The sequence below is a fragment of the Vibrio sp. HDW18 genome, from assembly GCF_011306175.1.
GTDB lineage: Bacteria > Pseudomonadota > Gammaproteobacteria > Enterobacterales > Vibrionaceae > Vibrio > Vibrio chanodichtyis.
The window spans coordinates 979,444-1,094,786 of record NZ_CP049913.1 but is presented as its reverse complement, the minus strand read 5'-3'; the positions used below and the strand labels follow the sequence as shown (position 1 = coordinate 1,094,786).

General features: G+C 48.0%; 104 protein-coding genes, 17 tRNA genes, 3 rRNA genes and 4 pseudogenes (1 of these 128 running past the window's edge). 92 read left to right on the top strand and 36 right to left on the bottom strand.

Features of this window, described 5'->3' with window-relative positions; genetic code table 11:
* The 7 genes from G7083_RS05270 to G7083_RS05240 all read left to right on the top strand — a co-directional run.
* Positions 1-102, top strand: partial view of a secretion protein gene (locus tag G7083_RS05270; protein WP_166013871.1) — the final stretch only. It extends 810 nt beyond the left edge of the window; the window shows 102 of its 912 coding nt (coding positions 811-912); the start codon falls outside the window, past its left edge; its stop codon occupies positions 100-102.
* Positions 83-580, top strand: coding sequence for a TadE family protein (locus tag G7083_RS05265; RefSeq protein WP_166013870.1), 498 nt, complete (start codon positions 83-85; stop codon positions 578-580). The genes G7083_RS05270 and G7083_RS05265 overlap by 20 nt, the downstream gene beginning before the upstream one ends.
* Positions 561-1,100, top strand: coding sequence for a tight adherence pilus pseudopilin TadF (gene tadF / locus G7083_RS05260; protein ID WP_166013869.1), 540 nt, complete (start codon positions 561-563; stop codon positions 1,098-1,100). Before G7083_RS05265 ends, tadF begins: the two co-directional genes overlap by 20 nt.
* 2 nt (positions 1,101-1,102) lie before the next feature.
* Entirely contained in the window at positions 1,103-2,389 is a 1,287-nt protein-coding gene (locus tag G7083_RS05255) for a TadE/TadG family type IV pilus assembly protein (RefSeq protein ID WP_166013868.1), read from the top strand.
* A gap of 198 nt (positions 2,390-2,587) precedes the next feature.
* A complete protein-coding gene (locus G7083_RS05250; protein WP_166013867.1) occupies positions 2,588-3,229 on the top strand; it encodes an OmpA family protein in 642 nt (213 codons plus the stop codon).
* A gap of 301 nt (positions 3,230-3,530) precedes the next feature.
* Positions 3,531-3,803: a nucleoid-associated protein HU-alpha gene (gene hupA / locus G7083_RS05245; RefSeq protein WP_166013866.1), complete on the top strand. Its 273-nt coding sequence runs from the start codon at positions 3,531-3,533 to the stop codon at positions 3,801-3,803.
* 48 nt (positions 3,804-3,851) lie between these two features.
* Positions 3,852-4,544 carry a DUF1481 domain-containing protein gene (locus G7083_RS05240; RefSeq protein ID WP_166013865.1) on the top strand — a complete coding sequence of 231 codons (693 nt, stop codon included), beginning with the start codon at positions 3,852-3,854 and terminating at the stop codon, positions 4,542-4,544.
* Between the two features lie 278 nt (positions 4,545-4,822).
* Here the strand turns inward: G7083_RS05240 and G7083_RS05235 are convergent, their stop codons facing one another.
* Positions 4,823-5,245: a type II toxin-antitoxin system VapC family toxin gene (locus G7083_RS05235; RefSeq protein WP_240911919.1), complete on the bottom strand. Its 423-nt coding sequence runs from the start codon at positions 5,243-5,245 to the stop codon at positions 4,823-4,825.
* Positions 5,238-5,471, bottom strand: coding sequence for a type II toxin-antitoxin system VapB family antitoxin (gene vapB / locus G7083_RS05230; RefSeq protein ID WP_166013864.1), 234 nt, complete (start codon positions 5,469-5,471; stop codon positions 5,238-5,240). The genes G7083_RS05235 and vapB overlap by 8 nt, the downstream gene beginning before the upstream one ends.
* A 195-nt stretch (positions 5,472-5,666) precedes the next feature.
* On the opposite strand from vapB, the gene G7083_RS05225 reads away from it, so the two are divergent.
* The 5 genes and pseudogenes from G7083_RS05225 to G7083_RS05200 form a co-directional block, all read left to right on the top strand.
* A complete protein-coding gene (locus tag G7083_RS05225) occupies positions 5,667-5,966 on the top strand; it encodes a tyrosine-type recombinase/integrase (RefSeq protein ID WP_166013863.1) in 300 nt (99 codons plus the stop codon).
* Positions 5,967-6,103: 137 nt separating this feature from the next.
* Entirely contained in the window at positions 6,104-6,358 is a 255-nt protein-coding gene (locus tag G7083_RS05220) for an AbrB/MazE/SpoVT family DNA-binding domain-containing protein (protein WP_166013862.1), read from the top strand.
* A complete protein-coding gene (locus tag G7083_RS15295) occupies positions 6,358-6,492 on the top strand; it encodes a type II toxin-antitoxin system PemK/MazF family toxin (RefSeq protein WP_277347121.1) in 135 nt (44 codons plus the stop codon). Before G7083_RS05220 ends, G7083_RS15295 begins: the two co-directional genes overlap by 1 nt.
* Positions 6,493-6,524: 32 nt before the next feature.
* Positions 6,525-7,560 (top strand): IS630 family transposase gene (locus G7083_RS15080; protein ID WP_240911888.1). Its coding sequence is split into 2 segments (ribosomal slippage): positions 6,525-6,983 and positions 6,985-7,560, totalling 1,035 coding nucleotides; the frame shifts between segments, so codons are not numbered across the junction.
* A 31-nt stretch (positions 7,561-7,591) separates the two neighbouring features.
* Positions 7,592-7,825 (top strand): annotated as a pseudogene (locus G7083_RS05200) (type II toxin-antitoxin system PemK/MazF family toxin); the annotation flags it as partial.
* A 199-nt stretch (positions 7,826-8,024) separates the two neighbouring features.
* On the opposite strand, the gene purD reads toward G7083_RS05200, so the two are convergent.
* From purD to G7083_RS05185, 3 genes and pseudogenes are all read right to left on the bottom strand, one after another.
* A complete protein-coding gene (gene purD / locus G7083_RS05195) occupies positions 8,025-9,314 on the bottom strand; it encodes a phosphoribosylamine--glycine ligase (protein ID WP_166013861.1) in 1,290 nt (429 codons plus the stop codon).
* A gap of 53 nt (positions 9,315-9,367) precedes the next feature.
* On the bottom strand, positions 9,368-10,960 hold the full coding sequence (gene purH / locus G7083_RS05190; protein ID WP_166013860.1) for a bifunctional phosphoribosylaminoimidazolecarboxamide formyltransferase/IMP cyclohydrolase: 1,593 nt from the start codon (positions 10,958-10,960) through the stop codon (positions 9,368-9,370).
* 92 nt (positions 10,961-11,052) lie between these two features.
* Positions 11,053-11,217 (bottom strand): annotated as a pseudogene (locus G7083_RS05185) (phosphoribosylamine--glycine ligase); the annotation flags it as partial.
* Between the two features lie 2 nt (positions 11,218-11,219).
* On the opposite strand from G7083_RS05185, the gene zntR reads away from it, so the two are divergent.
* The 3 genes from zntR (at position 11,220) to G7083_RS05170 (ending at position 13,631) form a co-directional block, all read left to right on the top strand.
* A complete protein-coding gene (gene zntR, locus G7083_RS05180; protein ID WP_166013859.1) occupies positions 11,220-11,618 on the top strand; it encodes a Zn(2+)-responsive transcriptional regulator in 399 nt (132 codons plus the stop codon).
* Between the two features lie 157 nt (positions 11,619-11,775).
* Positions 11,776-12,216, top strand: coding sequence for a PTS sugar transporter subunit IIA (locus G7083_RS05175; RefSeq protein ID WP_166013858.1), 441 nt, complete (start codon positions 11,776-11,778; stop codon positions 12,214-12,216).
* An 11-nt stretch (positions 12,217-12,227) separates the two neighbouring features.
* A complete protein-coding gene (locus G7083_RS05170) occupies positions 12,228-13,631 on the top strand; it encodes a fructose-specific PTS transporter subunit EIIC (protein WP_166013857.1) in 1,404 nt (467 codons plus the stop codon).
* A gap of 704 nt (positions 13,632-14,335) precedes the next feature.
* Here G7083_RS05170 and G7083_RS05165 read toward each other — a convergent pair.
* The gene (locus G7083_RS05165) at positions 14,336-16,237 is read right to left on the bottom strand and encodes a fructose-specific PTS transporter subunit EIIC (RefSeq protein ID WP_166013856.1); all 1,902 of its coding nucleotides are present in this window, start codon (positions 16,235-16,237) and stop codon (positions 14,336-14,338) included.
* 244 nt (positions 16,238-16,481) lie between these two features.
* Here G7083_RS05165 and G7083_RS05160 point away from each other — a divergent pair, with 244 nt between their 5' ends.
* Positions 16,482-16,781 carry a fructose PTS transporter subunit IIB gene (locus G7083_RS05160; protein ID WP_166013855.1) on the top strand — a complete coding sequence of 100 codons (300 nt, stop codon included), beginning with the start codon at positions 16,482-16,484 and terminating at the stop codon, positions 16,779-16,781.
* Between the two features lie 8 nt (positions 16,782-16,789).
* Positions 16,790-17,569: a PTS sugar transporter subunit IIA gene (locus tag G7083_RS05155; protein ID WP_166013854.1), complete on the top strand. Its 780-nt coding sequence runs from the start codon at positions 16,790-16,792 to the stop codon at positions 17,567-17,569.
* Here G7083_RS05155 and G7083_RS05150 read toward each other — a convergent pair.
* Entirely contained in the window at positions 17,561-18,400 is an 840-nt protein-coding gene (locus tag G7083_RS05150) for an AraC family transcriptional regulator (RefSeq protein WP_166013853.1), read from the bottom strand. The two genes, G7083_RS05155 and G7083_RS05150, sit on opposite strands and share 9 nt — an antisense overlap.
* A gap of 484 nt (positions 18,401-18,884) precedes the next feature.
* Here G7083_RS05150 and G7083_RS05145 point away from each other — a divergent pair, with 484 nt between their 5' ends.
* The 4 genes and pseudogenes from G7083_RS05145 (at position 18,885) to G7083_RS05130 (ending at position 22,750) form a co-directional block, all read left to right on the top strand.
* Entirely contained in the window at positions 18,885-20,786 is a 1,902-nt protein-coding gene (locus G7083_RS05145; protein ID WP_166013852.1) for a fructose-specific PTS transporter subunit EIIC, read from the top strand.
* A gap of 48 nt (positions 20,787-20,834) precedes the next feature.
* A complete protein-coding gene (manA, locus tag G7083_RS05140) occupies positions 20,835-22,064 on the top strand; it encodes a mannose-6-phosphate isomerase, class I (protein WP_346770520.1) in 1,230 nt (409 codons plus the stop codon).
* An 89-nt stretch (positions 22,065-22,153) separates the two neighbouring features.
* A pseudogene (locus G7083_RS05135) lies at positions 22,154-22,479 on the top strand (type II toxin-antitoxin system RelE/ParE family toxin).
* A complete protein-coding gene (locus G7083_RS05130) occupies positions 22,469-22,750 on the top strand; it encodes a helix-turn-helix transcriptional regulator (RefSeq protein WP_166013850.1) in 282 nt (93 codons plus the stop codon). The pseudogene G7083_RS05135 and the gene G7083_RS05130 overlap by 11 nt, the downstream one beginning before the upstream one ends.
* Before the next feature lie 107 nt (positions 22,751-22,857).
* Here G7083_RS05130 and G7083_RS05125 read toward each other — a convergent pair whose 3' ends face one another.
* Both G7083_RS05125 and G7083_RS05120 read right to left on the bottom strand, forming a co-directional pair.
* Positions 22,858-23,463: a bifunctional 4-hydroxy-2-oxoglutarate aldolase/2-dehydro-3-deoxy-phosphogluconate aldolase gene (locus tag G7083_RS05125; protein WP_166013849.1), complete on the bottom strand. Its 606-nt coding sequence runs from the start codon at positions 23,461-23,463 to the stop codon at positions 22,858-22,860.
* 12 nt (positions 23,464-23,475) lie between these two features.
* Positions 23,476-24,852 carry a GntP family permease gene (locus G7083_RS05120; RefSeq protein ID WP_166013848.1) on the bottom strand — a complete coding sequence of 459 codons (1,377 nt, stop codon included), beginning with the start codon at positions 24,850-24,852 and terminating at the stop codon, positions 23,476-23,478.
* 154 nt (positions 24,853-25,006) lie between these two features.
* On the opposite strand from G7083_RS05120, the gene G7083_RS05115 reads away from it, so the two are divergent.
* Together G7083_RS05115 and edd are read left to right on the top strand one after the other, a co-directional pair.
* The gene (locus G7083_RS05115) at positions 25,007-25,522 is read left to right on the top strand and encodes a gluconokinase (RefSeq protein ID WP_166013847.1); all 516 of its coding nucleotides are present in this window, start codon (positions 25,007-25,009) and stop codon (positions 25,520-25,522) included.
* Positions 25,519-27,315, top strand: a complete 1,797-nt coding sequence (gene edd, locus G7083_RS05110) for a phosphogluconate dehydratase (RefSeq protein WP_166013846.1) — start codon at positions 25,519-25,521, stop codon at positions 27,313-27,315. Before G7083_RS05115 ends, edd begins: the two co-directional genes overlap by 4 nt.
* Positions 27,316-27,439: 124 nt before the next feature.
* On the opposite strand, the gene G7083_RS05105 is transcribed toward edd, so the two are convergent.
* From G7083_RS05105 to G7083_RS05095, 3 genes are all read right to left on the bottom strand, one after another.
* Positions 27,440-28,438 carry a substrate-binding domain-containing protein gene (locus G7083_RS05105; protein WP_166013845.1) on the bottom strand — a complete coding sequence of 333 codons (999 nt, stop codon included), beginning with the start codon at positions 28,436-28,438 and terminating at the stop codon, positions 27,440-27,442.
* Between the two features lie 111 nt (positions 28,439-28,549).
* Entirely contained in the window at positions 28,550-29,788 is a 1,239-nt protein-coding gene (locus tag G7083_RS05100; RefSeq protein ID WP_166013844.1) for a mechanosensitive ion channel family protein, read from the bottom strand.
* 83 nt (positions 29,789-29,871) lie between these two features.
* A complete protein-coding gene (locus tag G7083_RS05095; protein WP_166013843.1) occupies positions 29,872-30,795 on the bottom strand; it encodes a D-2-hydroxyacid dehydrogenase in 924 nt (307 codons plus the stop codon).
* Positions 30,796-30,868: 73 nt separating this feature from the next.
* Here G7083_RS05095 and G7083_RS05090 point away from each other — a divergent pair, with 73 nt between their 5' ends.
* Positions 30,869-31,456, top strand: coding sequence for a YjaG family protein (locus G7083_RS05090; protein WP_166013842.1), 588 nt, complete (start codon positions 30,869-30,871; stop codon positions 31,454-31,456).
* A gap of 166 nt (positions 31,457-31,622) precedes the next feature.
* Positions 31,623-32,606, top strand: a pseudogene (locus G7083_RS05085) (Fic family protein).
* A 343-nt stretch (positions 32,607-32,949) separates the two neighbouring features.
* On the opposite strand, the gene fis reads toward G7083_RS05085, so the two are convergent.
* From fis to aroQ, 6 genes are all read right to left on the bottom strand, one after another.
* Entirely contained in the window at positions 32,950-33,246 is a 297-nt protein-coding gene (gene fis / locus G7083_RS05080) for a DNA-binding transcriptional regulator Fis (protein ID WP_000462885.1), read from the bottom strand.
* Between the two features lie 23 nt (positions 33,247-33,269).
* The gene (gene dusB, locus G7083_RS05075; protein WP_166013841.1) at positions 33,270-34,238 is read right to left on the bottom strand and encodes a tRNA dihydrouridine synthase DusB; all 969 of its coding nucleotides are present in this window, start codon (positions 34,236-34,238) and stop codon (positions 33,270-33,272) included.
* Positions 34,239-34,377: 139 nt separating this feature from the next.
* Positions 34,378-35,265 carry a 50S ribosomal protein L11 methyltransferase gene (gene prmA, locus G7083_RS05070; protein ID WP_166013840.1) on the bottom strand — a complete coding sequence of 296 codons (888 nt, stop codon included), beginning with the start codon at positions 35,263-35,265 and terminating at the stop codon, positions 34,378-34,380.
* 278 nt (positions 35,266-35,543) lie between these two features.
* A complete protein-coding gene (accC, locus tag G7083_RS05065) occupies positions 35,544-36,887 on the bottom strand; it encodes an acetyl-CoA carboxylase biotin carboxylase subunit (RefSeq protein WP_166013839.1) in 1,344 nt (447 codons plus the stop codon).
* Positions 36,888-36,901: 14 nt separating this feature from the next.
* Positions 36,902-37,360: an acetyl-CoA carboxylase biotin carboxyl carrier protein gene (gene accB, locus G7083_RS05060; protein WP_166013838.1), complete on the bottom strand. Its 459-nt coding sequence runs from the start codon at positions 37,358-37,360 to the stop codon at positions 36,902-36,904.
* A 60-nt stretch (positions 37,361-37,420) separates the two neighbouring features.
* Positions 37,421-37,870, bottom strand: coding sequence for a type II 3-dehydroquinate dehydratase (gene aroQ, locus G7083_RS05055; RefSeq protein WP_166013837.1), 450 nt, complete (start codon positions 37,868-37,870; stop codon positions 37,421-37,423).
* A 313-nt stretch (positions 37,871-38,183) separates the two neighbouring features.
* Here aroQ and G7083_RS05050 point away from each other — a divergent pair, with 313 nt between their 5' ends.
* Positions 38,184-39,374: a 3-phenylpropionate MFS transporter gene (locus G7083_RS05050; RefSeq protein ID WP_166013836.1), complete on the top strand. Its 1,191-nt coding sequence runs from the start codon at positions 38,184-38,186 to the stop codon at positions 39,372-39,374.
* A 16-nt stretch (positions 39,375-39,390) separates the two neighbouring features.
* Here G7083_RS05050 and gppA read toward each other — a convergent pair whose 3' ends face one another.
* Positions 39,391-40,884 carry a guanosine-5'-triphosphate,3'-diphosphate diphosphatase gene (gene gppA / locus G7083_RS05045; RefSeq protein ID WP_166013835.1) on the bottom strand — a complete coding sequence of 498 codons (1,494 nt, stop codon included), beginning with the start codon at positions 40,882-40,884 and terminating at the stop codon, positions 39,391-39,393.
* A gap of 7 nt (positions 40,885-40,891) precedes the next feature.
* Positions 40,892-42,202, bottom strand: a complete 1,311-nt coding sequence (gene rhlB, locus G7083_RS05040) for an ATP-dependent RNA helicase RhlB (protein ID WP_166013834.1) — start codon at positions 42,200-42,202, stop codon at positions 40,892-40,894.
* A gap of 111 nt (positions 42,203-42,313) precedes the next feature.
* Between rhlB and trxA the strand changes: the two genes are divergently transcribed.
* The 11 genes from trxA to G7083_RS04985 all read left to right on the top strand — a co-directional run bounded on the left by trxA (position 42,314) and on the right by G7083_RS04985 (position 52,966).
* A complete protein-coding gene (gene trxA / locus G7083_RS05035) occupies positions 42,314-42,640 on the top strand; it encodes a thioredoxin TrxA (protein ID WP_001280783.1) in 327 nt (108 codons plus the stop codon).
* Positions 42,641-42,837: 197 nt separating this feature from the next.
* Positions 42,838-44,097, top strand: coding sequence for a transcription termination factor Rho (gene rho / locus G7083_RS05030; RefSeq protein WP_166013833.1), 1,260 nt, complete (start codon positions 42,838-42,840; stop codon positions 44,095-44,097).
* Positions 44,098-44,247: 150 nt separating this feature from the next.
* Entirely contained in the window at positions 44,248-46,089 is a 1,842-nt protein-coding gene (gene ubiD / locus G7083_RS05025; protein WP_166013832.1) for a 4-hydroxy-3-polyprenylbenzoate decarboxylase, read from the top strand.
* Positions 46,086-46,355 (top strand): 2Fe-2S iron-sulfur cluster-binding protein, encoded by a 270-nt coding sequence (locus G7083_RS05020; RefSeq protein WP_166013831.1) that lies wholly within the window; start codon positions 46,086-46,088, stop codon positions 46,353-46,355. The genes ubiD and G7083_RS05020 overlap by 4 nt, the downstream gene beginning before the upstream one ends.
* Positions 46,356-46,370: 15 nt before the next feature.
* Positions 46,371-47,081 (top strand): NAD(P)H-flavin reductase, encoded by a 711-nt coding sequence (fre, locus tag G7083_RS05015; protein WP_166013830.1) that lies wholly within the window; start codon positions 46,371-46,373, stop codon positions 47,079-47,081.
* Between the two features lie 594 nt (positions 47,082-47,675).
* Positions 47,676-49,233 (top strand): 16S ribosomal RNA (locus G7083_RS05010).
* A gap of 62 nt (positions 49,234-49,295) precedes the next feature.
* A tRNA-Ile gene (locus G7083_RS05005) sits at positions 49,296-49,372 on the top strand.
* An 8-nt stretch (positions 49,373-49,380) separates the two neighbouring features.
* Positions 49,381-49,456 (top strand) — tRNA-Ala (locus G7083_RS05000).
* 286 nt (positions 49,457-49,742) lie between these two features.
* Positions 49,743-52,629 (top strand): 23S ribosomal RNA (locus tag G7083_RS04995).
* A gap of 111 nt (positions 52,630-52,740) precedes the next feature.
* Positions 52,741-52,856: ribosomal RNA gene (gene rrf / locus G7083_RS04990) — 5S ribosomal RNA — on the top strand.
* The 16S, 23S and 5S rRNA genes sit together here with 3 tRNA genes alongside, the layout of an rRNA operon.
* A gap of 33 nt (positions 52,857-52,889) precedes the next feature.
* Positions 52,890-52,966 (top strand) — tRNA-Asp (locus G7083_RS04985).
* A 229-nt stretch (positions 52,967-53,195) separates the two neighbouring features.
* Here the strand turns inward: G7083_RS04985 and pssA are convergent.
* Together pssA and G7083_RS04975 are read right to left on the bottom strand one after the other, a co-directional pair.
* A complete protein-coding gene (gene pssA / locus G7083_RS04980) occupies positions 53,196-54,536 on the bottom strand; it encodes a CDP-diacylglycerol--serine O-phosphatidyltransferase (RefSeq protein ID WP_166013829.1) in 1,341 nt (446 codons plus the stop codon).
* An 82-nt stretch (positions 54,537-54,618) separates the two neighbouring features.
* Positions 54,619-55,053, bottom strand: a complete 435-nt coding sequence (locus tag G7083_RS04975; RefSeq protein WP_166013828.1) for a GNAT family N-acetyltransferase — start codon at positions 55,051-55,053, stop codon at positions 54,619-54,621.
* Positions 55,054-55,119: 66 nt separating this feature from the next.
* Here G7083_RS04975 and murB point away from each other — a divergent pair, with 66 nt between their 5' ends.
* Both murB and birA read left to right on the top strand, forming a co-directional pair.
* Positions 55,120-56,160: a UDP-N-acetylmuramate dehydrogenase gene (gene murB / locus G7083_RS04970; RefSeq protein ID WP_166013827.1), complete on the top strand. Its 1,041-nt coding sequence runs from the start codon at positions 55,120-55,122 to the stop codon at positions 56,158-56,160.
* A complete protein-coding gene (birA, locus tag G7083_RS04965) occupies positions 56,160-57,122 on the top strand; it encodes a bifunctional biotin--[acetyl-CoA-carboxylase] ligase/biotin operon repressor BirA (protein WP_166013826.1) in 963 nt (320 codons plus the stop codon). The genes murB and birA overlap by 1 nt, the downstream gene beginning before the upstream one ends.
* Before the next feature lie 64 nt (positions 57,123-57,186).
* On the opposite strand, the gene coaA is transcribed toward birA, so the two are convergent.
* On the bottom strand, positions 57,187-58,110 hold the full coding sequence (gene coaA, locus G7083_RS04960; protein WP_166013825.1) for a type I pantothenate kinase: 924 nt from the start codon (positions 58,108-58,110) through the stop codon (positions 57,187-57,189).
* 205 nt (positions 58,111-58,315) lie between these two features.
* Here coaA and G7083_RS04955 point away from each other — a divergent pair.
* The 13 genes from G7083_RS04955 (at position 58,316) to rpoC (ending at position 72,193) form a co-directional block, all read left to right on the top strand.
* Positions 58,316-58,391 (top strand) — tRNA-Thr (locus G7083_RS04955).
* Between the two features lie 35 nt (positions 58,392-58,426).
* Positions 58,427-58,511: transfer RNA gene (locus G7083_RS04950), tRNA-Tyr, on the top strand.
* A gap of 34 nt (positions 58,512-58,545) precedes the next feature.
* Positions 58,546-58,620, top strand: a tRNA-Gly gene (locus G7083_RS04945).
* A 13-nt stretch (positions 58,621-58,633) separates the two neighbouring features.
* Positions 58,634-58,709: transfer RNA gene (locus G7083_RS04940), tRNA-Thr, on the top strand.
* 103 nt (positions 58,710-58,812) lie between these two features.
* Positions 58,813-59,997, top strand: coding sequence for an elongation factor Tu (gene tuf / locus G7083_RS04935; protein ID WP_166013786.1), 1,185 nt, complete (start codon positions 58,813-58,815; stop codon positions 59,995-59,997).
* 222 nt (positions 59,998-60,219) lie between these two features.
* On the top strand, positions 60,220-60,600 hold the full coding sequence (secE, locus tag G7083_RS04930) for a preprotein translocase subunit SecE (RefSeq protein WP_166013824.1): 381 nt from the start codon (positions 60,220-60,222) through the stop codon (positions 60,598-60,600).
* Between the two features lie 15 nt (positions 60,601-60,615).
* Complete coding sequence (gene nusG, locus G7083_RS04925) at positions 60,616-61,164, top strand: transcription termination/antitermination protein NusG (protein ID WP_166013823.1); 549 nt, start codon at positions 60,616-60,618, stop codon at positions 61,162-61,164.
* 130 nt (positions 61,165-61,294) lie between these two features.
* On the top strand, positions 61,295-61,723 hold the full coding sequence (gene rplK, locus G7083_RS04920) for a 50S ribosomal protein L11 (RefSeq protein ID WP_166013822.1): 429 nt from the start codon (positions 61,295-61,297) through the stop codon (positions 61,721-61,723).
* A gap of 4 nt (positions 61,724-61,727) precedes the next feature.
* Complete coding sequence (gene rplA / locus G7083_RS04915) at positions 61,728-62,429, top strand: 50S ribosomal protein L1 (RefSeq protein ID WP_166013821.1); 702 nt, start codon at positions 61,728-61,730, stop codon at positions 62,427-62,429.
* Positions 62,430-62,699: 270 nt separating this feature from the next.
* On the top strand, positions 62,700-63,188 hold the full coding sequence (rplJ, locus tag G7083_RS04910; protein ID WP_166013820.1) for a 50S ribosomal protein L10: 489 nt from the start codon (positions 62,700-62,702) through the stop codon (positions 63,186-63,188).
* Between the two features lie 66 nt (positions 63,189-63,254).
* The gene (gene rplL, locus G7083_RS04905) at positions 63,255-63,617 is read left to right on the top strand and encodes a 50S ribosomal protein L7/L12 (protein ID WP_166013819.1); all 363 of its coding nucleotides are present in this window, start codon (positions 63,255-63,257) and stop codon (positions 63,615-63,617) included.
* Between the two features lie 239 nt (positions 63,618-63,856).
* A complete protein-coding gene (gene rpoB / locus G7083_RS04900) occupies positions 63,857-67,882 on the top strand; it encodes a DNA-directed RNA polymerase subunit beta (protein WP_166013818.1) in 4,026 nt (1,341 codons plus the stop codon).
* 105 nt (positions 67,883-67,987) lie between these two features.
* Positions 67,988-72,193, top strand: coding sequence for a DNA-directed RNA polymerase subunit beta' (gene rpoC, locus G7083_RS04895; protein ID WP_166013817.1), 4,206 nt, complete (start codon positions 67,988-67,990; stop codon positions 72,191-72,193).
* 90 nt (positions 72,194-72,283) lie between these two features.
* Here rpoC and rsd read toward each other — a convergent pair whose 3' ends face one another.
* On the bottom strand, positions 72,284-72,772 hold the full coding sequence (gene rsd, locus G7083_RS04890) for a sigma D regulator (RefSeq protein WP_166013816.1): 489 nt from the start codon (positions 72,770-72,772) through the stop codon (positions 72,284-72,286).
* A 177-nt stretch (positions 72,773-72,949) separates the two neighbouring features.
* Between rsd and nudC the strand changes: the two genes are divergently transcribed.
* The 4 genes from nudC to G7083_RS04870 all read left to right on the top strand — a co-directional run bounded on the left by nudC (position 72,950) and on the right by G7083_RS04870 (position 76,828).
* Positions 72,950-73,786, top strand: coding sequence for an NAD(+) diphosphatase (gene nudC, locus G7083_RS04885; RefSeq protein WP_206212109.1), 837 nt, complete (start codon positions 72,950-72,952; stop codon positions 73,784-73,786).
* Between the two features lie 198 nt (positions 73,787-73,984).
* Complete coding sequence (gene hemE, locus G7083_RS04880) at positions 73,985-75,055, top strand: uroporphyrinogen decarboxylase (protein ID WP_166013814.1); 1,071 nt, start codon at positions 73,985-73,987, stop codon at positions 75,053-75,055.
* 95 nt (positions 75,056-75,150) lie between these two features.
* Positions 75,151-75,786, top strand: coding sequence for a TetR/AcrR family transcriptional regulator (locus G7083_RS04875; RefSeq protein WP_166014990.1), 636 nt, complete (start codon positions 75,151-75,153; stop codon positions 75,784-75,786).
* Between the two features lie 82 nt (positions 75,787-75,868).
* Complete coding sequence (locus G7083_RS04870; protein ID WP_166013813.1) at positions 75,869-76,828, top strand: DHH family phosphoesterase; 960 nt, start codon at positions 75,869-75,871, stop codon at positions 76,826-76,828.
* Here G7083_RS04870 and G7083_RS04865 read toward each other — a convergent pair.
* From G7083_RS04865 to rsgA, 6 genes are all read right to left on the bottom strand, one after another.
* On the bottom strand, positions 76,825-77,973 hold the full coding sequence (locus G7083_RS04865) for a murein hydrolase activator EnvC (protein WP_166013812.1): 1,149 nt from the start codon (positions 77,971-77,973) through the stop codon (positions 76,825-76,827). The genes G7083_RS04870 and G7083_RS04865 overlap by 4 nt on opposite strands.
* Positions 77,974-78,151: 178 nt before the next feature.
* Entirely contained in the window at positions 78,152-79,684 is a 1,533-nt protein-coding gene (gene gpmM / locus G7083_RS04860; protein WP_166013811.1) for a 2,3-bisphosphoglycerate-independent phosphoglycerate mutase, read from the bottom strand.
* Positions 79,685-79,839: 155 nt separating this feature from the next.
* Entirely contained in the window at positions 79,840-80,727 is an 888-nt protein-coding gene (locus G7083_RS04855) for a DMT family transporter (RefSeq protein WP_166013810.1), read from the bottom strand.
* Between the two features lie 144 nt (positions 80,728-80,871).
* Entirely contained in the window at positions 80,872-82,287 is a 1,416-nt protein-coding gene (locus G7083_RS04850) for an SLC13 family permease (RefSeq protein ID WP_166013809.1), read from the bottom strand.
* A gap of 172 nt (positions 82,288-82,459) precedes the next feature.
* On the bottom strand, positions 82,460-83,317 hold the full coding sequence (gene asd, locus G7083_RS04845) for an archaetidylserine decarboxylase (protein WP_166013808.1): 858 nt from the start codon (positions 83,315-83,317) through the stop codon (positions 82,460-82,462).
* A 95-nt stretch (positions 83,318-83,412) separates the two neighbouring features.
* Entirely contained in the window at positions 83,413-84,474 is a 1,062-nt protein-coding gene (gene rsgA / locus G7083_RS04840) for a small ribosomal subunit biogenesis GTPase RsgA (RefSeq protein ID WP_166013807.1), read from the bottom strand.
* 120 nt (positions 84,475-84,594) lie between these two features.
* Between rsgA and orn the strand changes: the two genes are divergently transcribed.
* From orn to G7083_RS04785, 11 genes are all read left to right on the top strand, one after another.
* A complete protein-coding gene (orn, locus tag G7083_RS04835; RefSeq protein WP_166013806.1) occupies positions 84,595-85,140 on the top strand; it encodes an oligoribonuclease in 546 nt (181 codons plus the stop codon).
* Positions 85,141-85,298: 158 nt separating this feature from the next.
* Positions 85,299-85,374 (top strand) — tRNA-Gly (locus tag G7083_RS04830).
* 165 nt (positions 85,375-85,539) lie between these two features.
* Positions 85,540-85,616: transfer RNA gene (locus G7083_RS04825), tRNA-Met, on the top strand.
* A gap of 36 nt (positions 85,617-85,652) precedes the next feature.
* Positions 85,653-85,728, top strand: a tRNA-Gly gene (locus G7083_RS04820).
* A 164-nt stretch (positions 85,729-85,892) separates the two neighbouring features.
* Positions 85,893-85,969 (top strand) — tRNA-Met (locus G7083_RS04815).
* A gap of 35 nt (positions 85,970-86,004) precedes the next feature.
* Positions 86,005-86,080 (top strand) — tRNA-Gly (locus G7083_RS04810).
* Between the two features lie 165 nt (positions 86,081-86,245).
* Positions 86,246-86,322 (top strand) — tRNA-Met (locus tag G7083_RS04805).
* A 36-nt stretch (positions 86,323-86,358) separates the two neighbouring features.
* Positions 86,359-86,434, top strand: a tRNA-Gly gene (locus G7083_RS04800).
* Positions 86,435-86,597: 163 nt separating this feature from the next.
* Positions 86,598-86,674, top strand: a tRNA-Met gene (locus tag G7083_RS04795).
* A 36-nt stretch (positions 86,675-86,710) separates the two neighbouring features.
* A tRNA-Gly gene (locus G7083_RS04790) sits at positions 86,711-86,801 on the top strand.
* A gap of 41 nt (positions 86,802-86,842) precedes the next feature.
* Positions 86,843-86,919, top strand: a tRNA-Met gene (locus tag G7083_RS04785).
* A 565-nt stretch (positions 86,920-87,484) separates the two neighbouring features.
* Here G7083_RS04785 and queG read toward each other — a convergent pair.
* A complete protein-coding gene (gene queG / locus G7083_RS04780; protein WP_166013805.1) occupies positions 87,485-88,594 on the bottom strand; it encodes a tRNA epoxyqueuosine(34) reductase QueG in 1,110 nt (369 codons plus the stop codon).
* A 197-nt stretch (positions 88,595-88,791) separates the two neighbouring features.
* Here queG and tsaE point away from each other — a divergent pair, with 197 nt between their 5' ends.
* The 9 genes from tsaE to G7083_RS04735 all read left to right on the top strand — a co-directional run bounded on the left by tsaE (position 88,792) and on the right by G7083_RS04735 (position 98,080).
* A complete protein-coding gene (tsaE, locus tag G7083_RS04775; protein WP_166013804.1) occupies positions 88,792-89,256 on the top strand; it encodes a tRNA (adenosine(37)-N6)-threonylcarbamoyltransferase complex ATPase subunit type 1 TsaE in 465 nt (154 codons plus the stop codon).
* Positions 89,250-90,971, top strand: coding sequence for an N-acetylmuramoyl-L-alanine amidase (locus G7083_RS04770; RefSeq protein WP_166013803.1), 1,722 nt, complete (start codon positions 89,250-89,252; stop codon positions 90,969-90,971). Before tsaE ends, G7083_RS04770 begins: the two co-directional genes overlap by 7 nt.
* A gap of 6 nt (positions 90,972-90,977) precedes the next feature.
* Positions 90,978-92,924, top strand: coding sequence for a DNA mismatch repair endonuclease MutL (gene mutL / locus G7083_RS04765; protein WP_166013802.1), 1,947 nt, complete (start codon positions 90,978-90,980; stop codon positions 92,922-92,924).
* Complete coding sequence (miaA, locus tag G7083_RS04760) at positions 92,921-93,868, top strand: tRNA (adenosine(37)-N6)-dimethylallyltransferase MiaA (RefSeq protein ID WP_166013801.1); 948 nt, start codon at positions 92,921-92,923, stop codon at positions 93,866-93,868. Before mutL ends, miaA begins: the two co-directional genes overlap by 4 nt.
* Positions 93,869-94,039: 171 nt before the next feature.
* A complete protein-coding gene (gene hfq / locus G7083_RS04755) occupies positions 94,040-94,303 on the top strand; it encodes an RNA chaperone Hfq (protein ID WP_166013800.1) in 264 nt (87 codons plus the stop codon).
* Positions 94,304-94,335: 32 nt separating this feature from the next.
* The gene (gene hflX / locus G7083_RS04750; protein ID WP_166013799.1) at positions 94,336-95,637 is read left to right on the top strand and encodes a ribosome rescue GTPase HflX; all 1,302 of its coding nucleotides are present in this window, start codon (positions 94,336-94,338) and stop codon (positions 95,635-95,637) included.
* Positions 95,638-95,664: 27 nt separating this feature from the next.
* Entirely contained in the window at positions 95,665-96,852 is a 1,188-nt protein-coding gene (gene hflK, locus G7083_RS04745) for an FtsH protease activity modulator HflK (protein WP_166013798.1), read from the top strand.
* A gap of 2 nt (positions 96,853-96,854) precedes the next feature.
* Positions 96,855-97,835 carry a protease modulator HflC gene (gene hflC / locus G7083_RS04740; RefSeq protein WP_166013797.1) on the top strand — a complete coding sequence of 327 codons (981 nt, stop codon included), beginning with the start codon at positions 96,855-96,857 and terminating at the stop codon, positions 97,833-97,835.
* Between the two features lie 56 nt (positions 97,836-97,891).
* Positions 97,892-98,080 carry a DUF2065 domain-containing protein gene (locus tag G7083_RS04735; protein ID WP_166013796.1) on the top strand — a complete coding sequence of 63 codons (189 nt, stop codon included), beginning with the start codon at positions 97,892-97,894 and terminating at the stop codon, positions 98,078-98,080.
* Between the two features lie 41 nt (positions 98,081-98,121).
* Here the strand turns inward: G7083_RS04735 and G7083_RS04730 are convergent, their stop codons facing one another.
* Together G7083_RS04730 and G7083_RS04725 are read right to left on the bottom strand one after the other, a co-directional pair.
* On the bottom strand, positions 98,122-98,349 hold the full coding sequence (locus G7083_RS04730; RefSeq protein ID WP_166013795.1) for a SlyX family protein: 228 nt from the start codon (positions 98,347-98,349) through the stop codon (positions 98,122-98,124).
* Positions 98,350-98,352: 3 nt separating this feature from the next.
* Positions 98,353-99,333: a hypothetical protein gene (locus tag G7083_RS04725; protein ID WP_166013794.1), complete on the bottom strand. Its 981-nt coding sequence runs from the start codon at positions 99,331-99,333 to the stop codon at positions 98,353-98,355.
* A gap of 140 nt (positions 99,334-99,473) precedes the next feature.
* On the opposite strand from G7083_RS04725, the gene fkpA reads away from it, so the two are divergent.
* The 13 genes from fkpA (at position 99,474) to rplI (ending at position 108,478) form a co-directional block, all read left to right on the top strand.
* A complete protein-coding gene (gene fkpA / locus G7083_RS04720; RefSeq protein ID WP_166013793.1) occupies positions 99,474-100,238 on the top strand; it encodes an FKBP-type peptidyl-prolyl cis-trans isomerase in 765 nt (254 codons plus the stop codon).
* 191 nt (positions 100,239-100,429) lie between these two features.
* Positions 100,430-101,146 (top strand): transcriptional regulator, encoded by a 717-nt coding sequence (locus G7083_RS04715; RefSeq protein WP_206212118.1) that lies wholly within the window; start codon positions 100,430-100,432, stop codon positions 101,144-101,146.
* On the top strand, positions 101,143-101,538 hold the full coding sequence (tusD, locus tag G7083_RS04710) for a sulfurtransferase complex subunit TusD (protein WP_166013791.1): 396 nt from the start codon (positions 101,143-101,145) through the stop codon (positions 101,536-101,538). Before G7083_RS04715 ends, tusD begins: the two co-directional genes overlap by 4 nt.
* Entirely contained in the window at positions 101,535-101,891 is a 357-nt protein-coding gene (gene tusC / locus G7083_RS04705; RefSeq protein ID WP_166013790.1) for a sulfurtransferase complex subunit TusC, read from the top strand. The genes tusD and tusC overlap by 4 nt, the downstream gene beginning before the upstream one ends.
* 9 nt (positions 101,892-101,900) lie before the next feature.
* Positions 101,901-102,176, top strand: a complete 276-nt coding sequence (gene tusB, locus G7083_RS04700; protein WP_166013789.1) for a sulfurtransferase complex subunit TusB — start codon at positions 101,901-101,903, stop codon at positions 102,174-102,176.
* Between the two features lie 184 nt (positions 102,177-102,360).
* Positions 102,361-102,735: a 30S ribosomal protein S12 gene (gene rpsL / locus G7083_RS04695; RefSeq protein WP_000201237.1), complete on the top strand. Its 375-nt coding sequence runs from the start codon at positions 102,361-102,363 to the stop codon at positions 102,733-102,735.
* A 118-nt stretch (positions 102,736-102,853) separates the two neighbouring features.
* Positions 102,854-103,324 (top strand): 30S ribosomal protein S7, encoded by a 471-nt coding sequence (rpsG, locus tag G7083_RS04690; protein ID WP_166013788.1) that lies wholly within the window; start codon positions 102,854-102,856, stop codon positions 103,322-103,324.
* Positions 103,325-103,399: 75 nt separating this feature from the next.
* The gene (gene fusA, locus G7083_RS04685; protein ID WP_166013787.1) at positions 103,400-105,496 is read left to right on the top strand and encodes an elongation factor G; all 2,097 of its coding nucleotides are present in this window, start codon (positions 103,400-103,402) and stop codon (positions 105,494-105,496) included.
* 121 nt (positions 105,497-105,617) lie between these two features.
* Entirely contained in the window at positions 105,618-106,802 is a 1,185-nt protein-coding gene (gene tuf / locus G7083_RS04680; RefSeq protein WP_166013786.1) for an elongation factor Tu, read from the top strand.
* 271 nt (positions 106,803-107,073) lie between these two features.
* Positions 107,074-107,442, top strand: a complete 369-nt coding sequence (gene rpsF / locus G7083_RS04675; protein ID WP_001216670.1) for a 30S ribosomal protein S6 — start codon at positions 107,074-107,076, stop codon at positions 107,440-107,442.
* 7 nt (positions 107,443-107,449) lie between these two features.
* Positions 107,450-107,752, top strand: coding sequence for a primosomal replication protein N (gene priB, locus G7083_RS04670; protein WP_166014989.1), 303 nt, complete (start codon positions 107,450-107,452; stop codon positions 107,750-107,752).
* A gap of 15 nt (positions 107,753-107,767) precedes the next feature.
* Positions 107,768-107,995 carry a 30S ribosomal protein S18 gene (gene rpsR / locus G7083_RS04665; RefSeq protein ID WP_000090472.1) on the top strand — a complete coding sequence of 76 codons (228 nt, stop codon included), beginning with the start codon at positions 107,768-107,770 and terminating at the stop codon, positions 107,993-107,995.
* A 33-nt stretch (positions 107,996-108,028) separates the two neighbouring features.
* Positions 108,029-108,478: a 50S ribosomal protein L9 gene (rplI, locus tag G7083_RS04660; protein WP_166013785.1), complete on the top strand. Its 450-nt coding sequence runs from the start codon at positions 108,029-108,031 to the stop codon at positions 108,476-108,478.
* A 54-nt stretch (positions 108,479-108,532) separates the two neighbouring features.
* On the opposite strand, the gene G7083_RS04655 is transcribed toward rplI, so the two are convergent.
* Positions 108,533-109,339 carry a DUF481 domain-containing protein gene (locus G7083_RS04655; RefSeq protein WP_166013784.1) on the bottom strand — a complete coding sequence of 269 codons (807 nt, stop codon included), beginning with the start codon at positions 109,337-109,339 and terminating at the stop codon, positions 108,533-108,535.
* A gap of 125 nt (positions 109,340-109,464) precedes the next feature.
* Here G7083_RS04655 and G7083_RS04650 point away from each other — a divergent pair, with 125 nt between their 5' ends.
* The 3 genes from G7083_RS04650 (at position 109,465) to pgi (ending at position 113,962) form a co-directional block, all read left to right on the top strand.
* Positions 109,465-110,871 (top strand): replicative DNA helicase, encoded by a 1,407-nt coding sequence (locus G7083_RS04650; protein ID WP_166013783.1) that lies wholly within the window; start codon positions 109,465-109,467, stop codon positions 110,869-110,871.
* Positions 110,872-110,884: 13 nt separating this feature from the next.
* A complete protein-coding gene (gene alr, locus G7083_RS04645) occupies positions 110,885-111,970 on the top strand; it encodes an alanine racemase (protein WP_166014988.1) in 1,086 nt (361 codons plus the stop codon).
* A 339-nt stretch (positions 111,971-112,309) separates the two neighbouring features.
* Positions 112,310-113,962 carry a glucose-6-phosphate isomerase gene (pgi, locus tag G7083_RS04640; protein ID WP_166013782.1) on the top strand — a complete coding sequence of 551 codons (1,653 nt, stop codon included), beginning with the start codon at positions 112,310-112,312 and terminating at the stop codon, positions 113,960-113,962.
* Positions 113,963-114,112: 150 nt separating this feature from the next.
* On the opposite strand, the gene G7083_RS04635 is transcribed toward pgi, so the two are convergent.
* On the bottom strand, positions 114,113-114,574 hold the full coding sequence (locus G7083_RS04635; protein WP_166013781.1) for a chemotaxis protein CheX: 462 nt from the start codon (positions 114,572-114,574) through the stop codon (positions 114,113-114,115).
* Between the two features lie 9 nt (positions 114,575-114,583).
* Positions 114,584-115,048 carry a zinc uptake transcriptional repressor Zur gene (gene zur, locus G7083_RS04630; RefSeq protein WP_166013780.1) on the bottom strand — a complete coding sequence of 155 codons (465 nt, stop codon included), beginning with the start codon at positions 115,046-115,048 and terminating at the stop codon, positions 114,584-114,586.
* Between the last annotated feature and the right edge of the window lie 295 nt (positions 115,049-115,343).

Genomic DNA, 115,343 nt, shown 5'->3' with positions numbered 1-115,343 from the left:
GAGGCGGCAATAAGCGAGCCGCTGAGTCGCGATGACTCGTCAAGCCATTCTTCGGCCAACTTGCAAACAGAGGAGCCAGTCGATGCGTCTTTGGTGTTCTAAAAAGCAATCCGGAGTGGCAACCATTGAGTTTGTGGGTGGTTTTTTTGCCTTTTGGTTGATGTGTATGGCTTGGGTGGAAATGAGCTTTCTCTCTTATGTCTCCAGTTTGGGGGACTTAGCGATTGCGAGCGCTGCCAGAGAAACCAAAAAAGTCGATGGTACTTATTATCAAGCCCAGTTTAAAACCATTTTAGAGCAGCAAGACAGTTTATGGTCTTATATTGTCAGTGCAGATAAATTTCAATACAGCATCCAGTATGTAAAAAAATTAGATGATTTACACAATTATGACCAAAAGTGCCTTGGCGAAGATGGTGATCAACTGAATTGTAATGATCCTAAAGATATGGCGATTGCGGTATATAGCATTACTTATGATTATCAGCCGATTTTTAATTTTTTCCTAAACGATAAAACGGTATTTGCACGGGAAGCGATTGTTATTCAGGAGTATCAGCGTGAAAAATTTACCCGTTAAATTACAACAAGGTAATTTTACCGTCGAGTTTGCTATCGTTGGCGTATTCTTTGCGATGCTGTTGGTGTTTAGCGCCGATATCGTGGTGAAACTGGCTTATAAAGGTAAACTAGAGCGGCTTTCGTATTCTGCGGTGACCATTATCAAAGAACGTACCGAAGTTTATGGAACAGATCATTTTGACTTTGACCCCAATCAACAAATTGGTTCAGAAGCCACGCAGTTATATGAGATTACCTTGTCATCATTAAAGCGCACCACCAGTAATTTTAATTCGGAAAAGTTTGGTTTTCAGATCCGCATGGTACGTGACAATAAAAATGTCCGAGCGCCTTTTAAGCAAGGTATCGATTGCAATAATACTCAATCATTGCAGGATCTCGATTTTATTACCACCTTTGGTCGCCATGCGACACTGTATGAAGTGACGCTCTGTTATGACACGCCAAGCTGGTATGGCCATTTAATTGGCCAACAATTTTCGCGCGTTAGTAGTCGCTCTGTCAGTATGGGGAGATAAATATGCACAGTTATTCTCGGTTACACCATCAATCCGGTCATGCAGCGATTCTATTTTCGCTCTTTATTCCGGTATTATTTGGTATTTTTACCCTAGGTACCGATGGCGCGCGGGCGATTCAAGATAAAGCGCGTTTATTGGAGGCGGTTGAGGTTGCCAGCCTTGCGGTGGCAGGCCAAGGTTCGGATAACGTGGATCTTGCCAAGCAATATCTTGAGTACTATTTTCCTGCGGCGACGATTCAAGATTCTGATATTCAAATTAAAAAAATCAACTGTGAAGATAATGATCGTTGTCAAGACAATGAGAGCCGATTTTTTGAATATCAAGTGACCGCCAAAATCAGTCAACCAACCTGGTTTCCGGGTAATGAAGCCATTATCGGTTTTGGTGATGCCTATGATGTTGCTAGTCGTTCAGTGACGAGAAAATATCACTCTGAAACGGTGGATGTCATTTTGGTGGCGGATTTTTCTGCCTCAATGTACAACAGGTGGAATGGTGGTTCGAAAAGGAAGTTTCTCGATCTTAAAGATATTATTGTTGTTATTGCCGATGAATTAGATAGCTTCAATGGTTATATGGCGGATAAAAGCTTAAAAAACAAGCTTGGCATTGTCGGATTTGATTATTATACCAGTAGATACAATAATAATACTCGTTATTTTTATTCACATCTGATTTGTGGAAGTAATGAAAAAGAATGTACAAAAACTAATCCTGGTGGAAGCACTAATTCTGTAAATTATTCTGCTACGGTTAGAGATATATTCAATCTAAATTCTATAGCACATACGCCTTGGCAAAAAAGAGAGGTGACCAATATTTCATCATTTGAGGATGTTCTCTTGACCGATGATATGGCCTCTTTGAAAACAAAAATAAACTCAAACTCGTTTAATATAACCAGTGGTTCTGGCAGTGGTACGGCATTTTATGCTGGGTTGATTCGAGGAGCTCAAATGATTTATCAGCAAGGCGAAAATCCAAGGCAGCTAATTATTGTTTTGTCTGATGGTGAGGAGTCAAATAAAAATACCACACAGAAACTGATTCAAGCTGGGTTGTGTAAAACCATTTTTGATAAACTCAACAGTCAACAGCAATCAAATGGTGATAATGTAAAGGCAAGAATATTTGCTGTAGGTTTTGATTATAACGTTAATAATAATCCGCAACTGGCTGATTGCGTTGGCGCGGAGAATGTTTTTCAAGCCCAGAATCGAGATGATATTAAAAACAAAATCCTTGAGTTGATCACGGAAGAAATTGGCCATCTAGCCCAATAAGAATTTACGCTTATGGTTATTAACCATTTTATTAATACGCTATACCCAAACAACTTGGAGTTGCAGGTAGGCGGCAAGTGAGTGAGTCCCCATGAGCATAGACAAACTATGTGATTGGGGTGAACGAACGTAGCTAACACCGCTGCAGCTTCAAGTATGAAGGGTATACATTTTCCCCTGTGCAAAGGAATACTAATAATGAAAACATTTCTCCGCCAACTCTCTATTGCTGTACTGCTTGTTGGCTTTAGCATGACTAATGCGTTGGCGGCTTCTAACGCGACTCAAAGCGCGTTTCATCACTACTGTAATAGCCCTGAGCTGGAGTTTGAACAGCAAGTTCAAGTCGCCTCTGGTCGTCGCGTATTGGTCAATCACGCCGCATTTCCCTACATTGAGCAAGTGGGGCCATTCCAAGCCAGTGCCGCCTTTATTGAGCAGCAAATGCTGACGGCCGGAGTGCAAGCCAATTGTGCCGAGTACTTGTTAAGTCATGCCAAATCTTGGCAAGCGGGATCGCAAGAGGTACTGGCGCGAGTCTATTTCTCGTTTGATAGCGCTGAGCTCACTTCGGCTTCGCGTTATCTGCTCGATCAACTCTTGGTAAGCTTAAAAAACAATCCGACCCTGATTGTCGAAGGGCATACTGATAATACAGGAAGTGATGCGTATAACTTTGCGCTAGGTTTGCGCCGTGCAGCCAGCGTGGAAGCTTATTTGCAGCAATCTTCGCCAACACCATTATCGTTGCAAAGCGTGTCTTACGGCGAAGCTCGCCCTATTGCGAGCAATGCGAGTGAGACTGACCGAGCACAAAACCGCCGCGTAGAAATTAAATAATTTAATCTATCACACGACCTAATTGAGTGAGGGTATTGGGGCGAAATAGTGTGCTGATCGCCTTTGCCTAATGGCTGGTAAGGGGAGTTCAACACGCGGATCACCCCTGATTCAGCAAGGTGTTTGCCCGCAGTGATGAAACTACGTTGAGCTGGAGAAGTAACAAATTGTGAGTTATTACTCATATTGCGGTTAAAAGTCCGTCATAAAAGCGAAAGTTGCGCGACAAACCTTTGCCAGAGCAGGTAGTTATGTTTTAGAGTGAGCTCGATTCGATAACCTATTGAGAAGGGAAACCTAAATGAACAAGACCCAATTGATCGACTTTATTGCAGAGAAAGCGGACCTGACCAAAGCACAAGCCAAATCAGCTCTCGAAGCGACTCTGGGTGCGGTTGAGGGTGCTCTGAAAGACGGCGACCAAGTACAACTGATTGGTTTTGGTACATTCAAAGTTAATCATCGTGCTGCGCGTACTGGCCGTAACCCAAAAACTGGTGAAGAGATCAATATTGCGGCAGCTAATGTCCCTGCATTTGTGGCAGGTAAAGCGTTGAAAGACGCGATCAAGTAATTGCTTTATACTACGCCGAGATTCACACTCTCGGCGTTTTTTTTATTTATGCAGCAGCGGTTATCTTTCCTTATTGTTCTTATTTCTGGCTTGTTGGCCGGATGTTCCTCGACCCCCAATCCTAACCTTGAGCAGATCAATCAATTTACCGGTGGTAAAGCGATGAGTGAAGCGACCAGTTTTTACTGGTATACCGAGCGTTTTCAAAAACCGAGTTCGGCGGCTGATTATGTGACTTCTGGCAATCATGGCCGTTATCAGTCCAGCTATCGCTGGGAAGAGGGGCGAGTGCGTGAAATTCGCCGTGAAGGTGAATACCTTGAAGGCAAAAAATTACAGCCATTTCGAGTACATATTCGCTTTAGCAACCAAGGTGAAGCGGTGTATCAACAATATCGGCTTGCGGGTAAGGTGCTGCCGATGAGTGATGAGCAACTGACGGACTATGTGCTGCAAGCCAAAGCGGTGGCTGAGGTGTCTAAACAGCAAGATAAGCAAGGCTTAGAGCTGCTGCAAGGCTACTGGAATGGCAAAGTGTTTGAAACCTGTAGTGGTGTTGAATACCAGCGGGTGGAGTTTAACCAGACTTTGCCTAGTTTTATGCTCAATCGTCTTGCTTCGATTGAGAGTTACGTGGCGTTCCTCGGTAAAATTCGTAACGGCACTGTGCATATTGATGAGTTGCTGCTGCTTGAGGCAGCAAGCTACGACTGTGTGAAACGTCCAGTGCTGCTCGACTAGTACACTTCTGGATAAATGTGCAGTAACACGTTAAACGCCTGTAAGAGACAATGTAAGCTGACTCGGTTTTAGTAACGGAGCGCAAATGTCGCCGATGACAGGAATCGACACTCCTTTAGGGGTGTGGTAGTTCAAGTTTCTGCTTTACTTTGGCCGCGATGTCATGAAGTGATAATGAGCATTGACCACTTCGCTCTCCTGCTTCAATTGCTAAACCCAACGCTTGTAACGTCAATCCGACCTTTGCTCTCACTGTCATGGTTTCATTTCCCCCTTTACTAGTGAACCCAATCTTCGAGTTTTAGCCCTTCTACGCGCTGAAACTCTCTCGTATTGTTAGTGACAAGCACACAACCCGCTGCAATGGCGTGACCTGCAATTGCAGTGTCGTTATCACCAATAGGGGTTCCTTTTGCCATCAAATCACGCTTTACCTTGGTTGTAGCGTCAACGGCCAACTTATCCCAAGGCATAATTTCATCTATCCGTTTAAGAAATTCAGCAACTAAAACTGCGTGTTTTTGGGATGCTTTCTTGCCAAGTAAACCGTATTGCATTTCTTGATACGTGATTGCAGAAATAACAATACGATGCTGTTTACTAACAACAGCTTGCAGTTTTTCCAATACCGTAATGGGATTCTCTCGCATGATAAAAGAACAGATACAGGTATCGAGCATATAGTTAATTTTCTTACTCAAAATTGAAACGTCCTTCATCTGGTACAACAGTTTGACGCTCAACCATAAAATCTGAATCAGCCTTTTCAAACTGTCCATATGATAACCAATCTGGACGTGCAGGACGCAATGTGATCACGTCTCCCTCTTTGTGAATTTCAAGCTCATTCACTCCGTCAAACTCAAAATCCTTTGGCAAGCGTACCGCTTGATTCTTGCCATTTTTAAAAATAGATACAGTTCTCATAACACCCTCTCGTTAGGCATATGTTTAACATATGAACAGCATAAAACATGAGGTACATATGTCAAGCATATGACAAGTTTTTACGGCGCAATTTCTGCTGCTTTTGATAACTGAGAGTGTAAAAAAAACCTGAACTCGGGATAAAAATAGGCGGGACTAAAGTGTTGTTAAATCAGTCTGGTCGTTCGTACTCTGATGAAGCAAAAAAACAGAGTCAATCAAGAGGGCGTAATGGTTACGTATATCGCCTGTGACTCTTTGGAATTGTTGATTCGCAACACGTTTGCTAGATGCGGCTTGAAAGGGGCTTCTTCGCATTCAGGTAGACGGAGCTACGGCACTAATATGAATACCTTGGGTATCGAATTGTCAGCTATACAATGCGCTCTAGGTCATTCAGAACCGTCAATGACTTTGGAGTATATCGACATTTCAGAGAACCAATTATCCCAAGCGGCTGAATTAGCATTATGGTTATATACCCTTCCTACTTGAAGCTGCAGCGGTGTTGGCGACGTTCGTTCACCCCAATCACATAGTTTGCCTATGCTCATGGGGACTCACTCACTTGCCGCCTACCTGCAACTCCAAGTTGTTTGGGTATAACAATGTACACACTGAGAGGTTAAGTTATGCGCACTCAAGTACGAAAAATTGGTAATAGTCTTGGCAATATAATTCCTGCTGCATTCATTAAGCAATTAGGGCTTGTTGAAGGTGCTGATATCGAAGTTAAGGCCGACGGTAAAAAGATCACAATCGAGCCAATTAAACGCCCAAAGAAACGCTTTCCGTTCAGCGAAAAAGAACTTCTGAACGGCTTAGATGCTCATACTGCACATGCTGATGAACTAGCGGTTGTCTTTGGTAAGGAGCTAGGCGAGTAGTGGCTCAGTACATCCCTAAACGTAATGACATTATCTGGTTAGATTTTGAACCCGTGAAAGGCAAAGAGATCGGTAAGTACCGTCCAGCTCTTGTCCTTTCAAGTAATACCAATCAAAGAAAAAATATGATCTAATTGAGGGCATTCAACGATAGAACTTATTCACTATGGACAGCCTCGATAATATCGACTTTAAAAAGCTCGCAAGCCAGCAGAAATCTATTCAGATGAAAATGAGACTGCTGGCCCTCGACCATTTCAAAGATGGGCACTCTCGCACCCAAATCGCCAAGTTTCTTAAGGTCAGCCGAACCAGTGTTAATCGGTGGGTTCACACTTTTCTTGAGGAAGGATTAGAAGGCCTCAAGGAAAAACCAAGAACGGGACGACCACCATTCTTAACATCCAAGCAAAGAGAGCAATTGAGCCAATACATCAAAGATAAAGCCAATGATACACTAGGCGGACGACTCACTGGGGCCGACATCCACGCTTATATCGTGAAAGAATTTGGCCAGCACTACCACCCTGATTCTATCTATTACCTGCTCGAGCACATGGGGTTCTCTTGGGTAACTTCTCGCTCCAAACATCCTCGTCAATCCCAGCAAATCCAAGACGATTTTAAAAAAATTTAAAATTGAAACGATCCTGAAGATCCCAGGACATATCGCTTTAGAACGGGTTGATGTCTGGTTTCAGGATGAAGCCAGATTTGGGCAACAAAACACCACCACACGGTTATGGGCAGAAAAAGGAACACGTCCCAGAGCCGTGAAGCAACAACAATTTGAATATGCGTATCTGTTTGGTTCTGTCTGTCCCGCTAGAGGCATTGGCGAGGCGATGGTCGTTCCTTGGGTTAACAAGGACCTTATGGTTGAGCATCTTAGGCAGATCTCCGCGGTGACCGAAAAAGGTCGTCACGCAGTGGTCATTATGGATGGTGCAAGCTGGCACACAGAAGATATTGCCAATGAATTTCAGAACCTCAGTGTCATCAAACTCCCGCCCTATTCCCCTGAGTTGAATCCAATAGAACAAGTATGGAGTTGGTTAAGACAACACTATCTAGCCAACCAGTCTTTTACGGATTACGAAGACATTGTCTCCAAAGTATGTCGGGCTTGGAATAGTTTTTTGGAATGCTCGGCCAGAGTCAGACAGATGTGTTCGAGAAGGTGGACAGAGCTGACCAGTTAATTTTCCAGATTGGTATAAAGAATACAATCAGCAAACGGGGCTACTTATCTGCTGCCCGATCAGTACCAGTATTCGAGGTCAAGCTACAGAGGTTCCAGTAAAGAATCTGGATAAGCCTAGTGCCGTGGCATCAAGTTTGATTCAAACACTATCTTGGAAAGACTGTAACGCGAAGAAGATAACCACCGCTGAAAACGGTGTGATGGAAGATGTTTTGCTGAGACTTATCCCGTTGATTGGGGCTGAGTCTCTATTTGAAGAATAAGCGAGGGAATTTGAGTGTAAATACCTGATTGGACACCGCCACTATGCCCGAAGTGCGGAGCGGACGAAATGTATCCTAAGTTGGTTAGCAAGCAAAACGGGTGGTATTTGTCATATATCAACAAGGTATACGCGATGATCACCGTTGAATTACCGCCCTACCTTCTGAGGGAGAGCGGTGGTTCAATCACTTGGTGAACTTATTTGGCCTGCTCGCGTGCAATTGCGCGATAGCCGATATCGCGGCGGCAGAACATGCCGGTGCAGCGAATTTGATCAGCCAGTTGATAAGCGCGTTGCTGCGCCTCTAGCACTGTGTGACCAAGTGCGGTAGCACACAGTACACGACCCCCATTAGTCACCACGTGGTCGCCTTGCATTTCAGTACCAGCGTGGAACACTTTTTGCCCCTCGCTCTCGGTTGTCGGCAGACCAGAAATTACGTCACCTTTTGCGTAATCCCCTGGGTAACCTCCCGCGGCGAGAACTACCCCAATTGCGGCGCGTGGATCCCACTTTGATTCCATTTGATCAAGTTGACCTGCAATCGCGGCCTGGCACAGTTCGACCAGATCCGATTGTAGACGCATCATGATGGGCTGAGTTTCGGGATCGCCAAAGCGGCAGTTGTACTCAATCACTTTTGGCGCGCCAGTGTGATCGATCATCAATCCTGCGTAGAGGAAGCCAGTATAAGTGTTGCCTTCCGCAGCCATGCCGCGCACGGTTGGGTAGATCACTTCTTGCATCACTCGATCGTGGATCGCTTGTGTTACGACTGGAGCCGGTGAGTAAGCGCCCATCCCGCCCGTGTTCGGGCCGCTATCGCCATCACCTACACGTTTATGATCTTGACTGGTGGCCATAGGGAGCACGTTTTCGCCATCCACCATCACGATAAAGCTGGCTTCTTCACCCTCGAGAAACTCTTCAATCACCACTCGGCTGCCGGCGGCGCCAAACGCATTACCCGCCAGCATATCGTGAATGGCGTCTTCGGCTTCTTGCAAAGTCATCGCCACGATCACGCCTTTGCCGGCGGCTAAGCCGTCAGCTTTGACCACAATCGGTGCGCCTTGTGCACGCACATAAGCCAATGCGGGTTCAATTTCAGTGAAGTTAGCGTAAGCGGCAGTTGGGATCTGGTGGCGAGCTAAGAAATCTTTGGTAAAGGCTTTTGAGCCTTCAAGCTGCGCGGCGCCCTGAGTTGGGCCAAAAATAGCCAGGCCTGCGGCACGAAATGCATCGACCACCCCAATTACCAGCGGCGCCTCTGGACCGACGATAGTGAGTTCAATCGCTTTATCTTGGGCAAAGGTAACCAGCGCTGGGATATCGGTCACTTCAATATTGACGTTGTGCACTTTGTGCTCAAGGGCGGTCCCTGCATTGCCGGGCGCGACATAAATGTTGGTCACTTGTGGGTTTTGTGCCACTTTCCACGCGAGGGCGTGTTCACGACCGCCAGAGCCGATGATGAGAACTTGCATGTTAACATCCTTACTAAATGAATTTGTGAGATCCTAGGTCCTAGAACCTATAATTAATGACGGAAATGACGCATACCGGTGAAAATCATCGCCATGCCGTGTTGGTTGGCAGCATCGATCACTTCTTGATCGCGCATTGAGCCCCCCGGTTGGATCACGCAGGTAATACCTGCCTCGGCCGCGGCATCAATCCCATCACGGAATGGGAAGAAGGCATCGGAAGCCATAACACTGCCGGCCACTTGTAACCCTTCATCGGCGGCTTTGATCCCCGCAATTTTCGCCGAGTAGACGCGGCTCATTTGACCTGCGCCGATGCCAATCGTCATATCGCCTTTAGCGTACACAATCGCGTTGGATTTAACGTATTTGGCCACTTTCCAGCAGAACAGTGCATCGCGCAGCTCCGCTTCGCTAGGTTGACGAGTGGACACCACTTGCAGATCCGCTTGGATCACCATGCCTTGGTCACGCTCTTGCACCAGCAAACCACCGTTGACGCGTTTCAAATCAAAACCCGTGGTTTGGCCTTGCCATTCACCACATTCGAGCAAGCGCACGTTTTGTTTCGCCGCCACCGCTTCGATCGCCGCTTGAGAAACTTTCGGCGCGATGATCACTTCGACAAATTGGCGCTCGATGATCGCTTGCGCCGTTGCACCATCTAATTCGTAGTTAAACGCGATAATACCGCCAAAGGCTGACGTTGGGTCGGTTTGGTAGGCGCGGTTGTAAGCTTGCAGTAGATTGTCGCCCAGAGCCACCCCACATGGGTTAGCGTGTTTAACGATGACACACGCTGGCTCGCTGAACTCTTTAACGCACTCAAGTGCCGCGTCAGTATCGGCAATGTTGTTGTAAGACAGAGCCTTGCCTTGGATTTGACGCGCGGTTGCAACCGAGGCTTGCTGTGGCTCTGCTTCCACATAAAATGCGGCCGCTTGATGACCGTTTTCGCCATAACGCATATCTTGCTTTTTGATGAACTGTGCGTTGAACGTGCGTGGAAAGTGAGATTCAGCATCACCATCTTGGTTGTCACCATACGATGGCACTAAGGTACCAAAGTAGTTGGCGATCATGCCATCGTAGGCGGCGGTGTGTTCAAACGCAGCAATTGCCAGATCAAAACGGGTAGCGTGGGTGAGTGAGTTTTGGTTGGCATCCATTTCACCAATGACGCGCTGATAGTCTTTAGCATTAACCACAATCGTTACATCTTTATGGTTTTTCGCCGCAGAACGCACCATAGTTGGTCCACCGATATCGATGTTTTCCACCGCATCTTCGAGCGTGCAATTTGGGTTAGCCACGGTTTGTGCGAAAGGATACAGGTTAACCACCACCATATCGATCGGTTGGATGCCGTGGCTGTTCATCACAGCGTCATCTTGGCCACGGCGGCCTAGAATGCCACCATGTACTTTAGGATGCAGCGTTTTTACCCGTCCATCCATCATTTCTGGGAAACCGGTGTAATCGGAAACTTCGGTGACAGCTAGGCCTTGTTCGGCCAGTAGGCGAGCAGTACCGCCGGTGGAGAGAAGTTCCACACCACGCTCTGCAAGCGCGGTTGCGAACTCAACAATGCCGGTTTTATCTGATACGCTGAGAAGCGCACGATGAATAGGACGAGCGTTGTTCATGCTTCCATTTTCCTTTAAAAGATATTTGCCGAAAGTGATCTGTCGCGTGGTGAGGGGAGTGAAGTGCACTTCAACACTGTGCTCAGCACAATCAACAGAGCCGTTTGGGAAAATACCTTAGCCGCAGCGATTTGGATGGCGCGTATTCTAACCAATCTATTACAAAAGATCTCGCGCAATCGTTTGGCATGGGAAAAATAATCGCTAAAAAACGCTTTTTCAAGCATAAATTTTAACGAAACGGTAAATAGGAGCAGTTATGTTTCAGATTGGAGAGTTAGCCAAACGCAGTGGGGTTTCCAGCGATACGCTGCGTTTCTATGAGAAAAATGCACTACTGGTGCCTGTCGCGCGCAGTGACGCGGGCTACCGAATGTATGATCAGTCGAGCTTGGTTCAGGTGAACTTTATCTTAAAGGCCAAACAATTAGGCTTAAGCTTGGAAGAGATCAAAGAGCTGCTGGACATTCGTCTGGAAGCCACCGCACATAGCTGCGCTGAAGTCAAAGCGATCACCAGCGCTAAGCTTGCACTCATTGATCATAAAATTGCCGAGTTAACCCGCATTCGCAGCGCACTCAAGCGCATCAATGATGCTTGCTGCGGACATCTTGAAGACAACGCCAGTCACTGCTCCATTTTAGCCGCGTTGGAATAACTGGTTTAGACTGCGATCGTTCGGCATATAATGCGCGCCGTCACACTTAATTAGGTGTGCTACAAAAGTATAGTGACGGCATTATTTTTGCTATTTCGATAATTATTGGTATGGATTAATTTTATGCTCATCAGATTAAAATCTTATGAGTAAATTTATGATCACCGAACTTACTAATCTCAGTTTAATTAACGCCAACTTGAAAGCCAATAATAAACAAGAACTGTTTAATGAATTGGCGGCAATGCTATTGCAAAATAATCGAATTAGCAATCAGCAAGATTTTTTAAACGATATTGCCGCGCGTGAAGCGCTCAGCGTCACTTCAATGGATGGCATTGCTTACCCGCACGCGAAAAGTAAAGCGGTGATCCAGCCTGCGATTGCCGTAGGGGTAAAGCGTGAAGGGATTGATTATGGCGATGAAGATGGGATTAAACCTAGCGTATTTTTTATGATTGCCTCACCAGATAATGGAGCAGACCATCATATTTATGTTCTACAAGAATTATTCGGTAAATTCAGTGATGAATTTATTGATGATATTCATAACGCAACAGACGCACAGCAAATACTTAATATTTTGATTAATTCATAAGGCGTGAAATTATGAGTACCCTAACCAATCAAGCTACTAATAATAGTAGCGATTTTAAACAACGGCTCAGTACCATGAAAGGGCATCTTTTATTTGGTACCTCGCATATGCTGCCATTTATCGTAGCCGGTGGTGTATTACTGGCATTGGCGGTAATGGCTTCTGGTAAAGGCGCAGTACCGGCTGATGGCTTGTTGGCGGATATTTCCAATATCGGTATTAAAGGCCTAGTGTTATTCCCGATCATTCTTGGTGGTTTCATCGGCTATTCGATTGCCGATAAACCTGCACTGGCTCCTGCGATGATTTCATCGGGGATCATGGCCGATATGGGTGGCGGTTTCTTAGGCTGTATCGTGGCGGGTTTTATCGCCGGTGGTGTGGTGCTGCAACTGAAGAAAATCCCGCTGTCCGCCAATATGACCGCATTGGGGGCTTATTTTATCTACCCTTTGATCGGCACTTTAATTTCTGCCGGCATTGTGCTGTGGGGGATTGGTGAGCCAATTAAGATCTTTATGGCCTCGATGAATGAGTTTCTCGCGTCCATGGCTGGTGCTTCAAAAGTGGTGCTCGGAACGATTCTTGGTGGTATGACTGCATTTGATATGGGTGGGCCGATCAATAAAGTGGCCACGCTGTTTGCACAAACTCAAGTGGACACTCAACCTTGGTTGATGGGCGGGGTGGGGATCGCGATCTGTACTCCACCGCTGGGTATGGCGCTCGCGACTTTCCTGTTTAAAAACAAATTTAGTAAGCAAGAGCAAGAAGCGGGTAAAGCCGCGGCAATTATGGGCTCGATTGGGATTTCAGAAGGGGCGATCCCGTTTGCAGCTAATGACCCAATGCGCGTACTGCCTTCGATTGTCGCTGGGGGTATTGTTGGTTGTGTGTTTGGTTTTTTAACCGATGTGCTACTGCACGCCCCCTGGGGTGGCCTTATCACGGCTCCGGTTTCAAGCAATATTCCGATGTACGTTGTGGGTATCGCCCTTGGCTCACTGACTACTGCGTTGATTGTTGGGGTGTGGAAGCCAGTTGCAGAGCAAGAAGCGGAAGAAACCTCGGCCAAAGCAGTCGCTCAGCAAGTATCCGCCGCTCCTATCGCCGGTGAAGGTGAGTATGACATCGTTGCGGTGACTTGCTGTCCATCAGGTGTTGCCCATACCTTTATGGCGGCCAAAGCGCTGGAAAAAGCCGGAGCCGCGGCTGGTCTCAAAATTAAAGTGGAAACCCAAGGCCAAAACGGGATCCAAAATCGCATCACCGAGCTTGATGTGGCCAACGCTAAGTTGGTGATCCTCGCACATGATATTCAGGTCAAAGATGCACAGCGTTTTACCAATGCCAAAGTGATTCATTGTTCGACCAAGGAGGCGATGAAAAAAGCCGCCGAACTTATCCAAGCTTAACTCCCTAAGCTCCTGCCTCTAGAGCCCTTCCCCGAAGGGCTCTTGTTTTATCGGTCGATCGTGTTGGATTACGTTGTGGTAGATTGTGGTAAAAAAAATACCACAAAGTCTATTTGTGGTTTTATTATTAACATAACCTACCAAAACAGATTGAATTATGGACATTTGGCACTACCCACGAACATCTCTGGCAACCTTCATTCTTGATGGGATGGACAAAGGTCTGCTATACCCTTCCTACTTGAAGCTGCAGCGGTGTTGGCTACGTTGGTTCACCCCAATCACATAGTTTGCCTATGCTCATGGGGATTCACTCACTTGCCGCCTACCTGCAACTCCAAGTTGTTTGGGTATATGATGCCGATCGAATTGAGTCTGAAAGCCATTTTTCAATCATATGTCAGCAGCTTAAACCTATTGAATTGGCGATCCTAAAGCTTGTTGCCGTTAACGAATCAAAAGGTCTTTATACCAGTATTGGGTTAGACAAAGTGAAAGCTTTCACTGGTTACCATGACGTGAACATCACCAAATGGTCGGTAAAAAACGCGGTGATCCGATTAAAGAGGCTTGATCTGATCTACACTCCGGAGCGAGGTAAGTTGGAAATTGAGAACCCTGATTTTCGTGATTATCTCTTGGAAAACTGACTTCTCCCCGCCCGTACGGGCGAGGCTTTACGTGCAAAGTGGTAACGGCGGCTCTTAACCTCGGTGTATTGAAGGCAAATGCTGATATTGACGGTTCATTTGCACCAAGGCGGCGGCATTTAAAATCGCCTCTTTGGTGGTGATGTCGATAACCTTGATGTGCTCAAAACGCTGCGGATGTTTAATCGCGACATCGTGGGCTAAGATCACCCACTTGGCCTGTTCAACATCTTTGGCGGTGATCCGATTGAGAATGCCGTTGGCTCCTTGGGTTTCGACTTTGATTTTGACCCCCATCCGGCAAGCGGCTTTTTCCAGCGCTTTGGCGGCTAAGAAAGTATGTGCCACCCCTGATGGGCAAGCGGTGACGGCAAGGATCTCGGCTTGACCTTCTTCGCTCACCGATGAATACACGGGATGATCCTCTGGGTGATATTGCAGCTCGTTGGCGATGGTTTTTTTAAGCGCGATAGCGATCAGCGCGGTGGTACCTGCGCCGGCTAAGGTACCTAGGATGTAGCCTAGTTTGCCATCCACTACTGGCAAAATAATCCAGCCGCCCCAAGGGGCGTGGTTAAGTACTTGGAACCAAAAACCGATCACATTGCCGACGATGCCACCCGCAATAATTGCCGGTAATACCCGAGCCGGGTCGGCGACGGCAAATGGGATCGCTCCTTCGCTGATGCCAATCATGCCCATAATACCTGCCGCTTTACCGGCTTCCCGTTCCTCCCGTTTGAATTTACCTGGTGCAAGTAAGGTGGCAAGAGCCATCCCCAATGGTGGAGTACAGATCGCGATCCCCACCCCGCCCATCAACCAAGGTTGAGTATTGACTTGGGTTTGTGCAAACAACGTGGCCACTTTATTGATCGGGCCTCCCATATCAAAGGTGGTCATGGCGCCGAGTACCACGCCTAGCGCCACCTTGCCTGAATCGGCCATGGAAGCCAAAAACTGATTAAGCCACAGCATACTGCTCGCGATCGGAGAGCCGATCAGCCACATGATGGTACCGCAGGTAATAAAGGTGCCAAACAGTGGATAGATAAAGATAGAGCCGAGTGAAATCATGCTCTCTGGCAGGGGGATTTTCTTGAGCTGACACACCACAAAACCGGCAAAAAAACCGACCACCATTGCGCCAATAAAACCGGTATCGTATTGATTGACCGCAATCCAAGTGCCAATCATACCCGGAGCTAAGCCGGGTTTGTCGGCCATCGAATAAGCGATATAGCCACCGAGTACCACCGTAAAGAGGGTTAAACCCGCTAGGCCCATTTGCGCGATATCGGCCAGCCACCCTTGTTCGGGGATGGTACCATGACCTGAACTCATCACCGCCAGTGACAGAAGTACCCCACCGGCGACGATAAATGGGATCATATGCGAGGTGCCAAACAGCAGATGCAACTTGATCTGCGCTAAGCGCTGGGTGAACTGACTGAGGGGTTGCTCGTTAAAGTTTGGCTGATCGGGCATGGTGGAGAAAGGGGTGGGTAAAGGCTCGACAAACAGGGCTCGTGCTTGTTCAAGGCTGGTCGCCGCTTTAAGTTGCTGGATAAAGTCATCTTCAATCAGTTTACTGGAGATTTGTGTCAGCACTTCAATATGTTGATGGTCTTTGCCCTCCGGTGAGGCGAGCATAAAAAACACCTCAGAAAGTTGGCCATCTTCGGCACCGTAATCAATACCATGGCGGCTAATTCCTACCACGACTGCTGGTTGTGCTGCGGCGTGGCTTTTGGCGTGTGGAATGGCGATCCCTTGCTCAAAGCCAGTATTGCCAATCTCTTCTCTACGCCAGATATCGTCTAAAAACTGCTGTTTATTGGTCAGTTTTCCTGCTTTATCCAGTAAATCTACCAATTCCATCAGTACCTGAGTTTTATTGGTCGCTTGCAGATCTAGACAGATCAGCTCCGGGGTGATCAGAGACATCATATCCACGATAAGATTACCTTGTATTGTGTTAACTGGTTACCGTTGTGCCACACCGTAGAATAAACGACTTGCCGTTGGTGAGCGTAGGCTAGAGTAACCAGTCATGTGGCGGTTCAATATAGGACGAAACAGGCAATTGCTGGATTAATATAACATGCGCAGGGATCTGTGAGCTGGGTTTTCTGACGTGGCACAACATTGGCGCAGCCTTGTGCTAAGATCGTGGCAAACAGCATGATAAGAGAGTCGAATGAAAATTGTGGCAGTTACCGCTTGTCCAACAGGCATTGCACATACTTATATGGCGGCAGATGCCTTAACCAAAGCAGCGGCAAAAAATCATGTACAGATCAAAGTCGAAACCCAAGGTGCGATGGGGATTGAAAATCCACTCACTTCTTATGATATTGCTCATGCCGATAAGGTGCTGATTGTCTCGGATATCGATATTGAACAAGCGAGCCGTTTTGAAGGGGCAAAGGTCGTCACACTGTCTATTGAAGAAGTACTACTCAATGTCGATAAAGTCTTTCTCGTGCACTGTCGTTGATCTTGCCCATGATGCATGAGTACCAAGTGACGTTCTTGGTCAATGATGTCAATGCGAGTGCTTATATCGCTCAGCCGCTGGCTCGCGTAGCGCGCAAATTCAAAAGTACCTTACACATAATCAACATCACCGCCAATCGTTGTGCCGAGTTAGGCAAGTCGCTCGCGATGCTGCAAGTGGCTCTTCAGCAAGGGGATTTATGCCAAATCACCGCCATCGGTATTGATGCGGAATTGGCCTGCTTTGTGATTAAAGATATGCTCTCGGCTCACTATGTGGTGGTGGGTGCCAAGATTAATGATGAGTTTTCTAGCCATTTGGCTGAGCGTTTTCCACAAATTTGCCCGTCGAGTGCAGTGAAATGGCACTATGCCAAAGCGCACACCACTCTCACTAAGTTTCAATGTTTGAAAGGGCTGGCACAACTGATCTACCCCGCCGTGCCCGATGAGCTGATTTTAGCGTTTATCAAACGTGAAGAGCGCTCTTCCACCTGTGTTGCTCCCGGCATTGCGATCCCACATGTGATGTTTGATGGTGTTGAGCAGATCGCGGTGGCGGTGATCAAAAATGATCAGCCAATGGATTGGGCCTCTCCGATCGGCGAGGTGCATTTAGCGATTGCTTTGGTAATGCCGGGCAAGCCGAATCGAGAGCAAATCATTACCGCGACGAATCTCACCCGCAATTTGTTGTGTGAGCAAATGGTTGAGCGTTTACTGTTGACGCGCAGCGGTGTCGATTTGCAAGCACTGTTGATGTACGCCATGTCGCGTTTGTTATATTGAGGCGCGATAGTCGCTTGGAGTACGACCAGTGCGCTGTTTAAACACGCGGCAAAAATAGTTCACATCCTTAAATCCGCAGCGCAGCGCGACTTCATTGAGCTTAAAATGGTATTTTTTGAGCATAAATTTGGCGCGATCTATCCGCACCCAAGTAATGTAATCGGCCAGCGTCATATGCCCTTGTTGGCGAAATAGGCGTGATAAATGATTGGCTGAAATACTAAAACGTACTGCGATGCTTTCCCGTGTGATCGGGCGATGAAAATTTTCTTGGATATAAATGCAGATCCCTTGATAGAGATCTTGTACCCGATTATGACTTTTTTCGGTCGGGCTATTTAGCATGATTTGGGTGTAGGAGAGTAACGCTTGCAGCAGCAATTCATCGATCGGTTGTTTATGATTCTCACGCGCCAATGAGCTGAGCGCTTGTAAAATGTTATCAATCGCAAACCCAGAACGAGTTTGAATACTGTGCTTTTGAATATCGAAAAAGTGAGCTTCCCCTTTGCGTTTACTGACTAAGCTCAGCCCGAGCTGACGCCGGCCAAACAACATACTCAGTACCGAGCAATCGGTATCCCAATTGGGTTTATTCCAGCAGTTAGCTGGAATAAAAATCGCATCCCCCGCTTTGGCAACGATGTGGGTCACTTTGCGATCGTGGCTTTCCATCTCATTGATGTATTCACCGCTGAGCACCAATTCCAAGCGTGGAAAGTTGACCTGATAGCTGCATTCCGGTGGGGTATGAAAGTCGCCAGCAAACCAAATATGATGAAAAGGCTCACGTTCATTGAGTACCGATGACAGTAAATCATCAAAAATCATGCTTAAACTCCAGTGTCGTGACTCAACGATATCCCTTCCTACTTGAAGCTGCAGTGGTGTTGGCTAGGTTCGTTCACCCCAATCACATCGTTTGCCTATGCTCATGGTGACTCACTCACTTGCCGCCTACCTGCAACTCCAAGTGGTTTGGGTATAGACGGCGCAAGGTATACATGGAATGGCGGCGCGTCTCCTTGAAGCCAATCACAATCTCAGTTCATTGGTACAATAATCCAGCTATGGCCTTAATTATCTAGAACGAAAGTTTCGCTCAAATAAACCATTCGTATGCTAATTCAATGAAAAAACTAATTTTTATGCATTGTTTATTGATGGCTGATGCTATTGACTACTCAGCGATCTAAATCACACCTTATCCATATGGTTACAATCATCCAGTGTATGCTCTATTTATGCACTAATCAGATCAAGGCAAACATTCAACAATGACTCTGACATAAAAATAAAATGTACAGAGGTCTCTATGATCAACCAATTGATTAATGCCGATCTAATTCTGCTTGATCTGCAAGCCAATTCGAAACCTGCAGTCTTCGAAGAGCTGACTAATATCTTGCATGCACAAGGGCGTATCTCAGATAAGGCTCTGTTTATTAAAGATATTCAAGCGCGTGAAGCGTTAGGCAATACCGGATTTGAAGATGGCGTTGCGATCCCGCACGCCAAAAGCGCTGCGGTGATTCAACCTGCGGTGGCGATTGGAGTCAGCCGCCATGGTATCGACTATGGCGCGGAAGATGGTTTACCGTCCAAGCTGTTTTTCATGATCGCTTCACCAGAGGCAAGTGATGATCACCATATTGAAGTCTTGGCAGAGCTCTCTGCTAAATTGATTGAAGAAGGTTTTATTGACGCCTTCCTCAATGCCCAAAGTCCAGAGCAAGCGCTGGCAATGCTATTGAAGAAACCCGCATCTGTATCGACCAGCATGAGTGACGAAAGCAAGGGATTGATTATTGGTGTCACGGGTTGCCCGGCTGGTATCGCTCACACTTATTTAGCCGCTGAAGCGCTAGAAAAAGGTGCCGCGGCTCTTGGTTATCAGATCAAAGTGGAAACAAACGGTTCGATTGGGGTGAAAAATAGCCCAAGCGCCGAAGAGATCGAACGCGCAGAGGCGATTGTGGTTGCCTGTGACAAGCAAGTGGATATGGCACGCTTTGCTGGTAAACGTCTGATTAGAACCAATGTCAAAGCGCCGATCCGTAATGCTCAGCAATTAATCAACCAAGCGTTAAGCGCGCCCCATTACCAAGCGGAAAACACCGCTTCTCCATCGGTCACCAATAAAGCCTCACAAGCGCGCTCCGATCTGTACCGCTTCTTGATGAATGGTGTATCGCACATGATCCCGTTTGTGGTGACTGGTGGGCTGTTGATTGCGCTAGCGCTAGCGGTGGGTGGTGAGCCGACCGAAGCGGGAATGGCCATTCCGGTGGGAAGCATGTGGAACCAAATTCTTGAAGTGGGTGTGGTGGCCTTCACCTTGATGATCCCGATTTTGGCCGGTTATATCGCTTATGCGATTGGCGATCGTGCTGCACTGGCCCCTGGTTTAATTGGTGGCTGGATTGCCAACAATGGCTCATTTTACGGCGCGGAGGCGGGTACTGGTTTTATTGGTGCCATCATTGCTGGTCTATTGGTGGGTTACTTCGTGAAGTGGCTCACCTCGATTCACTATCACAAATTTATTCAGCCATTGGTGCCGATCATGATTGCACCAATCACGGCTTCACTGTTTATCGCCGGTTTGTTCATTTTTGTGATCGGTGCTCCGATCGCCAGCTTAATGGATAGCCTCACTGCGCTACTTACCAGTATGAGTTCGGGCAACGTCATCTTATTGGGGATTGTGCTTGGCGGTATGGCCGGTTTTGACATGGGCGGGCCGTTTAACAAAGTCGCCTTCCTGTTCTCTGTCGGCATGATTGCCAGTGGTCAAACCCAATTTATGGGCGCGATGGCATGTGCTATCCCAGTCGCGCCATTGGGTATGGGGCTAGCGACGGTGATGGGGCGCAAGCTCAACCTGTTTGAAACCTCGGAAATCGAAGCCGGCAAAGCGGCGGGCGCGATGGGATTAGTCGGGATCTCGGAAGGTGCGATTCCGTTTGCTGCGCAAGATCCGATGTCGGTGATCCCTGCCAACGTATTGGGATCCATGGTCGCCGCGGTGATGGCGTTTGCTTTCGGGATCACCAACAGCGTGGCGCATGGCGGCCCCGTGGTTGCTCTGCTAGGGGCAATGAACTTACCACTGTTAGCGCTGATTTGTATGGCGACCGGTGCGGTGGTGACGGCAATGACCTGCCTGACGCTCAAAAAAATCCGTTCTCAAAAGCGCGCGGTAGTAACCGCTTAATCCTGCCTTGTTCTGGCTTGAGCTAGCGCTCAAGCCAGCTTTTTGATGGTGACTCAAATGCCGACAATCCAAGCTGAACATTCGACCCTGCCGCAGGCAGTCTTCTTCCCAATGACCAATCCTATCCAAAACTATGCGTGGGGCAGTAAAACGGCGCTACACCAGTTATTCGCGCTCGAAAACCCAACCGGGCAGCCACAAGCGGAACTGTGGATGGGCGCGCATCCTAATGGTTGTTCGCTGATTAAGATTAATGGACAATCGGTTAAATTATCCGAGTTTATCGCGCAAAACCCAACGCTGATTTTAGGTCAACAAACGGCCAATCAATTTGGTGAACTGCCTTATCTTTTTAAGATTTTGGCGGCAGAACAGGCGCTGTCGATCCAGGTGCATCCTAATCAACAACAAGCGCAGCAAGGCTTTGCTAGAGAAGAGCAACAAGGCATTGCACTCACGGCAGCTCAGCGCAACTACAAAGATCCCAATCACAAACCTGAGCTGGTGTACGCCCTGACCGACTATCAAGCGATGAATGGTTTTCGTGCGATAGAGGAGATCCTCGCTTTATTCACATCGCTGGCCATCGCCGAACTACAACCACTGCTGGCAAGCTTTACCGCTAACCCAACGGAGCAGGGGTTAGGTGATTTTTTCTACGCTTTACTCTCTTTACAAGGGGCGGCGAAAACCCGTGCGGTTAATGCACTGCTTCGCCAAGCAAAGCAAAGTCAGCAGCCAGTGTTTGCTTTGATTGTGAAGCTAGAGCAGCAGTATCCGGATGATATTGGTTTATTTGCGCCATTGATGCTTAACCTCATTACGTTACAGCCGGGCGAAGCGATGTTTTTGCACGCCCAAACCCCTCATGCTTATTTGCACGGTACTGGGCTTGAGATCATGGCCAATTCGGATAATGTGCTGCGTGCAGGGCTGACCCCTAAACATATGGATATTGATGAATTGGTGGCTTGTACGGTGTTTAAATCGCAAGCGATTGATCAATTGCGCCTTGCCGCGCAGCCAGTTGCTGGAGGGTTACAATACCCGATCCCAGTGAGCGACTTTAAATTTGCGATTATTTTGGCGACGGATCATGAGCCGATCGATGTGCATAGTGCAGAAATCCTACTTCCCCTTGATAGCCCACTGACGGTACAGCATGCCAATGGTCAAACCTGCACTGTCGAAAAAGGGTATTCACTCTTTATTCCGGCTTATGCTAAGCACTATAGTGTGCAATGTGCTGGGCGAGTGGCTAGGGCGTATAGCGAGTGAAAAATAGCGTGTTTAGCAATTACCAATAGCATTTTGATAACTCAAAACCTATCACATATGATAAGTTCAATTGACGATGGAACATCAAGATGAGTTGGAATGTAGAGTTTTATGATGGTGTTGAACAATCCATTTTGGAGATGCCAGTTAAGATCCAAGCTCGAATGTTTAGGCTGCTGGAATTGATTGAAGAACATGGCGCGAATTTAGGTGAACCGCACACTAAATCAATCGGTGATGGGCTTTTTGAGATTCGAGCAAAAGCACAAGAAGGGATCGGGCGTGGTCTATTTTGCTATTTGGATGGTAAGAATATAAAGGTGCTTCATGCCTTTGTTAAAAAAGCCCAAAAACGCCTAAAAAGGATTTGGATCTTGCCAGAGACCGCATGAGAGAGGTTAAAAATGACAAGTAAATTGCAAGTGCTTAAAGCTAAAGCATTCGCTAATCCAGAGGTAAAGCAAGCGTATGACGAACTGGAGCCAGAATTCGAGCTTATTAACACCCTATTAAGAATGCGTAATGCCGCGGGGCTGACTCAAGATCAGGTCGCTGAACGTATGGGAACCAAAGAGGCGAACATATCCAGACTTGAGAAAGGTCGTGGCAATCCAACGCTCAAAACATTAATCAGTTACGCTAAGGCTTGTAATTGTGAGCTCAGTTTCGGATACCGGCACGCATAATTTAAGATGATTTATCACTTGGCGAGGCATTGGCGTACATCAAAGCAAAAATACCAAACAAAAAGACCAAGCTTGGCGGCTTGGTCTTTTGTCGTTATGCAAAGTGCTTATACGTTACGGACTAATTCCGCGATCGCATCCCAATTGCCTTGATCCATCAGATCGGTCGGCACCATCCAGGTACCACCACAGGCGATCACCGATTTAAGCGCCAGATAGTCTGGGGCGTTGGTCGGGTTGATACCGCCGGTTGGCATAAAGCTAATCGGGTAAACCGCACACAGCGCTTTGAGCATCGGTAGGCCACCTGAAGGTTCAGCGGGGAAGAACTTCAAGGTACGCAGACCCATTTCCATCGCTTGTTCAACTAGGCTTGGGTTGTTGACGCCTGGGATGATCGGGATGTTGCGCTGCTGACAATATTTCACTGTGGTGGGGTTAAAACCTGGGCTAACAATGAAATCGGCACCCGCGGCGATCGCTTGATCCACTTGGGCGCTGGTTAGCACGGTGCCGGCACCAATCAACAGCTCTGGATACGCATCACGCATAATGCGAATCGATTCGGCGGCGGCTGGAGTGCGGAAAGTGACTTCTGCGCAAGGCAAGCCATTTTCTACCAGCACTTTAGCCAGCGGCAGTGCGTGGGCGACATCATTAATCGCAATCACAGGGACGATTTTGATTGCTCGTAAGCGTTGTTCAATGGTCATAAGTCCATACCTCTACAGAATAAAGCTGAGTGTTGCCACAATCAGGAAGGCGATACCGCCCAATAGGGTTTCCATCACAGTCCATGTTTTCAGAGTGGTTTTTTCATCCATCTCCATCAAACGTGATACCAGCCAGAAACCAGAATCGTTAAAGTGGGAAAGCACAGTAGCACCGCCGGCAATCGAAATCACGATAAAGCACAGGTCAAACTCTGATAAACCGGTGGTCGCAGCCACCGTCGGTGCAATCAATGCTGCGGTGGTGGTTAGGGCGACCGTGGCTGAGCCTTGCGCCACTCGCAAACAGGTGGAAATCACAAACGCGGCAATCACAATCGGCATTCCGGTGTCCGACAGCACCCCCGCAAGTGCGTGACCAATGCCGCTGGCGCGCAGTACGCCACCAAACATACCGCCCGCGCCGGTGACTAAGATCACAGCACAAATGGGTGCCAATGAATCACCACACAGTTTTTCTAGACGTGCCATGCCGTAATCTTTGGCAAAGGCGGCCAAACAGACCAGTAGGGTGATCAGCAAGGCGACCGGCGTTTTACCCAGCATGCGCAGTAATTCGACCAGTGGCGTTTTACCATCAATCACACCCGCTACCGCTAAGGTGTTTAAACCGGTATCCATGAAAATCAGCAGCACGGGCAGCACCAAAATGATCATGACCGTAGCAAATTTTGGCAGTTTCGCTTCATCGATGATCGCATCGGTGTTGAAGAAGGCTTTTGAGAGCGGAATATCGAATTTTTTGCCCGCGTACAGGCCAAATAGGTAAGCGCCGAAGTACCAAGTTGGGATGGCAACCAAAATGCCGACTATCAGCAATAAACCGATGTTGGCGCCAAGCAGTTCAGCCGCGGCCACGGGGCCTGGGTGAGGAGGCACAAACGCGTGCATGACCGCAAAGGCACCCGCAGAAGGCAGTGCGTATTTGAGTGGTGAGCCACCAAAGCGTTTCGCGACACTGAAGATGATCGGCATCATCACAATCAGGCCGGCATCAAAGAAGATCGGAAAGCCAAACAGCAGTGAGGCGACACCGAGTGCAAACGGTGCGCGCTGCTCACCGAAGCGGCCAATTAAGGTGTCGGCCAGCACTTTCGCGCCGCCCGTCACTTCTAAGACTTTGCCAATCATTGCGCCAAGGCCGACTAGCAGTGCGACCGAGGCCAGCGTGCCGCCAAAGCCGCTCATCATGGTCGGAACCACTTGATCGGAGGCGACGCCGGTTGCGATGGCGGTGCCTAAACTGACTAAGGTCAGCGCAGCAAATGCGTGAATTTTAAAACGGATGATCAGCAGTAATAGAGCAATAATTGCCACTACGGCTACTGAGAGCAGGTAAGTCGGATCAGAGGTTTGTAGTAGGGGGTTCATAAGTTCACCGTCCAGATTTTATAGTTTGTGTTATAGCTCACATTTAGTAAAGTTACCGGTAACATGTTACCCATAACATGAATAAGATAAACCCATATTTTGAAGTGAATTTTAAAAATGCGATCACGCGCAAGTTTGGTATTAAGGAGTTGTTATGGCTGGTAGTAGCATCATTGTGATGGGGGTTTGTGCTTGCGGTAAAAGCACTATTGGTGAGTTATTGGCAAGACAGACCGGGCGCAAATTTATTGATGGGGATGATCTGCATCCTCGCGCCAATATTCAAAAAATGGCGTCTGGCCAGCCGTTAAACGATCACGATCGCACGCCTTGGTTAGAGCGGATCCGCGATGCTGCTTATAGTCTTGAGAGCAAAAATGAGCACGGGGTGATTGTGTGCTCGGCGCTGAAAAAGCAGTACCGTGATCAGATCCGTGAAGGTAACCAAAACGTGACCTTTCTGTTTTTAGATGGTTCTAAGGATTTGATCATGGAACGCATGCGCGCTCGTCAAGGCCATTTTATGAAAGAGAATATGGTCAATAGCCAGTTTGAAGCGTTAGAGCGTCCCGATGGTGAGCCGCAAACCCTGATCATCCCGATCGATTGCTCGGTGGAGCAAGTGGTGAGCTGTGCGATTCAAGCGCTGCAAGAGCAGGAGGGGTTATGATCCACCCGATATTAGCCAAAGTTACCGATAATTTGATTGAACGTAGCCGTGCCGCGCGCGCGGCTTTTATCGCCCGCAGCCAAGCTCAAGAGCAAGCCGGTAAAGGGCGTGCTGCGCTGTCGTGTGGCAACCTTGCCCATGCGGTTGCCGCATCGTGCACTACCGAAAAGAACACCATTTTGGATTTTACCCGCAGCAATGTGGCGATCATTACTGCGTACAACGACATGTTAAGTGCGCACCAGCCTTATCAAGCTTATCCAGATCGCATCAAAATGGTGCTGGCGCAGTTGGGTCACTCAGCTCAAGTCGCGGGTGGCGTGCCCGCGATGTGTGATGGCGTGACCCAAGGTCAGCCTGGTATGGATATGTCGCTGTTTTCACGTGATTTGATTGCGCAAGCGACCGCATTATCACTGAGCCATAATGTGTTTGATGCGACTTTGCTGCTTGGGATCTGTGACAAAATTGCCCCTGGGCAACTGATGGGCGCGCTCTCTTACGCGCATTTGCCAACCGCCTTTATGCCAGCAGGTTTAATGGCGACCGGGATCAGCAATGATGAGAAAGTCGAGGTGCGCCAGAAATATGTGGCCGGTCAAGTCGGTAAAGAGGCGCTGCTGGCGATGGAGTGTCAGGCTTACCATGCACCGGGCACCTGCACGTTTTATGGCACGGCCAACACCAACCAACTGGTGTTTGAAGCGATGGGGCTGATGCTGCCAGGCTCGGCGTTTGTGCATCCACACAGCGAGTTGCGCCAAGCACTCAACGATGATGCAACGCTTAAAATTGCCAGCATGACTCAAGGCTCGGCGAACTATCGCCCACTGTATCAAGTGGTGACCGAAAAAAGTCTGCTTAACGGGATTGTTGCGCTGCTGGCTTCGGGCGGCAGTACCAATCACTCGATCCATATGCTCGCGGTCGCGCGTGCAGCGGGGATTTTGCTCACTTGGCAAGATATTAGCGATCTGTCGGATGTGGTTCCGTTACTGGCCAAGGTCTACCCTAATGGTCCAGCGGATATGAACGCCTTCCAACAAGCCGGTGGTGTGCCAGCCTTAATGCAGCGTTTGCATGAGGCCAAACTATTGCATGCCGATGTAAGCCCAGTGTTTGGTGAGTTTAGCGATCAACTGAGCTTGCCTGAGCTGATAGATGGTGAGCTGCGTTGGGTGGCGTGCCAAGGCACGCGCGATGCGCAAGTGATTGCGGCACCGGATCAAGCTTTCCAAGCCACCGGTGGCACTAAAGTGCTGAATGGCAATTTAGGTCGCGCGGTGATCAAAGTGTCGGCGGTACAGGCGGATCAGCAAGTGATTGAAGCGCCTGCGGTGGTGTTCCAGTGTCAACACCAAGTGGAAGCGGCTTACCAACGTGGTGAACTGAACCAAGATTGCATCGTGGTGGTGACTCATAATGGTCCGGCGGCCAATGGGATGCCAGAGCTGCACAAGTTGATGCCGATTTTGGGTAATGTGCAAAAAGCGGGCTTTAAAGTCGCACTCGTGACCGATGGTCGCTTATCGGGCGCCTCGGGCAAGATCCCATCGGCTATCCATGTGTCACCGGAAGCGGTCCGTGGTGGCGCGATTGGTTTGGTTCGCACGGGTGATCGGCTGCGGCTTGATTGCACCACTGGCACGCTGGAAAACTTAACCGAAATGAGTCAACGCCAACCGCTCAGTTTAGATACCGAACGCGATCAGCAGATGTGGGGACGTGAGCTGTTTAAAGTGATGCGCCAAGCCGTCTCTTCGGCTGAGCAAGGCGCGAGCTTTATTGTCTAGCCTTATATTGTCGAAGATGGTCAGATAGCACAGATCAAAAAAAGGCGGTATCACCGCCTTTTTTTGATCTCTCTTCATCATTTAACGTCTGAACACTGAATATCGGCTCACTGAACGCTAGGCGTTACACACTGCCACCCTGCGTAAAACGATAGCCCATATCCACCACTTTATTGGCTTGGCGCTGGCCTTTAAGCGCGGCAATTAGCAGCTCGGCACTTTTTTCGCCAATCGCATAGCGGGGGGTATCCACACTGATCAGTTTGGGGCTGATGGCGCGGCCGATATCTAGCGCATTGTAACCCACGACCGCCAGTTGCTGCGGGACGCCAATCCCACGTTGCTGGGCGACCAGCAAAGTACCAATCGCGATGTCATCGTTGGTGCAAAATACCCCATCCAGATCAGGATAACGCGCTAAAGCTTCATCAAGTAACTGTGCTGCGAGTGAGAAACTGGAATGCGAGCCAGTGAGGACGTGTTTAATGCTCAAGCCCGCTTCTTGCATCGCACGATCATAGCCCTGCATACGTAGCTGGGTGCGGGTATCGAGCCGTGCACCAAAATAAGCAATCGAGCGTTTACCGCTGGTAATGATTTTTTTCACCGCTTGATAGGAGGCTTCCACGTGATCCATGCCGACCGCCATATCAATCGGTTGACTTGGCAGCTCCATGGCTTCTACCACTGGTAAGCCCGAGTTGGCGATCATCTGTAACGTGCGTGGGGTGTGATGGCTTTCGGTTAAGATCAGCCCATCAACCTGATAGGCAAGCAAAAACGCCACTTTACGCTCTTCTTCTTGCTCATCATAGCCAAAGTGGGCGAGTAGGGTCTCATAGCCATGGGCTTTGGTGACCGATTCAACCCCTTGCACAAATGAGGCAAAAATTTGGTTGGACAGCGAAGGCAGCAAGATACCAATCGTGTTGCTCGACGCTTTCGAGAGCATCGCTGGCGCGCGATTTTCGATATAGCCTAAGGCTTCCACCGCCAGCGCAATTTTCTCCTGCGTGGCAGCCGCAACCGAGGTTGGATTACGCAAATAGCGCGACACGGTCATTTTGGTTACGCCAACTTGATCGGCCACATCTTGCAAGGTTGCCCGCTGTTTTTTTGTCATAGGTGCTTGAGTATTTTATAAAATGTTATGAGTAACATTATGACCAAGTGCCTAAAGTTGCACAACCGCCACGTTGAGTTGGCTTCGCTTTCGTGCCCCTTATGCAGGGTGCTAATTTCTTAGCGCCCGAAAATCATTGCCAGTTGGTGCTTGTGATACGCACAGGCCAAATTCAGGCAGCACAGCAAAAATATGATCAAAAATATCGGACTGAATACGCTCATATTCCACCCAAATCGTGGTGTTGGTAAAACAGTATACTTCCAGTGAGATGCCATCGTGAGTGGGGGCTAACTGACGTACCATCAGCGTCATTTCTTGATGAATGTACGGATGGTTGCTCAGGTAGCGTTCTAGATAAGCGCGAAAACTACCGATATTGGTCAGGCGTCGGCCATTGATCCGACAAGCTAAATCCCACGGTTTTTGCTGATTGTAGTGGCTGATCTCTTGCTCTTTTTCGCTCAAGTAAGGTTCGAGCAGTTGGGCTTTTTTCAGCGCCTGTTTTTCCTCTTCCTGCAAAAAATGTACGCTGGTGGCATCGATCAATAGGCTACGTTTGATGCGTCGACCACCGGATTCTTGCATGCCTTTCCAGTTTTTAAACGAATCGGAAATCAATGCGTAACTTGGAATGGTGGTAATGGTTTTATCCCAGTTTTGTACTTTGACGGTAGTCAGGCTGATATCAATCACTGCGCCATCAGCGCCGTATTTGGGCATTTCTAACCAATCGCCAACCGAGAGCATTTTATTGGCCGAAAGCTGTACGCCGGCCACCAATCCCAAGATCGGATCTTTAAACACCAACATCACCACCGCGGTCATAGCGCCTAAGCCGCTGAGCAGGATCACCGGAGATTTACCAATCAAGATCGAAGTAAAAAACAGTGCGGCGATAATAAACACGATCAGTTTGATACTTTGCAAAATACCGCGGGTGGGCAGATTTTTCCCCACTTGGGTGCGGCTGATCAGGATCTCCAATACATTGAGCAAGGAATACATCGCCAGCATGCCAAACGCGACAATCCATAATGAGGTGACGGTGTGCAGCACATCGTAAGCAAAGGTATCGGGGCGCAGCCATAACTCAGTTTGGACGGCGATGACGATGCCTTGGATCAGTAGCGCAAAACGGCTAAACAGGTGCTCTTTGAATAAGGCATGGCGCCAAACACTTTGTTCATGGTGAGCAGAGCGTTTTAGCCACAGCAGAACCCCTCGGTGTAACACTAAGTGGATGGCAATCGAAATTGCAGCGATCAATCCTAGCGCTTCAGCCAGTTGGATCACGCGTTCAAGCTCAATATCGTACTGCTGTAACCATAGGGTCAATGTGTCAAGCATGGCTTACTCCTTAATCAATTCAATCTGTCGCTCATAGTATCTTAAGCGCAGATCGCTCACCACGCTAAGCCTGCGAGAGAGTTTTAATAGCCTTTGGCAAAATCAATCGCGTTGCGCAGTGGGCGTTGCTCTCGCCAGCGCTGATAATTATCGGCAAAGATATCGATCACTTGCTCAGGAAAACTGACCGCCGCAATGTGCGGTGTCACCGTGATGGCGGGATGCTGCCAAAAGGGGTGTTCAGTGGCGAGAGGCTCGTGCTCAAAAACATCCAAAAAGGCGTGGCGGATGTGCCCTGCCGCCAATAAAACGGGCAGATCTTGCTCAACTAAGGTGGCTCCTCGTCCTACGTTAAACAGCAGTGCTTGGTGACAGTGGCTTAAGTTGGCGTGATTGAGCAATCCGGCCGTCGCCAATGTATTGGGTAAGGTATTGACCAGCAAATCGGCGCGCGCGAGTGCCAATGACAGCTCGCTGATTGGGTAAGTGGCATCAAAATCGCCTTCGCGGCTAGGCACACCAGTGCGGTTGACACCAATCACGCGCAGCCCAAACAGTTTGGCCACTTTGGCTAAATGGCTACCAATTGAGCCAGTACCAAGGATCACCATGGTTTGATTGGCCAGTGATGCGTAAGGGTGCGGCTGCCAGCATCGTTGTAACTGTTGGCGATGGTAGATGGCAAAATCCCGTTGCTGCTGCAGAGCGTAACCCATCACATATTCTGCGATTAACTGGCCAAAGATGCCTTTGATATTGGTCAGTTGATAGTCTTGTCGCAGCTGCGGTTTGATTAATGTATCGACGCCGGCATAGGCCGATTGCAGCCATTGCAAGCGCGGGAAATCATCAAGGCAGCGTGCTGCGAGCGGTGGGGCGGCGAGTAAAATCGTGGCTTGAGTTCGATCATCGGTCAAAATTAGCTCAGGCAGTTGGCGCTGCTTGAGTAGCTCGTGGTAGTGTTGATCATGTTCGGTAAGAATGTAGAGATAGTGGAAATTGTTCATAGGCGTGTCTTTTTTCCCTTATGGTTATCCAGTACACTTCCGCTGTCTTTTTCCGCAACGATTTGAAGTGACTATGTTACAAAATCCTTTACAACTTCGTCTTGAGAAGTTTGAACCTTGGCAACAGATTACCTTTATGGCCTGTTTGTGTGAACGTATGTATCCTAATTTCGCGATGTTCTGTCAGCACACACAGTTTGCTGAGGCACGTATTTATCGTGACATTCTCGACAGTGTATGGGAGTTGCTGACGGTAAAAAATGCCAAAGTTAACTTTGAACATCAGCTTGAGAAGCTTGAAGAGTTGATCCCGACTTCGGATGCGTTTGATCTGTATGCGGTGTATCCGGCGATTGACGCCTGTGAAGGGTTAGCCACTTTGCTGCACGGTTTGCTTGATCGTGATGATTTAGCGCAATCGATGCTTAAAGTGAGCCAGATTTCGGTGCAAACCGTGGCTCAGCTTGAAGAGGCGCAAACCGGAGAAGCAGTCACCAACCACAACCAGAAAGATAACCAAGCGGTCTGTGCCGAGTGGGATGTCCAGTGGGCAATTTTCCGTCCGCTGCGCGAAGCGGCTGAGCGCGATATTGAACTGATTAAGGATCTGCGCAAAGAGCTGCGCGAAGAAGCAGTCAGCAATATTGGGGTCGGAGTGTAAATCACTCAGCGCGTCAGCCTCTGCTCAGCAGGGTTGCTTGGATAGAAAAAAACCGCCTCAAATCAATTGAAGCGGTTTATAAATAAGGCGTTAACTCATATAAATCAGGCATAATGACGAACAAAACCAATAATGTGACGTCGATTATTTCCAGCAAAACAACCGTGTGAGTTTGATGAGCTACCAACCATCTTACACTATCACCAATCAGATTCTTTCGCTGGTGGCACAAATCAGTGAATGCTTGGGGCGTCTGTCTGTCAACTGAGCTTCATCTCGTGAGCTGAAGCTGAGCAAGGTTAACCGAATCAGAACGATTCAAGGCTCCCTTGCTATTGAAGGGAATGCGCTATCTCACTCAAGAGCAGATCACCGCCTTGCTGAATGGCAAGCAGGTTCTCGCGCCCAAAAAACAGGTTCAAGAAGCGCTGAATGCGATCAATGTTTACCAAGAGTTGAATTCATGGTCTTCACATCGTGAAGTGGACTTGCTGCAAGCCCACGAAGTGTTAATGATCAGCTTGCAGTCTGTGATTGGTCGTTATCGTATGGATGGTGTTGGTGTTTTTAAGGACGGACAGGTATTGCACATGGCCCCACCTGCGGATCGCGTGCCAAAACTGATGAGTGAGTTATTTCAGTGGTTAGCCAATGATAATAGCCACCCGCTTATTCGCAGTTGTGTGTTTCATTATGAGTTTGAATTCATTCACCCATTCTCGGATGGAAATGGAAGAATGGGTAGGCTATGGCAAACCCTGATTTTGTCTGAATGGAATCCTCTCTTTACTCATTTACCGGTTGAAAGCTTTATCTATGAGAATCAGCAAGCCTATTATGATGCGATTAATTGCAGTACGCTGAAAGCCGATTCAGAGCCGTTCATTTCCGCTAAGTTGCCGATGGTCTTGAACGCTTTGCAAGAAACCGAAGCGACCACCCACAAGTTACCCCCCAAGTTAAACAGCTGCTGGACTTGCTTGAAGGGGAAATGCTCAGAGAAGAAATTCAAGCAATACTTGGGCTGAAAGACAGAAAGTCCTTTCGCGAGCGTTATTTAAAACCCGCGCTTGAGGCTGGTTTAATCGAAATGATCCTCCCAGATAAACCCACCAGTAAGGTGCAGCGTTATAGAAAGAAGAGCGTCTGAGGTTCATGGTTTCCAGCCATATTGGCGGCCATTTCTTTTATCCCCTTCCCACTTGAAGTTGTAGCGGTGTTGGCTACGTTCGCTCAACCCAATCACATCGTTTGCCTATGCTCATGAGAACTCACTCACTTGCCGCCTACCTGCAACGCCAAGTTGTTTCGGTATCGCAATTCTTTTTACTCAACCTATTTTTTCAATTAGTTGAAAGAGATAAATGGAAATTTAGAGTTTTGGGAAAGTGATTAGCGTCGTGTTCGGGGTGTACGCGAGGTTACATATAATAAAAAAGTCGCTCTTCATTAATGAAAAGCGACTTTAAAATCAGCTAGTTAACTAATGTTAATTAGTTCATGCCGTATTTTTTCAGTTTCTTACGAAGAGTACCGCGGTTGATACCCATCATGGTTGCTGCGCGAGTTTGGTTGCCGCGCGTGTATTGCATGATGGTGTCCAGAAGTGGTTGCTCAACTTCAGCTAGAACTAATTCATACAGTTCAGTCACTTCTTGACCATTCAGTTGTGCCAAGTAGTTTTTAAGAGACGCTTTAACAGAGTCGCGCAGTGGCTTTTGCGTGATTTGGTCTTGTGAAGTCACGGTAGTAACGGTTAAAGCTTCTGAAGTCAGATTTTGTTCGAACATATTCGGTCTAGCTCTTCTCTTAATTATGATGCAACGTTATCAAAATACCCTTCGAGCACATCAAGTTGCTGCTCTGCAGTCTCAATGGCATTGAAGGTACGGCGAAACGCACTCGCTTGTTCATGCTGTTGCAAGTACCAACTCACGTGTTTGCGTGCAATCCGTGGGCCTAAATACGCTCCATAAAATTGATGGAGTGCGTTGACATGACCAAGCATGATGTCTTTCACTTCCGTTAACGGAAGCTCTGGCATTGTGGTGCCGTGTTCCAAATAGTGTTGGATTTCCTGAAAAATCCATGGTCGTCCTTGGGCTGGACGGCCAATCATTAAAGCGTCGGCGCCGGTGTACTCCAGTACATAGCGAGCTTTTTCCGGGCTATCGATATCACCGTTCGCGATAACCGGAATGCTCACCGCCGCTTTGACCGCTTTAATGCTGTCGTATTCCGCCTCACCTTTGTACATGCAGGCACGAGTTCGCCCATGGAGCGCCAGTGCTTGGATGCCGCAGTCTTCGGCTAATTGAGCGATTGAGAGACAGTTTTTGTTGTCTGTATCCCAACCGGTGCGGGTTTTGAGTGTTACTGGAACATTCACCGCATTGACTACCGTTTTCAGGATATTTTCAATCACATCCGGAGTGCGTAGCAGTGCAGATCCCGCGAGTTTTTTATTTACTTTTTTGGCTGGGCAGCCCATGTTGATATCGATGATTTGCGCACCGTTTTCAACGCTGAACTGTGCAGCGTCAGCCATCAGCTGTGGATCGCAGCCCGCAATTTGTACAGAGCGAATGCCCGATTCGCCTTGGTGTACCATGCGGTTTTGCGATTTGGCCGTTTTCCACAGAGCCGGATTGGAGGACATCATTTCGCTGACCGCCATTCCTGCTCCGTAACGTAAACACAGCTCTCGAAATGGTCTGTCGGTGACACCCGCCATTGGGGCGACGATCAGATTGTTCTTAAGTTGATGGTTTCCGATTTTCAAAACGTCTTCACAGCTTCGTACTAGCAAGGGCGCGCATTTTACGCATTTTTTTGAAGTCTGAAAAGACTAATATTTGAGCATTGGCGATTTGTTTTGCTAAATAGCCGATTTATCAGTCAATTAGACCACAAAGTCTTATCTAGCCTAGCTTACGACCAGAAATGCGGCACCATTCGCTTTTCTCGGCGATCGGGTCAAGTTTGACATCGGCGCGATAGAATTCTGCTACGCTTTCGGCTTGGGTATCTAAGATGCCGGACATCGCCAGTTGGCCACCGGGTTTGAGTAGTCCTTTGATGATTGGTGAAAGCTCACGTAGTGGGCCGGCCAAAATGTTAGCCACTACCACATCGGCCAGTAAGCCTTCTGGTTGGTCTTTTGGTAGGTAAACTTCGATTTGATCTTCGACGCCATTACGCGCGGCGTTATCTTTCGAAGCCAGTAAGGCTTGTGGATCGATATCAATCCCGATCACTTTCGCTGCGCCAAGTTTGATCGCGGCAATCGCGAGGATGCCGGATCCACAACCAAAGTCGATCACGGTTTTGCCACTCAGATCAAGATGATCCAGCCATTCTAAGCACAATGCGGTGGTAGGGTGGGTGCCAGTACCAAATGCTAAGCCAGGATCGAGCATCACGTTGACCGCTTGAGGATCGGGTACTTCACGCCAGCTTGGACAGATCCAAAGGCGACGGCCAAATTGCATTGGGTGGAAGTTGTCCATCCATTCGCGTTCCCAGTCTTTGTCTTCTACTTGCTCGACTTTGTGAGCAAAACCTTCAGCGAGCATGTTGCTGGTTTTGATTTGTTCCAGGATCAGCGAGGTATCCATATCCGCTTCATACAGCGCGACCACATCGGTATCGCCCCATAGGCGGGTTTCGCCTGGTAACGGTTCAAAGACCGGCGTATCTTTGGCATCGAGGAAAGTGACTGACACGGCACCAGTTTGTTCCATCAGCATATCGCCAATCGCTTCGGCGTTGTCGTTGGTCGCATTGAGTTTAATTTGAATCCAAGGCATGGCTTAAGATCTCATCGGGTTTAGATTGGCGCAGAGTGTAGCAGATTTGCTGATGATGTTCAGGCCAGAAAGTGGTCAGAGATAAAACAAAAAGCCCACCGAAGTGGGCTTTGTTCCCTGCAAACTTGAAGCTGCAGCGGTGTTGGCTAGGTTCGTTCACCCCAATCACATAGTCTGCCTATGCTCATGGGGATTCACTCACTTACCGCCTACCTGCAACGCTAAGTCGTTTGGGGAGCGTTGATTGGGTTATGCGCGATGAGAATAAAAACCGCGGCTTACTTGATGCCGAGTTTTTTCTCCAGATAGTGGATATTTGTACCACCATGTTGGAAGTTTTCATCTTGCATGATCACTTGTTGCAGTGGGATATTGGTTTTGATCCCTTCCACAATCATCTCATTGAGTGCGTTACGCATGCGCGCAATCGCCACATCACGGTTTTCACCGTAAGTGATGAGTTTGCCGATCATCGAATCGTAGTGCGCCGGTACGGTGTAGCCAGAGTAAATGTGCGATTCCCAACGTACACCCATGCCACCGGCGGTGTGGAAACGCTCAATCTTACCTGGACAAGGCAGGAAACGCTCAGGATCTTCTGCGTTGATCCGACACTCAATCGCATGACCACGGATTTTAATGTCTTCTTGGGTGAACGACAGTGGCTGGCCAGCGGCAATGCGCAGCTGCTCTTTGATCAGATCAACGCCAGTGATCATTTCCGTCACTGGATGTTCAACCTGAATACGGGTGTTCATTTCAATGAAGTAGAATTCACCATTTTCGTACAGAAACTCGAAAGTACCTGCACCACGATAGCCTATTTCGATACAGGCACGAGTACAACGTTCACCGATGAATTTACGCATCTCTTCGGTGATACCCGGTGCTGGCGCTTCTTCGACCACTTTTTGGTGGCGACGCTGCATGGAGCAGTCACGCTCACCAAGATGGATTGCGTTACCTTGACCATCGGCGATCACTTGCACTTCAACGTGACGTGGGTTTTCAAGGAATTTTTCCATGTACACCATGTCGTTGTTGAAGGCGGCTTTGGCTTCGGCGCGCGTCATCTGGATCGATTTAGTCAGTTCAGCTTCGTTACGCACTACTCGCATGCCACGACCGCCACCGCCACCAGAGGCTTTGATGATCACGGGGTAGCCGATGCGTTTGGCGTGCGCTTTATTTTTGGCTTCGTCGTTATCCAGTGGGCCGTCTGAACCCGGTACACAAGGGACACCGGCTTTTTTCATTGCGGTGATGGCCGATACTTTGTCACCCATCAAGCGGATGGTTTCCGCTTTCGGACCGACAAAGATAAAACCACTACGCTCGACTTGCTCTGCAAAATCGGCATTTTCTGACAAAAAGCCGTAACCTGGGTGGATCGCGACAGCGCCCGTGACTTCCGCCGCCGAGATGATGCGTGGAATATTCAGGTAACTGTCGATGCTTTTCGCCGGACCGATACAGATCGACTCATCCGCCAGCAGGACGTGTTTTAAGTCACGGTCTGCGGTTGAGTGGACGGCAACAGTTTTGATGCCCAATTCTTTACATGCGCGCAGAATACGTAGGGCAATTTCGCCTCGGTTTGCGATGACTACTTTATCTAGCATAGAAGTGGCCTCGATTATTCGATAACAACAAGCGGTTGATCGAATTCTACTGGTTGACCATCTTCGACTAGGATCGCGGTCACGACGCCGGATTTGTCCGCTTCGATCTGGTTCATCATTTTCATCGCTTCAACGATGCACAATGGGTCACCGACTGAAACGCTTTGACCTACTTCGATGAAGGATTTCGCTTCAGGACTTGGTGAGCGGTAGAAAGTACCGACCATAGGTGAAAGTACTTGGTGACCTGCTGGCACTTTGGCTGCAGGTGCTTCGGTTACCGCCGCTGCTTGATCTACAGGCGCTGGTGCGGCAACGGGTGCAGGTGCTGCGGCATAGTGCACTTGAGCGGTTGGAGCTGGCACGCCATAACGACTGATGCGTACGGACTCTTCACCTTCAGAAATTTCCAGTTCTGCGATGCCAGACTCTTCAACCAACTCGATAAGCTTTTTGATTTTGCGGATATCCATTATTTCTTTCTCTTTCATCTTGTGAGTAAGACAGCCCCGCAGGGCTGTAGAGTTTCTTGCTTACTGAGTCTGCAATGCGCGGATCGCGGCAGACAGAGCAAATTGGTAACCTTGCGCACCTAAACCGCAAATCACCCCTTGTGCTTTATCTGACAAGTAGGAGTGATGGCGGAAGGGTTCGCGAGCATGAACATTCGATAAATGCACTTCAATAAAAGGAATGGCCACCCCAAGCAGTGCATCGCGTAGCGCAACACTGGTATGAGTGAAAGCCGCGGGATTGATGATGATGAAATCCACTTTGCCGTAGGCTTGGTGAATTGCTTCAATCAGTTCATATTCGCGGTTCGATTGTAGATGTTGTAACTCAATGCCAGCATTTTGCGCCAGATCGCGCAATTGGGCGACGATCTGCTCTAAGCTTTGCGAGCCGTAATGGGCAGGCTCACGCAAACCTAATAAATTGAGGTTTGGTCCATTTAGAACAAGAATGCGAGAGTTTGCAGTCATTGTGTAGCCATCTTCCTTTATTGTGTGGTGAATAAGCAGTTTCCCATAAATGGACTTATTCGACATAAAGTTTTTATCAAAAGTTCGCGGATTTTAGTAAATTGCCCACGATTATAGCTAATTCATAACAAATGGCAGCAATTTACTGGTCTAATCACCTAGTTTTACCATTTAATTGTGCAGTGCAGTCAACAAAATCAGCTGCCGTTGTTGATAACTGGGAAATACGCAACCGGTGAATCTTCCCTTTTTGAACGCTCCATCGACATGCATAATGTGCGTGTTTTTCTCTCCCTTTTGATTAGGCATGATCATGTTAACCCCCTCTCCTTATGGCTGGATTTCGCAGTATTTCATCGGTTTTTTCTTTGCCTATGGCGTTTATTTACCATTTTGGTCACTTTGGTTTGCGGACCAAGGTGTTTCGGCAACCGATATTGGTATGTTGGTGGGGATTGGCTTTGCTACTCGCTGTGCTGCTAATTTATTGTTGACCCCACGTTTGCATCGCGTTGAGCAGCTGATGCCAGCCTTACGTTGGCTGAGTTTTGCTGGCTTGTTATTTGTTGGCTTGCATTTTTTTACAGGTGGAAGTTTTTGGTTAATGGCGCTGGCTACGGTGTTATTTAACTTATGCTGTGGGCCGATTTTGCCGCTTTCAGATGCTTTGGCGAACTACTACTCTAAGCTAAAAATGCTGGATTATGGGCGCACTCGCCTATGGGGATCGGTGGCGTTTATTGCCGGATCTACAGTGGTCGGCTTTTTGGTCGCTCACTGGGGAAGTTCGATGATTTTATATACGGCATTAGTTGGCATGGCTGCTGCGTTGTTGCTTGGTTTTCGTAAGACCACGCCGATGCCGGTGACCGAGCAGCAAGATCACATGCAGCGCCCCAAGTTGACCCAATTGCTGGCCGAGTGGCCGATTGTTAAGTTTCTTTTGTTGATTGCACTGCTCCAAGGTAGCCATGCCGCGTATTACAGCCTAGGTTCGATCTATTGGAAGCAGGCTGGCCACTCGGAAGATATTATTGGTTATTTATGGAGTCTGGGCGTGGTCTCAGAAGTGCTGGTATTTGCATTTAGTCGGCGCTGGTTCTCGGGTTGGAGTCTGCGTTCACTATTTTTTGTGGCAGCCCTTGGGGTAATGGCTCGTTGGGGGCTGACCGCTTCGACTACGATGATTGTGGCTTTAGTCGCCATTCAACTGTTGCATGGCGTCACCTTTGCGATTGCGCATATTGCGGCGATTCAATATATCCAGCAAGTGGCACAAAATAAGATGGTGGCTTTGCAAGCGTTGTATAACGCAATTCCACTTGGCGCGGTGATTGCAGGGATGACAGCGTTGAGTGGCTGGGGTTATGAGCATTGGGGGGCTGCCGTGTTTTGGGTGATGGCGGCAATGGGGGCTTTAGCATTATTGCTGCCGATTGATAACCCGACATCGGCAGCGTCAGAAGGCGATACGGTGCATGCACAACCTGAAACGTCGCTTTAAAATGGTTGGTGATTAATTACCAGCACTCTATCGAGAGTGGCCAGCCAGTATCGGTTTGGCGATTTGCCTCAAGCTCGAGTTCGGTACGCGTGAGAGGGCTTTTAGCCAGCCAATCCCCATCAATGCTCAGTATCAAGCTATCGTCTTGAGCACTGAGTTTGATGTCCGGCTCTAGCGAGGGATTGCGACGATGACTGAGTAAGACCGCAAGGCGCAGCAGACGCAGAACACGCTTAGCGCTGGTGGCAGAGAGTGCATATTGCTCAGGCAATAGCGTTAGTGGCTCACGATAGCGGCGTACTACTTCGGCTAAATAGTGCTTTTGTGCGCGAGTGTAGCCAGGAAGATCGAGATGCTGCAGTAGATAAGCGCTGTGTTCGCCGCCTTTTTTAAAATCGATGCTGAGACCGATTTCATGCAGTTGTGCCGCTGTGCGCAGTAACATCTCAGCTTGTGGTTCGCTGACCCAGCAAGCACCGCCACATTGGGCAAGCAGTTTGCTCGCGAGTGTAGCGACTTGCTGCCCATAAGCGCGGTCAATTTGATAGCGGGTTTGCAAGCTGTGTACAGTACGCGCTCGAATATCATTTTGACGTAAACTCTGCACCATTTCATAGACTAAGCCTTCGCGCAGTGCGCCGCCAGCCAGAGTCATTGCTTCAATATTGAGCGATTCAAAAATCGCGATCAGGATTGATAAACCGCTTGGAAAAACCAGCGCACGTTCAAGGGTTAAGCCTTCGATATCCAGTTCTTCCAGATGATTGGCTTGCATGGCTTGTTTTTGTAGCCGCTTGAGTTTGGCAAGCGTGATCACCTCATCCATGCCTTGCGCTAGCATGATCTCTTGCAATGCCTGTACGGTGCCACTTGCACCCACACACACATTCCATCCGAGCTGGGTATAGTGTGCGAGGATCGGCTCCAGCATCTGTTTAGCGGCACTAATTGCGTGCTCAAAGTTGCTGGTGGTGAGTTGACGATCTTTAAAATGACGCTCTAACCAAGTGACACAGCCCATTTTTAAGCTGGTCAGCGCCTTGGCATCAAAGTCTTCACCAATGATCAACTCGGTACTTGCACCACCAATATCCACCACTAGGCGACAGCCTAAGCCACCAGAGGTATGCGCCACCCCTTTGTAGATGGTTGCCGCTTCAGTTTCACCAGAAATGATTTCGATCGGATGACCTAAAATTTGGTTAGCGGTAGTGAGAAAATCCGCTGCGTTGCTAGCCGTGCGTAGTGTTGCGGTGCCGACAATGCGGATATTATGGCTGGGAATATCTTGCAGTCGTTCAGCGAAGAGGCTGAGACAATCCCAACCTCTTTGCATTGCTTCTAAGCTCAAGACGTTATGTTCATCTAAACCTGCGGCTAGACGTACTTTGCGTTTGATTTTGGCCATCGTCTGCACACTGCCATCGATATGACGCACGACCAACATATGAAAGCTGTTGGAACCTAGATCAATCGCAGCATACAGCGGTGAAGAAACGACTTGGCTCATAGCGACATCACGCGTCCTTTTTCGGACGAGGCGCGCGCGGGCGGCGTTGCTGCGGTTTACGATTGCCGTTATTGTTGCGTGAGCCTGTTGTGTTGTTGCGTCGCTGTTGTGGCGATGAACGCAGGCTGAGTGGCGCAGGTAAATCAGTTAATAGTGCGCTTGGATCGTAATCGGACACTGGAATTGAGTGTTCAATATAGCTCTCAATTTCAGTCAAGTTAATCGCGTACTCTTCACAAGCAAAGCTGATTGAGTGGCCGCTTTCGCCAGCACGCCCAGTACGACCAATGCGGTGAACGTAGTCTTCACAATCATCTGGTAAATCGTAGTTAAATACGTGGGTCACTTGCGGAATATGCAAACCACGCGCGGCGACGTCGGTGGCGACCAAAATATCCACTTCACCTTGAGTGAATTGCTCTAAAATGCGCTCACGTTTTTTCTGAGGGACATCGCCAGTCAATAAACCAACACGATGGCTATCTGCCGCTAAATGCGCCCAAATCTGCTCACAACGATGTTTAGTATTGGCGAAGATAATTGCGCGATCTGGCCACTCTTCTTCGATCAATGTCTGTAGCAGTGCCATTTTGTGATCATTCGATGGATAGAACAGTTCTTCTTGGATGCGATGACCCGTTTTTTGTTCCGGCTCGACCACTACATGTTCAGGATTGTTCATATGCTCAAACGCCAGCTCTTGTACACGGTAAGAGAGTGTCGCAGAGAACAGCATATTGAGACGATCTTTTGGCTCAGGCATGCGGCGGAACAAAAATCGAATGTCTTTAATAAAGCCCAGATCAAACATGCGATCGGCTTCATCAAGCACAACCGCTTGAATGTGGTTGAGGTTAAACACGCGCTGTTTGTAGAAATCGATGATCCGTCCGGTGGTGCCGATCAGAATATCCACGCCACTTTGCAGCTTAGTTAACTGCTTATCATAGCTTTCGCCACCATAAGCCAGTGCAGCTTTTAGACCGGTACTTGCTAATAGTGGCTCCGCATCATTAAAGATTTGGATCGCCAGCTCGCGAGTGGGGGCCATAATAATGGCGCGCGGTTGATTTTCCGCTCGACCTTCAGCTGCTGGTGTGGTTAATAAATGGTTGAAGGTAGCAGTGAGAAACGCGAGCGTTTTACCAGTCCCTGTTTGGGCCTGGCCTGCGATGTCTTGGCCGGAGAGCAGTACCGGCAACGCCAATGCTTGGATAGGGGTGCAGTAAACAAACCCTTTTTTTTCCAGTCCATCAATGACTTGTGGTTGTAAACCAAAGTCGGCGAACTTATGCTCTGTGATATGCGTCTTTTTCATCGCTATAGAATATCAGCTTACGCTTGCAATACGGAAGTAAATACATTCCAATAGAGCATCTATTTACTGGTTGAGTTATCACCAGTGCAGAAAATTACATTGGAGTGAAAGATGAGTGACAAAATTTTGCAGCTAACCGATGACGGTTTCGAGAACGATGTAATCAAAGCTGCAGGCCCGGTTCTAGTCGACTTCTGGGCGGAGTGGTGTGGTCCTTGTAAAATGATTGCGCCTATCCTAGATGAAGTTGCGGATGAATACGCAGGCAAACTCACTATCGGCAAACTGAATATTGACCATAACGCTGGAACGCCACCGAAGTTTGGTATCCGCGGCATTCCAACCCTGTTACTGTTTAAAGATGGCAGTGTGGTAGCCACCAAAGTGGGTGCGCTATCCAAGACTCAACTGAAAGAGTTCCTTGACGCGAACCTGTAATCAGTCAAACCGCCAAACCGTACATAGCAATATGTACGGTTTTGTTTTTGGCAAAAAACAATTTCTAGACTAGGCTAATATTTAGTGCTAGTTTATCGCACGTTAATTAAACAGTTGTTCACTTCTTGGTCAATCCTAAGGCCATGTCTATCTTAATTTAACAACAATCCTTTTTGACTAAATAAGTATCCACCACAATGAATCTAACAGAACTGAAGAACACCCCTGTGTCTGATCTGGTTAAGCTGGGCGAAAGTCTGGGCCTTGAAAACCTGGCACGTCTACGCAAACAAGATATTATTTTCGCAATTCTCAAAGCACACGCAAAAAGTGGTGAAGACATTTTTGGCGATGGGGTTCTGGAAATTCTTCAAGACGGTTTTGGTTTCTTACGTAGTGCAGACTGTTCATACCTGGCAGGTCCAGACGACATCTATGTGTCACCGAGCCAAATTCGTCGCTTCAATTTACGTACCGGTGATTCAATTGCCGGAAAAATTCGCCCACCTAAAGAAGGTGAGCGTTACTTTGCGCTGCTCAAAGTCAACACGGTCAATGATGATCGCCCAGATAACGCACGCAATAAAATCCTGTTTGAAAACTTAACCCCTCTGCATGCCAATGAACGTATGGTGATGGAGCGTGGTAACGGTTCAACGGAAGATATCACCGCACGCGTTCTCGACCTTGCAGCGCCGATCGGTAAAGGTCAGCGTGGTTTGATTGTTGCTCCGCCAAAAGCGGGTAAAACTATGTTGCTGCAAAATATTGCGCAAAGTATTGCCAGCAATCACCCTGAGTGCGTATTAATGGTGCTGCTGATTGATGAGCGTCCAGAAGAAGTTACCGAGATGCAGCGCTTGGTCAAAGGCGAAGTGGTTGCTTCAACGTTTGATGAGCCAGCCTCACGTCACGTACAAGTGGCCGAAATGGTGATTGAAAAAGCCAAACGTCTGGTTGAGCATAAAAAAGATGTAGTGATCTTGCTCGATTCGATTACTCGTTTAGCGCGTGCCTACAACACGGTTGTGCCAGCATCAGGTAAAGTATTAACCGGTGGTGTGGATGCCAACGCATTACATCGTCCGAAGCGCTTCTTCGGTGCGGCACGTAATGTTGAAGAAGGCGGTAGCTTGACCATCATCGCGACCGCTCTGGTTGATACCGGTTCGAAGATGGATGAGGTCATTTACGAAGAGTTTAAAGGTACAGGTAACATGGAGCTGCACCTGAACCGTAAGATTGCCGAAAAACGCGTATTCCCAGCTATCGACTTTAACCGTTCAGGTACGCGTCGTGAAGAACTGCTCACTAAAACCGATGAGCTACAAAAAATGTGGATCCTGCGTAAAATCGTTCACCCAATGGGCGAAAGTGATGCAATGGAATTCCTGATTGATAAATTGGCGATGACCAAAACTAACGATGAGTTTTTCGATGCGATGCGTCGTCAATAGTTGTTACTGATTGATCATGCTCTCAAACACCACCCTTGCGGTGGTGTTTTTGTTTGAGCTGAAATTGATCGATCTTGGTTCAATAAAGCGCGCGGAAAAATCATGGGCTTTGTTATACTGATAGCATCGCTGTCAATGAGTATCAGACCTATGAATTTTAAGGACTTACGAGATTTTCTTGACTATTTAGAGCAATGTGGGGAATTAAAACGCATCACCGATCCGATTGATCCGCATTATGAAATGACCGAGATCAGTGATCGAACGTTGCGTGCCAAAGGGCCAGCGTTGCTGTTTGAAAATCCGTTAGGTTACGATTTTCCTGTGTTGACCAATTTGTTTGGTACCCCAGAGCGAGTGGCGATGGGCATGGGGCGACAGCAGGTGCAAGAGCTACGCGATGTTGGCCAATGGTTGGCTTATCTTAAAGAGCCAGAGCCACCTCGTGGCCTAAAAGAGCTGATCGAAAAACTGCCGATTTTTAAACAAGTTCTCAATATGCCTGTCAAGCGGCTGCGGCGTGCACCTTGCCAAGAAATTGTCTGGCAAGATGATGAGGTCGATCTCGATAAAATCCCAGTGATGAGCTGTTGGCCAGAGGATGTTGCGCCATTACTAACTTGGGGATTGACTATTACGCGTGGTCCTCATAAAAAGCGCCAAAATCTGGGGATTTATCGTCAGCAAAAAATTGCGCGCAATAAAGTGATCATGCGTTGGTTGGCGCATCGTGGTGGGGCGTTAGACTTACGTGACTGGATCGAGAAACACCCCGGAGAACGTTTTCCAGTCAGTGTCGCGTTTGGTGCCGATCCTGCCACCATTCTTGGCGCAGTGACCCCCATCCCTGATACATTATCTGAATACGCGTTTGCTGGGCTGCTACGTGGCAGCCGTACCGAAGTAGTTAAGTCGATCAGTAATGATCTCGACGTGCCAGCCAGTGCTGAAATCGTGCTCGAAGGTTATATCGATCCTAACGAATTTGCCGCTGAAGGTCCGTATGGCGATCACACCGGCTACTATAATGAGGCGGAACTCCATCATGTGTTCACCATCACTCACATGACCATGCGTCAACAGCCTATTTATCACAGCACTTATACCGGACGTCCACCGGATGAGCCTGCGGTGCTCGGTGTGGCGCTTAATGAAGTCTTCGTGCCTATCTTACAAAAGCAATTTCCTGAAATTGCCGATTTCTATCTGCCTCCTGAGGGCTGCTCGTACCGCATGGCGATTGTGACACTCAAGAAGCAGTATCCAGGGCATGCTAAGCGAGTCATGCTCGGGGTGTGGTCGTTTTTGCGCCAGTTTATGTATACCAAGTTTGTCATCGTATGTGATGAGCAAGTGAATGCACGCGATTGGTCACAAGTGGTGCAGGCGATGGTGGGCAATATGTCTCCGCAGCGCGATACGTTATTTATTGAGCATACGCCAATTGATTCGCTGGACTTTGCTTCACCAGTGGCGGGTTTAGGCTCGAAGATGGGATTAGATGCGACCCGTAAATGGGATGCCGAGCTCGCGCTGGCGACAAACGCTGAAATCCCTAGTCATACAGTGCTGAAGGTTGACCTCATCAAAGGTCTACTGGCAGATGAACCGGATATTTTGGACGTGGCGTTACCCGATGCTGGCCAAGGTCAGCTCGCACTATTGCTAATCAATAAGCGACAAGCTGGGCAGGGGCAACAGGTACTGCAGCGTGTGATCGATAAGTTAGGCGCTTATACACCGCTTAAGTTTGTTATTTTGTGTGATGACGATGTGGATATTGATGACTGGAATGATGTGATCTGGGCGATGACGACACGCATGGATCCGGCGCGAGATAGCCTGCGGGTCGCGAGTCAAGATCTGCTTGGGTTTGATGCCACCAATAAGCTACCGAGCGAGGTGACCCGTGAATGGGGCAAACCGATCCGCAAAGCTCCCGCGTTGGTCGCTAAAATTGATCATTTATGGAGTAAGCTTGGGATCGAATGATGAACAGCGTCCGCTTACTGCCTAGCGAAAAACAATTTACAATCCATCCGGATCAAACGGTGCTTGATGCTGCGCTCAACCAGCAGATAGCCTTTGCTCACCGCTGCCAAATTGGAATTTGTACGGCTTGCTTATGTAAGTTGGTTGACGGTGAGGTGGAGTATCAACTCGAACCGTTACTGACCGAACAAGAAAAAGCCACAGGTTGGATACTTGCCTGTCAAGCTTACGCGACCACTGATTTAGTGCTGACCTTTAAAGAGTAAGCCAGAGGAAGTTCAATGATAATTCAATGCCAAGTCAATTCTGTGCAACCACTCGCCACCCATACTTACCAAGTTTTATTGCAGCCAGAGCAGGCGATCGCTTATCAAGCGGGACAGTATTTAATGGTGGTAATGGATGACAACGATAAGCGACCGTTTTCGATAGCCAATAGCCCATCGCGGGCGAGTGGGGAATTAGAGCTGCATATTGGTGCCGCGGATCACAGTGCCTTTGCACACCAAGTGGTGGAGGCGTTTCAACAAGCATATCTCAATCACACGACGATTAAAATTGACATGCCACATGGCAATGCGGGGTTGCAACAGAGTGATCGCCCATTGTTGTTGATTGCGGGGGGCACTGGCTTTAGCTATGTGCGTTCCATTTTAGATGCTTGTCTGATGCAAGGTAAAACTCAGCCGATCCATCTTTATTGGGGCGCTCGTGATGCGGCACAGCTTTACGCACTGAATGAGTTGCAAGAGCTTGCCAAGCAATATTCTCACTTGCAGGTTGTCGCAGTGATCGAGCAAGTGCAAGATGGCTGGACAGGAAAAGTCGGCAATGTACTGCAAGCTGTTAATGGTGATTTTGTCAGTTTGGCTGATTTTGACATCTATATAGCCGGACGTTTCGACATGGCTGCGGCGGCACGTGAACAATTTACTCAAAACAAACAAGCTCGACGTGATCGAATGTTTGCCGATGCTTACGCTTTTATTTAAATACCGCGCCTAAGTATAGGGAATGAGATAGGAGCCTTACTGGAAAGGTAAGGCTCTCTGTTGTTTATTGTTGTTTAAATAACCACAGAATAATTTATCTGTGGATAACTTGTGCTTAATCTATGAGTAAAGTGGGATAAATAAGCCTTTGCGCGTAAGTTAAGCGCTTGAGCGTTATTTTTGTATTTTTTCTCAAAAAACACTTGCCAGTGTGAAGTTGATCTCTATAATGCGACCTCACTGACACGGCAGACGCCGCAAGGCTTTCGGGCCAGTCAGTTAGGCAAAACGCTTCGATGCAAAAAGATGAAAAAAAGTGTTTGACACTGACCATTATCTCGCTAGAATGCACAGCCTCTTCGGTAAGAAAGCCGAAGCAAAACGCTCTTTAACAATATAAACCAATCAATCTGTGTGGGCACTCGTTGATGATAATCTCAAAAAGATTAATCAATGAACTGAGTGACCAAACGAGACGCAAGTCTTGGCACAGTCAATTCATTATCGTTCTGTTGGAACGATAATAGCTTTGAATTACTAAGGTAATTTAAAGTCAGTATTCATTGAGCCGAAGCGAAAGCTTCAAAAAACTTTTAATTGAAGAGTTTGATCATGGCTCAGATTGAACGCTGGCGGCAGGCCTAACACATGCAAGTCGAGCGGCAGCACAGAGGAACTTGTTCCTTGGGTGGCGAGCGGCGGACGGGTGAGTAATGCCTGGGAAATTGCCCTGATGTGGGGGATAACCATTGGAAACGATGGCTAATACCGCATGATGTTGTTTTCTATAAACGAAGATAACCAAAGAGGGGGACCGTAAGGCCTCTCGCGTCAGGATATGCCCAGGTGGGATTAGCTAGTTGGTGAGGTAATGGCTCACCAAGGCGACGATCCCTAGCTGGTCTGAGAGGATGATCAGCCACACTGGAACTGAGACACGGTCCAGACTCCTACGGGAGGCAGCAGTGGGGAATATTGCACAATGGGCGCAAGCCTGATGCAGCCATGCCGCGTGTATGAAGAAGGCCTTCGGGTTGTAAAGTACTTTCAGTCGTGAGGAAGGTTGTAGCGTTAATAGCGTTATGATTTGACGTTAGCGACAGAAGAAGCACCGGCTAACTCCGTGCCAGCAGCCGCGGTAATACGGAGGGTGCGAGCGTTAATCGGAATTACTGGGCGTAAAGCGCATGCAGGTGGTTTGTTAAGTCAGATGTGAAAGCCCTGGGCTCAACCTAGGAGTTGCATTTGAAACTGACAAGCTAGAGTACTGTAGAGGGGGGTAGAATTTCAGGTGTAGCGGTGAAATGCGTAGAGATCTGAAGGAATACCGGTGGCGAAGGCGGCCCCCTGGACAGATACTGACACTCAGATGCGAAAGCGTGGGGAGCAAACAGGATTAGATACCCTGGTAGTCCACGCCGTAAACGATGTCTACTTGGAGGTTGTGGCCTTGAGCCGTGGCTTTCGGAGCTAACGCGTTAAGTAGACCGCCTGGGGAGTACGGTCGCAAGATTAAAACTCAAATGAATTGACGGGGGCCCGCACAAGCGGTGGAGCATGTGGTTTAATTCGATGCAACGCGAAGAACCTTACCTACTCTTGACATCCAGAGAATCTAGCGGAGACGCTGGAGTGCCTTCGGGAACTCTGAGACAGGTGCTGCATGGCTGTCGTCAGCTCGTGTTGTGAAATGTTGGGTTAAGTCCCGCAACGAGCGCAACCCTTATCCTTGTTTGCCAGCACGTAATGGTGGGAACTCCAGGGAGACTGCCGGTGATAAACCGGAGGAAGGTGGGGACGACGTCAAGTCATCATGGCCCTTACGAGTAGGGCTACACACGTGCTACAATGGCGTATACAGAGGGCAGCGATACCGCGAGGTGGAGCGAATCTCAGAAAGTACGTCGTAGTCCGGATTGGAGTCTGCAACTCGACTCCATGAAGTCGGAATCGCTAGTAATCGCAAATCAGAATGTTGCGGTGAATACGTTCCCGGGCCTTGTACACACCGCCCGTCACACCATGGGAGTGGGCTGCAAAAGAAGCAGGTAGTTTAACCTTCGGGAGGACGCTTGCCACTTTGTGGTTCATGACTGGGGTGAAGTCGTAACAAGGTAGCGCTAGGGGAACCTGGCGCTGGATCACCTCCTTACACGATGATTATCGTGATGAGTGTCCACACAGATTGATATGGTTTAGATTTGAGCATGAAGTGGGTCTGTAGCTCAGGTGGTTAGAGCGTACGCCTGATAAGCGTAAGGTCGGTGGTTCGAGTCCACTCAGACCCACCACTAACGATGGGGTTATAGCTCAGCTGGGAGAGCGCCTGCCTTGCACGCAGGAGGTCTGCGGTTCGATCCCGCATAACTCCACCATCTTTAAGCGTTTTCGCTGAGAATGTTTAAAAATGGTTCTTGATGAATCTTGCTCTTTAACAATTTGGAAAGCTGACAAAACAACAAATTCGTTTGTTGTTTGTAAAGTTCTCAATGTTTATCGAAAGATAAACACCAACAACACATTCAAGTGTGCTTGGTATCGAATAAGGCTAAGGTCTTGTTCAAAATTTGAGTCCGGCAAAATCTGTCTCGCACTCATGTAAATAAACGCGAGACAACTTAGGTTGTTTAAACAACAACCCGAAACTCCTTCGGGTTGTATGGTTAAGTGACTAAGCGTACACGGTGGATGCCTGGGCAGTCAGAGGCGATGAAGGACGTACTAACTTGCGATAAGCGCAGATGAGGCAGTAAGAGCCGTTTGAGTCTGCGATTTCCGAATGGGGAAACCCAGCTGCATAAGCAGTTATCACTAGATGAATTCATAGTCTAGTGAGGCAAACCGGGGGAACTGAAACATCTAAGTACCCCGAGGAGAAGAAATCAACCGAGATTCCGGTAGTAGCGGCGAGCGAACCTGGATTAGCCCTTAAGCACTCGTTGAAGTAGGTGAACAAGCTGGAAAGCTTGGCGAAACAGGGTGATAGCCCCGTAACCGACGCTTCATCGAGCGTGAAATCGAGTAGGGCGGGACACGTGATATCCTGTCTGAATATGGGGGGACCATCCTCCAAGGCTAAATACTCCTGACTGACCGATAGTGAACCAGTACCGTGAGGGAAAGGCGAAAAGAACCCCTGTGAGGGGAGTGAAATAGAACCTGAAACCGTGTACGTACAAGCAGTAGGAGCACCTTCGTGGTGTGACTGCGTACCTTTTGTATAATGGGTCAGCGACTTATATTCAGTGGCAAGGTTAACCGTATAGGGGAGCCGTAGCGAAAGCGAGTCTTAACTGGGCGTTCAGTCTCTGGATATAGACCCGAAACCGGGTGATCTAGCCATGGGCAGGTTGAAGGTTGAGTAACATCAACTGGAGGACCGAACCGACTAATGTTGAAAAATTAGCGGATGACTTGTGGCTAGGGGTGAAAGGCCAATCAAACTCGGAGATAGCTGGTTCTCCCCGAAAGCTATTTAGGTAGCGCCTCGGACGAATACTACTGGGGGTAGAGCACTGTTAAGGCTAGGGGGTCATCCCGACTTACCAACCCTTTGCAAACTCCGAATACCAGTAAGTACTATCCGGGAGACACACGGCGGGTGCTAACGTCCGTCGTGGAGAGGGAAACAACCCAGACCGCCAGCTAAGGTCCCAAAGTATTGCTAAGTGGGAAACGATGTGGGAAGGCTCAGACAGCTAGGATGTTGGCTTAGAAGCAGCCATCATTTAAAGAAAGCGTAATAGCTCACTAGTCGAGTCGGCCTGCGCGGAAGATGTAACGGGGCTAAGCAATACACCGAAGCTGCGGCAATATCTTTTAGATATTGGGTAGGGGAGCGTTCTGTAAGCCGTTGAAGGTGAACTGTAAGGTTTGCTGGAGGTATCAGAAGTGCGAATGCTGACATGAGTAACGACAAAGGGGGTGAAAAACCTCCTCGCCGGAAGACCAAGGGTTCCTGTCCAACGTTAATCGGGGCAGGGTGAGTCGACCCCTAAGGTGAGGCCGAAAGGCGTAATCGATGGGAAACGGGTTAATATTCCCGTACTTTTGACTATTGCGATGGGGGGACGGAGAAGGCTAGGTGGGCCAGGCGACGGTTGTCCTGGTTCAAGTGCGTAGGCTTAAGAGTTAGGCAAATCCGGCTCTTTGTAAGGCTGAGACACGACGTCGAGCTGCTACGGCAGTGAAGTCATTGATGCCCTGCTTCCAGGAAAAGCCTCTAAGCTTCAGATAGTCAGAAATCGTACCCCAAACCGACACAGGTGGTCGGGTAGAGAATACCAAGGCGCTTGAGAGAACTCGGGTGAAGGAACTAGGCAAAATGGTACCGTAACTTCGGGAGAAGGTACGCTCTTGATGGTGAAGTCCCTAGCGGATGGAGCTGACGAGAGTCGCAGATACCAGGTGGCTGCAACTGTTTATTAAAAACACAGCACTGTGCAAAATCGCAAGATGACGTATACGGTGTGACGCCTGCCCGGTGCCGGAAGGTTAATTGATGGGGTTAGCGCAAGCGAAGCTCTTGATCGAAGCCCCGGTAAACGGCGGCCGTAACTATAACGGTCCTAAGGTAGCGAAATTCCTTGTCGGGTAAGTTCCGACCTGCACGAATGGCGTAATGATGGCCACGCTGTCTCCACCCGAGACTCAGTGAAATTGAAATCGCTGTGAAGATGCAGTGTACCCGCGGCTAGACGGAAAGACCCCGTGAACCTTTACTACAGCTTGGCACTGAACATTGAACCTACATGTGTAGGATAGGTGGGAGGCTATGAATCGATGACGCTAGTTGTCGTGGAGCCGTCCTTGAAATACCACCCTTGTATGTTTGATGTTCTAACTTAGGCCCCTTATCGGGGTTGAGGACAGTGCCTGGTGGGTAGTTTGACTGGGGCGGTCTCCTCCCAAAGAGTAACGGAGGAGCACGAAGGTGGGCTAATCACGGTTGGACATCGTGAGGTTAGTGCAATGGCATAAGCCCGCTTAACTGCGAGAATGACGGTTCGAGCAGGTGCGAAAGCAGGTCATAGTGATCCGGTGGTTCTGAATGGAAGGGCCATCGCTCAACGGATAAAAGGTACTCCGGGGATAACAGGCTGATACCGCCCAAGAGTTCATATCGACGGCGGTGTTTGGCACCTCGATGTCGGCTCATCACATCCTGGGGCTGAAGTCGGTCCCAAGGGTATGGCTGTTCGCCATTTAAAGTGGTACGCGAGCTGGGTTTAGAACGTCGTGAGACAGTTCGGTCCCTATCTGCCGTGGGCGTTGGAAGATTGAAGGGGGCTGCTCCTAGTACGAGAGGACCGGAGTGGACGAACCTCTGGTGTTCGGGTTGTGTCGCCAGACGCATTGCCCGGTAGCTAAGTTCGGAATTGATAACCGCTGAAAGCATCTAAGCGGGAAGCGAGCCCTGAGATGAGTCTTCCCTGACAGTTTAACTGTCCTAAAGGGTTGTTCGAGACTAGAACGTTGATAGGCAGGGTGTGTAAGCGTTGTGAGGCGTTGAGCTAACCTGTACTAATTGCCCGTGAGGCTTAACCATACAACACCCAAGGGGTTTTGTAGTGGACTCAAAGCTAAGCGCATAAGAATGTGTTGAGAGAACGAAGACAGCTTTCCAGATTATTCTCTAGAAATAGAGAGAAAGAATTTGCTTGGCGACCATAGCGTTTTGGACCCACCTGACTCCATTCCGAACTCAGAAGTGAAACGAAACAGCGTCGATGGTAGTGTGGGGTTTCCCCATGTGAGAGTAGAACATCGCCAGGCTTTTAATTTAGCACCAAGCGCTAACCAGACAGCGGAGCGGTAGTTCAGTTGGTTAGAATACCGGCCTGTCACGCCGGGGGTCGCGGGTTCGAGTCCCGTCCGCTCCGCCACTTATTATGAAACCCAGTCTTCGGACTGGGTTTTTTGCTATTGGCTATTTGCTCTCTACGCTTGACACTCTGGCCGGCGATGTATTGGGCTCTCTGGCCTTATCTCCTTGTTTTACCGCTGTGCTTCCCCGACAGTCAGTGACCATCATGCGTGCCCCTTCATCCGGTGAATAAAAAACCGATGCACAAGGCATCGGTTTGGTGGTGGGATGGGTTAATCTTGAGCTGGCTAGAGTATCTGTTTAAGTAGTCTATCCGCTTTTAAGCGCATAATTCTACGTACTAAACGCTGCACTTTTTCTGGATACTGTTCGAGTTTTTCAATTTGCTTATAAGTACAGATAAACTGAGTATGGTGCAGGATATTGTCGATTTCGGCGGTAAACTTATCTGTCAGCAGATGGTGCTCATCACGGATCAAAAGCGCATTTTCCAGGTCTAACTTCCAGGCTCGAGGATTGAGGTTATTGCCAGTGATCAGCATGTGACGCTTATCGATCCAAACGCCTTTCAGATGGAAGCTATGATGCTCGTGTTTCCAGAGATGAATGGAGAGCTTACGGCTAGCGATATGCGCTTCATTGACTTTAGCAAAACGACGTAGGTTCAACTCGTATAAATAAGGTAGACCACCAATCGTTTTGAACGGCTCTTCTGGCGCGATATAGAAATCATTCGCTGTCTTATCACCGATCACAATATGCACTGTGACCCCACGGCGTAGCGCTTTTTTCACTTCCTTAGCAATGCTTGGTGGGAAATTGAAATATGGTGTACAGATGAATACTTCTTCCTTAGCGGATGCTAAAAGTTGGATTATGGTTTGATTGAGTCGGTTTCTACGGCGTCCAAGCCCGACTAATGGTGTAACTGCAACCTGCTGTTGGGTGATTTTTTGCTGCTCAAATTGGTAATTTGCTTGGGCAAGTGAGGCGCGGAACTGGCGGATATCTGATTTAATTTCTTTAGTGGTCGGCTTATGGTCACAAGCAAGATTGTTGACCGCTGGGTGAGCTAACATTTCTTGTTGGACAAATTTAACCATGCTGTCGGCAAGCGCTATGTTTTCAAAAGTATGGTAGCGATCGAAACGATAACGGTCATGATAAGCAAGATAAACGTTATTGAGACTAGCTCCGCTGTAAATCACCTGATCGTCAATGATGAAGCCTTTAAGATGTAACACGCCAAAAACTTCGCGTCCCCTTACTGGGATCCCATAAACGGGAATACTATGCTCATATTGTTGGGCAAATTCGCGATACATCGCGGCATTACCTTCTGAGGTTGCAGCTCCGATTAAGCCTCTTTGCGCGCGATGCCAGTCAACACACAACTGAATATCAAGTCCTGGGTTACGTTGTTTGGCCGCGTAAAGTTCGGTGAGAATTTCACGACCTGCATCATCATTTTCTAAATAAAGGGCAACCAGGTAGATACGTTTGCGCGCCTGACGAATCGATTCGACCAAATGAGTTCGAAATTCCGCAGCGGAGAGCAGTATGCCAAATTTGTCAGGCTCCTGCGCAATCGCTGGTAGTTGTTCGAGAGGGTTTCTTCGAGCAATCATTGGGATGCATTACCTTGTTGTGTGCAAAATTGCGAGCAGTGGATATTACCAAAACTGGTTAAGAAAAGGCTAGAAATGGCGACTATTCTTGACATAACTTGTCTTGATATTGCATCGGAATGAGATCCTTGCCGGATTGCAAGTAACGCTGATAAAGCGTTTCCAGTTCAGTTGGTAAAGCGGATGGCTCCACTGGTGTGAAACCACCGTGCTGATAAAAATCGACTAAATGGGAGTAAGCGAAGCAAAATGTTGTCTGATCAAGCCATTCGATTTGGCAATAACGGAGCAGTTGTTGGCCAATTGTTTGTTGGCGTTGCTCCGTTTTTACCGCCATTCCGGTCAGTAAACGAGATGATCCCACGGTACGAAAACGTACCACCGCGATGATTTCTGTTTTATCTAATCCGACAATGATCGACTCATCACGCTTAGGTTTCGTTGCTGGGTAATACATTTTATAAAAACGTTTGATGAGTGGAAGTTTGCTCGGATCAAATTGCTGAAACTCTAACATTGGTCTTTCGTGCTTATTGGTGATCTGGGGTAGAATGTAGCCAGTTTAAGTTATCCTAAGACGACCATGCAAATTCAACTCGGCGCGAATCTCAAACCCTATCACACCTTTGGTATTGAACAATTGACGGCTCAATTAGCCGTGGCTGAATCGATTGATGATTTACAAATGCTGTACTGCTCTGAGCAATGGGCGAATGTGCCTAAGTTGATGTTAGGCAAAGGCAGTAACATGCTGTTTACTTGTGCCTACTCGGGCATGGTGGTTCTTAATCGGCTACGTGGAATAGAGCATCGACAAGATGAACAACATCACTTATTGCATATTGCTGGCGGCGAAGATTGGCCTGAACTAGTGGCTTGGTGTGTTGATCAGGGCATTGCTGGATTGGAGAATTTGGCGTTAATCCCAGGTTGTGCCGGCTCGGCACCGATCCAAAATATCGGTGCTTATGGACTCGAATTTAAGGATGTTTGCCATTATGTGGACTACTTATGTCTAGAGAGTGGTTCAGTCAAGCGCTTGATGGTTGATCAATGCCAGTTTGGTTATCGTGACTCGATTTTTAAACATCAACTGTATCAAAAAGCGGTAGTGGTGGCGATTGGCTTAAAGTTAGCAAAAGCTTGGCAGCCGATCATCAATTATGGCCCGCTCAAAGATCTTCCACAGACAGCAACCGCTTATGATGTCTATCAGCGGGTTTGCGCCACACGGATTGAAAAATTACCCAATCCTGCGGTCATGGGTAACGCCGGCAGCTTTTTCAAAAACCCGCTGATCAGTGTGTCGGCGTTTGCTGATTTACAAGCGCAGTACCCCGGTGTAGTGGCTTATCCTACTGATCAGGGTGTCAAAATTGCCGCGGGATGGCTAATTGATCAAGCAGAGTTGAAAGGTTGGCAAATCGGAGGCGCTAAGGTTCATCCTAAGCAGGCGTTGGTGATTGTGAATACCGGATCGGCAACCGCGGCAGATGTATTACAGTTGGCGGCTTATGTGAAACAACGCATACTGGATTGCTACGGGATTGAACTTGAACATGAAGTTCGTTTTATTGGCGCGCAGCAAGAAACCAATCTTGAGCAATGGATGAGTGAGCAATAATGAAAGAGCATAGTGTCAAGCTGTCTATTCTCAATCAGTTAGCGGATGGTGAGTTTCATTCGGGAGAGGTGTTAGGCGCTCAGCTTGGGATCTCACGAGCAGCAATCAGTAAACATCTGCAAGGGATCCGCGCGTGGGGGGTCGATGTGTTTCGGGTACAAGGTAAGGGGTACCAACTTGCCCAGCCGATGCGATTATTGGATCAAGCCGTGCTGCAATCCCAAGTCACCAATCCGGTAGAGCTGCATCCGATTATTGATTCGACCAATCAATATTTGCTTGATCATGTCAACACGCTCGCATCGGGAACGGTTTGCTTGGCCGAATATCAAGCCAGTGGCCGAGGTCGACGTGGTCGACACTGGGTTTCGCCGTTTGGGGCGAATCTCTACCTTTCCATGTATTGGCGTTTAGATGCTGGTATGGCCGCCGCAATGGGACTGAGCTTGGTGGTAGGGGTGGCGATCGTCGAAGCGCTAGAAGCGATGGGGGTCAATGGCGTAAAACTTAAATGGCCGAACGATCTTTACTACCAAGATAAAAAGCTGGCCGGAATATTAGTCGAAATGTCTGGGCAAGCTGGCGCGGCAGCCCATTTAGTGATTGGAATGGGGATTAATCTGGCAATGCCGGATAAGCAAGACAATATTGATCAACCGTGGGTCAGCCTAGCCGAAGTCACAGGGTGGGAGAGCATAGATCGAAATGTCTTAGCGATTAATCTCATTAATGCGTTAGATCGTACCTTGCGTCAATATGAAGCGTCTGGCATGCAGAATTTTGTCGAGCGTTGGAATCGTTGGGATAATTTTATTGGTCGTCCGGTGAAATTGCTCATGGGATCTAATGAAATTATAGGTATTGAGCGCGGAATCGATGCGCACGGAGGCGTGTTATTAGAGACTCCAGAGGGCTTGAAAAGCTTTATTGGCGGAGAAATATCACTGCGTAAAACTGATTAATCAACGTAATAGGTTTGCCAGTGAGAGTAGGTATCCTGATCACTCGAAAGGCAAGCCTAACGGATTATTTGCGCAATAACACTTCACCCACGCTATGGTTTAGCCCTTTACGGAGAATTAATTGAGCCCGACCTCTGGTGGGCAGTATATTTTCGATCAAATTTTTGCCGTTAATGGTCTCCCAAATTGAACGTGCTTTTTGCTCGGCTTGCTGCTCTGATAGCGCGGTATAATGGCTGAAGTATGAACCTGGCTTTCTAAAAGCGCTATTACGAAATTTCATAAAACGCTCGATATACCACTTTTCGATCAGTTGGCTCTCTGCATCGACATAAATTGAGAAATCAAGAAAATCAGAAATAAATACACGATGTGGATCGTGTGGATAGTCCATCCCGCTTTGCAGAACATTCAGCCCTTCGATAATCAGCACATCTGGGCGATCAACGACATTGACCTCATCAGTAATATCATAGGTCAGGTGTGAATAAACAGGAGCAACCACATGCGGTTGACCCGCTTTAACCGCAGAGACAAATTCAACTAAACGGCGAATATCATAAGATTCGGGAAAACCTTTTTTATGCATAATCCCGCGTTCAGTTAGGATTTGATTTGGGTACAGAAAGCCATCGGTGGTGATCAGTTCAACTTTAGGATGATTCTCCCAGCGTGATAGCAATGCCTTCAATAAGCGAGCCGTCGTACTTTTACCTACCGCAACACTACCGGCAATCCCAATCACAAACGGTGGTGCAGAGCCCGCACTGCCTAAAAATTGCTGTAATACACCATTGCGGCTTTGTCGAGCTTCAATGTACAAATTGAGTAAGCGAGCAAGAGGCAGGTAGATCTCGACCGCTTCAGTCATGGTCAAATGATCATTGATCCCTTGCAATTCCTTAAGATCGCTTTCAGATAAAGTCATAGGGACTGAATTACGAAGTTCAGCCCAGTGTTGACGATCAAAGGTTAGGTAAGGAGTCATAATATCAGTTCAATCATGTGGTAAATGATAAATAAAGCGAAAATACAGTAAGGTCAAACGAAAGCAAAATAGAATGATACGTGAATTCGCGATTGAATGGCAATTTGAGCAAAAAAACAACGGAAAAAAAATCCTTTGAAAAAAGTTTTTTTAAATATAAGGCTTGCAAGGTCTAAGATCATTCACTAGAATGCGCACCACTTATGCCGACTTAGCTCAGTAGGTAGAGCAACTGACTTGTAATCAGTAGGTCACCAGTTCGATTCCGGTAGTCGGCACCATTTTCTTCATTAGCAATAAAATGGTCCAAAAATTTGGAGGGGTTCCCGAGTGGCCAAAGGGAGCAGACTGTAAATCTGCCGGCTCCGCCTTCGATGGTTCGAATCCGTCCCCCTCCACCATATTTTTAAGGAAATAGCGCTCAGAGCTACGTGTGCGGGCATCGTATAATGGCTATTACCTCAGCCTTCCAAGCTGATGATGCGGGTTCGATTCCCGCTGCCCGCTCCACTCATTTTAGAGTGCTGATATAGCTCAGATGGTAGAGCGCATCCTTGGTAAGGATGAGGTCGGCAGTTCGATTCTGCCTATCAGCACCAGATCTAAGCAAAAATTTCCTTTTGATATATACTTTACTACCGATATTTTTTGGTTGCGTGGTCATATCAATGCCACCTACATCCGTACCTAGAGGGACAACTCATGTCTAAAGAAAAATTTGAACGTACGAAACCGCACGTAAACGTTGGTACTATCGGCCACGTTGACCACGGTAAAACAACTCTAACTGCAGCTATCTGTACTGTACTGTCTAAAGTATACGGCGGTAAAGCGCGTGACTTCGCGTCAATCGACAACGCACCAGAAGAGCGTGAGCGTGGTATTACTATCAATACTTCTCACGTAGAGTACGATACACCAAACCGTCACTACGCACACGTAGACTGTCCAGGACACGCGGATTATGTTAAGAACATGATCACTGGTGCTGCACAGATGGACGGTGGTATCCTAGTAGTAGCAGCGACAGATGGCCCAATGCCACAAACTCGTGAGCACATCCTGCTGGGTCGTCAAGTAGGTATCCCTTACATCATCGTATTCATGAACAAATGTGACATGGTTGATGACGAAGAGCTACTAGAGCTGGTTGAAATGGAAGTACGTGAGCTGTTGTCAGAGTACGATTTCCCAGGTGATGACCTGCCAGTAATCCAAGGTTCAGCACTGGGCGCGCTAAACGGCGAAGAGCAGTGGGAAGCGAAGATCATTGAACTGGCAGAAGCGCTGGACACTTACATTCCAGAGCCAGAGCGTGCAGTAGACATGGCATTCCTGATGCCAATCGAAGACGTATTCTCAATCCAAGGCCGTGGTACTGTAGTAACTGGTCGTATCGAGCGCGGCATCCTGAAAGTGGGTGACGAAGTTGCGATCGTAGGTATCAAAGACACAGTAACGACTACCTGTACTGGTGTAGAAATGTTCCGTAAGCTGCTTGACGAAGGTCGTGCAGGTGAGAACGTTGGTGCCCTGCTACGTGGTACTAAGCGTGACGACGTAGAGCGTGGACAAGTACTGGCGAAGCCAGGTTCAATCACTCCACACACTAAGTTCGAGTCAGAAGTATACGTACTGTCAAAAGATGAAGGTGGCCGTCATACTCCATTCTTCAAAGGTTACCGTCCACAGTTCTACTTCCGTACAACTGACGTAACAGGCAGCATCGAGCTACCAGAAGGCGTAGAAATGGTAATGCCAGGCGACAACATCCAAATGGTAGTTGACCTGATTGCACCAATCGCGATGGACGAAGGTCTACGCTTTGCGATCCGTGAAGGCGGTCGTACAGTAGGTGCTGGTGTTGTAGCTAAGATCATCGCTTAATTATTTGACTAAGCACTATTAAAAAGGGCATCATTTGATGCCCTTTTTCTGCGCTGCACAATAATGTGTCGATTTCTTGATCAGATGCAGTCAAAGTTTTGGAGTGAGGCGTTTTTCGTCACACTTAAGTATGGAATCAGCGCATTGCGTTGACCGAATGGATTTGCCCTGCAACAGCGGGGTTGTTGTCGTCTAGAAGTCAGATTTGTGACAGGTTGGTTTATGAAAGCAAACAACGCTGAAGCTCCTGATAGCTCAAATGCAGCAGATACTCTGAAGTGGGTAATCACTTTTGTTCTGCTGGTTGCCGCTGTTGTGGGTAATTACCTGTATGGTGAACTTTCTGTGGTCGCTCGTGCCGCAGGTGTAATTGTGTTGATAGCCGCTGCACTAGGTGTGGCTGCGACAACAACAAAAGGCAAACAAGCGATCGTGTTTGCTCGCGAGTCTCGCATGGAAGTTCGCAAAGTGGTTTGGCCTACGCGCCAAGAAACTATGCAAACCACGTTGATCGTTTTAGCAGTAAGTATTGTAATGGCTCTGGCACTTTGGGGTATTGACGGGATTATGGTTCGTCTCGTCGCCTTTGTGACCGGAGTATAGTAGAGGGTTTAATACATGAGTGAAGCTCCGAAAAAACGCTGGTATGTAGTTCAAGCCTTCTCTGGATTTGAAGGCCGTGTTGCTCAGTCACTTCGTGAACATATCAAAATGCACGGTATGGAAGAGCTGTTTGGTGAAGTGTTAGTACCAACAGAAGAAGTGGTTGAAATGCGCGCAGGCCAACGCCGCAAAAGCGAGCGTAAATTCTTCCCAGGTTATGTGCTCGTACAGATGATCATGAATGATGAATCTTGGCACTTGGTGCGTAGCGTACCTCGTGTCATGGGATTCATTGGTGGTACATCAGATCGTCCAGCACCGATCACCGATAAGGAAGCGGATGCGATCCTAAACCGTCTTGAAAAAGCCAGCGAAGCGCCGCGTCCGAAAACGATGTTCGAAGCTGGTGAAGTGGTACGTGTTAATGATGGTCCATTTGCTGACTTCAACGGTACCGTTGAAGAGGTGGATTACGAGAAGAGCCGCTTGAAAGTATCGGTATCGATCTTTGGTCGCGCCACACCTGTTGAGCTCGAATTTGGTCAAGTTGAAAAGTTTGATTAAAAAAGCATCGCTTTAGGCTTGTTTGAGGCGTGGATTATGACTATAATTTCGCGCCTTTTTATAGGTTCTTTATGAAACTCGGGGAGCTGACCAATCGGTTAGCGTTTGCACCCATAATCTAGGAAATATCATGGCTAAGAAAGTTGAAGCTTATGTGAAGCTGCAAGTTGCAGCTGGCATGGCAAACCCAAGTCCACCAGTTGGTCCTGCTCTAGGTCAACGTGGTGTTAACATCATGGAATTCTGTAAAGCGTTCAACGCACGTACAGAATCTATGGAGAAAGGTCTACCAACACCAGTTGTTATTACTGTGTACAGTGACCGTTCTTTCACGTTCGAAACTAAGACTCCACCAGCAGCAGTTCTTCTGAAGAAAGCGGCAGGCATCAAGTCTGGTTCAGCGCGTCCTAACACTGCTAAAGTGGGCACAATCACTGACGCTCAAATCCAAGAAATCGCAGAAACTAAAGCTGCTGATATGACTGGTGCTGATATCGAAGCGATGAAGCGTTCTATCGCAGGAACTGCTCGTTCAATGGGCCTAGTGGTAGAGGGTTAATACAATGGCGAAACTAACTAAGCGTATGCGTACTATCCGCGCAAAAGTGGATGTAACTAAAGAGTACGACATCAACGAAGCAGTTGCACTGCTGAAAGAGCTGGCAACAGCGAAATTCGTTGAATCAGTTGACGTTGCTGTTAACCTAGGTATCGACGCTCGTAAATCTGACCAAAACGTTCGTGGCGCAACTGTGCTGCCACACGGTACTGGCCGTGACATCCGCGTAGCGGTATTCACTCAAGGTGCTAACGCTGAAGCGGCTAAAGCTGCAGGTGCGGAACTGGTTGGTATGGAAGATCTGGCTGACCAAGTGAAAAAAGGCGAAATGAACTTCGACGTAGTTATTGCTTCTCCAGATGCAATGCGCGTAGTTGGTCAACTAGGTACTATCCTAGGCCCACGTGGTCTGATGCCAAACCCGAAAGTGGGTACTGTAACTCCTAACGTTGCTGAAGCAGTTAAGAATGCTAAAGCAGGTCAGGTTCGTTACCGTAACGACAAGAACGGTATCATCCATACTACAATTGGTAAGGTAACGTTCGAAGCAGAACAACTGAAAGAGAACTTAGAAGCTCTGTTGGTTGCTCTGAAAAAAGCAAAACCATCTTCTGCGAAAGGCGTTTTCGTGAAGAAGGTAAGCATCTCTACAACTATGGGTGCTGGCGTTGCTGTCGATCAGAATACTCTGAGTGCACAAGTTTAATGCATTTGCATAGGCGCAAAATTAATGTATAATTTTGCGCCTAATATTTGTGGTTGGGGCTGAACCTTTATCCTTGAGATAATAACCCAGTCTCCGTCCAAGACCGTAGGCGTTATCTTTGGATAACTTAATAAAACCTACGTAGATGGTGCCCGAACTGACAGAAAGATTTACTTTTTAAGTTAGCTTTCTTCTGGGACTGCACCAAAAAAACTCTCACTGTTGCTGATAATAGTGAGTGGTGTAACGACAACCAGGAGTTAATCCAAGATGGCTTTAAATCTTCAAGACAAAAAAGCAATTGTTGCTGAAGTCAACGAAGCGGCCAGTGGTGCACTTTCTGCAGTTGTTGCTGACTCTCGTGGTGTTCAAGTTGCTGCGATGACTAATCTGCGTAAACAAGCTCGTGAAGCGGGCGTTTACCTGAAAGTTGTTCGTAACACACTAGCACGTCGCGCAGTAGAAGGCACAGCTTACGAATGTCTAAAAGACGTATTCGTAGGTCCTACTTTGATCGGCTTCTCTAATGAGCACCCAGGTGCTGCAGCGCGTCTTTTTAAAGAATTCGCGAAAGAGAACAAAGCATTTGAAATCAAAGCAGCTGCATATGAAGGCGTACTGACTGACCCTGAAGTACTAGCGACACTACCAACTTACGACGAAGCGATTGCACGCCTGATGATGTGCATGAAAGAAGCTTCTGCTGGCAAGCTGGTTCGTACTATCGCTGCTGTCCGCGATCAAAAAGAAGCTGCTTAAGCCTAATCGCTTTCGCCTTCTACTGGTTGCTAAATAAACTTATTGTTGACTTAAAAGAGAATTGTTATGTCTATTACTAACGAGCAAATCCTAGACGCTATTGCAGAAATGTCTGTAATGCAAGTTGTTGAACTGATCTCTGCTATGGAAGAGAAGTTCGGTGTTACTGCTGCTGCTGCAGTTGTATCTGGTCCTGCTGCTGCTGCTGTTGAAGAGCAAACTGAATTCAACGTAATTCTGACTGCTGCTGGCGCGAACAAAGTTGCTGTTATCAAAGCAGTACGTGGCGCAACTGGTCTAGGTCTGAAAGAAGCGAAAGCTCTAGTTGACGGTGCTCCAGCTGCTGTTAAAGAAGCGGTATCTAAAGACGAAGCAGAAGCACTGAAGAAAGAGCTTGAAGAAGCTGGTGCAGCTGTTGAAGTTAAGTAATTCCTACTTAATTTCTTAGCCGCAAGGCTAATGGCTGGTGGTTTAATAACCACCGGCCTTTTTGCGCTGTAGGGTATGGACGAATTTTCCCGCTGTTTAAGCGTCTCATACTCATGCAAATGAATTTATTGCAACGCAATGATTCACACTACAGTAAACAGCGATTAGTCACTGTCCCACCCCTTTTTAACCTGAAAGGCGGACAGTTTGGGTCACTTATCAGCGAGCTGAGGAACCCCATGGTTTACTCTTATACCGAGAAAAAGCGCATCCGTAAGGACTTTGGTACTCGTCCACAAGTGTTGGACATTCCATACCTGCTATCGATCCAGCTCGATTCGTTCGAAAAGTTCATCGAACAGGATCCTGAAGGACAATACGGTCTTGAAGCCGCTTTTCGTTCTGTATTTCCAATCCAGAGCTATAACGGCAATTCAGAGCTGCAATACGTTAGCTACCGTCTTGGTGAGCCAGTTTTTGACGTTAAAGAATGTCAAATCCGTGGTGTAACTTATTCAAAACCGCTACGCGTAAAACTGCGCCTAGTGATCTTTGATAAAGACGCGCCAGCAGGTACTGTCAAAGATATTAAAGAACAAGAAGTCTACATGGGTGAAATTCCGCTCATGACAGATAATGGTACCTTCGTAATTAATGGTACCGAGCGGGTTATCGTATCCCAGCTGCACCGAAGCCCAGGCGTGTTCTTCGACAGCGATAAGGGTAAGACCCACTCTTCAGGTAAAGTTCTGTATAACGCACGGATCATTCCGTACCGTGGTTCATGGCTTGATTTTGAGTTCGATCCAAAAGACAACCTGTACGTACGTATTGACCGTCGTCGTAAGCTACCTGCTTCAATCATTCTGCGTGCACTAGGTAAAACTGGCGCTGAAATTCTGGACATCTTCTTCGAAAAAGTGAATTTCGAAGTGAAAGATCAAACTCTAATGATGGAGTTGGTTCCAGAGCGTCTACGTGGTGAAACGGCAACATTTGATATCGAAGCGGATGGTAAAGTTTACGTAGAGAAAGGCCGTCGTGTGACTGCACGTCACATCCGTCAACTTGAAAAAGATGGTGTGAACTTCATTGAAGTTCCGGTTGAGTACATCGTAGGCAAAGTGTCTGCAAAAGATTACGTAAACGAAGCAACAGGCGAACTGATTATTGCCGCTAACCAGGAAATCAGCCTGGAAGCATTGGCGAATCTGTCTCAAGCCGGCTACAAGAAGCTAGAGGTTCTGTTTACCAATGATCTGGACCACGGTCCGTTCATGTCAGAAACCCTGCGCGTTGATGGCACCACCGATCGCATCTCTGCTCTGGTAGAAATCTACCGCATGATGCGCCCTGGCGAGCCGCCAACGAAAGAAGCCGCTGAAGGACTATTTGATAGTCTATTCTTCTCTGCTGAACGTTACGATTTATCAACTGTTGGCCGTATGAAGTTCAACAGCTCTATCGGTCGTGATGATGCTGGTGAGCAAGGTACGCTGGATGAGATCGACATCATCGAAGTGATGAAGAAACTGATCTCGATCCGTAACGGTAAAGGCGAAGTGGACGATATCGACCACCTTGGTAACCGTCGTATCCGTAGTGTTGGCGAAATGGCAGAAAACCAATTCCGTGTGGGTCTGGTACGTGTTGAACGCGCTGTGAAAGAACGCCTAAGCTTAGGTGATCTTGACAATGTGATGCCACAAGATCTGATCAATGCGAAACCAATTTCTGCTGCTGTAAAAGAATTCTTTGGTTCTTCTCAGCTATCTCAGTTTATGGACCAGAACAACCCGTTGTCAGAAGTGACGCACAAGCGTCGTATTTCTGCTTTGGGCCCTGGCGGTCTGACTCGTGAGCGTGCTGGTTTCGAAGTTCGTGACGTACACGTAACCCACTACGGTCGTCTGTGTCCTATCGAAACTCCGGAAGGTCCAAACATCGGTTTGATTAACTCACTGTCAGCGTTTGCTCGTTGTAATGAGTATGGTTTCCTAGAAACACCTTACCGCCGTGTGGTGAATGGTATCGTGACTGACGAAGTGGATTACCTTTCTGCGATTGAAGAAGGTCAATTCGTTATCGCTCAGGCGAACGCTAAGCTCGCGGAAGAAGGCGGTTTTGCTGATGAGTTGGTTACTGCACGTCAAAAAGGTGAGTCAGGTCTTCACCCTCGTGAACACGTTGACTACATGGACGTTGCGACCAACCAAGTCGTATCGATCGCAGCATCGCTGATCCCGTTCCTAGAACACGATGATGCTAACCGTGCCTTGATGGGTGCGAACATGCAACGTCAGGCGGTGCCAACTCTGCGTTCCGAGAAACCACTGGTTGGTACCGGTATTGAGCGTAACGTAGCGGTTGACTCTGGTGTAACGGCAGTTGCCAAACGTGGCGGTATTATCCAGTCGGTTGATGCTTCACGCATCGTAGTGAAAGTGAACGAAGAAGAGTTGATCTCCGGTGAAGCGGGTATCGATATCTACAATCTGACTAAGTACACGCGTTCGAACCAAAACACTTGTATTAACCAGCGTCCATGCGTGATGCCGGGTGAACCTGTGGCTCGCGGCGACGTACTGGCAGATGGTCCTTCGACTGACCTTGGCGAATTGGCTCTTGGCCAAAACATGCGTATCGCATTTATGCCTTGGAATGGTTACAACTTCGAAGACTCAATCTTAGTCTCTGAGCGTGTAGTACAAGATGACCGCTTTACCACGATCCACATTCAAGAGCTGTCTTGTGTGGCGCGTGATACTAAGCTCGGTTCAGAAGAGATCACGGCTGATATCCCGAATGTGGGTGAAGCTGCACTGTCTAAACTCGACGAATCAGGCATCGTGTACATTGGTGCTGAAGTGAAAGGCGGCGATATTCTGGTTGGTAAAGTAACACCAAAAGGTGAAACACAACTGACTCCAGAAGAGAAACTGCTGCGTGCAATCTTCGGTGAGAAAGCGTCTGATGTAAAAGACACTTCTCTGCGGGTACCAAACTCAGTAGCGGGTACGGTTATCGACGTACAAGTCTTCACTCGCGATGGCGTAGAAAAAGACAAACGTGCGCTTGAAATCGAACAGATGCAGCTGAAAGAAGCCAAGAAAGATCTGACAGAAGAGTTCCAAATTCTGGAAGGCGGTCTGCTGGCGCGTGTGCGTTCAGTGCTGTTGGCGGGTGGTTACACCGAAGCGAAACTGGGTTCAATCGAACGTAAGAAATGGTTAGAGCAGACACTTGAAAATGAAGAGCTGCAAAACCAACTAGAGCAACTGGCAGAACAGTACGACGAATTGAAAGCAGACTTCGATAAGAAGTTTGAAACTAAGCGTCGTAAGATCACCCAAGGTGATGATCTGGCTCCTGGCGTACTGAAGATTGTTAAAGTTTACCTCGCAGTGAAACGTCGCATCCAGCCGGGTGATAAGATGGCGGGTCGTCACGGTAACAAAGGTGTTATCTCGAAGATCAACCCTGTTGAAGACATGCCATACGATGAAAACGGCCAGCCGGTTGACATCGTACTGAACCCACTGGGCGTACCATCGCGGATGAACATCGGTCAGATCCTAGAAGTTCACTTAGGTCTGGCGGCGAAAGGTATCGGTGACAAGATCAACCAAATGATCAAGGAACAGCAAGAGCTAGCCAAGCTGCGTGAGTTCCTGCAGAAGGTGTATGATCTGGGCGATACTCGTCAACGTGTTGATATTTCAGCACTGAGCGATGAAGACGTGCGGACTCTAGCGCAAAACCTGCGTGCAGGTTTGCCAGTGGCGACGCCGGTATTCGATGGTGCTCCTGAAGCGTCGATCAAGGCGATGTTGGAACTGGCGGATCTGCCAGCTTCTGGTCAGTTGACTCTGTTTGATGGCCGTACGGGTGATGCGTTTGAGCGTCCAGTTACCGTTGGTTACATGTACATGCTCAAACTGAACCACTTGGTTGACGATAAGATGCACGCTCGTTCTACAGGCTCTTACAGTCTGGTTACTCAGCAACCTCTGGGCGGTAAAGCTCAGTTCGGTGGTCAGCGCTTCGGTGAGATGGAAGTGTGGGCACTGGAAGCATACGGTGCTGCGTATACTCTGCAAGAGATGTTGACCGTGAAATCGGACGACGTGAACGGCCGTACTAAGATGTATAAGAACATCGTAGATGGCAATCACGCGATGGAACCTGGTATGCCAGAATCGTTCAACGTACTGTTGAAAGAGATCCGCTCGCTAGGTATCAACATCGAGCTAGAAGACGAATAATAAACCCTCAGGTTTCCCCGCAAGGGGAAGCCTAGTGGTTTTCGGTAGGAAGGTGCTCGCGGCTAAGTGCAGCGAGTCCCTTTTAACTCCTTACAGGAGCTGAATGTGAAAGACTTATTAAACTTTCTAAAAGCACAGCATAAGACCGAAGAATTTGATGCGATCAAAATCGGTCTGGCTTCACCGGACATGATCCGCTCATGGTCTTTTGGTGAAGTGAAAAAACCTGAAACCATCAACTATCGTACGTTCAAACCTGAGCGCGATGGTCTGTTCTGTGCGCGTATTTTTGGCCCAGTAAAAGACTACGAATGTCTTTGTGGCAAATATAAGCGTCTGAAACACCGTGGTGTGATCTGTGAGAAATGTGGCGTTGAAGTCACCCAAACTAAAGTTCGTCGTGACCGTATGGGCCACATCGAGCTGGCTTCTCCAGTAGCACACATCTGGTTCCTGAAGTCTCTACCATCTCGTATCGGTTTGCTGATGGACATGCCTCTGCGTGACATCGAACGCGTACTGTACTTCGAAATGTACGTAGTGACTGAGCCAGGCATGACTGACCTTGAACGTGGTCAAATGCTGACGGAAGAAGAGTATCTCGACCGCTTGGAAGAGTGGGGTGATGAGTTCACTGCGAAAATGGGTGCGGAAGCGATCAAAGATCTGCTGGCATCGATGGATCTGCAAACCGAAACGGAGCAGATGCGTGAAGAGCTGGACACCACTAACTCAGAAACCAAGCGTAAGAAGCTGACTAAGCGTCTGAAATTGGTAGAAGCGTTCCTTGCCTCTGGCAATAAACCAGAATGGATGATCCTGACTGTGCTGCCAGTGCTGCCGCCAGATCTACGTCCACTGGTGCCACTGGATGGCGGTCGTTTCGCTACGTCAGATCTGAACGATCTGTACCGTCGCGTGATCAACCGTAACAACCGTTTGAAGCGTCTGCTTGAGCTGGCAGCCCCTGACATCATCGTACGTAACGAAAAACGTATGCTGCAAGAGTCTGTGGATGCGTTGCTGGATAACGGCCGTCGTGGTCGTGCGATCACCGGTTCCAACAAGCGTCCTCTGAAGTCTCTGGCTGACATGATCAAAGGTAAGCAAGGTCGTTTCCGTCAGAACTTGCTGGGTAAACGTGTTGACTATTCAGGTCGTTCGGTTATCACCGTAGGTCCATACTTGCGTCTGCATCAGTGTGGTCTGCCGAAGAAAATGGCGCTTGAGCTATTCAAACCATTCATCTACAGCAAGCTGGAAACGCGTGGCCTAGCAACGACGATCAAAGCGGCTAAGAAAATGGTTGAGCGCGAAGAAGCGGTGGTGTGGGATATCTTAGATGAAGTGATCCGCGAACACCCAGTGCTACTGAACCGTGCACCAACACTGCACCGTTTGGGTATCCAAGCGTTTGAACCAGTTCTGATCGAAGGTAAAGCGATCCAACTGCACCCATTGGTGTGTGCGGCATATAACGCGGACTTCGATGGTGACCAAATGGCGGTACACGTTCCTCTGACGCTAGAAGCGCAGTTGGAAGCACGTACCCTGATGATGTCAACCAACAACATTCTGTCGCCTGCGTCAGGTGATCCAATCATCGTACCATCGCAAGACGTGGTACTGGGTCTGTACTACATGACTCGTGAAAAGATCAATGCGAAAGGCGAAGGTATGTACCTGACTGGCCCGGCTGAGGCTGAAAAGGCATACCGCACCAAAACGGCTGAGCTACACGCTCGCGTTAAAGTGCGTATTACCGAAACCATCAAGCATGAAAACGGTAGCTTGACCACAGAAACCAAGATGATTGACACGACTGTAGGCCGTGCCATGTTGTGGCAAATCGTACCAAAAGGTCTGCCATACAGCTTGGTTAACCAGAAGCTGGGTAAGAAGCAAATTTCTAACCTGCTCAATGAAGCGTACCGTAAGCTGGGTCTGAAAGACACCGTAGTCTTCGCGGACCAAATCATGTACACCGGTTTCGCTTACGCGGCACTGTCTGGTGTATCGGTTGGTATCGACGACATGGTGGTTCCAGCGGCTAAGTACACCGAAATTGCAGAAGCGGAAGAAGAAGTTCGCGAAATTCAAGAGCAGTTCCAGTCAGGTCTGGTTACCGCTGGCGAACGCTACAACAAAGTGATCGATATTTGGGCTTCAACCAACGATCGCGTAGCGAAAGCGATGATGGAAAACCTCTCTTCTGAGCAGGTGACTAACCGTCAAGGTGAACAAGAGAAGCAAGAGTCGTTCAACAGCATCTATATGATGGCTGACTCGGGCGCTCGTGGTTCGGCCGCTCAGATCCGTCAGTTGGCGGGTATGCGTGGTCTGATGGCGCGTCCAGATGGCTCGATCATCGAAACGCCAATCACCGCAAACTTTAAAGAAGGTCTAAACGTTCTTCAGTACTTTATCTCAACGCACGGTGCTCGTAAGGGTCTGGCGGATACGGCACTGAAAACAGCGAACTCCGGTTACCTGACTCGTCGTCTGGTAGACGTAGCGCAAGACGTAGTGGTGACTGAACACGATTGTGGCACTGTCGAAGGCGTGGTGATGACACCACACATCGAAGGTGGTGACGTGAAAGTTGCACTGACCGAATTGGCTCTGGGTCGTGTGGTATCGGAAGATATCCTCAAGCCAGGTACTGACGACGTTCTGATCTCTCGTAATACGCTGCTCGATGAGAAGTGGTGTAAGGTGATCAACGACAACTCAGTTGACCAAATCAAAGTGCGTTCAGTGGTAACTTGTGAATCTGACTTCGGTTGTTGTGCACTGTGTTATGGTCGTGACCTAGCACGTGGTCACTTGGTTAACCAAGGTGAAGCGGTTGGTGTTATTGCCGCGCAGTCTATCGGTGAACCTGGTACACAGCTGACGATGCGTACGTTCCACATCGGTGGTGCGGCATCAACGGCAGCAGCAGAAAACAGCATTCAAGCCAAGAACAACGGTTCGGTGAAACTGCATAACGCGAAGTTCGTAATCAACAAAGATGGCAAGCTGGTGATCACCTCGCGTGCTTCTGAGCTGACCATCATTGACGAATTTGGTCGTACCAAAGAGAAACACAAACTGCCATACGGTTCAATGCTGAGCAAAGCCGATAGCGATGCCGTCGCCGCGGGCGAAACCGTCGCGAACTGGGAAGCGCACACCATGCCAATCATCACTGAAGTGGCCGGTCGCGTACAGTTTGTGGATATGATCGATGGCGTTACCGTTTCTCGTCAAACCGACGATTTGACGGGTCTGTCTTCAAGTGAAGTGACTGAAGCCGCAGCGCGTCCAGCCGCAGGTAAAGATATGCGTCCAGCGATTAAGCTGATTGATGCGAATGGTAAAGATGTCCTGATCCCAGGTACAGATATGCCAGCTCAATACTTCCTGCCAGGTAAAGCGATTGTGAACTTGGACGACGGTGCTGAAGTGAATGTGGGTGATACTCTAGCTCGTATTCCTCAGAAATCTGGCGGTAACAAAGACATCACCGGTGGTCTACCACGCGTTGCGGATCTGTTTGAAGCACGTAAGCCAAAAGAGCCTGCGATTTTGGCCGAGCACTCAGGTACCGTATCGTTCGGTAAAGAGACCAAAGGCAAGCGTCGTCTGATCATTACCCGTGACAGCGGTGATACTTACGAAGATATGATCCCGAAACATCGTCAATTGAACGTGTTTGAAGGTGAGCGTATCGAGCGTGGTGATGTGATTGCGGACGGCCCAGAGTCGCCACATGACATTCTGCGTCTGCGTGGTATCCATGCAGTGACCACTTACATCGCTAACGAAGTTCAGGAAGTTTACCGTCTACAAGGCGTTAAGATTAACGATAAGCACATCGAGACTATCGTTCGTCAAATGCTGCGTAAGTGTACGATCACCTTCGCGGGTGACTCAGAGTTCTTGCCTGGCGAGACACTTGAGTACTCACAAGTGAAGATCGCGAACCGTAAACTGGAAGAAGAAGGCAAAGAGCCAGCTCGTTTCGAGCGTGAGCTGCTAGGTATTACCAAAGCATCTCTGGCGACGGAATCCTTCATCTCGGCAGCATCGTTCCAAGAAACCACTCGCGTGCTAACGGAAGCGGCGGTATCTGGTAAGCGTGACGATCTGCGTGGCCTGAAAGAGAACGTGATCGTTGGTCGTCTGATCCCGGCGGGTACTGGTTTTGCCTACCACCAAGATCGTCAAGCCAAACGTGCACAACAACAGCAAGGTCCATCGGCTGAGCAAGCCTCAGACAACCTCGCTGCACTGCTCAATGCAGGTTTCTCTTCTGACGACGAGTAAGTCTCAAACCATGCAAAAAGGCACCTTCGGGTGCCTTTTTTTATACGCTGGAGAACTCTTGAATGCGGAGATGTGGAGCTTGCTGGGCGTTCAGGCTCCGGGCGGTACGGCGAGGCTATCTACGATTAACTGGATTAAACGATCTTCTAATGAAAAGCGCACTTCGAGCACTTCGCCGACTTTCGATAGATCACGATCCAATTTGAGCAATTCATCATATTCGGTCACGGTGGCGTATTGATCATTAAAATTAAGCAGCGGCTCGGTGGTGGTAATGATTTCCCGATACAGTTGATTGATCTCGTCGGTGGCTTTAAAGCCCGTCGCTTGCCATTGGTTCATTACCATGTGATAAATTTTGAAATGACCTTCAGAAATGTAATCGACTAACTCTTGGCAGAAATAGAGTAGCGCCTGCGGTGAGGGAAGTTCTGAGATGGTAGTTTTGGTCGAACAAGGTTGTAAGGCCGCCAGTTTACAATATTCCACGATGACATGCTGTCGGTTATCCAACCAATGATCAATGATATCGCTCGAACCACTCCATTGATCTTGGACGTGTTTAAATTTATTTAGCATGATCGTGTCCTCATGGTCGGAACGCTAATGGCGAACTTTTATTTTTCAGTAATATCAATTAGATATCTCCGCTCCCTTCACTACAATGCTCGACAATAATTCTTATGTTGATAAATTGTGGTGAGAATTTAGATTGCCAGTAAAATGATCGGACTGCAAGTAATCAGGAGAAGCAGAGTGGAAAAGAGTGACGGCAAGAACGCTTATTGGTGCGTTGTCTCAGGCAGCGACATTTGGTTGGTGGATGGGCAAATTCCTTACGGTACCGCACAGCAATGGCAGTTGCCATCCCGTCATGCGATCTTAGTTGATCACTACCAAAATTCCCCGGTCTATTGGTTGAACGCCGCGGATGTTGAGCAAGATCATCCGCTCAGTTCGCTGCGAGAATTGCTAAGCGTGGATCAAGCTCTATTCCTAGCGGCCAGCAAAGCGGTGCAATATGGTTACATGAGTCACACCTTACGCTTCTGCCCACAGTGTGGTGGCCGAAATTATCTTAATCATCAAGAGCTGGCAATGCAGTGCCATGATTGCCGAACCCTGCATTATCCTCGCATTTTTCCGTGCATTATTGTTGCAGTGCGTAAATCGCAGCAGATCTTACTGGCCCAGCATCCACGCCATCGTAATGGCATGTATACAGTGATAGCAGGATTTGTTGAGGTTGGTGAAACCCTTGAGCAGTGTGTCGCACGCGAAGTTTTGGAAGAAACCGGAATTGAAGTGACCAATATTCGCTACTTTGGCAGTCAGCCGTGGGCTTTTCCATCCAGTATGATGATGGCTTTTTTAGCTGATTATCACTGTGGAGAACTCAAGCCAGACTATAGTGAATTGAGTGATGCCAATTGGTTTGAACTTGATAAGCTACCACCAGTTGCACCATCAGGCACCATTGCTCGTGCTTTGATTGAGCAAACGCTAGCGGATATTCGTCACGAGATAACCGCCACCAATAAGGATAAAAAAAACCCTCCGGTGAAGGAGGGGGTAAGTAAGATGTCGTTATGAGATGTTGGGTCGTCGACCCAGTTTATGGTTATAGTTTTCGCTAGCGAACAAATTTTTAACACTGTTACGCGTTGGACGCAATTTAAGCATCCATTTAAACGTTAATAACTTGATCTCGCTTGCAAAGCCAACCGCTTTTGTCGTAAACGGTGTTAGAATAGCCATCAAACTTAAGAAGCCAAATAAGTGGAAATCAGCATGACAGAATTAAAAAACGATCGCTATCTGCGTGCGCTGCTCAAGCAGCCAGTCGATTACACCCCTGTATGGATGATGCGCCAAGCGGGTCGTTATCTTCCTGAATACCGTGCCACTCGCGCTCAAGCGGGAGATTTTATGGCGCTGTGTAAAAATGCTGAGTTGGCTTCTGAAGTCACATTACAGCCGCTACGTCGCTTTCCGCTTGATGCCGCGATTTTGTTCTCCGATATTTTGACCATTCCAGATGCGATGGGGCTTGGGCTGCATTTTGCCGCCGGTGAAGGCCCAGTGTTTGAGCGTCCGATCACCTGTAAAGCGGATGTCGATAAAATTGGCATTCCCGATCCGGAAGGCGAATTGCAGTATGTGATGAATGCGGTACGCCAAATTCGTAAAGATTTGCAAGGTGCCGTGCCACTGATTGGTTTTTCCGGCAGTCCTTGGACCTTGGCCACTTATATGGTGGAAGGCGGCAGCTCAAAAGCGTTCACTAAAATCAAAAACATGATGTACAGCTCACCTGCGCTGCTGCATACGTTATTAGACAAATTGGCCGATAGCGTGATTGATTACCTTAATGCACAAATCAAAGCCGGAGCCCAAGCGGTGATGGTGTTTGATACTTGGGGCGGAGTGTTAACCCCGCGTGACTACCAGCTATTCTCCTTGCAGTATATGCACAAAATTGTTGATGGCTTAATCCGTGAAAATGAAGGTCGCCGTGTGCCGGTGACCCTGTTTACCAAAAATGGTGGCATGTGGCTTGAGCAGATCGCGGCAACCGGTTGTGATGCGGTCGGTCTCGACTGGACCATCAATATTGCCGATGCCAAAGCTAGAGTGGGTGATAAAGTCGCTTTACAAGGTAATATGGACCCTTCGATTTTGTATGCACCAGCATCGCGAATTCGTGAAGAAGTGGCGAGTATTCTGGCTGGTTTCGGTCATGGCGCTACCGGACATGTGTTTAATTTGGGACACGGTATTCATCTTGATGTACCACCTGAGAACGCGGGTGTGTTTGTCCAAGCGGTACATGAGCTTTCCAAACCTTATCACCAAGCATAATCCAGCACAGCGTCTGCATAGCAGGTGCTTTGCTCACTTTGCGCCAGTGTGCTTTATACTTGGCGTATCTTAATCGATAGATGACCCCCATGATGATCAAAACCAAGGATCGCATCGTGCATGCTGCGCTTGAGCTGTTTAATCAGCTCGGTGAGCGCAATATCACCACTAACCACATTGCCGCTCATATGGAGATCAGCCCTGGCAATCTGTATTACTACTTTCGTAATAAGCAGGAGATAGTGCGCGATATTTTTGCGCTCTACGCCACCGAGTTGCTTGAGCGTTTTGCTCCTGACCAAGGGCAATATGAGAGCCTCGCCCTACTGAAACGATATTTAGATTCCATTTTTACCTTGATGTGGAAATACCGTTTTTTTTACGCCAATTTGCCGGAAATTTTGCAGCGTGATGAACGGTTACACGATGAGTATATTCAGGTGCAAGAGCAGTTACAGACCAATTTGATTGATATAATGCGCCATTTTGTGAGTTTGCAGCTGTTGCAATTAAGCGAAGAAGAGATGCCAAAATTAGTACGCACCTTGCATTTGATTGCCTCAAGTTGGCTTAGCTATCAAGCCGCGATGTCACACAAAACTCAAATCACCGAACAGGTGATCCATCAAGGCATGTTGCAGATGATCTCCGTGGTCAAGCCTTGCGCGACGAAAGCGGGACGCGAGCAGCTGCAATGGCTCGAAGAGGGTGTGCGTGCCATGCATGCTTGAGCATGAGTTATAACCAATCTGTCTTGGGCAAAATCCCGCTCACTTGTTAACGTCTTAGCGATTGCGCGAAGAGGCGAAGAGCATGGATTACGATGTTTTTAATGGCGATGCCGATGGCATTTTGTCACTGGTGCAGTGGCGTTTAGCTCATCCTAAATCAACTCGATTGGTGACCGGGGTGAAGCGTGATATTGCTTTACTGGATCGGCTTGATGTTACCCAAGGTGATGTGCTGGTGGTACTGGACCTCTCCATGGCCAAAAATCAGCGTGGTGTGCAGCGTGCATTGCAATCCGGTGCGAGTGTGTTTTATGCCGACCATCATCAGCCCGGTGATATTCCTCCCCATTTTGCCCTGCAAGCGCATATAGATACCGACGCCAATGTTTGTACCGCGCTGATCATCGATCGTCTACTGGCGGGACGTTTTCGGGAGTGGGCGATTGCCGCGGCGTTTGGTGATAATTTGCACCGAGTTGCGCAGGCTTTGGCCGAGCAAGTGGGATTGGATGCCGCGCAAACCGCAGCGCTCTGTGAGTTAGGAACCTTGATTAACTATAACGGCTATGGGCGTAGGGTATCTGAGCTGCATTTTGCACCAGATAGGCTGTATCAAACCTTGCTCTCTTACCAGACGCCATGGGCGGTATTGGCCGATCTCAACTCGCCTTTCTATCAATTACGCAGCGCCTATCAGCAAGATTTGGCGTTTGCGCTGGCTCAGCCGATTTATGCACAGAGCCCAAACTTAACAGTTGTGGTGTTACCAGATTGTGCTGCAGCGCAGCGAGTCAGTGGCACTTTGGCCAATTATTTGGCCAATCAGAATACACAGCGTGCGCATTTGATCGTGATTGATGCCGATGAGCAGCACTACACGCTATCGCTGCGTGCTCCATTGTGTGATCAGCGAGGCGCGGGAGATTTGTGCGCGCAGTTTGCCTCGGGGGGCGGTCGCGAATCGGCTGGTGGTATTAACCGGTTGCCACATGCGCAATTGGATGAGTTTATACGGCAGATCACGCGCTATTACGCGCGTTAGCGCACTAACCACTGAGTCGGATTTTCAGCACGGCTATTGCGGCGAATTTCAAAATAGAGTGACGCGCGAGATTGGCCACCGGTATCACCCGCCAGGGCAATGGTTTCTCCCGCGATGACTTTATCGCCCTCTTTTTTGAGCAGAGTTTGGTTGAATCCATACAGCGTCATGTCACCTTTACCATGGTCGAGTAGTACCACAAGACCATAACCACGCAGATATTCGGCAAACACTATGGTGCCGGGATACACCGCTTTGACTTCTTGGCCGTAGTTCGCTTCGATCACCAGGCCTTTCCAGTCGATTTGCCCAGTTTGGCGTTCACCAAAATGATGCAAAGCACGTCCTTTGATTGGCCAAGGTAATTTGCCTCGTTGATTGGCGATCCCATTCATCAACACTGCATTACGTTTGGCGGCTTTGGCCATTTCGGCTTTTAAACGGGTTTCATTGCGCTGCAGTTCAGCCAGATACACCTTATCACCAGAGATGCTGCTCTCGATTTTTTTCACCGTCTGCTTACGCTCATTTTGGGTTTTGGCCAACTGATCTCTTTGCTGGGTTTGCTGCGCGAGCAATTTTTCGATTTGTTCACGATCACGTTGTCTTTGCTGCTGACTGGCATTGAGTTCAGCTTGGGTTTTTTGGAGATCAGCGATGGCTTGGGTGCGTTTTTTTGCCAAGTGTTGATAGTACTGGCTGATGCGATCTTCATCCGCATTACGATGAAAAAACGGGCTACTACTGAGTGATCGCTTAGTGAGGTAATAGGTTTGCAATAGGTGCTCAAGTTGCTCGGCTTGCTGCTGTTGCTGAGTTTGCAATGCTTGGATGTTGCTGTTGATCTGAGCAATATTGCGATTGGTATGCTCAAGATCGGTTTTGGTTTTGCTGATCTGCCGTTCAATGCCATTAATGCCAAGCTCTTGCTGCTTCAACGTTTGTTGCAATTGATCCAGTGATTTTTGTTGCTGGCTGAGTGCTTGTTGTTGGCGCGAAATTTCATTTTTGACACCAGACAATTCCTGATTGGTTGCGGCGGTAAGAGATGGTGTCACGATCAATAATAGACAAGCGAGCGCTCGACGGATCAAGCAGCGAGCTTGGAAGTCACGGAAAATCGCGGGCAGCGCAGTTGGTGTCATGGAGTGAGATCTGGCATTGGTGGATTGAGATTGATGATTCAGTATACCCAAAGCTAGGCATCAGGCGAGCCTGCGATGTCAAAAGTTTGCAATTCTGCTGGTAATTTCTATCGGCTTAATATGCAAAAACGCCCTGAAGATCCAGGGCGTTGAGGATTTTTGCTATCTGCTGCTGTACTTAGCGGTACAGCACTTGGCCTGACATATCGGCCGGAATGTCCATCTCTAACAGAGACAACATGGTTGGCGCGAGATCTGACAGCTTACCGTTGTCTTTCAGGCTCAGCGTTTGATTACCCACATAGATGAGTGGGACAGGCAAGCTGGTATGCGCAGTGTGTACACCGCCGGTTTCAGGGTCGATCATCATTTCCGCGTTACCGTGGTCAGCGGTGATCAGCAGTTGACCATCCACTTCTTTGATAGCCTCAACCACACGGCCAATACACTCATCGACCGCTTCACACGCTTTCACCGCGGCATCATACACACCAGTATGGCCGACCATGTCGCCGTTTGGATAGTTACAGATGATCGCATCGTATTTACCCGATTTGATCGCCGCGACCAGTTTGTCAGTCAGCTCTTTTGAGCTCATTTCTGGTTGCAGATCATAGGTCGCCACTTTTGGTGAAGCCACCAATTGACGCTCTTCGCCTGGGAATTCGTTTTCTACGCCACCGTTGAAGAAGAAGGTGACGTGGGCATATTTCTCAGTTTCAGAGATGCGTAGCTGAGTTTTACCCGCTTTTGATAGCCATTCACCATAAGTGTTTTCCAGTGAGGCTGGGCCAAAAGCACACTTCAGTGGAATGTCTGCGGCGTATTGAGTCAGCATCACAAAATCAAGCGCTGGAAATGCCTTACGGTTAAAACCACTGAAATCAGGTACAAACGTACGCGTGATTTGACGCGCGCGGTCAGCACGGTAGTTCATAAACAGCAGCGCATCGCCATCTTGCATTACGGCGGATTCTTGACCAGCCGCACGAATTTCAGTCGCTTTCACGAATTCGTCGTTTTCTTCACGAGCGTATGCCGCTTGTAGCGCTTCAACCGCAGAGTCACAAGTCAATTCACCTTGTGCCAGAGTGAGCAGATCGTAGGCTTTTTCCACGCGATCCCAGTTGTTGTCACGGTCCATTGCGTAGTAACGACCCACGATAGAAGCAATACGGCCTTTACCCAGTTTGGCAAATAGATCTTGGAAGCGTTGCAGTGATGCTTGTGCGCTACGTGGTGGCGTGTCACGGCCATCAAGGAAGCAGTGCAGATAAATCTTTTCTGCACCGCGAGCCGCAGCCATTTCTACAGCGGCATAGATGTGATCTTCGTGCGAGTGTACGCCACCTGGAGACATCAAACCCATCAGGTGAACGGCTTTACCTGCCGCGACGGCTTTATCAATTGCAGCCACCAGAACTTCGTTTTGTTGGAATTCACCATCCATGATCGCTTTGGTGATGCGAGTTAGGTCTTGGTAAACAATACGGCCAGCACCGATGTTGGTGTGACCCACTTCTGAGTTACCCATTTGACCATCAGGCAGACCTACGTCCATACCTGAAGCAGAAATCAGAGTGTGAGGGTTGTTGGCCATTAGGCTATCCATCACAGGTGTACGCGCATTGTTGATCGCGTTATTTGCGTTGTCTTCGCGGTAACCCCAACCGTCTAGGATCACCAGAGCCATTGGCTTCTTAGCTGACATAGTTCTAACCTCGTCAAAATCAAAATAACTGAAACATAAAATTAGCGTAATTTTACTACAATTCAGGCGCTTTGCATCCCGTTAAGATCAATGATTCTCTCTATCATTGCAAGTAAATGTAGCCTATTGATCAATATGGACATTAAGTATCGACATTAGGTTACCAATAAGCCAGTACCCGCCACGGCAATGATGGCGCCTAACCAAGCATAGCGGTTTGGGCGCTGTTTGCTGTACCACCACAGTAGTGGTAGCAACATAATGGGGGTGGTGGAAGAGAGTAACGCGACCATGCCGACGTTACCCTCACGTAAGGCATACAGGATCAACGTCATGCCGACGGCCATTGCCATCAAGCCGTTGAGAGCGGTGATAAGAAAAATAGAGAAGGTGATAGGTTGGCTCGGCCGAGCGACTGACACGCCAGTGAGGTAGAGTATCGTGTGCGCCGCAAAGGCGGTGATCATGCGTATTGCTGAGGCCGCGATTGGATCAATTGCGGTTTGCATCACCGGCTTGGCAATGATCCCACCAAGGGCTTGGCATAGTGCGGCGATGAGCCCTAAGCTAATGCCAATCCAGAGAGGGCCATTAACACTATCGAGATGGGTGGCCGCTTGCCGACGGCGACCAAAGAAAATTGCCAGTAGCACCCCAGCAAATACTAGGCTTGAACCGAGCAACTCTTGTCCTGTCATGCTTTCGCTAAACAGGAAATACCCCAGTAGTGCAGAAAATACCGCATGACAGGAAAACAGCAGCCCAGATTGTCTTGGCCCCATGCGATTAAGGCAAGCGAACAGCGCGGTATCGCCGATAAAAATCCCAATCAATCCTGATAGCATCATCGCTGGGATGGCTTCGTGGGTGACTGTCGGCCAACCGCCGGAAAAGATGGCAACGATAATCAGGATGATGGAGGTGCACCCCATCCGCCAACGGCTATAAGCAAATGGACCGAGATGTTTGGCGGGAGTGATAGAAAGTAAACTGGTGAGAGCCCAAAGCGCGGCGGCAGCCAGTGCCAGCCATTCGTAACCCATGACATTATCCTTAGCGGTTTTTGGGCTCTCAATATGCCATTTGCGATCTGCAAAACAAAGTGAATTTCAGTGTTGGCGGTACAGTATGACCTCGCTGCATGAAGCGTTGCAGCAAGGTCTCAGTACCAAGGTTCTCTGTCATGCTTATCCGAGCATGAATGCCACCAAATAGACGATGCCCAGTCCGACGATGCCGAGAATTAGCCCGGTTTTGGCCATATCTTTGCTTTCGATAAGACCGGTCGAATAGGCGAGCGAATTGGGGGGCGTTGACACCGGTAAAATCATTCCAAGTGATGCGGAGAAAGCCACGACCACTAACAGCGCTTGTAGGCCGCCAATTTGCTCAAGACTGCTCATTGAAGTACCAATCGCGGCCGCGATCGGCATGATCAAGTTGGCGGTGGCGGTATTCGACATAAAATTGGCCATCAGCCAACAGACCAGAGACAGCACAATCACAATCAGCATTGGAGAGAGTGATTGGTAGTCGATCGCGTGGGCTAACGCTTGGGCAAGGCCGGTTTGTTCAAGGCCGATGCCAATTGCGATCCCACCGGCCACTAACCACAAAACATCCCAGTTGATCTGTTTCAGCTCTTCTTTGCCCATAATGCCAGTCAGAGTAAACATCGCCAGTGGAATAATCGCGACCACATAAGTATTCATGCCATGCCACGTCGTGGTCATCCACAATACGATGGTGATGGCGAAGGTGAAGTACACCAGCATTGCGCGCCAGCCGCGTTGAAATTCACCTTTCAGCTTGAGTGTCATAGTGGCTTGTGAAGAGGGGAACAGCTTTTGAAGTAGGAACCAAGCAATGGTCAGTTGTACCAACACAAACGGTAAACCCATCATCATCCAAGATAGAAAATCAATGCTATTTTCACCGGTCAAATATTGCAGCGCAATCGCGTTTGGCGGGGTACCAATCGGGGTGGCAATACCACCGGTATTGGCGGCGATCGGAATGCACAATACCAGAGCTTTGATGCCTAAATCGCCTTTCGGTGCCGAGGCGACGATCGGGCCAAGTAGCGCCAACATCATCACTGTGGTGGCGGTATTGGACATAAACATTGAAAAAACAGAAGTGATCAACATTAAGCCGAGCATGATGTATTTCGGTTGGTGGCCAAACGGTTTCAGCAGTACCCGTGCTAAGTTGTTGTCCAATTCGTATTTGGATGCGGCGATGGCTAAGGCGAATCCACCCATAAACAGAATAATGATCGGTGAGGAAAAAGCGCTGAAAATGTCGGTGTATTTCAGCAATTCACCGAGTGGATGGGTAGGATCCGCAGCGCGAAATCCATGTAACCCTTTATCGGAAATCATGATCAGTTCTAGGGCAATGATCAGAATCGAAGTGGCAAAAACAGGAACCGGTTCTAACACCCACAGCAAGGCAGCAAGCAGGAAAATGGCTAATAAACGGTGCTGCACCAAGGTTAATTCTTGGATTGGAATGGCATCAATCGGCATCAGCAATACGCCAAGCGGCAGTAAGAAACAAATCAGCAGTTTGACGAGCAGACCTCGTTGCAGTGGCGGCATTGGCATTTCCTCTTAACTTAAGTTGAATGCCTAGAGTAAGCGACGGTCATTGAGCGGTCTTAGAGGGGGGTTAAAATTTTGTCTTTTGCAGTCGACGAGAGTGCAGATGTGTGGCGAACTTCAAAAGTCCACCCTCCTATCGAGGCAGGAAGGTGGAGAGATAAGATTAAGCTTAAGCTTGTGAGGCGTAAGGCTGACCCATACGAGTCGTAACACCATGTGTCATACTTTCATCAAAGCGGATGGCTTGTTTGGCAAACAGGTTGATGACGGTTGAACCGAGTTTAAAGCGACCCATTTCTTGACCTTTGGTCAAGATCACCGCTTGATTACCCTCGGCTGGATAATCCCAACGGTAGACGCTGTTACCACGCGGTGGGGTGACCGTACCTGCCCATACCAGTTCAATGCTGCCAACAATGGTCGCGCCGACCAGTACTTGAGCCATCGGGCCAAACGCCGTATCAAAAATGCACACGACACGCTCGTTGCGCGCGAATAGATTGGGTACATTTTCTGCCGTCAGTGGATTGACAGAAAACAGCTCGCCCGGCACGTAGATCATCTGACGTAACGTGCCATCACATGGCATATGGACTCGATGATAATCACTCGGTGATAGATACAGAGTCGCAAAATCTCCATCCGCAAACTCGGCAGCCAGCGCTGCATCGCCGCCTAATAATTCTTGGGCGGAGAATGTATGACCTTTGGCTTGGATCAGTTTACCTTCTTCGATAGCGCCAAATTGGCTGACACGCGCATCGGCAGGATGGGTGATCACTTGTTCGCCTTCTGCGATTGGGCGAGCGCCTGCTTTGAGCTCACGTACAAAGAAGTCATTAAAGGTCTTAAAATGGGAGGGTTCAGAGTGTAATGCCTCATCCATATTGACGTGATACTGTTTGATGAACCAGCGGATGATGGCGGTGGTTAGGCGGCCTGCACGTGCAGATGCCAGCTTGCCGACCAAACGGGTCAGGCCATGTTGTGGGATCCAATATTGCAGTCCAACTTTTATCTTATCCATGGTTTACATTCCAATACGTGAGTGATGGGCGCAAGATGTTACTGAAAATCCGCGTGACTGTCAGTAGGTGCACTAAACTTGCTAACAATTTGCCATTACAGATCGGCTTTTTTACTGCGCGAATACTGTCGATTGGCTTTATTTTCGGTCATGCTTTGTACGATGCGGTGGTAGTTTTCGAAGCGCTGTGCACTGATTTCGCCTTTGGTTAGCGCATCACGTAGCAAGCAGCCTGGATCATCACCATGTTTACAATCACGGAATTTGCAGCCACCTAAATAGGGCCGAAATTCGACATAGGCGGTGGTGACATCTTCGGTGGCTAGGTGCCATAGGCCAAATTCACGCACGCCTGGTGAGTCAATCAAATTACCACCACTGGGGATATGGTAAAGCCGAGCCGCGGTTGTAGTATGTTGCCCTAAACCTGATGTTGCAGAGATCGCGCCTTCTTCTACATACTCTTCTAGCTCCGGCAGCAGCGCATTGACCAGACTCGATTTGCCGACCCCAGATTGACCAACAAACACATTGGTGCGATCACGCAGTGTCGCTTCAAGATCAGCGATACCTTCACCGGTGACTTTACTTACGTACAGTACCTTATAGCCAATCGCCCGATAATCATTGAGCCAACTCGAGTATTGTTGGCGCAGCTCAGGGCTGAGTAGATCGATTTTATTGAGCACAATTAATGGCGCAATGCCTAAGGTTTCGGCGGCAATTAAATAGCGATCGATAATATTCAAAGAGAGTTCGGGCAACACCGACGAGACAATCACCATCTGATCGACATTCGCAGCGACGGGTTTGAGCCCATCATAATAGTCCGGGCGTACCAAGACTGAGCTGCGCGTTTCCACCGCCTCAACCACACCAGAAATTCCGGCCAGCGTTTCTGCGCCCGGCCGCCACAGTACTTTGTCGCCAGAGACTAAGCTTTCGATCCCTCGGCGTAAATTGCAGCGGTGAATGTCCCCCGTTGCTGGATCCTCAATATCAGCATGTTGGCCAAAACGGGTGATCACTAACCCGGATTGAGCATTGCCGAGTAACGCCTCATCCCAAACGATAGACTCTTCTTGCTTGAGTTTTTTGTGTTGGTTGCTTCTAACTCGGCGGACTTGGCCTTGAGTGAGCTTTTTCTTTTTTGCCACAGTGTTCTATTTACTCTCTGCTAGATAGGGGGTATCAAATCTCAATGTGATACGTATCCTGTCGATCGGAATTTGGGTATAGTACCTCTTTTGTGAATAAACCCCTATAGGCGCACTATTATGTCTTTTAGCGATCAGAATCTGATTTGGATTGATTTAGAAATGACAGGGCTGGATCCTGACAGCCACAGAATCATTGAGATGGCGACCATTGTGACCGACAGCGAGTTAAATATCTTAGCTGAAGGCCCGGTGATCGCGATTCATCAACCAGAAGCAGAATTGGCGAAAATGGATGAATGGTGTACCAGCACGCATACCGCGAGTGGTTTAGTGGCGCGAGTAAAAGAGAGCCAAGTTAATGAACAGCAAGCGGTGGCGTTGACTATCGATTTTCTCAAGCAGTGGGTGCCGGCAGGTAAATCACCGATTTGTGGCAACAGTATTGGCCAAGATCGACGCTTCCTTTATCGCCACATGCCGGATTTAGAAGCGTATTTCCATTACCGTTATATCGATGTCAGCACCATTAAAGAACTGACTCGCCGTTGGCAGCCTGAGATCCTCAAACAGTTCAGTAAAACCGGCAGTCACCTCGCATTGGATGATATTCGCGAGTCGATCGCTGAGCTTCAGTTTTATCGTAAAACGGTATTTCAGATTTAAAACTGCGTTTTTTGCCCCTCAAGGCGCATAAAACTTCAACGCTTTGTCTGCTTTTTCGGCGCTTGAAAAAAAAAAGAGTTTTTTTGATAAGAAGCTCTTGCATCACCAGAAAATGCTCTTATAATTCGCACCCCTAAACGACGGAAAACGTTGTTGATGCGACACTAGCTCAGTTGGTAGAGCGCAACCTTGCCAAGGTTGAGGTCACGAGTTCGAACCTCGTGTGTCGCTCCAAATTTAAAGTTGTCAGCGTACTTAACGATGAATGCGCCACTCGCTCAGTTGATGAGCGCAACCTTGTCAAGGTTGAGGTCACGCCTTTTTTGTTTTAAAGCAGTGAACCTCATGTATCGCTCCAAATTAAAGCTCTCACGGTGCTTAACGGTGACACAACATGGACGCGGGATGGAGCAGCTTGGTAGCTCGTCGGGCTCATAACCCGAAGGTCGTTGGTTCAAATCCAGCTCCCGCAACCAAATTCTAGCGTAGATGCTACGGCGTCTCGATGAAATGCGACACTAGCTCAGTTGGTAGAGCGCAACCTTGCCAAGGTTGAGGTCACGAGTTCGAACCTCGTGTGTCGCTCCAAGTTTAAAGTTGTCATCGTACTTAACGATGAATGCGCCACTCGCTCAGTTGATGAGCGCAACCTTGTCAAGGTTGAGGTCACGCCTTTTTGTATTAAAGCAGTGAACCTCGTGTGTCGCTCCAAATTAAAGCTCTCACGGTGCTTAACGGTGACACAACATGGACGCGGGATGGAGCAGCTTGGTAGCTCGTCGGGCTCATAACCCGAAGGTCGTTGGTTCAAATCCAGCTCCCGCAACCAAATTCTAGCGTAGATGCTACGGCGTCTCGATGAATGCGACACTAGCTCAGTTGGTAGAGCGCAACCTTGCCAAGGTTGAGGTCACGAGTTCGAACCTCGTGTGTCGCTCCAAATCTAAAGTTGTCAGCGTACTCAACGATGAATGCGCCACTCGCTCAGTTGATGAGCGCAACCTTGTCAAGGTTGAGGTCACGCCTTTTTTGTTTTAAAGCAGTGAACCTCATGTATCGCTCCAAATTAAAGCTCTCACGGTGCTTAACGGTGACACAACATGGACGCGGGATGGAGCAGCTTGGTAGCTCGTCGGGCTCATAACCCGAAGGTCGTTGGTTCAAATCCAGCTCCCGCAACCAAATTCTAGCGTAGATGCTACGGCGTCTCGATGAAATGCGACACTAGCTCAGTTGGTAGAGCGCAACCTTGCCAAGGTTGAGGTCACGAGTTCGAACCTCGTGTGTCGCTCCAAGTTTAAAGTTGTCATCGTACTTGACGATGAATGCGCCACTCGCTCAGTTGATGAGCGCAACCTTGTCAAGGTTGAGGTCACGCCTTTTTGTATTAAAGCAGTGAACCTCATGTATCGATCCAAATAAAGCTCTCACGGTGCTTAACGGTGACACAACATGGACGCGGGATGGAGCAGCTTGGTAGCTCGTCGGGCTCATAACCCGAAGGTCGTTGGTTCAAATCCAGCTCCCGCAACCAAATTCTAGCGTAGATGCTACGGCGTCTCGATGAAATGCGACACTAGCTCAGTTGGTAGAGCGCAACCTTGCCAAGGTTGAGGTCACGCCTTTTTGTTTTAAATCGGTGAACCTCGTGTGTCGCTCCAAATTAAAGCTCTCACGGTGCTTAACGGTGACACAACATGGACGCGGGATGGAGCAGCTTGGTAGCTCGTCGGGCTCATAACCCGAAGGTCGTTGGTTCAAATCCAGCTCCCGCAACCAAATTCTAGATAAGAGACTGTGCTTTAAGCGCAGTCCTTTCTTTTTTAGGGTGTTAAGTTTTTGGCTAGCCCCCTTTTCTATAATGCTGAGAAGCATCATCTCAGATGAGGCTAATTGAACCATTGTTCAATCTAGTCACTCTCATCTCTTGAACAATTTTTTAAATTACCAGAAGTCTGTTGGATATCAGCAGATTCGACCTGCTTTACCTTATTCATTAACAGACTTATCCACAAAAATGAGATGTGGATAAAGTTGTTCATAAACTATCTATCATGGCGTTTTCAGTTGACATCCTTAAGGATCTTTGATTGTTTAGTTGAAAGTGGCTTGATGAGCATTGCTTTAATTCATTGTTTTTATTTGATTTATTGTGGATTTTGGCGATGGGTTATCAAATTTGAAGATCATTGCCGTATAAAAAGTTGATCCTAGTCATTTCCAAGAGCTGTGATTAACTTTATTTCGTGATAGAAAACGGCGTCACATTAAAAATGTTGTCCACATTACGCAAATTGGGATAGGCATCAAACAATCATGGTGTTGATTGTGTCATTCGCTCTATTTAGGCATCCCGTGGCAGGCCTTTTTCAATAATACGAATTAAACGTTGATATTGGCGTGAGGTTGATGTTTTTTGGCCCTGTTCAGCTAAAGCCCAAGGAATGTGTTCATCCAATAGTGGATTCTGTCCCTGATGTCGTTCTAATGTTTCCACAATACGTGGAGAATAAGGGGCATTGCCCATAGCAATAATTAAGTTGCGTCGCCATTGTTGATGGCCGATACGCCGGATGGCCGAACCTTCCATTTGCTTGAGAAATGTCGCTTCATCCCACTCAAATAAGTTCACCAAGTCAGGTTCAATGAGGCTTGGCCGACGATGAAAATCACTTTGCTGAGTTAATGGTGCAAAACGATTCCAAGGGCAAACTAACTGGCAATCATCACAGCCATAAATTCGGTTGCCGATCGGGCGGCGAAACTCAAGCGGAATCACACCCGAATATTCAATGGTGAGATACGAGATGCAGCGCCGTGCATCGACCACACCTTCTGCGACGATGGCGTTGGTCGGGCAACTGCTCATGCAGGCCGTGCATTTACCACACTGATTCTCGCTCGGTTGATCAACGGGTAAGGGAATATCGACTAACAGCTCACCTAGAAACGACCAAGAACCACTGTCTTTATCTAAGATGAGCGAGTGTTTGCCGCTCCAACCTAATCCAGCTTTTTGTGCCAATGGCCGTTCAAGGATGGGCGCTGAGTCAACAAAAGGGCGATAACCGAGTTGCCCTACTTCTTGTTCAATTTTTTCGCCGAGTTTTTTCAGTTGGTTGCGCATTAGCTTATGATAGTCGCGCCCGAGCGCGTAGCGGCTAATATACGCCTGAGAGGGATCGCGCAAGTTAGCAGCAAACTGTGCTTGAGGTGGCAAGTAATTGATCCGAGCGCTGATCACGCGCAGAGTACCAGGCAGTAATTCAGCTGGACGAGCGCGCAGCATGCCATGTCTGGCCATCCAATCCATCTCACCGTGATACCCCGCATCGAGCCAAGCTTGTAGCGCGGGTTCATGCTCACGCAAATCGACATCACAAATCCCAACTTTTTCAAAGCCGAGTTGGATCGCCCATTGCTTGATCTTGTCTGCCAGTTGTTGGTAGTCCATCACGGGGTCTCACGATAAGGGCCGAGGATCTTAGCGGATCTTGTCCGCTTGTTCTAGCGTTAATCTCAGGTGCTCTAACCGGTATATTTTTCGGTTTGTTAACAGAACAGATCTTGTTTCTCAATTCCAACCCAGTTTACTATTCCGGTTCTTTTGATTTCTTTATAGTCAGTCATGACCTTGTTGAGAAAAGCGTAATGAATAGCAAGATTTTTCCCCTAAACGATGAGCAAGCTACATTGGAATTAGGTCGTGCGCTGGCCGCGCTCTGTTCACAACAAACGACGCTTTATCTGCATGGTGATCTTGGTGCCGGAAAGACTACCTTTAGTCGTGGTTTTATTCGGGAATTAGGCCACCAAGGCAATGTAAAAAGCCCTACCTATACTCTGGTGGAGCCTTATCAATTAGGTGAGTGGCAGGTTTATCACTTTGATCTTTATCGCTTAGCGGATCCAGAAGAACTCGAATTTATGGGGATCCGTGATTATTTTACTGACGATGCGATTTGCTTAGTTGAATGGCCAGAGCAAGGTTACGGGCTGCTCCCTAAGGCTGATCTTGACCTTGATTTACGTTATGACGGAGAGCGGCGCATTGCCACGCTGACGGCTAATAATGAATATGGATGTGACCTTTTGAGTCAGTTGGAGTTATGTTGAACGTTCGTCGTTTGGTTTTGCTACTATGTGGATGGGTGTTATTCAGCATCGCGCCTCAAACTTGGGCTAATAGCCTAGAGGGGGTGCGAGTTTGGCCTTCGCCTGATGAAACGCGAGTAGTTTTGGATGTGACATCCGAAGCCGATTTTAGCTATTTTACTCTTAGTTCACCTGAGCGTTTGGTGATCGACCTCAAGCAGAGTTCTTCGCGTGCCAAGTTGCCTGTCAATGTGACGGACAGTGGCATTTTATCTCGGATCCGCGCCTCCACACCGCCAGAGAAAAGTTCATTTCGGTTGGTGTTTGAACTTAAGCAGAAAACCACTCCCAGTTTATTTAAATTAGCTCCAACTCCAGGTGGTCAGTATGGACATCGACTAGTGATCGATCTGCCACACGGAAAAGCCAATGAGAACCGTGTGGTTAGTACGCCGAGTACCGCTGCGGTACAAGTGAGTAAAGATGCCTCTCAGTTGCTTGGTAATGAAGATATTGTGGTAGCGATTGATGCCGGTCACGGTGGTGAAGACCCAGGTTCAATCGGTCCGACTCGTAAATATGAAAAAAATGTCAACTTAATTATCTCTAAGAAGTTGGCTGATCAATTGAATGCAGTGCCTGGCGTGAAGGCGGTTTTGACTCGTCGTGGCGACTATTCGGTGAATTTAAATAAACGCACGGAAATTGCGCGTAGCAGTAAAGCGCATATTTTGGTCTCGATTCATGCCGATGCATTCCACACCCCTCAACCTCGTGGCGGTTCAGTGTTTGTGCTCAATACACGCCGCGCTAATACGGAAATTGCGCGTTGGGTTGAAAATCATGAGCAACAGTCTGAGTTGCTTGGTGGGGCAGGAGAAGTACTATCAAAAACCAATAATGATCGCAACGTGAGTCAGACCCTGCTTGATTTGCAATTTAGCCATTCTCAGAAAGAGGGCTACAAGCTGGCGACCAGTATTCTGCGTGAAATGGGCAAGGTCGCTCATCTGCATAAAAGCGAGCCGGTGAATGCCAGCCTCGCAGTATTAAAATCACCTGACATTCCGTCGGTACTGGTTGAAACCGGATTTATCTCTAATCCGGCCGAAGAGCAGTTGCTGTTCCAGCGTAGCCATCAAGATAAATTAGCTCGCGCGTTAGCTAAAGCGATTGTGCAGTATTTTGAAGCAAATCCACCAGAAGGTACGTTGTTTGCCAACCGTGGTAAAACGCAAATCCACCAAGTGCAGCGCGGCGAATCATTAGGAGTGATCGCCAATCGATATGGTGTCACGGTAGATGCGCTCAAGCAGGCGAATAAACTTAAATCGGCAACGATTGCTGTGGGACAGAAACTGACGATCCCTGCGTCAGCCGCGGCAAAACCGATCGCTGTCCCAGTGGTGGCCAATCCGGTCGAAACGGAAACCATTATCCATGTGGTGAAAGCGGGAGATTTTCTCGGTAAGCTGGCAAGCACTTATAAAGTGTCGGTGGCGGCGATTAAAAACCAGAATAATCTCAAATCGGATACCTTGGTCCTTGGCCAGAAGTTAAATATTACCGTGAGTTTACAAGATAAGCCGCTGCGTAAGCATAAAGTCCAGCGCGGTGACAATCTGAGTAAAATCGCTGACCACTATAACGTCAGCATTGCCAGTATCCGCCAAGCCAATCAGTTACGTTCTGATCAACTGGCGGTGGGTCAGCAACTGATCATCCCGAATAAATAACTGATTATGACGATTCGTATTCTGCCCGCTCGTTTAGCCAACCAAATTGCCGCCGGTGAAGTGGTTGAAAGACCCGCTTCGGTGGTTAAAGAGCTGGTGGAAAACAGCTTAGATGCTGGCGCTACCCGGATTGAGATTGAGATTGAAAAAGGTGGTGCTAAGCTGATCCGGATCCGAGATAACGGCTCTGGAATTGATAAAGAGGAGCTTGGCCTAGCGCTAAGTCGACATGCAACCTCGAAGATCCATACCTTAGATGATCTGGAAGCGATCATGAGTCTGGGATTTCGCGGTGAAGCATTAGCCAGTATCAGCTCCGTTTCCCGCTTGACCTTAACATCGCGGACTGAGGCGCAGCAGGAAGCGTGGGCGGCATACAGTGAAGGTCGAGATATGGCAGTGAGGTTACAGCCCGCCGCTCATCCGGTCGGCACAACGGTCGAAGTGTTGGATCTGTTTTTTAATACTCCGGCTCGCCGCAAATTTTTGCGCACAGAAAAAACCGAATTTACCCATATTGATGAGCTGCTCAAACGGATTGCGTTGAGTCGATTTGATGTGAGTTTTATGTTGCGCCACAACGGAAAAGTGGTGCGTCAATACCGCGCCGCCACCACTTTAGCCCAGCAGGAAAAGCGTTTAGTGGCAGTTTGTGGTAATTCGTTTGTGCAGCATATGCTGCGTATTGAGCTTGAACATCAAGGCCTTAAGCTACACGGTTGGATCGCCAGCCCACAGGGGGCTCGCCAGCAGAGTGATTTACAATACTGCTATGTTAATGGTCGCATGATGCGCGATAAGCTGATCAATCATGCGATTCGACAAAGCTACGAGACCAGTTTACGCGCCGATCAATTTGCAGCCTATGTACTGTTTATTGAGCTGGATCCTTTGCATGTCGATGTCAACGTGCATCCCGCCAAGCATGAAGTGCGTTTCCACCAAGCGCGTCTGGTACATGATTTCATCTATCAAGCGTTAAGCAGCGCCTTAGTCCAAACCGCGCAAGTGATCGCCGCCTCGCTCAATGATGGCGCATTTCATGCACCAAGTGCAGAAAAAACATCCCTGCAGATTGGGCTCGACAGCGAAACTTCACTGACTGAAAGGGTTACTCAAGCAGTACATAATGTGCCAAGTTATCCGCGTAAAGCGGTGCCAGAAGGTGAAAATGAAAGCCGGAGTAGCGCTTATCCGTTAAAAGAGCATGCGGTAGCCAATCCTTGGGTTATTGCATCAAATACTCGCGCTACACGGTTTGAGAAAAATCGCCCGTCAGTGGTAATTCAATCCGAAGCCGCGGTGTATCAAACCTTGTTGCAAACGCCCAATTTAGCACCAGAAGCCGATTTTGCGGCAACCAATGCGACACTCACTCAGGCGGTGGTGATTGAAAAATTAGGTAAAGCGATCCAAGTGGTTGAAGGACAGTATCTGCTGATGAATAGCTCTGTTGGCTGCGTGCTGGTTTCGCTGGTTCAAGCCGAGCAACTTAAGCTGCGCGGCTTACTCAATCCACAGTATGGAGCACTCAAAGCCCAGCCGCTGCTGGTGCCATTAGCGCTTAAATTAAATGATCTTGAATGGCAAGCGGTACAAACCTATTGGCAATCATTGCAGCAATTGGGCATTGAACTTAAAACACGCGCCCACCATTCGATTATGGTGATGGCGGTTCCTCAGCCATTACGCCAGCAAAATTTACAGCAATTACTGCCGGATCTGTTATCTTACGCGGCGAGCCGTCACCACAGCGAGCCTTTGCCATATCAAGCACTTGCTGAGTGGTTGGTCCAACGTATCGTGTTAGAAAAAACAGACTACACTTTAGCTGAGGCGATCAGCTTGATCGCCGAACTGGAACAGCTATGGCAAGGTGGCTTGCCTTACCATGACCCGCATTTTATTACTTTGGTGGACTTTTCCGCCTCAATTACAGCATTACATTCATGACTCAACAGTTACCCCTCGCCCTTTTTTTAATGGGGCCAACGGCTTCAGGTAAAACGGATTTAGCCATTCGCTTACGTCAGAAATATCCGGTGGAGATCATCAGTGTCGATTCCGCTCTGGTTTATCGCGGAATGGATATTGGCACCGCTAAACCGGATGCTGCCGAGCTTGCACTGGCTCCACATCGCTTGATCGATATTCTTGATCCGAGTGAAGCCTATTCTGCGGCCGATTTTCGGCGCGATGCGCTGCAAGCCATGGCAGAGATTGTCGCACAAGGCAAAATCCCGCTATTGGTCGGGGGCACTATGCTCTATTTTAAGGCATTGATTGAAGGCTTATCGCCTTTACCTGCGGCCAACCCTGAAATCCGCCAACAGATCGAACAACAAGCCTTAACCTTAGGTTGGCCAGCATTGCATGCTCAGTTGCAACAGATCGATCCAGTCTCAGCTGAGCGAATTCATCCCAATGATCCACAAAGATTGTCGCGGGCACTGGAAGTTTATCGAATTTCGGGTAAAACTCTTACCGAGCTAACGCAAACTAAAGGGGAAGCGATTCCCTATCGAGTGCTACAGTTTGCGATTGCTCCCAAGGAAAGAGCCGAACTCCATCGGCGGATTGAACTTCGTTTTGCGAAAATGGTCCAATCAGGGTTCGAAGACGAGGTTAAAGCTCTGTATGCCAGAGATGATCTGCATCCTGATCTTCCCTCTATCCGCTGTGTGGGTTATCGGCAAATGTGGGATTATTTAGACGGTCAGGCAACGCTTGATGAGGCGATTTATCGTGGCATCTGTGCCACCCGTCAATTGGCCAAGCGACAGATCACCTGGTTACGCAGCTGGGATGATTTAACTTGGTTAGATAGCGAAAACGTAGACCAAGCCGTTGAAACGCTCTCGAATGCGATAGCGTCCAACGAAATAAGCTGTGTATAATGTGATCGCTTTTGCGTGTGTACCCCGGAAAGGATCCGCTATTGGTACTCGATTGAGCATTGATAGCAACGGGAATTTTTGATTGGTTTAGCTCAGATGCAAGGCTGCATATAATTCTGCTGCACCGCTAGCTAAATAATTACTAGAAAAGACAAAATAAGGAAAAATAAAATGGCTAAGGGGCAATCTCTACAAGACCCATTTCTGAATGCGCTACGTCGTGAACGCATTCCGGTCTCTATCTACCTTGTGAATGGCATCAAGCTGCAAGGTCAGATTGAATCGTTTGATCAATTTGTGATCCTGCTGAAAAATACCGTAAACCAAATGGTTTATAAGCATGCTATTTCGACAGTGGTTCCTGCACGTCCAGTGAGCCACCACAGTGGCGATCGTCCAGCGACAGATCGTCCAGCTGAGAAATCAGAAGAGTAATTCTTTGCACCATTATTTAAGGAGTTGATCGCTTGTTTGACCGTTATGAAGCCGGTGAGCGAGCCGTACTTGTTCATGTCAACTTCACGCAACAGGGGGAAGATCTGAGCGAATGTAAAATGCTCGTATCTTCTGCAGGGGTGACCACGCTGCAAGTGGTAACAGGCAGTCGTCAAACCCCTCACCCTAAATATTTCGTTGGTGAGGGTAAAGCCCAAGAAATCGCCGAAGCTGTCCAACTCAATGAAGCCAACGTGGTCATTTTTAACCACGCGCTTTCTCCTGCTCAAGAACGTAACCTCGAAAGATTGTGTCAGTGTCGGGTCATCGATCGTACTGGCCTGATCCTCGATATCTTTGCTCAACGTGCCCGTACCCATGAAGGTAAGCTCCAAGTCGAGTTGGCGCAGCTGCGCCATATTTCAACGCGCTTAATTCGGGGTTGGACCCACTTAGAAAGACAAAAAGGTGGGATTGGTTTGCGTGGGCCGGGGGAAACTCAACTTGAAACGGACCGACGTTTATTGCGTGAACGGATCAAAGCTATTTTGCGTCGCTTAGAGAAAGTAGCCAAACAGCGTGAACAAGGGCGTCGAGCGCGTAGCCGAGCCGAGATTCCAACCATCTCGTTGGTGGGATATACCAACGCAGGGAAATCGACCCTGTTTAATCGTATTACTGAAGCCGGTGTGTACGCTGCCGATCAACTGTTTGCCACCCTAGATCCAACCTTACGTAGAATGGATTTGGCGGACGTTGGGCCTGCGGTATTGGCTGATACAGTGGGCTTTATTCGTCATTTGCCACATGACTTAGTGGCGGCCTTTAAAGCAACGTTACAAGAGACGCAAGAAGCTGACATTTTGTTACATGTTGTTGATGCTAGTGATGAACGCTTTCGTGAGAATATCCAAGCGGTAGAGACGGTTCTACAAGAGATCGATGCGCATGACGTCCCCACGCTGTTGGTGATGAATAAAATCGATAATTTAGAACAAGCCACTCCGCGTATTGAACGGGATGATGAAGGAGTGCCCAAAGCCGTATGGATTTCTGCCATGCAGGGATCTGGCATTGAGCTACTGTTTCAAGCATTGAGTGAACGTTTAGCCAGCCAAGTGGTGGAGCATCATCTGCGTATTCCGCCACCGCATCAAGGACGTATCCGCAGTCTATTTTTCCAAATGAAGTGTATTCAACAGGAAGAGTATGATCCGGAAGGCAATTTACTGATCACTGTTCGTATGCAGCAAGTTGATTGGGCTAAACTAGAGAAACGAGAGCAAGCAGACTTAAGTGGCTTTATCGTCACAGAAAGGACTGCTAGAGTATAACGTCATATCAAATGATGGAGTTTTCTAATGGCGTGGAATGAGCCTGGTAATAATAACGGCAACAATGGCCGCGATAATGACCCATGGGGGAACAACAATCGCGGTAACAAAGGTGGCCGAGATCAAGGACCACCCGATTTAGACGAAGTGTTTAATAAAATCAGTCAAAAATTGGGCGGCAAATTTGGTGGTAAAGGCGGTAAAGGTCCTTCGCTGGCAGGTGGTAGTGCGATTGGTTTTGGTGTAATAGCGGCCATTTCTGTCACCATATGGTTCTTTTCCGGTTTTTACACCATTGGTGAAGCTGAGCGTGGCGTGGTGTCGCGACTTGGAAAATACGATCGAATTGTTGATCCTGGCTTGAACTGGCGTCCACGCTTTATTGATGAAGTGACCCCAGTTAATGTGCAAGCGATTCGTTCACTGCGAGCATCGGGTCTTATGCTGACGAAAGATGAAAACGTGGTGACGGTCTCGATGGATGTGCAGTATCGAATTGCTGATCCCTATAAGTATTTGTACAAAGTGACCAATGCGGATGATAGTTTACGTCAAGCGACTGATTCAGCGCTGCGTGCTGTGGTCGGTGATGCACTGATGGACAGTATTTTAACCAGTGGCCGTCAGCAAATTCGCCAAAGTACTCAGCAGACGCTCAATCAAATCATTGATGGCTATGATATGGGCCTGATGATTGTTGACGTTAACTTCCAATCTGCACGTCCGCCTGAGCAAGTAAAAGATGCGTTTGATGATGCGATTGCTGCGCGTGAAGATGAAGAGCGTTTTATTCGTGAAGCAGAAGCGTACAAAAACGAAATTTTACCGAAAGCGACTGGTCGTTCGGAGCGTTTGAAGAAAGAAGCGCAAGGTTATAACGAGCGTATAATCAATGAGGCCTTAGGTCAGGTTGCTCAATTTGAAAAGCTGTTACCTGAATATCTAGCGGCACCGAAAGTCACTCGTGATCGTCTGTATTTGGATACCATGGAAGAGTTGTACAGCAATACCTCGAAAGTGCTGATCGATTCTAAATCGAGCGGCAATCTGTTGTACTTACCGATTGATAAGCTTGTTGGACAAGAGGCGAATAAAGCAGAGCCACGTGCCAGTAAATCGTCATCAGCGTACGATAAAATCGAGCTTGAGTCGCCAACGACGGATACCAATACCGACACTTCGTCACGCAGCACTACACGTCAAGGGAGATACTAAGAATGCGTAAGTTATTAATCCCTAGTATCGTTCTGATCATGGCGGCATTGTTAATGTCGATGTTCGTGATCCCAGAGGGAGAGCGCGGCATTGTGATCCGTTTTGGCCGAGTGCTGAAAGACACTAATGATATGTCAAAGATTTACGAGCCGGGTCTGCATTTCAAAATGCCAATGTTTGATCGTGTGAAAACATTAGATGCACGGATTCAAACCATGGATAGTCGTACCGATCGCTTTGTTACGTCAGAGAAAAAAGATGTGATCATCGATTCGTACGTGAAATGGCGTATTGAAGATTTCGGCCAATATTACTTGGCAACCGGTGGTGGCAATGCGTTAACGGCGGAAGCGTTACTTGAGCGTAAAGTCACCGATGTATTACGTTCGGAAATTGGATCTCGTGAGATCAAACAAATTGTTTCTGGTCCGCGTAATGGGGCGATTTTACCGGAGAATCCTGATTCTTCTGAAATCACTACCGAAGCGGCACGAGAAGCTTTGGAGATTGATGGTCAGCGTGATCAAATCATGGCTAACGTACTGCAAGATACACGACAAAGTGCGATGAAAGATTTGGGTGTGTATGTGGTCGACTTTAGAATGAAGAAGATCAATCTACCTGATGAGATCAGTGAATCGATTTACCGCCGTATGCGCGCTGAACGTGAGTCAGTGGCTCGTAAACACCGTTCACAAGGTCGTGAAAAAGCCGAAGTGATCCGTGCTCAAGCCGAGCTTGAAGTGGCTACGATTCTCGCGGAAGCCGATAAAACTGCTCGTGTAACCCGTGGTACGGCAGATGCGGAAGCGGCGAAGATCTACTCGGATTCTTATAAGAAAGATCCGGAGTTTTTCAGCTTCTTACGCTCATTGCGTGCGTATGAAAAATCATTTAATAGCAAAAATGACATTCTGGTATTGGATCCAAGCAGCGAGTTCTTCCAATACATGAATAATGCGAAAGGCGCTGCTGCAAAGTAAGCATTCGCTAACTTTATTCAAGGCTCCGTAAGGGGCCTTTGTTATTTGGAGGCAATATGTCACAGACACTTTGGGTTGCACTGGGTTTAGTGCTGATTGTTGAAGGGTTAGGGCCATTATTGGCGCCGAGAGGATGGCGTCAGATGGTGGCACAATTGAGCCTACAATCCGATCATCAATTGCGCCGAATCGGCGGTTGTTTGGTGGTCGCAGGTACTGTGATTGCCTACGTTTTCGCTCGATAAGATCGGCGAATTACGTAGGCTGTAGCCGGAAGCTTATTGCATCAGTAGTGTGGTGGCGGTGTTTCTTGAGCGGGATCCGCCAAATTTGAGCTATCGATATTTTTCACTTTGCCGACCATATATTGCATCTGATCCTGCATCTTACTGATCAACAGTTGTTGTTGAGTCAGGGCATCATTTAGCATCTCAATGGTTTGATCTTGAAAGGCCAACTTGCACTCTAAATCTTCAATTTGTATTTGAAGTTGGGTTAGCGATGTCTGTTGCATTGATTAGTTCTCCACTCGCCAAGCTTGGGCGATGCCTGCTGAGCTGCCTGATACAGCACGTTGCTGGCGATCAAAACTGGCATCATACACGACAGCTTGAGCTGGTCCGCCATCTTTTTTGGCCTGTGAATTGAAGCTGGCGATTTTTTTACCATCTTGGGTATTCCATACTTCCACTTGCCCTGATGGTGTTCCCGTGATCAGTCTTTTTCCATCATCGGCAAAGCGTGCGCTAGAAAAAATCAGTTGGCGGCGCAAACTGCGCAGCGCTATTGGCTCACGCTCGGTAGAGAGGTTCCAAATTAACGCTTGGTTGCCACTATCCGAAGTGAAAGCGAACTTGCCATCGCGTTGCAAAGTTACCCGATTAACTCGTTGTTGATGTTCAAATTGCTGAATAATTTGCCCGCTTTGGGTATCCCATAAGTAAGCGTGGCGATCATTGCCACCAGAAAGCGCATAGCGTCCGTTAGCGGAAAGCGCGACGGAATTGACTTTTTCGTGGTGGGCGAGGAACTCCATGCGCCGCCCAGTGACTAAGTCCACGTAAATGGCTTTGCCATTGGTTAAACCGAGTAGCACTTGTTCGCCATTATTAGCGATGTCGACATCACGGATCTGACCATCTGTGATAGACCAAAGCCCTTTGGCTTGAGCCCAGGCAAGATCCCATATGGCGAAGTTATTTTGACTGGCCGTGATGGCATAGCGACCGTTATCCGCGATGCGGATCACAGAAACGGGATTGGCTTGTGGATCTTGTGCGCCAAGCTTGGCGAGTAGTTGTACTTGCTGCAGATCCCATAGCATCAGTTGTTGTTGTCGGGAATAAATCAGTGCGAAGCGGCCATCGCGGCTGAGGCCAAAGGCGCTGGCGCCTTCGGGGGCTAGGTTCCATTGCTGCTCGGCTTGGTTTGCAAAAAAACAACCGTTTAAGATAAGGATGATAAGTAAGGTGCCGAATGAGTGATAAATTCTTCGCATCAAGTTCGAATTATCCGTTTGTTGTGTAAAGACAATCATGCAACATATCGCTATATTGGTACAACTCTTAGTTGTACACCAGTGACTTACTGGTTTTTGTGCACAATACCAAAACGAATACCTCACAATTGGAGAACCCGATGAAATCACTTTTTAAAGTGTCACTGTTGGCTACGACCGTTATGCTCGCGGTTGGTTGTCAGAAAGAAGAAGCCGCAAAGACCGAGACGGCAGCCATCGTCAAAACGGTCGAATTAAAGTCAGAAGATGATAAAGCGGCTTATGCAATTGGTGTATCATTCGCCAATTACCTGAAAACCAGCATTGAAAAGCCGAGTGAAATTGGCATTGTACTTAACAAAGATTTGGTTCTTAAAGGTATTGAACAGGTATTTACCGGTTCACCAGAAATGACTGAAGAAGAGACTCGTGCCGCGCTTGAAGCGCTGGACAAGCGTGTCGCGGAAACCATGCAAGCCAAAGCGGCTGAGAAAGCGGCTGAAAGTAAGCAAAAAGGTGATGAGTTCCGTGCTCAATTTGAGAAAGAGTCTGGTGTGGTAAAAACCGAGTCAGGTTTGTTGTATCAAGTTCTGACTCCTGCTGAAGGTGATAAACCAAAAGATACCGATGTTGTACAAGTTCACTACAAAGGAACCTTGCCTGATGGCACTCAATTCGACAGCTCTTATGAGCGTGGTGAGCCTGCGACTTTCCCGCTTAATCGCGTGATCCCAGGATGGACTGAAGGTGTGCAGCTCATGCCTGTGGGCTCGAAGTTCAAGCTGGTCATCCCACCTGAGATGGCTTACGGTGAGCAAGATACTCCAACCATTCCTGCCAACTCGACGCTGGTGTTCGAAGTTGAACTACTGAAGATTGAAAACGGCGCTAACGCAGTACAATAAATCTCTGTGTTCTGCTCGTGAGCTCCATCTTATTAGGCCTGACCTCGCTCAGGCCTTTTATGCGCGCTTAATTTGGTGAAAATTTGTGCTAAATCACTTGTTGGTGATATTGCCGAATCGTAGTTTAAAATTTTCTGATAAACTTACAGCAATTTGTTGATTTTCCGTTCTAGGGTTTAAGCACAGTGACAATGACAGAAACCATGAATGTTGATTTATTGCTGGAGATGGAATCGGTGCACGTTAAGCCATTTAGCGAGCACGATAAAGTCATCCTGCGTTCTTATGAGGCGGTGGTCGATGGCATCGCGAGTCTGATTGGCCCATTTTGTGAAATCGTCCTGCATTCACTGGAGGATTTGAATACCTCGGCGATCAAAATTGCCAACGGTGAGAACACTGGCCGCCAAGTCGGTTCGCCGATCACTGATATGGCGTTAAAAATGTTGCGTGATATTGAAGGTTCGGAGCGCAATTTTTCGCGTTCTTATTTCACGCGCGCCAAAGGTGGCGTGTTGATGAAATCGATCACGGTTGCGATTCGTAACGGTGATAATCGCGTGATTGGTTTATTGTGCATTAACGTCAATCTCGATGCGCCTTTTTCACAAGTGTTGAAATCGTTTATGCCGACTCAAGAAGCCCAAGAAGCGGCATCGTCTGTCAATTTTGCTAGCGATGTCGAAGAGTTGGTGGATCAAACGGTCGAGCGGACTATAGAAGAAATTAATGCCGATAAATCGGTGTCGAACAATACCAAGAATCGCCAAATTGTGATGGCGCTGTTTGATAAAGGTATTTTTGATATTAAAGATGCGATTAACCGAGTTGCAGATCGGCTCAATATCTCCAAACATACGGTGTATCTGTATATTCGCCAGCGTAAAACTGAGGATGATGAGAAGTGAAACCGCTCACTTACACCTTAGTGGTCAACGGGCCACAATACGGTACTCAATCGGCACGTAACGCCTATCGATTCGCTCAAGCTCTGCTGGCGAAAGGGCATGTGTTAAAGAGCGTATTTTTTTACCAAGATGGGGTGTTGAATGGCTCGGCAACCCATGTGCCAGCGAACGATGAGTTTGATCTAGTGCAAGCCTGGCAAAGCCTTGCTGTTGATCATCAAGTGCAGTTGGAAACCTGTGTCGCTGCTGCGCTGCGTCGCGGGGTGGTGAGTGAGCAAGAAGCTTCGCAACACAGTTTAGCTAGCCATAACCTCGCCGCTCATTTCACTCAAGCAGGATTAGGTAGCTTGGCACAAGCTTTATTACAACAAGATCGAGTGGTGCAGTTTTGAATCATATCGCTTGGGTATTTCACACCGCCCCTCACGGCATTGCCGCAGGACGAGAAGGATTGGATGCTATTTTGGCGGCCTCTGCTTACAGTGAGCAGCAAGCCTTATTTTTCGTCGGTGAAGGGGTATTGCAGTTAGTTAAACATCAGCAACCGGACGCGATTTTAAGCCGCGACTATATTGCCGCGTTTAAGTTATTGGATTTGTACGACATTGAAACACGTTATGTGTGCGAGCAGAGCTTGCAGCGTTGGGGACTTAGCCCGCAAGATTTGCTGCTTGATGTGCAAGTAGTTGCGCCACAACAGTTGGCGTGTCTACTGCGTGGTTACCATCAACACCTGACTTTTTAAGGATCTGCAATGCTGCATATTATCAAGCACCTAGAAAAAATCCCCTTAGTCAGTGCGTACCTGTTACCGGGCGATGTTGTGATACTGACCGAAAACGCGGTTTACGCGGCGGCGCTGCAATCGCCTTATCGAGCCTATTTAATGCCTGAGATTCAATACTCAGCTCTGCGCGAGGATCTTGCAGCGCGTGGTTGGCAAACCAAAGTTGATGCTCATGTTGAGGTGATCACGATGAGTGATTGGGTTGATTTGACTGCAAGCCATGAAAAATCAATCACATGGTGATAACTTTATTATTTATGCTGCGCAGTTCAGTCTCACACTAGGTTGGACCGGAAAAAAGATCTGTATATTTCTTGACACCCCCCACACTACTGCATAGAATTTTGCGTCCCTATTTGTGCAATCTGTTTGTGCGGAAGGGATAGATTTTTCACAAGCTTACTTTAAGTCAATCAGGAGCTAGTTAATGGCAACTATTAACCAGTTGGTTCGTAAGCCACGTGCTAAGCAAGTTGTTAAAAGCAACGTGCCAGCACTAGCTGCGTGCCCACAAAAACGTGGTGTATGTACTCGTGTTTACACAACTACACCTAAAAAACCTAACTCAGCACTTCGTAAAGTATGTCGTGTACGTCTAACTAACGGTTTTGAAGTTACTTCATACATCGGTGGTGAAGGTCACAACCTACAAGAGCACAGTGTTGTACTGATCCGTGGTGGTCGTGTTAAAGACCTTCCAGGTGTTCGTTACCACACCGTTCGCGGCGCACTTGACTGTGCTGGCGTGAACGACCGTAAACAAGCTCGTTCTAAGTACGGTGTGAAGCGTCCTAAGTCTTAATGCCCCTCTTGTTACAAGAGAAGCTTTAAGTAAGGCCAAACACTAAAATTAAATTTTAATTTTGAAGAAACTGAAAAGTTTTGGATAACCTGAAGAATAAGACAACGGAGAATATTCCATGCCACGTCGTCGCGTCATTGGTCAGCGTAAGATCCTTCCAGATCCAAAGTTCAAATCTGAACTGCTGGCAAAATTCGTTAACATCCTTATGGTTGACGGTAAAAAATCTACTGCAGAGAAAATCGTTTACACTGCACTAGACACCATGGCTGAGAAGTCTGGTAAAGACCACTTAGCTGTATTTGAAGAAGCTCTTGAAAATGTTCGCCCAGCGGTAGAAGTTAAATCTCGCCGTGTAGGTGGTTCAACTTACCAAGTTCCAGTTGAAGTACGTCAAGTACGTCGTAATGCTCTGGCAATGCGTTGGTTGGTTGAAGCTGCGCGTAAGCGTGGTGAAAAATCTATGGCTGCTCGTCTGGCTGCTGAAATGCTGGATGCGTCAGAAAACAAAGGTTCTGCTGTTAAGAAACGTGAAGACGTTCACCGTATGGCAGAAGCGAACAAAGCGTTCGCTCATTACCGCTGGTAATACCTTCTGTGCTGCGAGGCTCTCTCGCAGCACATTTCTATTTTCTAAGGTTGACCTTAGTAAGAGGATACAATCGTGGCTCGTAAAACGCCTATTGAGCGCTACCGTAATATCGGTATTTGTGCTCACGTAGATGCAGGAAAAACAACCACTACTGAGCGTATTCTGTTCTACACTGGCCTCTCTCACAAAATTGGCGAAGTTCACGACGGCGCTGCGACTATGGACTGGATGGTCCAAGAGCAAGAGCGTGGTATTACCATTACCTCTGCCGCGACAACCACCTTCTGGCGTGGTATGGAAGCACAATTCCAAGAACATCGCATCAACATCATTGATACCCCTGGACACGTTGACTTTACGATCGAAGTAGAGCGTTCACTGCGTGTACTTGATGGTGCAGTGGTCGTATTCTGTGGCACATCTGGTGTTGAACCGCAGTCTGAAACCGTTTGGCGTCAAGCTGACAAATACGGCGTTCCACGCATGGTATTCGTCAACAAAATGGACCGTGCAGGTGCAGATTTCTTACGCGTAGTAGGCCAAATTAAACATCGTCTTGGTGCGAACCCAGTTCCAATCCAGCTTAACATTGGTGCAGAAGAAGAGTTCAAAGGTGTCATCGACCTTATCAAGATGAAAGCCATCAACTGGAATGAAGCCGATCAGGGCATGAGCTTCACTTATGAAGACATTCCGGCCGACATGCAAGAGCTTGCCCAAGAGTGGCGTAACCACCTTGTGGAAGCGGCTGCCGAAGCCAGTGAAGAGTTGATGGAAAAATACCTTGAAGATGGTGAACTCACTGAACTAGAGATCAAACAAGCTCTACGTCAGCGTACCATCAATAACGAAATTGTTCTTGCTACTTGTGGTAGTGCATTTAAGAACAAAGGCGTGCAAGCGGTACTGGATGCAGTGATTGAATATCTACCGTCACCGACCGATGTACCAGCGATCAAGGGTACTGATGATCGAGAAAATGCGGTTGAGCGTCACGCCGACGACAACGAACCATTTTCTTCACTCGCGTTTAAGATTGCTACCGATCCATTTGTTGGTTCACTGACCTTTATTCGCGTCTACTCTGGAGTGGTTAACTCGGGTGATGCGGTTTACAACTCAGTGAAGCAAAAGAAAGAGCGCTTTGGCCGTATCGTACAGATGCATGCTAATAAGCGTGATGAAATCAAAGAGATTCGTGCTGGCGACATTGCAGCCGCCATCGGCCTGAAAGATGTCACCACCGGTGATACTTTGTGTGATCCGAATCATATTGTGATTCTGGAGCGTATGGAGTTTCCAGAGCCTGTGATCCAAATCGCGGTCGAGCCTCGCTCGAAAGCGGATCAGGAGAAGATGGGTGTTGCGCTGGGTAAGCTCGCGGCAGAAGATCCCTCATTCCGAGTCGAAACTGATGGTGAAACCGGTCAGACACTGATTTCTGGTATGGGTGAACTTCACCTAGATATTATCGTCGATCGCATGAAACGTGAGTTTGGTGTGGATTGTAACGTCGGCAAACCTCAGGTGGCTTACCGTGAAACCATTCGTGGTAAATCGGAAGTGGAAGGCAAATTTGTTCGTCAGTCTGGTGGTCGTGGTCAATACGGTCACGTATGGCTGAAAATTGAACCTTCTGAGCCTGGTCAAGGTTTTGTCTTCGTTGACGCAATCGCGGGTGGGGTGATTCCTAAAGAATTTATCAACCCTGTTGCGAAAGGCATCGAGGAACAAATGAACAACGGTGTGTTAGCTGGCTATCCTGTTTTGGATGTTAAAGCGACCCTGTTTGATGGTTCATTCCACGATGTCGACTCCAGCGAAATGGCATTTAAAATCGCTGGTTCTATGGCATTCAAGAAAGGTACGCTTGAAGCGGATCCTGTTCTTCTTGAGCCGTTAATGAAAGTTGAAATCACCACGCCAGAAGATTGGATGGGTGATGTCGTTGGCGATCTAAACCGTCGTCGTGGCATCATCGAAGGTATGGATGACGGCCCTGCGGGACTGAAAATTATCCATGCTAAAGTACCACTTTCTGAAATGTTTGGTTATGCAACTGACCTGCGTTCTGCCACACAAGGCCGTGCTTCTTACTCTATGGAGTTTGCTGAGTACGCTGATGTGCCGAAAAATGTTGCCGATGCAATTATCGCAGAGCGTGGTTAACCGTTGTTTGGTTAATAACGAATCTATTGCGCTGATGTGAGTTGGCGCATAAAATAGCAATTTCTGGCGCGCCTTGGGTATGCTTACCCAAAGCGAATCATAACTAGGAAGGAACACGATCGTGTCTAAAGAAAAATTTGAACGTACGAAACCGCACGTAAACGTTGGTACTATCGGCCACGTTGACCACGGTAAAACAACTCTAACTGCAGCTATCTGTACTGTACTGTCTAAAGTATACGGCGGTAAAGCGCGTGACTTCGCGTCAATCGACAACGCACCAGAAGAGCGTGAGCGTGGTATTACTATCAATACTTCTCACGTAGAGTACGATACACCAAACCGTCACTACGCACACGTAGACTGTCCAGGACACGCGGATTATGTTAAGAACATGATCACTGGTGCTGCACAGATGGACGGTGGTATCCTAGTAGTAGCAGCGACAGATGGCCCAATGCCACAAACTCGTGAGCACATCCTGCTGGGTCGTCAAGTAGGTATCCCTTACATCATCGTATTCATGAACAAATGTGACATGGTTGATGACGAAGAGCTACTAGAGCTGGTTGAAATGGAAGTACGTGAGCTGTTGTCAGAGTACGATTTCCCAGGTGATGACCTGCCAGTAATCCAAGGTTCAGCACTGGGCGCGCTAAACGGCGAAGAGCAGTGGGAAGCGAAGATCATTGAACTGGCAGAAGCGCTGGACACTTACATTCCAGAGCCAGAGCGTGCAGTAGACATGGCATTCCTGATGCCAATCGAAGACGTATTCTCAATCCAAGGCCGTGGTACTGTAGTAACTGGTCGTATCGAGCGCGGCATCCTGAAAGTGGGTGACGAAGTTGCGATCGTAGGTATCAAAGACACAGTAACGACTACCTGTACTGGTGTAGAAATGTTCCGTAAGCTGCTTGACGAAGGTCGTGCAGGTGAGAACGTTGGTGCCCTGCTACGTGGTACTAAGCGTGACGACGTAGAGCGTGGACAAGTACTGGCGAAGCCAGGTTCAATCACTCCACACACTAAGTTCGAGTCAGAAGTATACGTACTGTCAAAAGATGAAGGTGGCCGTCATACTCCATTCTTCAAAGGTTACCGTCCACAGTTCTACTTCCGTACAACTGACGTAACAGGCAGCATCGAGCTACCAGAAGGCGTAGAAATGGTAATGCCAGGCGACAACATCCAAATGGTAGTTGACCTGATTGCACCAATCGCGATGGACGAAGGTCTACGCTTTGCGATCCGTGAAGGCGGTCGTACAGTAGGTGCTGGTGTTGTAGCGAAGATCATCGCTTAATTGCGTTAATCTTGCCGCGCAATGCTGCATCGAAAAAGGGGAGCTTCGGCTGCCCTTTTTCATTTTTTGCGGTAACCATTTTATCGTTCATCCCTCCCGAATTTACAGATTGCATCACACGATCAAAACCACACATCAATTCCCTTGCTAAAGCTGCTTTGTTTCTGTACTATTCCCGCTCCTTAATTCTCGGTCAATTATCATTAGTTCCTTGCTTCCTCTGGATGACCGGGCCAACTCTGGAAGCTGAATAATCCGTAAGGAGCAAATAATGCGTCATTACGAAATCGTATTCATGGTGCACCCAGATCAAAGCGAGCAAGTTGCTGGCATGATCGAACGTTACACTGGTTCAATCACTGAAGCGGGCGGTAAAATCCACCGTTTAGAAGATTGGGGTCGTCGTCAACTGGCTTACCCAATCAACAAACTGCACAAAGCTCACTACGTTCTGATGAACGTTGAAGCTGACCAAGCAGTGGTTGATGAACTAGAAACTGCTTTCCGTTTCAACGATGCAGTTCTACGTAACATGATCATGCGTACTAAAGCTGCTATCACTGAACCTTCAATCATGCTGAAAGCTCGTGAAGAGCGTGTAAAGCGTGACGAAGTGAAATTCGACGCAGACGTTGAGTAATGATTCGCTGACCAATCGAATCGAGTTAAGTGGCATTGTCGCAAAAGCTCCGGTTCGAAGCCAAAGCCCATCGGGTGTTAAACATTGCCATTTTTGGCTAGAGCATCGCTCTACGATGGTTGAAGCTAACCTCCCAAGACAAGTGTTTTGTCGCTTGGCGGTGGTGGTCAGTGAGGCAGGGTCAACAACATTAACTCAAAATTTAGTACAAGGCAGTAGCATTTTGGTAAGCGGTTTTTTAGCTTACCAAACCAGCCGAAATGGCGTAGGTAAATTAGTGCTGCATGCCGACAAAATTTCTCATATATAGATCAGGAGATAGCCCATGGCTCGTTTCTTCCGTCGTCGTAAATTCTGCCGTTTTACAGCAGAAGGCGTACAAGAGATTGATTACAAAGACGTAGCAACTCTCAAGAACTACATCACTGAAGCTGGTAAAATCGTTCCTAGCCGTATCACTGGCACAAGCGCTAAATATCAGCGTCAGCTAGCTCGTGCGATCAAACGTTCTCGCTACCTAGCTCTACTGCCATACACTGACAAACATCAGTAATCGGCACCGTTTATTAAGAAAGAGGATTAAGCAATGCAAGTTATTCTACTTGATAAAATCGGTAATCTAGGCAGCCTTGGCGATACTGTAAACGTTAAATCTGGTTACGCTCGTAACTTCCTTATCCCACAAGGTAAGGCAGTAATGGCAACTAAAGCTAACGTTGCAATGTTTGAAAGCCGTCGTGCAGAGTTAGAAGCAAAAGTTGCTGAGCAACTGACTGCTGCTCAAGCTCGTGCTGACCAAGTTAACGCTCTGGAAGCAGTGGTAATTGCTTCTAAAGCTGGTGACGAAGGTAAACTGTTCGGTTCTATCGGTACTCGTGATATCGCTGATGCAATCACTGCAGCTGGCGTTAAAGTATCTAAGAGCGAAGTTCGCCTGCCTGAAGGCGCTCTGCGCAATGTTGGCGAATTCGAAGTTAGCGTTCAACTTCACTCTGAAGTGTTTGCAACTGCGAAAGTTCAAGTTGTTGCTGAGTAATTTCAGTTATTGACGAATATGAAAACACCAGCTTCGGCTGGTGTTTTTTTTTGCTTAAAATTGGAAACGTAAATTAACCGAAAATACGCTGTCCTCTTTACTCAATCCCTCAGGTACGCGGTTGTGAAATTGGCGGGACTGGCGAATTTTCAATCCGATATTATCGGTGATTTTATTGGTGACACTCAGATCGCTATCGACGCTGGTGTTACTCCCTCCTGATACCATAGTTAATTCTGCCGCGAAGCATAAATTGGCTAACGCTTGCCATTCACTTTTCAAATTACCACGAAAAATCCCTTCATTGACTTGATCGGGGAACACAATATCGTTTTTATCAATCTCATCTTGGTTGGGTTTTTGGTAGCGAAAACCGGGGCCGACTTCTACCTCTAGTGTAAAATCTTCTGTATAAACAAATTGATAACCGAGACCTGCCGAGAGAGTATAGTCTTTGAAATAAGCACTATAACGCGAATCAGTGCCATAGAAGCTGGCGTATAAATAGGTTTTCGGACCCAGTTTATAGTCGCTTTGTAACGCGTAGGTGGATTGGTGCTTATTGGCTTTGCCATTTTTATCCAGCTTATAAAATTTCCATTCGCCATAGGTACGATGACGACCCGAGGTGTATTCGGACTTCATACGGGAAGTGAGTGATTGTGAATCGGTGTTGCCAGTGTGGGCTTGATAGCCAAATTCGACATGATGACTCCATGGGGAAGGCACTCTGATATCGCTGTTTGATTTTGCTGGCTCGGCGAGCGCAGGAAAGCAGAGTGCGAGACTCGTCCAAGTTAACCATCTGGGGAACACGATCACCTCTTCTACGTTTAGGGTGGTGGCATAGTAAAAATTCATGGTTGAGTTTGAGTCAACTCAAGGTCAATTCTGAACACTCGATACACAAACTTTCTTTGCCTTAATTACAAATCATGGATTCTCGTTATAATGACGGACATTCAAAAGTTACTTAAAGCGAAGTCATGGCAGATCCACGTACTGATAAACGAAACCGTAAAACTTCTGATGCACAAGTCGATGCTATCAAAGTTCCTCCCCATTCGTTAGAGGCAGAGCAATCCGTCATTGGTGGTTTGCTGTTGGATAATGAGCGTTGGGATACGGTCTCTGAGCATGTGGTGACGCAGGATTTCTATAGTCGGCCACATCGTCTGATTTTTGATGGGGTGAAATCGATTCTCGAGGCAAGCAAGCCGCTGGATTTAATCACACTATCGGAATACCTAGAGCAACGCGAGCAATTAGAAGATGTCGGCGGTTTTGCTTATCTCGCCGATTTAGCCAAAAATACCCCAAGCGCTGCCAACATTAATGCTTACGCCGAGATTGTCGCTCAGCGTGCGCTGGTGCGCAATCTGATTGGGGTTGCTAATGAAATTGCCGATGCGGGTTACGATCCACAGGGACGTAACGCCGAAGATCTCCTCGATCTAGCCGAAAGTAAAGTGTTTGCGATTGCTGAAGCGCGCACCAGTGAAAATGAAGGCCCGAAAAATGTCGATAGCATTTTAGAGCGCACCTTAGAGCGGATTGAGTTGCTGTATAAAATGCCACAGGATGGTGTGACTGGGGTGAATACCGGTTTTACCGATCTGAATAAGAAAACCGCTGGTTTACAAGGCTCGGATCTGATCATTGTTGCCGCGCGTCCTTCAATGGGTAAAACCACCTTTGCGATGAACTTATGTGAAAACGCCGCGATGGAGCAAGATAAGCCAGTGCTGATCTTTTCGCTGGAGATGCCAGCGGAGCAGATCATGATGCGGATGTTGGCCTCACTGTCGCGTGTCGATCAAACCAAAATTCGTACCGGTCAGCTCGATGATGAAGATTGGGCCCGTATCTCATCGACCATGGGCATTCTCATGGAGAAGAAGAATATGTACATTGACGACAGTTCTGGTTTGACCCCCACTGAAGTGCGCTCACGTGCGCGCCGTGTTGCTCGTGAACATGGTGGTTTATCGCTGATCATGGTCGACTATTTACAATTAATGCGAGTCCCTGCGTTAACCGATAACCGGACACTGGAAATTGCCGAAATTTCTCGCTCGCTGAAGGCATTAGCGAAAGAATTGAATGTACCTGTGGTGGCACTCTCGCAGCTCAACCGTTCTTTGGAGCAACGGGCCGATAAACGTCCAGTTAACTCAGATTTACGTGAATCAGGTTCGATTGAGCAGGATGCCGATTTGATCATGTTTATCTATCGTGATGAGGTTTACCATCCTGATAGCCCATTAAAAGGCACTGCAGAAATCATTCTCGGTAAGCAGCGTAATGGCCCGATAGGCTCGGTGCGCCTTACTTTCCAAGGACAATATTCTCGCTTCGACAACTATGCTGGACCTGCATTTGACGATGAATAATTCAATGAACTACATGAAGGCGGCCACGGCCTATATCAATCTTGATGCGTTGCTGCACAATTTACAGCGTGTTAAGCAACAAGCCCCAACCAGTAAAATTATGGCGGTGGTTAAAGCCAATGGTTATGGTCATGGCTTGCGCCAGATTGCGCGATTTGCCTTAGGGGCCGATGCGTTTGGGGTTGCTCGGATTGAAGAGGCATTACAACTGCGCGCCAGTGGCGTGGTCAAACCCATCTTGCTACTGGAGGGTTTTTATTCATCTGGTGATTTACCCGTATTGGTTACTAACAATATTCAAACCGTGGTGCATTGCGAAGAGCAGCTACAAGCCTTGGAGCAAGCTCAGCTCGAAACACCGGTGATGGTGTGGCTAAAGATTGATAGTGGCATGCATCGTTTAGGGGTTCGTCCTGAGCAATATGCGGATTTTGTCGCTCGTTTGCATCAGTGCCAGAACGTCGCTAAGCCCTTACACTATATGAGCCATTTCGGTTGTGCGGATGAGTTAGATCAATCGACCACGGCCGATCAAATTGAGCTGTTTTTAGCGCTTACCAATGGTTTCCGTGGCGAGCGATCACTGGCGGCCTCAGCTGGATTGCTTGCTTGGCCACAAAGTCAACTGGAATGGGTGAGACCGGGGATCATCATGTACGGAGTGTCGCCTTTTGCTGAAAAGAGCGCAGCCGAGCTCGGTTATCAGCCAGTGATGACCTTAAAGTCACATTTGATTGCTGTTCGTGATGTCAAAGCGGGTGAAAAAGTTGGCTATGGTGGGATTTGGACCTGTCAGCATGATACCAAAATCGGAGTGATTGCGATTGGTTATGGTGATGGTTATCCACGTACCGCGCCCAATGGTACGCCGGTGGTGGTTAATGGTCGCCGAGTACCGCTTGCTGGGCGAGTGTCGATGGATATGTTAACCGTTGATTTAGGTGCGGATGCTACCGATTGTGTTGGCGATGAAGCGATACTATGGGGCAATGAGCTGCCAGTTGAAGAAGTGGCGGCACATATTGGCACCCTGGGTTATGAGTTGGTGACCAAGCTGACTTCGCGGGTAGAAATGTCTTATTTTGGTGCTGGCAGTTAGTGGCCATTTTCAGCTTAGCGAGCTAGCCGAGTGAATGCTTACCGACGGTGACTGAGTGTCTGTGAGTAAAGCGTATTGGCAAGGTATCCGTTTAAGGGTAAGGTGAGCGACGCACAGCACCAGATAAAAATGAGCCATGGTCAGTGGTTACGTGACCTATCGCAAAGTGGGTGGCGATCACTTCACTCATAATCAGGCTCAAAAATAAATGCGCTATGATTCCTAAACGAAAAACGCATTTTTAACCTATTCTTTTTTTGCTTAAATCGGAGATTCCAGCGGTAGAGTGCAACCTGCCGTTCGATGGAATAAAACCACAGAAACATCGGGATAGATGCCATGTTGAAAAATATCAATCCAACGCAAACTCAAGCTTGGAAAGCGCTGACCGCGCATTTTGAATCCGCTCAGGATATGGACCTCAAAGCACTTTTTGCGCAAGACAGTGAGCGTTTTGCCAAATATTCAGCCTGCTTTGGCAACGATATTCTGGTCGACTATTCGAAAAACCTTGTCAATGCGGAAACCATGCAACACCTGTTTGCATTGGCCAAGCAAACCGATCTGCAGTCAGCCATTACCGCGATGTTTAAAGGTGAAGCGATCAACCAAACTGAAGATCGTGCGGTATTGCACACGGCACTGCGTAATCGCAGCAACTCTCCGGTGCTGGTGAACGGTGAAGATGTGATGCCAGCCGTTAATGCGGTGTTGGCTAAGATGAAAGCGTTCTCTGAGCGTGTGATTGGTGGCGATTGGAAAGGCTTTACCGGTAAAGCGATCACTGATGTGGTGAATATCGGTATCGGTGGTTCAGATTTAGGGCCTTACATGGTGACTGAGGCACTGGTGCCTTATAAGAATCATTTGACCATGCATTTTGTGTCTAACGTTGATGGCACACACATGGCGGAAACCCTGAAAAAAGTCGATCCAGAAACCACGCTATTTTTGGTCGCGTCAAAAACGTTTACCACTCAAGAAACTATGACCAATGCGCACACCGCGCGTGACTGGTTCTTGCAAGCGGCGGGCGATCAAGCCCACGTGGCAAAACACTTTGCGGCCCTGTCGACCAATGGTAAAGCGGTGGCTGAATTTGGCATCGATACTGACAATATGTTCGAATTCTGGGATTGGGTTGGTGGCCGTTACTCACTATGGTCAGCGATTGGTTTATCGATCGTGCTATCGATTGGTTACGATAATTTCATTGAGTTGCTGACTGGCGCTCATGAGATCGATCAGCATTTTGTGAATACTCCATTCGAAAGTAACATCCCGGTTATTCTGGCCTTGATCGGCATTTGGTATAACAACTTCCACGGTGCCGAGTCAGAAGCGATTCTGCCTTACGATCAATATCTGCACCGTTTTGCTGCCTACTTCCAACAAGGCAACATGGAATCAAATGGTAAATACGTTGACCGTGATGGCAATCCAGTGACATACCAAACAGGTCCAATCATTTGGGGTGAGCCAGGTACTAATGGCCAGCACGCTTTCTACCAACTGATCCATCAAGGTACTAAGCTAATCCCATGTGATTTCATCGCACCAGCACTAAGCCATAATCCGGTGAGTGATCACCACCAAAAACTGATGTCCAATTTCTTTGCGCAAACTGAAGCGCTGGCATTTGGTAAGTCAGCACAAGCGGTACAAGCAGAACTGGAAAACAGCGGTAAATCGGCGGCTGAAATTGCGGGCTTGGTTCTGTTCAAAGTGTTTGAAGGCAACCGTCCAACTAACTCGATTCTGGTTAAACAGATCACGCCTCGCACTTTAGGTAATCTGATTGCGATGTACGAACACAAAATATTCGTACAAGGGGTGATCTTGAATATCTTCAGTTTTGATCAATGGGGTGTTGAGCTGGGTAAACAGTTGGCAAACCAGATCCTGCCAGAGCTGACCGACAATACTGCCGTCGCTTCTCATGACAGTTCTACCAACGGATTGATTAATGCGTTTAAAGCGTTTCGTGCTTAAGATCGCGAATTAAATATTGATTAATGTTAAGGCCTTAGTTCGTGACTAAGGCCTTTTTATTGGAAGTCGCGATCGTTATCTGGTGCGTACTACGTACTAAGTAATTGCTATGTTCGATAGGCTATTTTGAGTCATCCGTTCATGTTTGAATTATTCGAAACAGATCTCAATAAACGCATTACCCCAAGGTGAAGAAAAGGGCATCAGAATGATTGAACCCTCGCATTGATGGCAGATGGTATGGCCTCGGCCTGAAACCACCACCGGTGTTGCCATATCAAACTCAAAGCCGCTTTCAGCTAAAATTCGCTTGGCTCCACCCGTTACCATATTGGTGATTTCACCCACCATATCGGTCACCTCTTCATTGATACCATTCGGCCGTTCACCGAGCATATTGTGCATAATTTCCAGTGCCAGGCTTTCATCAAAGGTGATCGACATCGATCCACGGGTAGTTGGACCGATCATGCCGATCAGGCCCGAGACATCACCACGAGCAATTTCATCTTTCTTGATCCGTGGTTTTTGTGGCTTCAACTCAAGAGAGGCCATTGTTTTTAGCACGTTCATTAAAGATGCTAAAAACGGGTTTACAAATTCAGCGCGCATAACTTTCTTCTACTGTGACTGATTTTCTTTTGAGAGACAGTTTTGACAAACGCCATGTGATTCGATGACATGGTTGCTTATCTTAAAACCGTGTTTCTCTGCATTATTCGCTAGCAAGGCGACTAGAGTATCATCACGAGACTCAATCACGTTACCACACTGGTCACAAATCAATAGATGTGAAAAATGCTTATGGGCGTTACATGAACCGCAAGAAATAAAGCTATTGGTGGACTCTACTCGGTGAATAAATCCCTGGGCGAGCAAAAAATCCAATGCCCGATATACCGTTGGTGGTTTAGCTTGTGGCTCACTTTTCTTGAGATCTTCCAGTAGCTCATAGGCGCTGGATGAGCGTTTGCTGGCACAGATCAATTCAAACACGGTTTTCCGCTGTGTAGTCAAACGAACGCCTCTTGCGGCACATATTTCTTCAATTTGTTTGGTTAGCTTGTGCTCCAAAACCATCACCATTACTGTTATGCGTTAGTCATTATGTACTCGATCGAGACGAAGCATGTTGAGCGGAAAAATAGCGGTTATACAAAATAAAGCGCTCAATCAACTCATCTTGTTGAATAGGCGTAAATTACCCTATCTGGATAAAAAACGATACTGTAATCCCAGATTGATGGCGGTAAAGACAGTGTTGCTTATCGCCGATCTGGCAGTGAATGATGCAGGGCTGATTGTTTGAACAAGGCTTGGCACTTAGCCTAAGATACGATTAAAATGCCGGACTTTGATTTTTTGCCACCGTGCGGTGGTT

Bases quoted from the DNA above. Each gene is read 5' to 3' on its own strand.
- rpsL (WP_000201237.1), top strand. From the start codon at position 102,361: ATGGCAACTATTAACCAGTTGGTTCGTAAGCCACGTGCTAAGCAAGTT.
- gppA (WP_166013835.1), bottom strand. From the start codon at position 40,884: ATGAGCCAAGTCGTTTCTTCACCGCTGTATGCTGCGATTGATCTAGGT.
- hfq (WP_166013800.1), top strand. From the start codon at position 94,040: ATGGCTAAGGGGCAATCTCTACAAGACCCATTTCTGAATGCGCTACGT.
- coaA (WP_166013825.1), bottom strand. From the start codon at position 58,110: ATGACTCCTTACCTAACCTTTGATCGTCAACACTGGGCTGAACTTCGT.
- rpsR (WP_000090472.1), top strand. From the start codon at position 107,768: ATGGCTCGTTTCTTCCGTCGTCGTAAATTCTGCCGTTTTACAGCAGAA.
- accB (WP_166013838.1), bottom strand. From the start codon at position 37,360: ATGGATATCCGCAAAATCAAAAAGCTTATCGAGTTGGTTGAAGAGTCT.
- G7083_RS04725 (WP_166013794.1), bottom strand. From the start codon at position 99,333: ATGCGAAGAATTTATCACTCATTCGGCACCTTACTTATCATCCTTATC.
- zntR (WP_166013859.1), top strand. From the start codon at position 11,220: ATGTTTCAGATTGGAGAGTTAGCCAAACGCAGTGGGGTTTCCAGCGAT.
- fis (WP_000462885.1), bottom strand. From the start codon at position 33,246: ATGTTCGAACAAAATCTGACTTCAGAAGCTTTAACCGTTACTACCGTG.
- alr (WP_166014988.1), top strand. From the start codon at position 110,885: ATGAAGGCGGCCACGGCCTATATCAATCTTGATGCGTTGCTGCACAAT.
- rplA (WP_166013821.1), top strand. From the start codon at position 61,728: ATGGCGAAACTAACTAAGCGTATGCGTACTATCCGCGCAAAAGTGGAT.
- G7083_RS04850 (WP_166013809.1), bottom strand. From the start codon at position 82,287: ATGCCGCCACTGCAACGAGGTCTGCTCGTCAAACTGCTGATTTGTTTC.
- vapB (WP_166013864.1), bottom strand. From the start codon at position 5,471: ATGAGAACTGTATCTATTTTTAAAAATGGCAAGAATCAAGCGGTACGC.
- G7083_RS05170 (WP_166013857.1), top strand. From the start codon at position 12,228: ATGAGTACCCTAACCAATCAAGCTACTAATAATAGTAGCGATTTTAAA.
- G7083_RS05100 (WP_166013844.1), bottom strand. From the start codon at position 29,788: ATGCTTGACACATTGACCCTATGGTTACAGCAGTACGATATTGAGCTT.
- zur (WP_166013780.1), bottom strand. From the start codon at position 115,048: ATGGTGATGGTTTTGGAGCACAAGCTAACCAAACAAATTGAAGAAATA.
- tuf (WP_166013786.1), top strand. From the start codon at position 58,813: ATGTCTAAAGAAAAATTTGAACGTACGAAACCGCACGTAAACGTTGGT.
- G7083_RS04715 (WP_206212118.1), top strand. From the start codon at position 100,430: ATGACAGAAACCATGAATGTTGATTTATTGCTGGAGATGGAATCGGTG.
- G7083_RS04975 (WP_166013828.1), bottom strand. From the start codon at position 55,053: ATGTTAGAGTTTCAGCAATTTGATCCGAGCAAACTTCCACTCATCAAA.
- G7083_RS05020 (WP_166013831.1), top strand. From the start codon at position 46,086: ATGATGAACAGCGTCCGCTTACTGCCTAGCGAAAAACAATTTACAATC.
- G7083_RS04635 (WP_166013781.1), bottom strand. From the start codon at position 114,574: ATGCGCGCTGAATTTGTAAACCCGTTTTTAGCATCTTTAATGAACGTG.
- nusG (WP_166013823.1), top strand. From the start codon at position 60,616: ATGAGTGAAGCTCCGAAAAAACGCTGGTATGTAGTTCAAGCCTTCTCT.
- G7083_RS05090 (WP_166013842.1), top strand. From the start codon at position 30,869: ATGTTACAAAATCCTTTACAACTTCGTCTTGAGAAGTTTGAACCTTGG.
- G7083_RS05050 (WP_166013836.1), top strand. From the start codon at position 38,184: ATGTTAACCCCCTCTCCTTATGGCTGGATTTCGCAGTATTTCATCGGT.
- G7083_RS05225 (WP_166013863.1), top strand. From the start codon at position 5,667: ATGAAGCAAAAAAACAGAGTCAATCAAGAGGGCGTAATGGTTACGTAT.
- purD (WP_166013861.1), bottom strand. From the start codon at position 9,314: ATGCAAGTTCTCATCATCGGCTCTGGCGGTCGTGAACACGCCCTCGCG.
- G7083_RS05240 (WP_166013865.1), top strand. From the start codon at position 3,852: ATGCAGCAGCGGTTATCTTTCCTTATTGTTCTTATTTCTGGCTTGTTG.
- G7083_RS05125 (WP_166013849.1), bottom strand. From the start codon at position 23,463: ATGACCATTGAACAACGCTTACGAGCAATCAAAATCGTCCCTGTGATT.
- edd (WP_166013846.1), top strand. From the start codon at position 25,519: ATGATCCACCCGATATTAGCCAAAGTTACCGATAATTTGATTGAACGT.
- G7083_RS04770 (WP_166013803.1), top strand. From the start codon at position 89,250: ATGTTGAACGTTCGTCGTTTGGTTTTGCTACTATGTGGATGGGTGTTA.
- G7083_RS05105 (WP_166013845.1), bottom strand. From the start codon at position 28,438: ATGACAAAAAAACAGCGGGCAACCTTGCAAGATGTGGCCGATCAAGTT.
- rpsG (WP_166013788.1), top strand. From the start codon at position 102,854: ATGCCACGTCGTCGCGTCATTGGTCAGCGTAAGATCCTTCCAGATCCA.
- rplL (WP_166013819.1), top strand. From the start codon at position 63,255: ATGTCTATTACTAACGAGCAAATCCTAGACGCTATTGCAGAAATGTCT.
- G7083_RS04650 (WP_166013783.1), top strand. From the start codon at position 109,465: ATGGCAGATCCACGTACTGATAAACGAAACCGTAAAACTTCTGATGCA.
- birA (WP_166013826.1), top strand. From the start codon at position 56,160: ATGAAAGAGCATAGTGTCAAGCTGTCTATTCTCAATCAGTTAGCGGAT.
- hflK (WP_166013798.1), top strand. From the start codon at position 95,665: ATGGCGTGGAATGAGCCTGGTAATAATAACGGCAACAATGGCCGCGAT.
- G7083_RS05145 (WP_166013852.1), top strand. From the start codon at position 18,885: ATGATCAACCAATTGATTAATGCCGATCTAATTCTGCTTGATCTGCAA.
- G7083_RS05115 (WP_166013847.1), top strand. From the start codon at position 25,007: ATGGCTGGTAGTAGCATCATTGTGATGGGGGTTTGTGCTTGCGGTAAA.
- rpoB (WP_166013818.1), top strand. From the start codon at position 63,857: ATGGTTTACTCTTATACCGAGAAAAAGCGCATCCGTAAGGACTTTGGT.
- fre (WP_166013830.1), top strand. From the start codon at position 46,371: ATGATAATTCAATGCCAAGTCAATTCTGTGCAACCACTCGCCACCCAT.
- G7083_RS05155 (WP_166013854.1), top strand. From the start codon at position 16,790: ATGATGCATGAGTACCAAGTGACGTTCTTGGTCAATGATGTCAATGCG.
- queG (WP_166013805.1), bottom strand. From the start codon at position 88,594: ATGGACTACCAACAACTGGCAGACAAGATCAAGCAATGGGCGATCCAA.
- G7083_RS05120 (WP_166013848.1), bottom strand. From the start codon at position 24,852: ATGAACCCCCTACTACAAACCTCTGATCCGACTTACCTGCTCTCAGTA.
- G7083_RS04865 (WP_166013812.1), bottom strand. From the start codon at position 77,973: ATGACACCAACTGCGCTGCCCGCGATTTTCCGTGACTTCCAAGCTCGC.
- trxA (WP_001280783.1), top strand. From the start codon at position 42,314: ATGAGTGACAAAATTTTGCAGCTAACCGATGACGGTTTCGAGAACGAT.
- hupA (WP_166013866.1), top strand. From the start codon at position 3,531: ATGAACAAGACCCAATTGATCGACTTTATTGCAGAGAAAGCGGACCTG.
- murB (WP_166013827.1), top strand. From the start codon at position 55,120: ATGCAAATTCAACTCGGCGCGAATCTCAAACCCTATCACACCTTTGGT.
- rhlB (WP_166013834.1), bottom strand. From the start codon at position 42,202: ATGAAAAAGACGCATATCACAGAGCATAAGTTCGCCGACTTTGGTTTA.
- G7083_RS05250 (WP_166013867.1), top strand. From the start codon at position 2,588: ATGAAAACATTTCTCCGCCAACTCTCTATTGCTGTACTGCTTGTTGGC.
- G7083_RS05160 (WP_166013855.1), top strand. From the start codon at position 16,482: ATGAAAATTGTGGCAGTTACCGCTTGTCCAACAGGCATTGCACATACT.
- rho (WP_166013833.1), top strand. From the start codon at position 42,838: ATGAATCTAACAGAACTGAAGAACACCCCTGTGTCTGATCTGGTTAAG.
- G7083_RS05150 (WP_166013853.1), bottom strand. From the start codon at position 18,400: ATGATTTTTGATGATTTACTGTCATCGGTACTCAATGAACGTGAGCCT.
- tsaE (WP_166013804.1), top strand. From the start codon at position 88,792: ATGAATAGCAAGATTTTTCCCCTAAACGATGAGCAAGCTACATTGGAA.
- gpmM (WP_166013811.1), bottom strand. From the start codon at position 79,684: ATGTCAGCTAAGAAGCCAATGGCTCTGGTGATCCTAGACGGTTGGGGT.
- G7083_RS05255 (WP_166013868.1), top strand. From the start codon at position 1,103: ATGCACAGTTATTCTCGGTTACACCATCAATCCGGTCATGCAGCGATT.
- rplK (WP_166013822.1), top strand. From the start codon at position 61,295: ATGGCTAAGAAAGTTGAAGCTTATGTGAAGCTGCAAGTTGCAGCTGGC.
- G7083_RS05265 (WP_166013870.1), top strand. From the start codon at position 83: ATGCGTCTTTGGTGTTCTAAAAAGCAATCCGGAGTGGCAACCATTGAG.
- rplJ (WP_166013820.1), top strand. From the start codon at position 62,700: ATGGCTTTAAATCTTCAAGACAAAAAAGCAATTGTTGCTGAAGTCAAC.
- miaA (WP_166013801.1), top strand. From the start codon at position 92,921: ATGACTCAACAGTTACCCCTCGCCCTTTTTTTAATGGGGCCAACGGCT.
- G7083_RS04730 (WP_166013795.1), bottom strand. From the start codon at position 98,349: ATGCAACAGACATCGCTAACCCAACTTCAAATACAAATTGAAGATTTA.
- G7083_RS04655 (WP_166013784.1), bottom strand. From the start codon at position 109,339: ATGAATTTTTACTATGCCACCACCCTAAACGTAGAAGAGGTGATCGTG.
- purH (WP_166013860.1), bottom strand. From the start codon at position 10,960: ATGAACAACGCTCGTCCTATTCATCGTGCGCTTCTCAGCGTATCAGAT.
- G7083_RS04870 (WP_166013813.1), top strand. From the start codon at position 75,869: ATGGATTACGATGTTTTTAATGGCGATGCCGATGGCATTTTGTCACTG.
- G7083_RS05220 (WP_166013862.1), top strand. From the start codon at position 6,104: ATGCGCACTCAAGTACGAAAAATTGGTAATAGTCTTGGCAATATAATT.
- hemE (WP_166013814.1), top strand. From the start codon at position 73,985: ATGACAGAATTAAAAAACGATCGCTATCTGCGTGCGCTGCTCAAGCAG.
- orn (WP_166013806.1), top strand. From the start codon at position 84,595: ATGTCTTTTAGCGATCAGAATCTGATTTGGATTGATTTAGAAATGACA.
- G7083_RS04735 (WP_166013796.1), top strand. From the start codon at position 97,892: ATGTCACAGACACTTTGGGTTGCACTGGGTTTAGTGCTGATTGTTGAA.
- rsd (WP_166013816.1), bottom strand. From the start codon at position 72,772: ATGCTAAATAAATTTAAACACGTCCAAGATCAATGGAGTGGTTCGAGC.
- mutL (WP_166013802.1), top strand. From the start codon at position 90,978: ATGACGATTCGTATTCTGCCCGCTCGTTTAGCCAACCAAATTGCCGCC.
- hflC (WP_166013797.1), top strand. From the start codon at position 96,855: ATGCGTAAGTTATTAATCCCTAGTATCGTTCTGATCATGGCGGCATTG.
- rpsF (WP_001216670.1), top strand. From the start codon at position 107,074: ATGCGTCATTACGAAATCGTATTCATGGTGCACCCAGATCAAAGCGAG.
- pssA (WP_166013829.1), bottom strand. From the start codon at position 54,536: ATGATTGCTCGAAGAAACCCTCTCGAACAACTACCAGCGATTGCGCAG.
- accC (WP_166013839.1), bottom strand. From the start codon at position 36,887: ATGCTAGATAAAGTAGTCATCGCAAACCGAGGCGAAATTGCCCTACGT.
- G7083_RS05175 (WP_166013858.1), top strand. From the start codon at position 11,776: ATGATCACCGAACTTACTAATCTCAGTTTAATTAACGCCAACTTGAAA.
- G7083_RS05130 (WP_166013850.1), top strand. From the start codon at position 22,469: ATGACAAGTAAATTGCAAGTGCTTAAAGCTAAAGCATTCGCTAATCCA.
- aroQ (WP_166013837.1), bottom strand. From the start codon at position 37,870: ATGACTGCAAACTCTCGCATTCTTGTTCTAAATGGACCAAACCTCAAT.
- tusB (WP_166013789.1), top strand. From the start codon at position 101,901: ATGCTGCATATTATCAAGCACCTAGAAAAAATCCCCTTAGTCAGTGCG.
- pgi (WP_166013782.1), top strand. From the start codon at position 112,310: ATGTTGAAAAATATCAATCCAACGCAAACTCAAGCTTGGAAAGCGCTG.
- asd (WP_166013808.1), bottom strand. From the start codon at position 83,317: ATGGATAAGATAAAAGTTGGACTGCAATATTGGATCCCACAACATGGC.
- prmA (WP_166013840.1), bottom strand. From the start codon at position 35,265: ATGCCTTGGATTCAAATTAAACTCAATGCGACCAACGACAACGCCGAA.
- fkpA (WP_166013793.1), top strand. From the start codon at position 99,474: ATGAAATCACTTTTTAAAGTGTCACTGTTGGCTACGACCGTTATGCTC.
- G7083_RS04855 (WP_166013810.1), bottom strand. From the start codon at position 80,727: ATGGGTTACGAATGGCTGGCACTGGCTGCCGCCGCGCTTTGGGCTCTC.
- G7083_RS05095 (WP_166013843.1), bottom strand. From the start codon at position 30,795: ATGAACAATTTCCACTATCTCTACATTCTTACCGAACATGATCAACAC.
- ubiD (WP_166013832.1), top strand. From the start codon at position 44,248: ATGAATTTTAAGGACTTACGAGATTTTCTTGACTATTTAGAGCAATGT.
- secE (WP_166013824.1), top strand. From the start codon at position 60,220: ATGAAAGCAAACAACGCTGAAGCTCCTGATAGCTCAAATGCAGCAGAT.
- rplI (WP_166013785.1), top strand. From the start codon at position 108,029: ATGCAAGTTATTCTACTTGATAAAATCGGTAATCTAGGCAGCCTTGGC.